112 protein-coding genes, 2 tRNA genes and 1 pseudogene (2 of these 115 only partly in view) are annotated in these 115,343 nt (G+C 43.6%); 67 read left to right on the forward strand and 48 right to left on the reverse strand.

All coding sequences use genetic code 11. The features are described 5' to 3' along the window. Together purM and F9L33_RS03450 are read right to left on the reverse strand one after the other, a co-directional pair. Window positions 1-740, reverse strand: the 5' portion of a protein-coding gene (gene purM, locus F9L33_RS03445; RefSeq protein ID WP_193221958.1) for a phosphoribosylformylglycinamidine cyclo-ligase. The gene continues 304 nt to the left of window position 1, outside the view; the window shows 740 of its 1,044 coding nt (coding positions 1-740); its start codon is at window positions 738-740; its stop codon lies beyond the left edge, outside the window. 130 nt (window positions 741-870) lie between these two features. Next, on the reverse strand, window positions 871-1,845 hold the full coding sequence (locus F9L33_RS03450; protein ID WP_152141331.1) for an MBL fold metallo-hydrolase: 975 nt from the start codon (window positions 1,843-1,845) through the stop codon (window positions 871-873). A gap of 117 nt (window positions 1,846-1,962) precedes the next feature. Between F9L33_RS03450 and F9L33_RS03455 the strand changes: the two genes are divergently transcribed. From F9L33_RS03455 to F9L33_RS03475, 5 genes are all read left to right on the forward strand, one after another. Further along, entirely contained in the window at window positions 1,963-2,898 is a 936-nt protein-coding gene (locus F9L33_RS03455) for a substrate binding domain-containing protein (protein WP_152141332.1), read from the forward strand. A 37-nt stretch (window positions 2,899-2,935) separates the two neighbouring features. Continuing rightward, window positions 2,936-3,012, forward strand: a tRNA-Ile gene (locus F9L33_RS03460). A gap of 331 nt (window positions 3,013-3,343) precedes the next feature. After that, window positions 3,344-4,180: a transporter substrate-binding domain-containing protein gene (locus F9L33_RS03465; protein ID WP_152141333.1), complete on the forward strand. Its 837-nt coding sequence runs from the start codon at window positions 3,344-3,346 to the stop codon at window positions 4,178-4,180. 74 nt (window positions 4,181-4,254) lie between these two features. Then, on the forward strand, window positions 4,255-5,226 hold the full coding sequence (locus tag F9L33_RS03470) for an amino acid ABC transporter permease (protein ID WP_152141334.1): 972 nt from the start codon (window positions 4,255-4,257) through the stop codon (window positions 5,224-5,226). Window positions 5,227-5,235: 9 nt separating this feature from the next. Then, the gene (locus F9L33_RS03475; RefSeq protein WP_193221959.1) at window positions 5,236-5,976 is read left to right on the forward strand and encodes an amino acid ABC transporter ATP-binding protein; all 741 of its coding nucleotides are present in this window, start codon (window positions 5,236-5,238) and stop codon (window positions 5,974-5,976) included. Here the strand turns inward: F9L33_RS03475 and F9L33_RS03480 are convergent. Genes F9L33_RS03480 through F9L33_RS03495 form a run of 4 tightly spaced genes read right to left on the reverse strand, consistent with a single transcriptional unit; the run spans window position 5,973 to window position 10,428 of the window. Then, a complete protein-coding gene (locus F9L33_RS03480) occupies window positions 5,973-7,286 on the reverse strand; it encodes an MmgE/PrpD family protein (RefSeq protein ID WP_152141335.1) in 1,314 nt (437 codons plus the stop codon). The two genes, F9L33_RS03475 and F9L33_RS03480, sit on opposite strands and share 4 nt — an antisense overlap. A gap of 19 nt (window positions 7,287-7,305) precedes the next feature. Further along, window positions 7,306-8,352 (reverse strand): low-specificity L-threonine aldolase, encoded by a 1,047-nt coding sequence (gene ltaE, locus F9L33_RS03485; protein ID WP_152141336.1) that lies wholly within the window; start codon window positions 8,350-8,352, stop codon window positions 7,306-7,308. Beyond that, on the reverse strand, window positions 8,349-9,026 hold the full coding sequence (locus tag F9L33_RS03490) for a hypothetical protein (protein ID WP_152141337.1): 678 nt from the start codon (window positions 9,024-9,026) through the stop codon (window positions 8,349-8,351). The genes ltaE and F9L33_RS03490 overlap by 4 nt, the downstream gene beginning before the upstream one ends. Before the next feature lie 52 nt (window positions 9,027-9,078). Next, a complete protein-coding gene (locus tag F9L33_RS03495; protein WP_226803923.1) occupies window positions 9,079-10,428 on the reverse strand; it encodes an ATP-binding protein in 1,350 nt (449 codons plus the stop codon). 133 nt (window positions 10,429-10,561) lie between these two features. On the opposite strand from F9L33_RS03495, the gene F9L33_RS03500 reads away from it, so the two are divergent. Next, window positions 10,562-10,636, forward strand: a tRNA-Asn gene (locus F9L33_RS03500). A gap of 172 nt (window positions 10,637-10,808) precedes the next feature. Here the strand turns inward: F9L33_RS03500 and F9L33_RS03505 are convergent. Both F9L33_RS03505 and F9L33_RS03510 read right to left on the reverse strand, forming a co-directional pair. Further along, window positions 10,809-11,876 (reverse strand): hypothetical protein, encoded by a 1,068-nt coding sequence (locus F9L33_RS03505; protein ID WP_152141338.1) that lies wholly within the window; start codon window positions 11,874-11,876, stop codon window positions 10,809-10,811. A gap of 454 nt (window positions 11,877-12,330) precedes the next feature. Beyond that, window positions 12,331-12,507, reverse strand: a complete 177-nt coding sequence (locus F9L33_RS03510) for a site-specific integrase (protein ID WP_152141339.1) — start codon at window positions 12,505-12,507, stop codon at window positions 12,331-12,333. Here F9L33_RS03510 and F9L33_RS03515 point away from each other — a divergent pair. After that, the gene (locus F9L33_RS03515; protein ID WP_152141340.1) at window positions 12,506-12,745 is read left to right on the forward strand and encodes a hypothetical protein; all 240 of its coding nucleotides are present in this window, start codon (window positions 12,506-12,508) and stop codon (window positions 12,743-12,745) included. The two genes, F9L33_RS03510 and F9L33_RS03515, sit on opposite strands and share 2 nt — an antisense overlap. A gap of 274 nt (window positions 12,746-13,019) precedes the next feature. Here F9L33_RS03515 and F9L33_RS03520 read toward each other — a convergent pair whose 3' ends face one another. The 4 genes from F9L33_RS03520 to F9L33_RS15710 all read right to left on the reverse strand — a co-directional run bounded on the left by F9L33_RS03520 (window position 13,020) and on the right by F9L33_RS15710 (window position 19,400). Continuing rightward, on the reverse strand, window positions 13,020-18,008 hold the full coding sequence (locus F9L33_RS03520; protein WP_152141341.1) for an S-layer family protein: 4,989 nt from the start codon (window positions 18,006-18,008) through the stop codon (window positions 13,020-13,022). Window positions 18,009-18,063: 55 nt separating this feature from the next. Then, window positions 18,064-18,645 carry a hypothetical protein gene (locus F9L33_RS03525; RefSeq protein ID WP_152141342.1) on the reverse strand — a complete coding sequence of 194 codons (582 nt, stop codon included), beginning with the start codon at window positions 18,643-18,645 and terminating at the stop codon, window positions 18,064-18,066. A gap of 12 nt (window positions 18,646-18,657) precedes the next feature. Beyond that, entirely contained in the window at window positions 18,658-18,936 is a 279-nt protein-coding gene (locus tag F9L33_RS03530) for a hypothetical protein (RefSeq protein WP_152141343.1), read from the reverse strand. Window positions 18,937-19,238: 302 nt separating this feature from the next. After that, window positions 19,239-19,400, reverse strand: coding sequence for a hypothetical protein (locus F9L33_RS15710; protein ID WP_193221960.1), 162 nt, complete (start codon window positions 19,398-19,400; stop codon window positions 19,239-19,241). Between the two features lie 138 nt (window positions 19,401-19,538). Between F9L33_RS15710 and F9L33_RS03535 the strand changes: the two genes are divergently transcribed. Next, the gene (locus F9L33_RS03535; protein WP_152141344.1) at window positions 19,539-19,793 is read left to right on the forward strand and encodes a hypothetical protein; all 255 of its coding nucleotides are present in this window, start codon (window positions 19,539-19,541) and stop codon (window positions 19,791-19,793) included. A 155-nt stretch (window positions 19,794-19,948) separates the two neighbouring features. Here the strand turns inward: F9L33_RS03535 and F9L33_RS03540 are convergent, their stop codons facing one another. Continuing rightward, window positions 19,949-21,028 (reverse strand): siderophore-interacting protein, encoded by a 1,080-nt coding sequence (locus F9L33_RS03540; protein ID WP_152141345.1) that lies wholly within the window; start codon window positions 21,026-21,028, stop codon window positions 19,949-19,951. A 102-nt stretch (window positions 21,029-21,130) separates the two neighbouring features. Between F9L33_RS03540 and F9L33_RS03545 the strand changes: the two genes are divergently transcribed. Then, a complete protein-coding gene (locus F9L33_RS03545) occupies window positions 21,131-22,402 on the forward strand; it encodes an MFS transporter (protein ID WP_152141346.1) in 1,272 nt (423 codons plus the stop codon). 2 nt (window positions 22,403-22,404) lie between these two features. Further along, window positions 22,405-24,552 (forward strand): TonB-dependent receptor, encoded by a 2,148-nt coding sequence (locus F9L33_RS03550; RefSeq protein WP_152141347.1) that lies wholly within the window; start codon window positions 22,405-22,407, stop codon window positions 24,550-24,552. Here F9L33_RS03550 and F9L33_RS03555 read toward each other — a convergent pair. Genes F9L33_RS03555 through F9L33_RS03565 form a run of 3 tightly spaced genes read right to left on the reverse strand, consistent with a single transcriptional unit; the run spans window position 24,542 to window position 29,157 of the window. Next, window positions 24,542-26,308 (reverse strand): IucA/IucC family siderophore biosynthesis protein, encoded by a 1,767-nt coding sequence (locus F9L33_RS03555; RefSeq protein ID WP_152141348.1) that lies wholly within the window; start codon window positions 26,306-26,308, stop codon window positions 24,542-24,544. The two genes, F9L33_RS03550 and F9L33_RS03555, sit on opposite strands and share 11 nt — an antisense overlap. After that, window positions 26,305-27,351: a GNAT family N-acetyltransferase gene (locus F9L33_RS03560; RefSeq protein ID WP_152141349.1), complete on the reverse strand. Its 1,047-nt coding sequence runs from the start codon at window positions 27,349-27,351 to the stop codon at window positions 26,305-26,307. The genes F9L33_RS03555 and F9L33_RS03560 overlap by 4 nt, the downstream gene beginning before the upstream one ends. Window positions 27,352-27,360: 9 nt before the next feature. Then, window positions 27,361-29,157 carry an IucA/IucC family siderophore biosynthesis protein gene (locus F9L33_RS03565; protein WP_152141350.1) on the reverse strand — a complete coding sequence of 599 codons (1,797 nt, stop codon included), beginning with the start codon at window positions 29,155-29,157 and terminating at the stop codon, window positions 27,361-27,363. A 78-nt stretch (window positions 29,158-29,235) separates the two neighbouring features. Between F9L33_RS03565 and F9L33_RS03570 the strand changes: the two genes are divergently transcribed. Together F9L33_RS03570 and F9L33_RS03575 are read left to right on the forward strand one after the other, a co-directional pair. Then, window positions 29,236-30,501: an MFS transporter gene (locus F9L33_RS03570; RefSeq protein WP_152141351.1), complete on the forward strand. Its 1,266-nt coding sequence runs from the start codon at window positions 29,236-29,238 to the stop codon at window positions 30,499-30,501. A 27-nt stretch (window positions 30,502-30,528) separates the two neighbouring features. Continuing rightward, window positions 30,529-31,887, forward strand: coding sequence for a lysine N(6)-hydroxylase/L-ornithine N(5)-oxygenase family protein (locus F9L33_RS03575; protein WP_152141352.1), 1,359 nt, complete (start codon window positions 30,529-30,531; stop codon window positions 31,885-31,887). A gap of 541 nt (window positions 31,888-32,428) precedes the next feature. Here F9L33_RS03575 and F9L33_RS03580 read toward each other — a convergent pair. From F9L33_RS03580 to F9L33_RS03605, 6 genes and pseudogenes are all read right to left on the reverse strand, one after another. Further along, window positions 32,429-32,944, reverse strand: coding sequence for a GNAT family N-acetyltransferase (locus F9L33_RS03580; protein ID WP_152141353.1), 516 nt, complete (start codon window positions 32,942-32,944; stop codon window positions 32,429-32,431). Further along, window positions 32,945-33,292 carry a DUF6614 family protein gene (locus F9L33_RS03585; protein WP_152141354.1) on the reverse strand — a complete coding sequence of 116 codons (348 nt, stop codon included), beginning with the start codon at window positions 33,290-33,292 and terminating at the stop codon, window positions 32,945-32,947. 310 nt (window positions 33,293-33,602) lie between these two features. Further along, entirely contained in the window at window positions 33,603-34,433 is an 831-nt protein-coding gene (locus F9L33_RS03590; RefSeq protein ID WP_152141355.1) for an energy transducer TonB, read from the reverse strand. Next, window positions 34,433-34,813, reverse strand: a complete 381-nt coding sequence (locus F9L33_RS03595; RefSeq protein ID WP_152141356.1) for a biopolymer transporter ExbD — start codon at window positions 34,811-34,813, stop codon at window positions 34,433-34,435. The genes F9L33_RS03590 and F9L33_RS03595 overlap by 1 nt, the downstream gene beginning before the upstream one ends. Further along, complete coding sequence (locus F9L33_RS03600; RefSeq protein ID WP_152141357.1) at window positions 34,810-35,187, reverse strand: biopolymer transporter ExbD; 378 nt, start codon at window positions 35,185-35,187, stop codon at window positions 34,810-34,812. Before F9L33_RS03600 ends, F9L33_RS03595 begins: the two co-directional genes overlap by 4 nt. Then, a pseudogene (locus F9L33_RS03605) lies at window positions 35,187-35,747 on the reverse strand (MotA/TolQ/ExbB proton channel family protein); the annotation flags it as partial. The pseudogene F9L33_RS03605 and the gene F9L33_RS03600, both read right to left, overlap by 1 nt. Before the next feature lie 891 nt (window positions 35,748-36,638). On the opposite strand from F9L33_RS03605, the gene F9L33_RS03610 reads away from it, so the two are divergent. The 3 genes from F9L33_RS03610 to rnd all read left to right on the forward strand — a co-directional run bounded on the left by F9L33_RS03610 (window position 36,639) and on the right by rnd (window position 39,758). After that, window positions 36,639-37,505: a delta-class carbonic anhydrase gene (locus tag F9L33_RS03610; RefSeq protein WP_152141359.1), complete on the forward strand. Its 867-nt coding sequence runs from the start codon at window positions 36,639-36,641 to the stop codon at window positions 37,503-37,505. A 259-nt stretch (window positions 37,506-37,764) separates the two neighbouring features. Further along, a complete protein-coding gene (locus F9L33_RS03615; RefSeq protein ID WP_152141360.1) occupies window positions 37,765-38,505 on the forward strand; it encodes a hypothetical protein in 741 nt (246 codons plus the stop codon). Between the two features lie 95 nt (window positions 38,506-38,600). Then, complete coding sequence (gene rnd / locus F9L33_RS03620) at window positions 38,601-39,758, forward strand: ribonuclease D (RefSeq protein ID WP_152141361.1); 1,158 nt, start codon at window positions 38,601-38,603, stop codon at window positions 39,756-39,758. 2 nt (window positions 39,759-39,760) lie between these two features. Here the strand turns inward: rnd and F9L33_RS15715 are convergent, their stop codons facing one another. Continuing rightward, window positions 39,761-40,285, reverse strand: a complete 525-nt coding sequence (locus F9L33_RS15715) for a hypothetical protein (protein WP_193221961.1) — start codon at window positions 40,283-40,285, stop codon at window positions 39,761-39,763. 138 nt (window positions 40,286-40,423) lie between these two features. Between F9L33_RS15715 and F9L33_RS03630 the strand changes: the two genes are divergently transcribed. The 5 genes from F9L33_RS03630 (at window position 40,424) to F9L33_RS03650 (ending at window position 44,167) form a co-directional block, all read left to right on the forward strand. After that, window positions 40,424-40,849 (forward strand): SufE family protein, encoded by a 426-nt coding sequence (locus F9L33_RS03630; protein WP_152141362.1) that lies wholly within the window; start codon window positions 40,424-40,426, stop codon window positions 40,847-40,849. A 127-nt stretch (window positions 40,850-40,976) separates the two neighbouring features. Next, entirely contained in the window at window positions 40,977-41,987 is a 1,011-nt protein-coding gene (bmt, locus tag F9L33_RS03635) for a betaine--homocysteine S-methyltransferase (protein WP_152141363.1), read from the forward strand. Between the two features lie 105 nt (window positions 41,988-42,092). Then, on the forward strand, window positions 42,093-42,791 hold the full coding sequence (locus F9L33_RS03640) for a B12-binding domain-containing protein (protein ID WP_152141364.1): 699 nt from the start codon (window positions 42,093-42,095) through the stop codon (window positions 42,789-42,791). 1 nt (window position 42,792) lies between these two features. Next, window positions 42,793-43,443: a DUF1638 domain-containing protein gene (locus tag F9L33_RS03645; protein ID WP_152141365.1), complete on the forward strand. Its 651-nt coding sequence runs from the start codon at window positions 42,793-42,795 to the stop codon at window positions 43,441-43,443. A gap of 58 nt (window positions 43,444-43,501) precedes the next feature. Beyond that, entirely contained in the window at window positions 43,502-44,167 is a 666-nt protein-coding gene (locus F9L33_RS03650) for a nitroreductase (protein WP_152141366.1), read from the forward strand. A 73-nt stretch (window positions 44,168-44,240) separates the two neighbouring features. Here the strand turns inward: F9L33_RS03650 and F9L33_RS03655 are convergent, their stop codons facing one another. The 5 genes from F9L33_RS03655 to purC are packed head-to-tail and all read right to left on the reverse strand — an operon-like array spanning window position 44,241 to window position 49,074. Next, complete coding sequence (locus F9L33_RS03655) at window positions 44,241-45,575, reverse strand: sigma-54 dependent transcriptional regulator (RefSeq protein WP_152141367.1); 1,335 nt, start codon at window positions 45,573-45,575, stop codon at window positions 44,241-44,243. A 7-nt stretch (window positions 45,576-45,582) separates the two neighbouring features. Continuing rightward, window positions 45,583-47,343 carry an ATP-binding protein gene (locus F9L33_RS03660; protein ID WP_152141368.1) on the reverse strand — a complete coding sequence of 587 codons (1,761 nt, stop codon included), beginning with the start codon at window positions 47,341-47,343 and terminating at the stop codon, window positions 45,583-45,585. Between the two features lie 49 nt (window positions 47,344-47,392). Then, complete coding sequence (gene purQ / locus F9L33_RS03665) at window positions 47,393-48,070, reverse strand: phosphoribosylformylglycinamidine synthase subunit PurQ (RefSeq protein WP_152141369.1); 678 nt, start codon at window positions 48,068-48,070, stop codon at window positions 47,393-47,395. Next, window positions 48,070-48,309 (reverse strand): phosphoribosylformylglycinamidine synthase subunit PurS, encoded by a 240-nt coding sequence (gene purS / locus F9L33_RS03670; protein WP_152141370.1) that lies wholly within the window; start codon window positions 48,307-48,309, stop codon window positions 48,070-48,072. Before purS ends, purQ begins: the two co-directional genes overlap by 1 nt. 12 nt (window positions 48,310-48,321) lie before the next feature. Beyond that, window positions 48,322-49,074, reverse strand: coding sequence for a phosphoribosylaminoimidazolesuccinocarboxamide synthase (purC, locus tag F9L33_RS03675; RefSeq protein ID WP_152141371.1), 753 nt, complete (start codon window positions 49,072-49,074; stop codon window positions 48,322-48,324). A gap of 160 nt (window positions 49,075-49,234) precedes the next feature. Between purC and F9L33_RS03680 the strand changes: the two genes are divergently transcribed. Further along, window positions 49,235-49,549: a DUF1476 domain-containing protein gene (locus F9L33_RS03680; RefSeq protein WP_152141372.1), complete on the forward strand. Its 315-nt coding sequence runs from the start codon at window positions 49,235-49,237 to the stop codon at window positions 49,547-49,549. A gap of 285 nt (window positions 49,550-49,834) precedes the next feature. On the opposite strand, the gene purB is transcribed toward F9L33_RS03680, so the two are convergent. Next, window positions 49,835-51,136 carry an adenylosuccinate lyase gene (gene purB, locus F9L33_RS03685; RefSeq protein ID WP_152141373.1) on the reverse strand — a complete coding sequence of 434 codons (1,302 nt, stop codon included), beginning with the start codon at window positions 51,134-51,136 and terminating at the stop codon, window positions 49,835-49,837. 81 nt (window positions 51,137-51,217) lie between these two features. On the opposite strand from purB, the gene F9L33_RS03690 reads away from it, so the two are divergent. Then, window positions 51,218-51,559: a hypothetical protein gene (locus F9L33_RS03690; RefSeq protein WP_152141374.1), complete on the forward strand. Its 342-nt coding sequence runs from the start codon at window positions 51,218-51,220 to the stop codon at window positions 51,557-51,559. Between the two features lie 279 nt (window positions 51,560-51,838). On the opposite strand, the gene F9L33_RS03695 is transcribed toward F9L33_RS03690, so the two are convergent. Both F9L33_RS03695 and miaA read right to left on the reverse strand, forming a co-directional pair. Then, window positions 51,839-52,687 carry an AraC family transcriptional regulator gene (locus F9L33_RS03695; RefSeq protein WP_152141375.1) on the reverse strand — a complete coding sequence of 283 codons (849 nt, stop codon included), beginning with the start codon at window positions 52,685-52,687 and terminating at the stop codon, window positions 51,839-51,841. 105 nt (window positions 52,688-52,792) lie between these two features. After that, window positions 52,793-53,719 (reverse strand): tRNA (adenosine(37)-N6)-dimethylallyltransferase MiaA, encoded by a 927-nt coding sequence (gene miaA / locus F9L33_RS03700; RefSeq protein WP_152141376.1) that lies wholly within the window; start codon window positions 53,717-53,719, stop codon window positions 52,793-52,795. Between the two features lie 115 nt (window positions 53,720-53,834). Between miaA and pyrH the strand changes: the two genes are divergently transcribed. The 15 genes from pyrH (at window position 53,835) to F9L33_RS03775 (ending at window position 69,409) form a co-directional block, all read left to right on the forward strand. After that, window positions 53,835-54,569: a UMP kinase gene (pyrH, locus tag F9L33_RS03705; RefSeq protein WP_152141377.1), complete on the forward strand. Its 735-nt coding sequence runs from the start codon at window positions 53,835-53,837 to the stop codon at window positions 54,567-54,569. A gap of 30 nt (window positions 54,570-54,599) precedes the next feature. After that, entirely contained in the window at window positions 54,600-55,160 is a 561-nt protein-coding gene (gene frr, locus F9L33_RS03710) for a ribosome recycling factor (protein WP_193221962.1), read from the forward strand. Between the two features lie 26 nt (window positions 55,161-55,186). After that, window positions 55,187-55,909: a polyprenyl diphosphate synthase gene (gene uppS / locus F9L33_RS03715; protein ID WP_226803927.1), complete on the forward strand. Its 723-nt coding sequence runs from the start codon at window positions 55,187-55,189 to the stop codon at window positions 55,907-55,909. Next, a complete protein-coding gene (locus tag F9L33_RS03720) occupies window positions 55,906-56,691 on the forward strand; it encodes a phosphatidate cytidylyltransferase (protein ID WP_152141379.1) in 786 nt (261 codons plus the stop codon). Before uppS ends, F9L33_RS03720 begins: the two co-directional genes overlap by 4 nt. Then, entirely contained in the window at window positions 56,691-57,854 is a 1,164-nt protein-coding gene (gene dxr / locus F9L33_RS03725) for a 1-deoxy-D-xylulose-5-phosphate reductoisomerase (protein WP_152141380.1), read from the forward strand. The genes F9L33_RS03720 and dxr overlap by 1 nt, the downstream gene beginning before the upstream one ends. Before the next feature lie 3 nt (window positions 57,855-57,857). Further along, complete coding sequence (rseP, locus tag F9L33_RS03730; RefSeq protein WP_152141381.1) at window positions 57,858-59,186, forward strand: RIP metalloprotease RseP; 1,329 nt, start codon at window positions 57,858-57,860, stop codon at window positions 59,184-59,186. Between the two features lie 85 nt (window positions 59,187-59,271). Continuing rightward, window positions 59,272-61,608 (forward strand): outer membrane protein assembly factor BamA, encoded by a 2,337-nt coding sequence (gene bamA / locus F9L33_RS03735; RefSeq protein ID WP_152141382.1) that lies wholly within the window; start codon window positions 59,272-59,274, stop codon window positions 61,606-61,608. Window positions 61,609-61,613: 5 nt separating this feature from the next. After that, window positions 61,614-62,177: an OmpH family outer membrane protein gene (locus F9L33_RS03740; protein ID WP_152141383.1), complete on the forward strand. Its 564-nt coding sequence runs from the start codon at window positions 61,614-61,616 to the stop codon at window positions 62,175-62,177. Window positions 62,178-62,246: 69 nt separating this feature from the next. After that, window positions 62,247-62,711: a 3-hydroxyacyl-ACP dehydratase FabZ gene (gene fabZ, locus F9L33_RS03745; protein ID WP_152141384.1), complete on the forward strand. Its 465-nt coding sequence runs from the start codon at window positions 62,247-62,249 to the stop codon at window positions 62,709-62,711. Window position 62,712: 1 nt separating this feature from the next. Beyond that, on the forward strand, window positions 62,713-63,522 hold the full coding sequence (lpxA, locus tag F9L33_RS03750) for an acyl-ACP--UDP-N-acetylglucosamine O-acyltransferase (protein WP_152141385.1): 810 nt from the start codon (window positions 62,713-62,715) through the stop codon (window positions 63,520-63,522). 5 nt (window positions 63,523-63,527) lie between these two features. After that, window positions 63,528-64,370, forward strand: coding sequence for an LpxI family protein (locus F9L33_RS03755; protein WP_152141386.1), 843 nt, complete (start codon window positions 63,528-63,530; stop codon window positions 64,368-64,370). 5 nt (window positions 64,371-64,375) lie between these two features. After that, window positions 64,376-65,578, forward strand: a complete 1,203-nt coding sequence (lpxB, locus tag F9L33_RS03760) for a lipid-A-disaccharide synthase (RefSeq protein WP_226803929.1) — start codon at window positions 64,376-64,378, stop codon at window positions 65,576-65,578. A 30-nt stretch (window positions 65,579-65,608) separates the two neighbouring features. Continuing rightward, window positions 65,609-68,362, forward strand: coding sequence for a glutamine-synthetase adenylyltransferase (locus F9L33_RS03765; RefSeq protein WP_152141387.1), 2,754 nt, complete (start codon window positions 65,609-65,611; stop codon window positions 68,360-68,362). A 22-nt stretch (window positions 68,363-68,384) separates the two neighbouring features. After that, window positions 68,385-68,660, forward strand: coding sequence for a hypothetical protein (locus F9L33_RS03770; RefSeq protein ID WP_152141388.1), 276 nt, complete (start codon window positions 68,385-68,387; stop codon window positions 68,658-68,660). 254 nt (window positions 68,661-68,914) lie between these two features. Next, entirely contained in the window at window positions 68,915-69,409 is a 495-nt protein-coding gene (locus tag F9L33_RS03775) for a hypothetical protein (RefSeq protein WP_152141389.1), read from the forward strand. Between the two features lie 32 nt (window positions 69,410-69,441). Here the strand turns inward: F9L33_RS03775 and F9L33_RS03780 are convergent, their stop codons facing one another. Both F9L33_RS03780 and F9L33_RS03785 read right to left on the reverse strand, forming a co-directional pair. Continuing rightward, on the reverse strand, window positions 69,442-69,762 hold the full coding sequence (locus F9L33_RS03780; RefSeq protein ID WP_152141390.1) for a GFA family protein: 321 nt from the start codon (window positions 69,760-69,762) through the stop codon (window positions 69,442-69,444). 52 nt (window positions 69,763-69,814) lie between these two features. Next, window positions 69,815-71,197, reverse strand: a complete 1,383-nt coding sequence (locus F9L33_RS03785; protein ID WP_152141391.1) for a M20/M25/M40 family metallo-hydrolase — start codon at window positions 71,195-71,197, stop codon at window positions 69,815-69,817. Window positions 71,198-71,267: 70 nt separating this feature from the next. Between F9L33_RS03785 and F9L33_RS03790 the strand changes: the two genes are divergently transcribed. The 4 genes from F9L33_RS03790 to F9L33_RS03805 all read left to right on the forward strand — a co-directional run bounded on the left by F9L33_RS03790 (window position 71,268) and on the right by F9L33_RS03805 (window position 74,391). Next, window positions 71,268-72,257, forward strand: a complete 990-nt coding sequence (locus tag F9L33_RS03790) for a M23 family metallopeptidase (RefSeq protein ID WP_193221963.1) — start codon at window positions 71,268-71,270, stop codon at window positions 72,255-72,257. Between the two features lie 68 nt (window positions 72,258-72,325). Beyond that, a complete protein-coding gene (locus F9L33_RS03795) occupies window positions 72,326-72,841 on the forward strand; it encodes a hypothetical protein (protein ID WP_152141393.1) in 516 nt (171 codons plus the stop codon). Further along, entirely contained in the window at window positions 72,838-73,353 is a 516-nt protein-coding gene (locus tag F9L33_RS03800) for a hypothetical protein (RefSeq protein WP_152141394.1), read from the forward strand. Before F9L33_RS03795 ends, F9L33_RS03800 begins: the two co-directional genes overlap by 4 nt. A 384-nt stretch (window positions 73,354-73,737) precedes the next feature. Continuing rightward, the gene (locus F9L33_RS03805; protein ID WP_152141395.1) at window positions 73,738-74,391 is read left to right on the forward strand and encodes a hypothetical protein; all 654 of its coding nucleotides are present in this window, start codon (window positions 73,738-73,740) and stop codon (window positions 74,389-74,391) included. A 9-nt stretch (window positions 74,392-74,400) separates the two neighbouring features. Here F9L33_RS03805 and mnmA read toward each other — a convergent pair whose 3' ends face one another. Next, window positions 74,401-75,543 carry a tRNA 2-thiouridine(34) synthase MnmA gene (mnmA, locus tag F9L33_RS03810; RefSeq protein WP_152141396.1) on the reverse strand — a complete coding sequence of 381 codons (1,143 nt, stop codon included), beginning with the start codon at window positions 75,541-75,543 and terminating at the stop codon, window positions 74,401-74,403. Between the two features lie 120 nt (window positions 75,544-75,663). On the opposite strand from mnmA, the gene F9L33_RS03815 reads away from it, so the two are divergent. The 4 genes from F9L33_RS03815 to recG all read left to right on the forward strand — a co-directional run bounded on the left by F9L33_RS03815 (window position 75,664) and on the right by recG (window position 81,049). Next, complete coding sequence (locus F9L33_RS03815) at window positions 75,664-75,942, forward strand: DUF1153 domain-containing protein (protein ID WP_152141397.1); 279 nt, start codon at window positions 75,664-75,666, stop codon at window positions 75,940-75,942. Between the two features lie 97 nt (window positions 75,943-76,039). Beyond that, the gene (gene ctrA, locus F9L33_RS03820) at window positions 76,040-76,750 is read left to right on the forward strand and encodes a response regulator transcription factor CtrA (RefSeq protein WP_152141398.1); all 711 of its coding nucleotides are present in this window, start codon (window positions 76,040-76,042) and stop codon (window positions 76,748-76,750) included. 69 nt (window positions 76,751-76,819) lie between these two features. Next, on the forward strand, window positions 76,820-78,952 hold the full coding sequence (gene ligA / locus F9L33_RS03825; protein ID WP_152141399.1) for an NAD-dependent DNA ligase LigA: 2,133 nt from the start codon (window positions 76,820-76,822) through the stop codon (window positions 78,950-78,952). Between the two features lie 6 nt (window positions 78,953-78,958). Beyond that, window positions 78,959-81,049, forward strand: a complete 2,091-nt coding sequence (gene recG / locus F9L33_RS03830) for an ATP-dependent DNA helicase RecG (RefSeq protein ID WP_152141400.1) — start codon at window positions 78,959-78,961, stop codon at window positions 81,047-81,049. A 426-nt stretch (window positions 81,050-81,475) separates the two neighbouring features. On the opposite strand, the gene F9L33_RS03835 is transcribed toward recG, so the two are convergent. Then, entirely contained in the window at window positions 81,476-81,910 is a 435-nt protein-coding gene (locus F9L33_RS03835) for an iron-sulfur cluster assembly scaffold protein (protein WP_152141401.1), read from the reverse strand. Window positions 81,911-81,993: 83 nt separating this feature from the next. Here F9L33_RS03835 and hisI point away from each other — a divergent pair, with 83 nt between their 5' ends. Then, window positions 81,994-82,353 (forward strand): phosphoribosyl-AMP cyclohydrolase, encoded by a 360-nt coding sequence (gene hisI, locus F9L33_RS03840; protein ID WP_152141892.1) that lies wholly within the window; start codon window positions 81,994-81,996, stop codon window positions 82,351-82,353. Here the strand turns inward: hisI and gluQRS are convergent. The 5 genes from gluQRS to ssb form a co-directional block, all read right to left on the reverse strand. Further along, window positions 82,343-83,233: a tRNA glutamyl-Q(34) synthetase GluQRS gene (gluQRS, locus tag F9L33_RS03845; protein ID WP_152141402.1), complete on the reverse strand. Its 891-nt coding sequence runs from the start codon at window positions 83,231-83,233 to the stop codon at window positions 82,343-82,345. The genes hisI and gluQRS overlap by 11 nt on opposite strands. After that, complete coding sequence (locus F9L33_RS03850; protein WP_152141403.1) at window positions 83,230-83,850, reverse strand: class I SAM-dependent methyltransferase; 621 nt, start codon at window positions 83,848-83,850, stop codon at window positions 83,230-83,232. The genes gluQRS and F9L33_RS03850 overlap by 4 nt, the downstream gene beginning before the upstream one ends. A gap of 24 nt (window positions 83,851-83,874) precedes the next feature. Then, window positions 83,875-85,221 carry a methylenetetrahydrofolate--tRNA-(uracil(54)-C(5))-methyltransferase (FADH(2)-oxidizing) TrmFO gene (trmFO, locus tag F9L33_RS03855; protein WP_152141404.1) on the reverse strand — a complete coding sequence of 449 codons (1,347 nt, stop codon included), beginning with the start codon at window positions 85,219-85,221 and terminating at the stop codon, window positions 83,875-83,877. Between the two features lie 77 nt (window positions 85,222-85,298). Next, complete coding sequence (gyrA, locus tag F9L33_RS03860) at window positions 85,299-88,034, reverse strand: DNA gyrase subunit A (protein ID WP_152141405.1); 2,736 nt, start codon at window positions 88,032-88,034, stop codon at window positions 85,299-85,301. A gap of 170 nt (window positions 88,035-88,204) precedes the next feature. Further along, complete coding sequence (gene ssb / locus F9L33_RS03865) at window positions 88,205-88,696, reverse strand: single-stranded DNA-binding protein (RefSeq protein ID WP_152141406.1); 492 nt, start codon at window positions 88,694-88,696, stop codon at window positions 88,205-88,207. Between the two features lie 178 nt (window positions 88,697-88,874). Between ssb and F9L33_RS03870 the strand changes: the two genes are divergently transcribed. Continuing rightward, a complete protein-coding gene (locus tag F9L33_RS03870) occupies window positions 88,875-89,456 on the forward strand; it encodes a lytic transglycosylase domain-containing protein (protein WP_152141407.1) in 582 nt (193 codons plus the stop codon). 103 nt (window positions 89,457-89,559) lie between these two features. After that, entirely contained in the window at window positions 89,560-92,418 is a 2,859-nt protein-coding gene (uvrA, locus tag F9L33_RS03875; RefSeq protein WP_152141408.1) for an excinuclease ABC subunit UvrA, read from the forward strand. Window positions 92,419-92,436: 18 nt separating this feature from the next. Here uvrA and F9L33_RS03880 read toward each other — a convergent pair whose 3' ends face one another. Beyond that, on the reverse strand, window positions 92,437-93,423 hold the full coding sequence (locus F9L33_RS03880; protein ID WP_152141409.1) for a Hint domain-containing protein: 987 nt from the start codon (window positions 93,421-93,423) through the stop codon (window positions 92,437-92,439). Between the two features lie 209 nt (window positions 93,424-93,632). On the opposite strand from F9L33_RS03880, the gene F9L33_RS03885 reads away from it, so the two are divergent. Beyond that, complete coding sequence (locus F9L33_RS03885) at window positions 93,633-94,070, forward strand: CBS domain-containing protein (RefSeq protein WP_152141410.1); 438 nt, start codon at window positions 93,633-93,635, stop codon at window positions 94,068-94,070. A gap of 2 nt (window positions 94,071-94,072) precedes the next feature. Here the strand turns inward: F9L33_RS03885 and F9L33_RS03890 are convergent, their stop codons facing one another. From F9L33_RS03890 to F9L33_RS03905, 4 genes are all read right to left on the reverse strand, one after another. Further along, entirely contained in the window at window positions 94,073-94,273 is a 201-nt protein-coding gene (locus F9L33_RS03890; protein WP_152141411.1) for a DUF2892 domain-containing protein, read from the reverse strand. 73 nt (window positions 94,274-94,346) lie between these two features. Further along, window positions 94,347-95,000, reverse strand: a complete 654-nt coding sequence (locus F9L33_RS03895) for a Crp/Fnr family transcriptional regulator (RefSeq protein ID WP_152141412.1) — start codon at window positions 94,998-95,000, stop codon at window positions 94,347-94,349. Between the two features lie 2 nt (window positions 95,001-95,002). Beyond that, complete coding sequence (gene mmsB / locus F9L33_RS03900) at window positions 95,003-95,872, reverse strand: 3-hydroxyisobutyrate dehydrogenase (RefSeq protein ID WP_152141413.1); 870 nt, start codon at window positions 95,870-95,872, stop codon at window positions 95,003-95,005. Window positions 95,873-95,875: 3 nt separating this feature from the next. Next, window positions 95,876-97,375, reverse strand: a complete 1,500-nt coding sequence (locus F9L33_RS03905) for a CoA-acylating methylmalonate-semialdehyde dehydrogenase (RefSeq protein WP_152141414.1) — start codon at window positions 97,373-97,375, stop codon at window positions 95,876-95,878. Window positions 97,376-97,482: 107 nt separating this feature from the next. On the opposite strand from F9L33_RS03905, the gene F9L33_RS03910 reads away from it, so the two are divergent. From F9L33_RS03910 to F9L33_RS03925, 4 genes are all read left to right on the forward strand, one after another. Beyond that, window positions 97,483-98,370: a LysR family transcriptional regulator gene (locus F9L33_RS03910; RefSeq protein WP_152141415.1), complete on the forward strand. Its 888-nt coding sequence runs from the start codon at window positions 97,483-97,485 to the stop codon at window positions 98,368-98,370. A gap of 67 nt (window positions 98,371-98,437) precedes the next feature. Continuing rightward, window positions 98,438-98,932: a pantetheine-phosphate adenylyltransferase gene (gene coaD / locus F9L33_RS03915; protein ID WP_152141416.1), complete on the forward strand. Its 495-nt coding sequence runs from the start codon at window positions 98,438-98,440 to the stop codon at window positions 98,930-98,932. Window positions 98,933-98,998: 66 nt separating this feature from the next. Beyond that, window positions 98,999-99,505 (forward strand): peptidylprolyl isomerase, encoded by a 507-nt coding sequence (locus F9L33_RS03920; protein WP_152141417.1) that lies wholly within the window; start codon window positions 98,999-99,001, stop codon window positions 99,503-99,505. Continuing rightward, window positions 99,505-100,077 carry a peptidylprolyl isomerase gene (locus F9L33_RS03925; RefSeq protein WP_152141418.1) on the forward strand — a complete coding sequence of 191 codons (573 nt, stop codon included), beginning with the start codon at window positions 99,505-99,507 and terminating at the stop codon, window positions 100,075-100,077. The genes F9L33_RS03920 and F9L33_RS03925 overlap by 1 nt, the downstream gene beginning before the upstream one ends. Window positions 100,078-100,127: 50 nt before the next feature. Here the strand turns inward: F9L33_RS03925 and tyrS are convergent, their stop codons facing one another. Further along, window positions 100,128-101,378, reverse strand: coding sequence for a tyrosine--tRNA ligase (gene tyrS, locus F9L33_RS03930; RefSeq protein ID WP_152141419.1), 1,251 nt, complete (start codon window positions 101,376-101,378; stop codon window positions 100,128-100,130). Between the two features lie 111 nt (window positions 101,379-101,489). Between tyrS and F9L33_RS03935 the strand changes: the two genes are divergently transcribed. Together F9L33_RS03935 and F9L33_RS03940 are read left to right on the forward strand one after the other, a co-directional pair. Beyond that, complete coding sequence (locus F9L33_RS03935; RefSeq protein WP_152141420.1) at window positions 101,490-102,590, forward strand: anhydro-N-acetylmuramic acid kinase; 1,101 nt, start codon at window positions 101,490-101,492, stop codon at window positions 102,588-102,590. A 60-nt stretch (window positions 102,591-102,650) separates the two neighbouring features. Then, window positions 102,651-103,331, forward strand: a complete 681-nt coding sequence (locus F9L33_RS03940; protein ID WP_152141421.1) for an alpha/beta hydrolase — start codon at window positions 102,651-102,653, stop codon at window positions 103,329-103,331. A 29-nt stretch (window positions 103,332-103,360) separates the two neighbouring features. On the opposite strand, the gene F9L33_RS03945 is transcribed toward F9L33_RS03940, so the two are convergent. Then, window positions 103,361-104,020: an alpha/beta hydrolase gene (locus F9L33_RS03945; protein WP_152141422.1), complete on the reverse strand. Its 660-nt coding sequence runs from the start codon at window positions 104,018-104,020 to the stop codon at window positions 103,361-103,363. A gap of 168 nt (window positions 104,021-104,188) precedes the next feature. Between F9L33_RS03945 and F9L33_RS03950 the strand changes: the two genes are divergently transcribed. From F9L33_RS03950 to F9L33_RS03995, 10 genes are all read left to right on the forward strand, one after another. Then, the gene (locus tag F9L33_RS03950) at window positions 104,189-104,650 is read left to right on the forward strand and encodes an Rrf2 family transcriptional regulator (RefSeq protein ID WP_152141423.1); all 462 of its coding nucleotides are present in this window, start codon (window positions 104,189-104,191) and stop codon (window positions 104,648-104,650) included. Further along, window positions 104,647-105,690: a cysteine desulfurase family protein gene (locus F9L33_RS03955; RefSeq protein ID WP_152141424.1), complete on the forward strand. Its 1,044-nt coding sequence runs from the start codon at window positions 104,647-104,649 to the stop codon at window positions 105,688-105,690. The genes F9L33_RS03950 and F9L33_RS03955 overlap by 4 nt, the downstream gene beginning before the upstream one ends. 10 nt (window positions 105,691-105,700) lie before the next feature. Then, window positions 105,701-107,206, forward strand: coding sequence for a Fe-S cluster assembly protein SufB (gene sufB, locus F9L33_RS03960; protein WP_152141425.1), 1,506 nt, complete (start codon window positions 105,701-105,703; stop codon window positions 107,204-107,206). 8 nt (window positions 107,207-107,214) lie between these two features. After that, on the forward strand, window positions 107,215-107,565 hold the full coding sequence (locus tag F9L33_RS03965) for a hypothetical protein (protein WP_152141426.1): 351 nt from the start codon (window positions 107,215-107,217) through the stop codon (window positions 107,563-107,565). A gap of 174 nt (window positions 107,566-107,739) precedes the next feature. Next, on the forward strand, window positions 107,740-108,495 hold the full coding sequence (sufC, locus tag F9L33_RS03970; protein ID WP_152141427.1) for a Fe-S cluster assembly ATPase SufC: 756 nt from the start codon (window positions 107,740-107,742) through the stop codon (window positions 108,493-108,495). A 2-nt stretch (window positions 108,496-108,497) separates the two neighbouring features. Next, a complete protein-coding gene (gene sufD, locus F9L33_RS03975) occupies window positions 108,498-109,787 on the forward strand; it encodes a Fe-S cluster assembly protein SufD (RefSeq protein ID WP_152141428.1) in 1,290 nt (429 codons plus the stop codon). Continuing rightward, the gene (locus F9L33_RS03980) at window positions 109,787-110,260 is read left to right on the forward strand and encodes a YIP1 family protein (protein ID WP_193221964.1); all 474 of its coding nucleotides are present in this window, start codon (window positions 109,787-109,789) and stop codon (window positions 110,258-110,260) included. Before sufD ends, F9L33_RS03980 begins: the two co-directional genes overlap by 1 nt. Before the next feature lie 78 nt (window positions 110,261-110,338). Next, entirely contained in the window at window positions 110,339-110,998 is a 660-nt protein-coding gene (locus tag F9L33_RS03985) for a Yip1 family protein (RefSeq protein WP_152141430.1), read from the forward strand. Then, a complete protein-coding gene (locus F9L33_RS03990) occupies window positions 110,999-111,616 on the forward strand; it encodes a Yip1 family protein (RefSeq protein ID WP_152141431.1) in 618 nt (205 codons plus the stop codon). Further along, window positions 111,609-112,829 (forward strand): cysteine desulfurase, encoded by a 1,221-nt coding sequence (locus F9L33_RS03995; protein ID WP_152141432.1) that lies wholly within the window; start codon window positions 111,609-111,611, stop codon window positions 112,827-112,829. The genes F9L33_RS03990 and F9L33_RS03995 overlap by 8 nt, the downstream gene beginning before the upstream one ends. A gap of 303 nt (window positions 112,830-113,132) precedes the next feature. Here F9L33_RS03995 and F9L33_RS04000 read toward each other — a convergent pair whose 3' ends face one another. Continuing rightward, a complete protein-coding gene (locus tag F9L33_RS04000) occupies window positions 113,133-114,551 on the reverse strand; it encodes a short-chain fatty acyl-CoA regulator family protein (RefSeq protein ID WP_152141433.1) in 1,419 nt (472 codons plus the stop codon). Between the two features lie 253 nt (window positions 114,552-114,804). Between F9L33_RS04000 and F9L33_RS04005 the strand changes: the two genes are divergently transcribed. Together F9L33_RS04005 and F9L33_RS04010 are read left to right on the forward strand one after the other, a co-directional pair. Continuing rightward, complete coding sequence (locus F9L33_RS04005; protein WP_152141434.1) at window positions 114,805-115,032, forward strand: hypothetical protein; 228 nt, start codon at window positions 114,805-114,807, stop codon at window positions 115,030-115,032. Window positions 115,033-115,156: 124 nt separating this feature from the next. Then, window positions 115,157-115,343, forward strand: partial view of a hypothetical protein gene (locus tag F9L33_RS04010; RefSeq protein ID WP_152141435.1) — the 5' portion only. 83 nt of this gene lie beyond the right edge of the window; the window shows 187 of its 270 coding nt (coding positions 1-187); its start codon is at window positions 115,157-115,159; its stop codon lies off the right edge, out of view.

Below are 115,343 nucleotides of genomic sequence, written 5' to 3' on the forward strand. Positions count from 1 at the left end.
AAAGCTTTTAGATTACCTGTTTCCAGTGCAGCCACAGCAGGGCGCACATAGATTTTTGTTGGTTCAAGCAAAGCATCAGCCGCAGGGCCATCACTGAATGGTGACGGATCATTCCAATCCAATCCTGCCATTTCAACGATCTTACGCACCAATGAATAACCGTTTGAGTGAATGCCAGTTGAAGGCAAACCAATTAATACATCACCATCAGCAACACCTGTTGGCAACATTGCGCCACGTTCCATTGCACCCACAGCAAAACCAGCAAGGTCAAAATCTTCGCCTTCGTACATACCTGGCATTTCAGCAGTTTCACCACCAACCAAAGCTGTGTTCGCTTGGCGACAGCCTTCTGCGATACCATTGATCACATCTGTGGCTTTATCAATTTCCAGCTTACCAGTTGCAAAGTAATCCAAGAAAAAGAGGGGAACGGCACCTTGGCAAATAAGGTCGTTCACACACATAGCTACCAAATCGATACCAACCGTGTCTAATTTGCCTGTATCAATGGCAATTCGTAGTTTCGTACCAACACCATCAGTCGCAGACACAAGAACAGGATCGTTGAACCCCGCAGCTTTCAGATCAAACATGGCACCAAAGCCACCTAAGCCATCCATAACACCAGGGCGTTTTGTGGATTTTGCAGCGGGTTTAATACGCTCAACAAGTTCATTGCCAGCATCGATATCAACACCTGCATCGGCGTAGGTAATAGAGTTTTTTGAATCGCTCATAAGTGTCCCCAAACTGCGTTTGGTTTCCTTTACCTCAAGCTTTCTAAAATGAAAATAGCCAAGCTATTTTAACATTGGATAAATTAAGAATAGGCAAGAAAAGAGCGGGGAATGCCCGCTCTCTAAGTTATTATATATTATAATCCCATGCAGCGGCTTCAAATTGGTATTGATCCCCTTTGCGCACTACATGCCCAAAGCCTGGGAAATCCATATGCATACCTGTGACCATAACTTTATCTGTTGCTACTCTATCCAGTAATCGCGCACGTGTTGCTTTGGCTGTGTTTTGGTCAACATCAAAAGCCAATGCCCAATCTGGGTTTTCAAACTGAAGTTTGGGTGCGTGGATTATATCTCCCCAGATCAACAATTCTTCACCTTCAGAGCGCAGATGTACCCCGATGTGGCCTGGTGTATGCCCTGGTAAAGATACAAGTTCTATACCGTTAACAATCTCTGCATCAGTTTTTGCAAGTGTAATGCGATCTGAATAGGGTGCAGTGCGTGTACGTGCAATATTGATAAATCCTTTAAATGCATCATCTGCTTGTGCCAAAATCGTATCATCATGCCAAAAGTCCCATTCGGTTTGATTTGTAATCACATCTGCATTTGGGAATATGGCAGCACCATGTGCATCAATTAAACCGCCAATATGATCAACGTGCAGATGTGTTGTAATGATATGGTCAATTTGATCAGGTGTAACGCCAGCTTGGGCCAGTGATTTATGATAATTTCCTGTTGTTGGTGTGAAATCATCCGTAGTACCACAATCAATTGCGATTAACTTCTCACCCGTGTTAACCAAATATCCATTCACAGGAATGGCGTGTCCAGACGGTTGAGCTGGTAAATGTTGGTTTGCAAAGGCATCTGCAGCTTTTGCCTCATCGTATCCTACAACCCAATCAGGGGATAACAACAATGCACCATCCAAAAGGGCTGTAACTTCAAAATTGCCAACTTGGTGCGTGTAAACACCTGTGATTTGTTTGCCTTTTTTTTGCGCTTTAGCAAGACTTGGCTTCGCATTTATAAGGGCAGGGGCAGCCAATCCAGCGGCAGTTAAAGTCAAAAATGTTCTTCGTGTGGATTCCATAAGAATCTCCTATATCTAAATTTTTCAATTTGTATAATTCATAAATATATCATTAGTTTACCTTTACATAGCTTGGATAATCTTATATTTACCATAAGGTAATCTTATGGATAAATAATGGATCATCTTGGTTTTTTATCAAATTATCTGATTGTAATTGATGAGGGTTCTTTAAGTGCTGGAGCAAGAAGAACGGGTATATCTCAACCAGCTATCAGCCAGCAAATAGCAACATTAGAAGAATACTATGGCCAAAAGCTGCTAGAACGCAGCAAAGCAGGTGTCCGACCGACAAAAGCAGGCCAAGTCGTTTGCAAATATGCAACCCAGATGCAAGAGGCGCAACATGAGCTTTTGGCTGAATTAGATATACTTGGTAATTCTACCTCTGGCACATTAACACTTTCAACAAGTTTAGTTATGGCAGAACTTGGTGTTGCAGACGTTGTTTATAATTTGCGGCATACAACACCAGATTTAAATATTGTTATGCGCGTTGAGGATCGTTTGGTTGATGTCGTTCGCGAAAACTATGATCTGGCCATTCGTACAGGTAATCTGGGTAATACAGATGGGATTGTCCGTAAAATTGCGATGATCGATACAATCTTGGTCGCAAACCCTGCTTATTTAGATACGCATGGGCGACCGCACATATGGGATGATATGTCTAAACTAGACTTTATTGAATACAGCGTTGGGCGCAGCAATGGATACCTGCCTGTTATCAAAGATAATATCGAAATTGAAATGCCAGTACGCATCGGATTTACTGCAAATACAGTAAATGTTGTTTTATCGGCTCTCGCAAATAGTGTTGGATATGCACGTATGCCTAGGGCATTAGTGCGCGAGCATTTAAAAGATGGTCGATTGGAAGAGGTTTTTCCGAAATATAAAATTGCTCCCAAACCAATTCATGTTGTCTACCCTCATAGACATTCGTTAAACCGTCGCTCGCAGTTGTTAATTGATGCTCTCATTGATGAGTTCAAAACTAACAATGATGTCCATCTTTTGCATTCTATAAAAAAGACTGAGACTATTGCTTGACCACATCGATTACGCACAGTATTCCCACATTTAAGGCGGGCCTGTAGCTCAGTTGGTTAGAGCAGAGCGCTCATAACGCTTTGGTCGCAGGTTCGAGTCCTGCCGGGCCTACCATTATCTTATATTTTATTTCAGCTGAATTTGCGAAAACTGTCGTTCTTTTTGCATGGCTTTCTTTTACCCAAAAGTAAAATGCCCAATCTGTTGCCATAATTGTTGTTCCACAAAAGGTAAATATACAGTTGTATAACAATAAATCTATGCCTAAGCTGACGCTGCGTGAAGAGTTTGCTAGCTTTACATGTGATTATAACTCGCTAGGGTTATTGGATGAATAGGGTCGTTCTATGTTTAACTTCTGCTTAGTGGCAAAATGATAAACACTTAAATTCATAGAACTGATTATAAAAATAATAATAAAACAGTTTCAAATAGGGAGAAAATTATGAAACTTAACCGACGTATCTTTACATTCGCAACGGGTGTAGCACTTGCGCTATCTGCAAGCGTATCCTTTGCCGGTGAAGCAATGGATCGCGTGATGTCATCAGGCACACTGAAAGTTGCAACAGACGCTAACTGGGCACCGCAATCGTTTCTAAATGACGAAAATAAAATGGATGGCTTCGACGTCGATGTTGCCCGCGAAGTAGCAAAACGTTTGGGTGTTGAAGTCGAATTCGTTACACCGTCATGGGATATTATCACTGCTGGTAATTGGAATGGTCGTTGGGATCTGTCTGTAGGATCAATGACACCAACAAAATCACGGGCAGAAGTTCTAAGCTTCCCAGAAGTATACTACTACACACCTGCATCAGTTGCGGTTCACAAAGACAGTGCTGCACAAAGCGTATCTGATCTAGATGGTAAAAACGTTGGTGCATCTACTGCATCTACATTTGACCTATATCTACGCAAAGACTTAACGATCGATGCAGAAGGCACACCAGCATTTGACTATAAGATTACACCTGGCGCAATTAAATCATACAAAGATGGTACCGCTGCTATGGACGACCTTCGTCTAGGTGATGGTGTACGTATTGATGGTATGGTTGGATCATTGCCTGCTATCCTTGCAGGAATCGAAAACAATTATCCTCTACGTGTATTAGGTGATCCAGTATTCTACGAACCATTGTCACTTGCTATTGATAAGGGCGATACAGAGTTCAACGATAAACTTGCTGGTATCGTTCAAGAAATGAGAGCTGATGGGACATTAAAAACGCTTTCTGAAAAATGGTATGGTATCGATTACACAACTGCAATTGAGTAAGATTATATCCATTTTATAAATACATAGGCCTGGCTCAATTTATTGGGCCGGGCTTTTCTATGGGGAGAAGATAAATGCTATTTGCTGATACAGTTGTTGGTGATCCAGCGGTACATAAGCCAAAGATCATTTTGATAATGGTTATGGTGGCGACGGTACTATTCACGTTATTTGGTTTGAACGACACTATATTTGGCGAATTCATGCGGCCAGTGATAGGCGAGCCAAAAGAATCTGGTTTCTTTGGCAATGCATCCATTGGCCTTGTTATGGCAATAATTGTGGTCATAAACATTGTGTTGATCGGGTTTCTACCGTTTCGCATACAAATTCTGATCGTTTGGTTTGAATTGCTCCTCTTATTCTTAACTTTCTTCTATAGTTTTGGCCTGAATTACCAATTCATCCAGTCTAAAATATGGTTCATGATCACGCAGGGTGTTTTCACAACCCTTTATATTTCAGCGATCTCAATCATACTTGCATCAGTTCTTGCTATCGTTGGGGCGATTGCAAAGTTATCATCCAATGGTTTTGCTTTTGCGATTGCTAGTTTCTACACCTCATTCTTTCGCGGTCTGCCACTCCTAATGCAAGTGTATCTAATCTATCTTGGCTTGCCACAGCTTGGTTATGTGATTGATGCTGTTCCAGCGGGCGTTATGGCGCTTACACTTTGTTACGGCGCCTATATGACCGAGATTTTTCGTGCAGGCATTCAATCCATTAACAAAGGCCAATGGGAAGCATCCCGTTCAATGGGCTTTGGGTTTGGCCTAACTATGCGTCGCATCATTTTACCACAAGCCATGCCACTAATCATCCCGCCAACAGGCAACCAATTCATTGCAATGTTGAAAGACAGCTCTTTGGTATCTGTTATCGGTGTTTGGGAACTTATGTTCCTAGCGCGGACATTGGGCAACAAAGACTTCCGTCATATGGAAATGTTAATCACTGCAGCTTTGATTTACTGGGTTCTGACTGTTTGTCTGGAACTGGTGCAAAGCCGTATTGAACGCCATTACCGTACAGCAAGCCATTAGGAGAACGCCATGTCTACACCGATTATTGAAATGACAAACGTGAACAAGTGGTACGGAACTTACCATGCTTTACGAAACATCAATTTTACAGTGAACGAGGGCGATAAGATCGTTGTTTGCGGCCCTTCTGGGTCAGGCAAATCCACAATGATCCGCACGTTAAATTATCTGGAAGCACATCAAGAGGGCACTATTCGTGTGAATGGCACCGATATGCACAGCAAGATGAAAGACGTTGATAAAGTGCGGATGGATGTTGGAATGGTGTTCCAGCATTTCAACCTGTTTCCACATCTTACGATTCTACAAAACCTCATGGCGGGCCCGATGTGGGTGCGTGGCATTTCTGAAGAAGAGGCGCGCAAAACCGCGATGATGTATTTGGAACGTGTTCGTATTCCAGAACAGGCTGATAAATACCCAGGACAACTATCTGGTGGTCAACAACAGCGTGTAGCGATTGCACGGTCATTGTGCATGAAGCCGAAAGTGATGCTGTTTGACGAGCCAACATCCGCACTGGACCCTGAAATGGTGTCAGAAGTCTTGGATACAATGGTCAGCCTTGCCAAAGATGGCATGACAATGGTCTGTGTGACACATGAAATGGGCTTTGCTAAAGCTGTGGCAGATCGCGTGATTTTTATGGATGAAGGGGAAATCATTGAGGAAAACGACCCTATTAATTTCTTTGATAATCCACAAAGCAAACGGACACAGAACTTCTTAGGTCAAATCCTACAACATTAGATTGGTTCGGAAATAAGTTTAAACAATCCATCTACAGTACTGTGCTGCTCTATGCCACGAATAGTGCTAATAATTAGATTGGAACGTTCTTGGCCAAGAATGGGTGATGTCAGTTGTCGATATTTATCCCATATAACATCATCAGAAACCTTATTCTCAGGGTCGCCTTGTGCTTCGGTCACATCCGAAGTCAAAATATTTCCATCAGTTAAATAAAGATGTGCACGCGCAAAACGTTGGGCAGGAAATGCTGCATTAAACGCATCCGTTTCGACAATCTCAACACGTTTCGCCATATCCATTATTTGCGCATCATTAAGCCCATCATCCGTGACTTCTTTGATGCCAATCGTTCCACGGACCAATGCAGCAGCAACAGAGAAGGGCAATGAATATTGTGCTTGTTCTGTGTTCGTTGGAATGGACGTCAGGCGTTTTGCCTCGTGAAAGGTTTCAACCTTTATATGTGAAACTTGCCCCATGCTTAGATAATGTTTTTGAACCAAAGCCAAAACTGCTTCCACAGCAGGTTGCGCCCAGCGACATACGGGATAAAGTTTGATGTATTGCTGTGTGACATACCAGTTTTGTCCCAAATCATTCCAATAGGACGCAAGATCAGGGCTCTCTAATGTGATGGCAGGCGCACCCGTAAATCCATCCTTGGCAAGGTAAGCCGCGGAAATACCCGCCATAGCCCCCCAACCAGAACCATCTTTCACCATAGTTGGCGCATCGATACAGCGCATCATTTGACTGCGTGGGCCGTGATATTCGGCAATGCCTAATGCCTCTCGCGTTTGATCTTTTGATAACCCTAATTGACGTGAACCAAGCGCTGCTGTTGCCAACGCAATCCACGCACCCGAAGTATGATAATCACAAGCACTTGAATGTAATGAAATACCTGAGCGCGTGCCAATCTCATAACCAATAACAATACTGGTTAATAATTCCTTCGGGTCATAAATACCCTCCGCCTGCATTAAAGCAATCAATCCAGGGACTACGCCGCATCCAACATGCCCTTTGGTCAATTTATGACCGTCATGAGCATCCAATGCATCAATCGTCATCCCATTTGCCAATGCAGCACCAGCAGCGCTTACACACCGCCCATCTTGCCACAAAGTTGCATCATCACCACCAAATTGTCTGGCAACATGATTATGGATAATTACAGAAAGTTGCGTTTGTGAACCACCAACGGCTACACCCAATGTATCGACAAGACAGCGTATTGCTTCGTGAATGGTGTGCTTTGGCAACATATCAAATGTCGTGTCATGGATGAAATCAATGGCTTTCATATGACTTCCCCATCATTGTTTACGCGTAATAGGATTGAAAGGACTGTATTGCTAAATCTAAAGCGTCATCACTTATGTCGCGATGCATAACCATCCTTATCGTAGGAGATTGCCCACCAATAACAACACCCGTTTTTGCCATATGTGCATATAAAGTTTTATGATGCTCAGGGGCAGGGGTGAAAAATACCATATTACTGTTATGAACTACAGCCCCCACATCAAGTGTGGTTAATGCATTTGCCAAACGTTCAGCACGATTATGATCCTGTACAAGAGTTTCTATATTATGATCCAATGCATAAAGTGCAGCTGCTGCCAAAATCCCAGATTGGCGCATAGAACCGCCTAATATCTTACGGTTACGCCGCGCTTGCGCAGTTAATGCATGACTGCCAACCAATACGGATCCGACAGGTGTTCCCAATCCTTTTGACATGCAAAGCGATATACTGTCAGCACAATCAGCCAATTCCTTTGGACTGCATTTTAACGCGGTAATAGCATTAAAAAACCGCGCGCCGTCAAGATGAACAGAAAGCCCTGCATCCTTTGCAACTTTTGCAGACGTATTTATCGTCTGAATAGGAATAGCACGACCACTAACCGTATTTTCTAAGCATAACAAACGGCTACGCGCATAATGCGGATCATCTTCTTTAATCGCTGCTGCAATAGAGTCTGGCGAAACCTCTCCACCCATTTCGGTTTTAACAGGGTTAAGCGAGATACCAGCCAAAACCGATGCGCCAGCCGCTTCATCACAAAAGGTATGATATTCATTCCCAACAATAATCTCATCACCGCGCCCGCAATGCGCCATAATAGCTGCGAGATTGCTTTGTGTGCCTGTTGGAAAGAATACTGCGGCCTCTTTGCCAAGCATATCAGCCAACCGTTCCTCTAAATGATTTACAGTAGGATCGTCACCGTAAACATCATCCCCCACAACAGCAGAAGCCATCGCTTCTCGCATGGCCACATCTGGGCGTGTAATCGTATCACTGCGAAAATCACAGATTGTATTAACACCCGAAGTTGCGTTCATACCTGAATAAGTACTCATTTTGTAATTTGCTCATAAGCTAAAGCAGCAACAACGTGGATACGGCGTGTCTCACCACCATTTAATGCTGTGTGATACCCACGTGTGTCGGTAAAATAGACTGATCCATCCGCAGGCATATGCGTTACATGATGGTTCACGACGAATAGGGAGCCTGGATTGGATATAACAGGGATATGCAAGCGTGGTTCTGGGTCACGGTGCCAAGAATTACAGTTATACAGCCCCTTAGATAGGACACGCGTGCGCCCGATTGGGAAGCGTTTTGTCAATTCTTCATGAACATACTCAAAATACGTGCCTTTGAATTTTGGATTGAACTCTGAAAAATCTACCTCTGGCACTAAATCTTCCCGAGGTTCTTCAACATAGCGATCATCTGCACGGGTCCAAAAACGTCCAGACAGATCATTGCTGGTCCATTCCGTTTGTCCGGGGCGTTGTGTCAAAGGTAATGCTGCAAATCCTTCGTCTTGCATGTCACCATGAAATGCTTCGATTGCTAAGCATTCATCAAGTGCTTTTTGCAACTCAATGATATCGAATTTTAAATCAAGGCGTTGAATGCCAGGTCCAGGGACGAACTCAGCTACCGAAACTGTGTCAGGTTGTGTTTTCATCCAACCTTCAATGGCTTGAACATCAACATCATTTATTTTTGCAGTGAATGTCATATATCCGATCCTTATATAGTGTAACCTTTAGCGTAACTCTCTTTTTAAATACCTATCGCGGTATCGATAATATCGCCTTCAAACCACCTAAGTCTTGGCTGTGAAACAACTCTAATTTGCCACCATGACTACGCGCAACATCAGCAGCAATTGCAAGACCTAATCCTGATCCAGAGCCTTTGTTTTGGTTTCGAGCTTCATCTAGTCGAGTAAAAGGTTCCAGAGCATCATTACGTTTGTCTTTTGGAATTCCTGGTCCTGCGTCTTCTACCGTAAAATCTACATGCTTGGGATCAAGAGACACAGTAATACGAGCTTTTTCACCATATCTTATTGCGTTCCCAATAAGGTTTTCAATCGCGCGTTGTATAGCGCGTTCACGGCATTTAATTGTCTCTTCACCAGCCGTTATGCCATTAAATACCAATTCCACTGGTTCATTCGCACGCGCATAATTGCGAATGATACGCTTGATCAAAGCTTTTACACCAACTGTTTCCGTTTTTTCACCAGAATCACCACGTGCAAATTCAAGGAATTCTGTCAGCATCGCTTCCATCTCATCAACATCGCGTTCCAAATGTTGGACTTCTTCTGATGGTTCTAATAACTCCAACGACAGCTTCATACGTGTCAGCGGTGTACGTAAATCATGGCTTACACCAGATAACATCATGGTACGTTGGTCAATTTGGCGAATAATCCGTGCACGCATGGATAAAAAAGAATGACCTGCACTCCGCACTTCTCGTGCTCCCCTAGGATGAAAAGGGATAGACCATCCCCGTCCAAAAGCCTCTGCAGCATCTGACAAACGTTTGATTGGGCGTATCTGGTTATTTAGAAATAAAACAGAAATGCCTGTGAACAATACTGATGTTAAAATCATAGCCACTAATAATTGATGTGGGTTGGTGGCAGATGCACGGGTCCGTGCAAATGACATCTGTATTGGTCCTTTAGAGGATTTTATCCCCAATCTCACAAGCTTACGATCTGATTTGAGGTCAACATAAACCAAATTTGGAAGACTCAGACGCAATGCATCAACAACATATTTACCAGATAAATCAAACCATTCCCACGTGTCACGTGTTTGGCTAAATTCTATAGGTAAGGATACATTTACATTCAGCGGACGCGCGTGATTTGTGATTTCTGATATTGCAGCAATACGGTCAGGAGCGTCATTGATCTGTGAAACTATGTGATTCACATCCAAAGATACGTTCGATGACATCTGTTCTGATACATCGCGGAAAAGGCGCTCAGCAAAAAACGCGGCCACAACGATTTGAATAACGACGATAGGGACCGCTAAAATAAGCATAGCGCGGCCAAACAGGCTGCGTGGGAGTTTAGATTTGATCCACTGTTCTATCATATATTTAGGGTTAAGCATATGTCGGGACCTGTGCAAGCAAAGAGATCACGATGGAGATATGACATTTTTTTCGTTTTCTTTAAAAAACCCTATAGACGCCTGAAATAGCTACTGCTATACGCAGCCTCGCAGCGCATGTTGCACTTGGTATTCCGACGTAGCTCAGCGGTAGAGCAGTTGACTGTTAATCAATTGGTCGTAGGTTCGATCCCTACCGTCGGAGCCAGAAAACTTTATAAGTTATTGTTTTTAAATGATAATTTAGGTTCGATCCCATATTTTCTGGCATTTGCATTACAAATTGCATTACATTTTGTATTACGCATCGTGTTTAGCTTCTAATTAATAAATCTTAAGATTGACGCCGATTCACCCGTATTAACTCAAAATCAAATGAGTCAATCTTCATCCTCTTGTTGATCAAATCGTTTCTTTTCTAATAGAAGAGCATTTTGTTTGGCGGTTTGGGCATTTTCTATTAACTCACTAACTTCATTAACTATTGCAGCAGCCTCTTCATCAAAATCCTCATCATCAAAGACGACCGAGCGCGGAGGTGAAAAGTCAACATCACCACCTTTTTCACGAAAAGATAGGTATTTCTTTATTGCATTTTCGAGTACAGCTTTCTGTTCTGGTTTTATTTTATTTGGGAGATGTTCTGTAACTTCTTTTAACGCTTCTTGTGAAATAGCTTTGCGTCGAGTCTTTTCCATAGTGCGGAGCTCTTTTTCAACTGTTGCATTGTGCATTTTTTTTGCACGTAAATCTTCTAGTTGATCAGCAACACCAATAGAATAACTTGCGATTTCCGACGCATGTTTTGCTATGATTGCTAATAATTTGGTTACAGCAGCCGTTGCCGTTAAAAATACAATAATCGAACCATTTGAAACACCAATAATATCAGTTTCTTCAGGGCGTTCATCAACAGCCCCAGCTACACCTGAAATTATTTGCTCCCAATCCTTAGACGATTTTGTAAGATCTGGTACATTCTCTATAGAAGCATCTTTCTGAAACATAACCGCAATACGGTATTTGTCTTCGGGCAGGTCACTTGTTTCTAAATCGAAACCTAGTGGAATGGCAGAGTCTACAAATGTTTTGAGTTCACTTTGAGCTTGTTCAATTCTATTAACTGCCCGTTGAACTTCTTCATATACTGTTGCTGGATCGTAGATGGCAGATTTCACAGTTTTCTTTATCCAATAGACACCATTACGTCCTAATAAGTGTTCTATGCCTATATGTCCTAGGATATTCATTTGGAGCGTGGAAAGCTCTGAAATTGGTACGTTGTATAGAAATTCAACAAGTGTATCGAGTGGGGCGGTAACTGGTTGTGCGCTGGCTTGTTGAGCGTTATTTGCTAAGACATCACGTAGAGGTCTATAATTATCTAATATTTGCGGTGTCCAAATTTCGATCCATTGGTTAAGTGTCAAAATATCTCTAACGTCCATGATATCCCCAAAATTAAAGTACTGATAATAATTAATCAGAATCGTTGAAAATTAATTGCTCTACGATTGCACAAGGGTAAGCTAAGGTAAATGAAGCGTACTTTTCATCCCATATAAACAGTAATCTAACCTGAGTGTTTAGGTTGCTGTTCATATGGAAACATTAATAATTTTTGCATTACATTTTGCATTACAATTTGCATTACATTATGGAGCCAATATTAAATTATTGTTTTAAAACAATAATATATACTACCCCTGCAACGGGATCGCCCCCTACCGTCGGAGCCAAAAAACAAAACCTTAGCGGGAAATCGCTAAGGTTTTGATCGTTTTTAGTCTCTTTTTAGTCACTTAAATCATAAGATTTTGTTATGTTTAGCTATGGGAATATCTGGAGTGAGTAGGGGTATTACACTCCCCATAATCATCTTCACCACATCTGATCCGCGATCTATAACTCCTCTGGCCCGACAGTATTCGCGTAGATTGCAGTAGTGGTAATGAAAGCATGTCCCATCCACTTTTGCAACATGTTGAGTTGCACACCTGATCGGACAGCATTGATACCGTAACCGTGGCGCAAGCCCTTGGGGCTGACTTGTGGGCCTGTGACCTTGGCATCCTTCATGACAGCCTTTATTCATCATTCCAGAAAGACAGAACCTGCGGATAAGTCACAGATTGAAGAATCTGTCCGCCTGAACGCTTTATCTGTGAACATCGTCCAATATCGGTTAGTGCTGAATTGGGGCGTGATAACAGTGCCAAAAGCGCAAAACGTAAGAGATTCCATCCTCACACCCCACGCATCTGCCCATTGCTTTTTAAGCGCATCAATGATGCCAGAAGCAATCAATGGACGGTAATGCTGTGACTTTCTCAGTGAATGAGTTTTGCATCACGCGATTGTCGCGCGTTAGATTATATCGCGAAAGACGTGAGCCCTTATGGTTTCTGACATATCGCTATTTTTTAGTCGAACGGATTTAATCACAACGCCCTACAGGCTGATTAAATTTTAGATAATCAAAGACCTTTTCAAGCCCCAAGCTCCCGAAATAGGATTATCTTCGATCAGTGCTCTCGGAAAGCTCTACATAAATGCAAAGCTTTCCGCATTATCTTCGGTAAGATTAAATCTTAGAATATAAACTCATCTTCATGTGTCTGATCTAAAGTTGCAGCAATAAAGTCAGCCTGAGACAGTGTTGTTCCATCCTCAAAAGTAAACTGATTAACGCTCGCACGGCTCGCAATTGTACTGGATGATGATAATGTATTTAGAATTGTAATAGTATCGTCTGTATTACCTTCAAATCCAATCACAAGGTCATCATGACCATTACCATCAATATCGGCTTTGAATGTGAATATATCTTCCACAGTCAGACCATTTTCAAAAACCAGAGTATCAACTTCCAAGTAGTTTGATGAGTTTGATAAAATCGTATCGTTCCCCATGCCGATACCCGCAACAAATGTATCATTCTCACCGGAACCATTGAATGCATCATCGCCAGCAGTACCAAGTGTCTCTGCTAGGAATTCTTCGCGGGTCAATATAGTGCCATCTGAGAAGGTAAATTGATCAACATGTTGGCGGTCTGAACTATGGCTATCGTTCCCATCGTTTAAAATCGTGAAGGTGCCTTCTGCGTTTTTAAATCCAATGACTAGGTTATCACCATCATAAGTTGAATATACATCCGCAGCAGTTATGCCTTCTTCAAACGTCAAAGTATCGACTTCCAAGTAATTTGATGAATTAGAAGACAGTGTATCATCACCTTGACCTGCGCGAACGATAAACGTGTCATTCTCACCAGAGCCATTGAATGCATCATTACCAGCGGTGCCAAGTGTCTCTGCAAGGAACTCTTCGCGGGTAAATGTAGTCCCATCCGAGAAGGTAAATTGATCAACATGTTGACGGTCTGAATTATGGCTATCGTTCCCATCGTTTAAAATCGTGAAGGTGCCTTCTGCGTTTTTAAATCCAATGACTAAGTTATCACCATCATAAGTCGTATAGATATCTGCAGCAGTGATGCCTTCATCAAATTGTACTGTGTCCACTTCAAGATAGTTTGACGTATTCAATGAGACTGTGTCGTCGCCTTGCCCATATCCAACGTAGAATATATCGTTTCCAGCAGTTCCTGTGAAAGCGTCATCTGCTACTGGCGTATTGCCAAGCGCATTATTTAATGCCTGTTCTATGAATTCAGCTTGAGTAAGAACGGTACCATCAGAAAAGACAACTTGATCAAGGTTCGTTATAGAACTGCCACCACTGTTCAAAATAGTAAGGGACCCTTCTTGTACTACGAACTGAATACGTAGATCACCGCCATTATCAACCGCATATATATCATCTATGGTTATACCGTCCTCAAAGGTCAGAGTATCAACCTCTAAATAATGAGAAGAACTCAAAGACAGGGTATCATCACCTTGACCTGCGCGAACAATAAACGTGTCATTCTCACCAGAGCCGTTGAATGCATCATTGCCAGCGGTGCCCAGTGTTTCGATTAAGAACTCTTCGCGCGACAATGTCGTACCATCTGAGAACGTAAATTGATCGACTTGATGGAAAGCCGCATTCCCATCGTCATCCGCATAATTCAGGATCGTTAATGTTCCTGCTGCATTTCTAAACCCGATAACCAAATTATTGCCATCATAGGTCGTATAGATATCTGCAACAGTAACACCTTCTTCAAAGGTAACAGTATCCACTTCGAGGTAATGGGCTGAGTTCGACGACAGTGTATCATCACCTTGACCTGCGCGAACGATAAACGTGTCATTCTCACCAGAGCCATTGAATGCATCATTACCAGCGGTGCCCAGTGTTTCGATTAAGAACTCTTCTTGAGAGAACGTTGTACCATCTGAAAACGTAAATTGATCGACTTGATGGAAAGCCGCATTCCCATCGTCATCCGCATAATTCAGAATGGTTAATGTGCCCTCGGTATTCTTAAAACCAATAACCAAGTTATTGCCATCATAGGTCGTATAGATATCTGCAACAGTAACACCTTCTTCAAAGGTAACAGTATCGACCTCAAGATAGTTCGAGGAATTCGACGACAGTGTATCATCACCCTGACCTGCGCGAACGATAAACGTGTCATTCTCACCAGAGCCATTGAATGCATCATTGCCAGCGGTGCCCAGTGTTTCGATTAAGAACTCTTCACGCGACAATGTCGTACCATCTGAGAACGTAAATTGATCGACTTGATGGAAAGCCGCATTCCCATCGTCATCCGCATAATTCAGGATCGTTAATGTACCCTCGGCATTCTTAAAACCAATAACCAAATTATTGCCATCATAGGTCGTATAGATATCTGCAACGGTGACACCTTCTTCAAAGGTAACTGTATCAACCTCGAGATAGTTTGCTGAGTTTTCGACAACTTGATCATCACCTTGACCAGATTGTAAATAAAAATTATCGCTTTTTCCCCAGCCATAAAAAATATCATCCCCAGCCGTTCCCAAAGCCTGATCTATATCGGATAATGTATATATTATGCCATCGGCAAATTCGATTAACTCAAGCTCCTCATTATGGCTATTATAATGATTGGCTAAAGTAATCGTACTACCGTCTGGAAGCGTAAGGATAAGATCTCGATCTATATTCTGTGAGAAAGACACGTCACTTGCATTGATATCTGTGAATACAAGTTTATCCTGATATTGATTATGTGTTGAGCCAAAATCAATGATAGTATCGCTGCCATCCCCACTTGTATAAATATATGTATCTTGTGCGTAATTACTTGTGATTATATCGTCGCCAGCGCCACCAACAACAATACTCTCTCCATTATTCACTTCGATTTGATCATCACCAGAGCGCCCAAAAATAGCTCCTGAACCATTTAAAGTAAGTGTATCAGTACCTGTTGTGCCATCTACGAACACCCCAACGTCGAGATATTCGGCAATAAGCGAAACATCAATATCTTCAAACAAGCCGATAACAAGTTCACCTAGACTATCAATATCATTATCGAAGTGAGCCAACACTTCTAGCGCATCAGCATCTGTTCCCAATCCATCAGCGCGGAATAAATCGATGAAGTTTTTTACGAAAGCCGCATAATTACCCTCAATCGTATCGGTAAATGGATTTACTGATAAACCACTAAACGGTTCTAACGCGCCAAGATCGGCATCGGCACCTTCTTGCAACAAAACAGTCCAAACGGATTCAACTAAAAAACGAGATGTCGTATATGAAAGCATTTCATCGTATGACGCTTGTAAATCCGGAATCACTTCCTCTGGTGGGTTATTCAAAATCACATCATCTGGCGCGATAAAGTTTCCACTTTCTGAAAACTCTTGGCCCAATAAGTTCTGAATAAATGCAAACCGTTTTGCATCAAAATCAGGTACGGAGATATCTTCAATGTCGCCTTCATAGATACCGTCGATTGGCGACACATATGGCTCACCACCTGATAATAATGTCTGAAAACGTGGGGCTTCCTCTGCGTAAAAAGTACCATTCCCAAAAGAGCCAAAAGTCCCAAATGAAGGGGTTCCCAAATCTCTTTCATCGATCCATTCTTGTTCTACTATAAAGTCCAAAGCCTCAAACGGAGCACTCACTTCACCAACGTGACCTGGCACTGTATCTGGTCGCGTTACATAATAAATCACCCCAGCGACAGCGGGCGGTGGCAAAGGCACACCATTAAAGGGGGGGACCCAATTTGGATCTAAATCACTTTTATTATAAAGCAGCTTAGTCGTAAGCTCTTGAGCCTCGCCAAGCCAAATAGTTTCGTCTGCAACATCGCCCCATTGGAATAAGAACTCTTCAAACCCTGTTTCAAACATATCGAAATCACCAGATCGCACATCCAAAATCAGGTCTTCGGCTGCTGTAACCAGAGTGTCATCCTGTGCAAAAGCAATATTCAAATCAGCAATATTGCCAAAGCCCCGTAAAAAAGGCAGGGCGTTAACCGCAGCACTGATTTCAAGATCATCAGGGACATTGGCTTGGGTATCTGTTTGGGAAAGCTCAAATAAAACCTCACCAGATTCCGTAGTTGTACCATCGCTAAATTCAACAGTAGAGGTTTCAATGACCTGATTACCGTTGATGGTGAAATCCGTTTCCGTGACATTCAGATTAAGCTCTGTAATGCCAGCTTCTGATAACGTTTGCAGCTCACCCTCATCGGACACGCCGTTCCCATTTGCATCTTGCCAAATCAACAACGTATCAAAATCATCATCATCAGCGTTAACAACACCGTCTCCGTTCGTGTCATAGACCGCTAACTGTTCATAACCCGTTTCGGTTTCCGATCCAAACACCTCTGAAATGTCATCAATGGTTCCATTCCCATTGGCATCAACCGCTAACAGACCATCATCAGGGGCAACCCATGCCGTGTTTTCCGCAAACCCATCGCCATCAAGATCGAAATAAGCATCTGACCCTTCAAGGCTCGTAAGTTCAATGCCATCGCCATCAAGATCAATCACCAACGGATCAATTGGAGGGGTCAGAGCATCAACTAAGTCTTCAAGCCAGTCGGGAAAACCCAAGTCATCTGGGAACAGGTTAGCTATTTCATTATATAAATTTTCATAATAGCTTTCTAAAAAACCACCTAGTAATGATGCACCTACAATTGTTAAACCTATTGTAAGTGCTGATGCAATCAAACCAGCGCCCAATAAAGGTGCAGCGGCCAAACCAAAAGCTCCACCGATAATACCTCCAACAGCTGCGCCAATTACGGCACCAAACCCACCAGCCAATTGTTGCCCAATACTTTCACCAGAAGCCCATGCTTGCCCTACCTCAATTCCTTCTAAAACCGTTGCAACTACTGCATTACCTTGCAGAAGAGTTCGAGAAAGTGCCGCCCCATTTAAACCAGATTGCGGAAAAGCTCTATAAATCTCTTCTACTACGCTATCTAAAAAATCATGAGCGACTGCGGTAAGCGTAGTGATATCTGCAATCGGGATGTTACCCCCAGATGCGATATTATCTATACTCTGCCTAAAATCTTGAATCGCATCTCTGAATGCCTGCGTATTTAAAGATTGTGTAAAACTATCTGCTGTTACATGAGTCACTATTCTTGATCCTTATTCTCTATAAATTTATTAAAAATCTTATAATTCTCGGAAGCTAAAACTTAGATATAATTCTAGATTTTGGATTCCATATTAGTTCTGAAATGACAATTACATTCAAAGGAAATATGATTGTTTTTAAGAAAGATACTAGCCAAATTGGTAACTGTGCTAAATTCGTATTATAATCTACAAAGAAAATCAGAGAACCAGAAAATAATAATTTTTGCTCCAAAAGATACAAAAATAAAACTCCAAAAAACATAAGTGGAAACCTGTGCTTTAAATTACCATTATGCAAAGTTAAAATTTTCAACCTATCGAGCAACATTACAATAATTAGTAAAGTATTTAAAAAAAAGTACGGTAGCATAAGCACCAAAAGCTCTGCGTGTGCAGCGGCATAAGAATTGATTGAATCGTCAAGTAGCATAATTTCAATTTCGACAAAAAAGCCGAGGCTGCTAAAATAACTAAGTTGATCAATAGATAGTATCGACCATGTTGATATATGAGTAATGTATATAATGACCCAAACCCAGAAAACCACACGATAAAATCGTAACATCTTGGGCTGCATCGGCTCAGTATAAATCTTATCTGGAGCCGAAAATATATAATCTTTTAGTTTGGACATTTTAATTATTCCTTAATATTTATGAGCTTTGGCGATCATCATTCCAATTAGAGAAAGGCTTCCTATGTAGTACAAAACAATTAAACTCATGGCTTGGATTTGGTCTGATGCAACGTCTTTAAACACGGCAACGAAATCACCAAACAATACTGCAATAGGAAGAAGGAATAATGAAACCAATATGAAAGTATGAAAAAGAAAAAATATTTTAGCCGACGCTTTATCACCAGGGAACAAGGCTTTTGATACAATAATTTTTTTAAATTCAAGCTCGTTCTTATAGTCTATCATTCGTTTGATTGTCCGAACATACAATCCAAGAAACACTATACATATAGATATTTCCAAAATGACATTGCTAAACATATAGAGCAGTATACCGCTGGTTAATATTAGGAAATGAAACTCAAGTAATAACTTTATCCCCCTTGATCCGCGTAGCCCTAAAATAAACATATTATTTCATTTCCTTAAATAATTTCGGGATATTCACTCATCTTTTAGCAACCATAGTTGCGGCTTTAAAATAACATAATCTAAAAACTGTTTAATCATTAAATTTAGAGCTTGTTAACTTGCTCAAAGACAACACGTCAAGCCGCTAATCTCTCATAACCCGTTTCGGTTTCCGATCCAAACACCTCTGAAATATCATCAATGGTTCCATTCCCATTGGCATCAACCGCTAACAGACCATCATCAGGGGCAACCCATGCCGTGTTTTCCGCAAACCCATCGCCATCAAGATCAATCACCAACGGATCAATTGGAGGGGTCAGAGCATCAAGCTGACATTCGTTGCTGGAGCAACACCTCCAATTTAAGCGTGTCAAAGCGTGCAGAAAATGATAGCTTCCGAACGACCATGGACCAGAATGGAAAGGACCATAACCATGAAGTTCCTAGAGGAAATGTTGTTAAGCATCTTGGAATTTTCTGGTTTTGAAGTCTCGAAATTTGCGCTTGGTGAGTTATTCCCAGCTGCGCTAATCAGCTTGTTCCCAGCCGCAATGATTGGGGGAATAGTCTCTGATTGGAAGTTCAATCAAGGATCGTTGTTTTCTAAACTTCCATTGGACTGGTTGGCGTCATTGCTTACGATGATAGGCACGATCTATCTCTACTACTGGCTGTTTCTGTCGTCATAAAAGCAAGATCAGTCGCTCCTAAAAGTAGGCGGTAAAGTGTAATAATTTGTTCCTCATATACAACTTCTGGAATGTATAGTTGTTTTGTCAGATCACTTAAATAATGAGATTCCGTATGTAATGAAAACAACCGTTAATTTTTACAATTATGAGATTCATAGTAGTGGTATTTTAGACTTCCAATAGCCTGCTGAATATAATTCTTGTTTTGATAAACCCTGGCTAGTGAAATGTTGGCGTACAGCTTGTGCCATAGATTTTTCACCAGCAAACCACACATAGCGAGTTTTGTTTTTCGGGATGCTAATACTATTAACCCTTTTTAACAATTCTGTCTCAGGCTGTATAATTGAGATCCAAGTAATACTCCCATTATCAGGGGCAATTGTAAGTGTTTCATCCTCTTTTGAGCTAGCTTTTATAATCGCGGTTACTTGTGTTTCTTTTGTAGTATTCTCAAGGATGCGCGCAATTGCAGGTAAAGCCGTTGCATCTCCAGCCAATAAAATCCAATCAGCATTTGGGTGCCAGCCGCCACCCGGTCCCATTATGCCGACTTTTTTATAGGGCTCTACAGATGCAGCCCATATGCTGGTGCGGCCACCATCATGTATGAAGATATCAATATCTAATAAACCACTTTGTGGATCAATCCATCTTATAGTGTAGACTGGCTTATGTAGCGTATCTTTGCCTGTTGGCCATTTTGTTTGGCCATTCGATCCAATTTTAGGCCATTTGGGATCACTTGGGTTATTTGGTAATAATAATCGAACATGGAGGCCATCTTGTGCAAATGATGCAAGTGCATCCCCATGTAATCGAATGCGATAATAAGAAGACGATATGCGTTTAGAGGAAACCACCGTCATTAACCGAAAGTTTGGTGGGGTATCCCCTTTTTTAATACTACCTGTCCATTGAAGCGAAGCAGCTAAAGGTTCTGATTTATGGGCAATATGTTGTGTGACACTGTCTTGGAGTGTATATAGGTTTTCTTGTGTTGGAGATCGAAGGCGTATGGTAATACGAGCCGTTTCCATGGATATTTCTATTGCCCCTAGAGGGGTTGCACATATGTATTGATCCGTTGATGTTTTTACGAAACCTAGATCATGATCCTTTGCTAAATTGAAGAAAAGATCACGTACGGCAGAAGATTGAGGAGTCTTTATAATAGCTTCTGAAACCGTGTCTGAATGGTGTTTTTGTGTTATAATTTGTTGTTGCATCATGTTTACTCTTGACGATTTATGATTACCTTATAAAAACACTCAGAAATATACAAATAGCAAGCAACAATGGCCAGCTAGTAAAATTTACTGATTGGATGTAGCATGCCGTTGCTTAAAACAACGACCCCGAAATCTGTGTTCGTGACGCTTATTGGTTTGTATATTGCTCAAGCCATTCCATTATACTTGGTTGCAGCAGCTTTGCCGCCAATATTACGAGAGCGTGGTGTTGACCTTGCCGTGATAGGCGCCTTTGCTGTGCTTTTGGCACCTTGGGTGCTTAAATTTCTATGGGCCCCTTATGTGGATCGACTTTCACGAGGTGGAAAACTAGGGCGTAAAGCTTGGATCATTGCAACGCAATGTTTAGTTTTGTCCTGTATCTTTACTTTATCCAGTTTTGATCCCGTTACAGATGTTGGATATTTTTTCCCATTGCTGATGATGATGTCGGTTGGGGCTGCAACTCAAGACATTGCTACAGATGGGTACGCTGTTGAACATTTGGCCTCGCGAGATCAACCCATTGGCAATGCAATACAAGGTGGAGCCGTTGCTGCAGGTGTTCTGTTGGGGGGATCCGTCACTTTATTTGTCCATGATCTATCTGGTTGGACCATAGCTGTTCTAACCGCAGGCGCTTTGTCTGCCCTAGCGACACTTCCAATTCTTATTGTGAGAGAAGATGTTGGGAAACGAGAACAAGAGGAGATCTCCACCAAAGCATCGCTTTTGACATTCTTCAAGCGTAAAGAAGCGATCGCTATCTTTGTCTTTGCATTATTATTCCGAGTTCCAGAGGGCCTGATTAAAGCTGTTGAACAAGCGTTTCTTGTCGATGCAGGGTTTTCTTTAACAAAGATCGGTTTGATCTCTGGCGGATCAGCCGCCGTTGTAGGTCTCGCAGGTTCAGCCATTGGCATGTTAATTATCCTTAGGTTTGGTCTGAAGTCATTTTTATGGGGCATTATTACCCTACGAACTGTATGTTTTGCAGGGTACGTCGCAGCGGCTTATACAGGATTGCCCGATTGGGCTTTAATCGGATTAAGTGCGCTAAACACATTCAGCCGTTACATGGAAATTGTAGGCCTCTATACGGCGTTTATGCGGATTGCTTCACTGAAACAAGCCGGTACGGATTTTACAATCTTATCAAGTGCAAACCTTTTGATGTATATGGTCGGGTCAATGCTGGCAGGTGTCATTGCATCTGCCGCTGGCTATGCACTTCTCTTTACAATCGCGACGGTCCTCTCTGTGATCACAGGTGTTATGGCCATGTGGATTTTGCCCAGATCTGTCACGGTACATGTTCCTTCAAACCATACTTCCTCAACTCAAAATACAGAGTTTACTGAAAGAGTAACCTAACAATGAAACGTCCTTATTCTTTATGCCTAATGACTACGGCATCATTTTTTGCCTTAAATACAATAACCAATGCACAAGAGCTTGATGATGAACCTTTTGCATTAGATGAGATTGTTGTTGAAGCCTCTCGTACAGGCGCACCTGTTTCATCCATTCCCGGAACTGTCCAAGTTATCGACGGAGATACGCTTAAAGAGCGCATTGGAGCTGGGGATAGTATTGCAACTGTATTGGGGGATTACGTTCCAGGGTTTGCGCCTAACAATGGATCTATTTCTGGCGCAAGCCAAACCTTGCGTGGTCGGAATGTGCAAATTTTGCTAAACGGTATTCCTCGATCGAGTGAACTGCGCGGCTTTAACCGCGATCTTGCTCTGATAAATCCAGACTCGATTGCTTCTATTGAGGTAATTAAAGGATCAAGTGCCATATTCGGAAATGGGGCAACAGGTGGTCTAATCAATATCGTTACGAAAGCTGCTGAAGAAGAAGGAACGCATTATTCGGTTTCTAACAGAGTCTCTTTTCAGGATACGGATATTTCAGATAGTTTGAGTAATGAATTGGCTGTTTCTGTTGATCACAGAAAAGGTGATTTTGGTATTCGTGTTGACGGGTCTTTCAGTACAACGGGTAATAGTTTCGATGGCGCAGGGCGTCAAAGGCCAAGCGATCCATTGATTGGCCAAGGTGGTGGTGATAATGTTGATCGTTATACAATTGGGACGACAATCGATTATGCGTGGGGCGCAAGCGAACTTGAATTCAACTTTAATGCAATCAAGTTAGATCAAGATATAGAATTCAATTCTGATTATTCTACGAACCCAGTTAGTATAGATACAACATCACCTTATGCTGGGCAAAATGTTTTTGATGATACAAAGACAGCATCAGCAACATATAAAAACACTGGATTTGGTTTTGCAGATATAGATTTCACTGTTTACTATAGCGACAGTGAACGCCGCGCAGCCTTTGTTCCTGTGGGACCAGCAAACCCTTTGGTTAATTTTTCTGGTGATCCAGCTAATCCTCAAGATCCTAATGGTCAGTCTGTTTTATTTACAGAACAATATGGTGCACGTCTTGCTTTTCAATCTGGGTTAAATTTTCTGTCAGAAGGTGCCACTTTAACTTATGGTGTTGATTATGGCCATGATGCTGTCAGACAGCAAACGGTTGGTGGAACACCGATTATCTCTCCGATCAGTCAAGATAGTATTGCTGCTTTTGCACAGGCTGAAATACCTATTGGTCAGAAATTTGAGCTTAGTTTAGGTTCGCGTGCCGAGAAATTTTTCCTTGATGTTGGTAATTTCACTCGGCCTGCTATTTTCTTTTCTACGGCTGGTGTTGTTTTACCTGCGGTGGATGTTACTGGTACAAGCACAGATTACTCCGCAGTTGTATTCAATATTGGTGGTGTCTATCATGCGACGCCAAAATTAGATATTTTTGCTGGGCTCAGCCAAGGGTTTTCTATCCCCGATGTAGGTGCATTCACGCGCCGTGCACAAAATACAAATCCGTTTGATGCAACGCCTATTAATTTTGGAAGCATTCAACCTGATGCGCAAATTGTGAACACTTATGAAATAGGTGCGCGTTATACAACATCAACCTTAAGGATTTCTGGGTCTGCTTTCTTATCAACCTCTGATGATGGCACGACATTTGATGCCACAACAAACACGATTACGCAGCAAAAAGAAGAAATCTGGGGGGCAGAATTGTTGGCGGATTATAAGGTGAACACGGATTGGAACGTTGGCGCCTTATTTAGCTTCACTGAGGGGCGCTTTGACAGTGACAATGATGGTCAAATTGATGATTGGTTGCCAAACAACCGTATTCCAGCACCTTACACTGCAACAGTATACAGCGACTATGCCTTTGCTTCTGGTTTTAAGCTGTCAGGTGATGTTGTACTTTCGAGTGCGCGTACAAAAGTTGAGAATGCCGCTTTGGAAAATAATGTACGGATTAACTTGCGGGGCAGTTATCAACTTGGAAATGGCGTTGTTTCAGCTGGGATAGATAATCTGTTTGATACCAATCAATTGAATGCCGCTGCCACTTCAGTCCGTAATATTGCTATTGCGGATGAAGGGCGACGCATTTGGGTGGCATATGGCGCTAAGTTCTAAAGAGAGGGTTTTGCAGATCGGTGCCTAAGTTTGGCATAGGTCGATCTGTATTGTCACCATAACCTATTGTGAACCGCACTTTGTTAATAATAACGCGAGGCAACGTCGGTTTGAAAAGATCAAAGATGTCGAACCGCTCAGAAAGTTCTGGGTGGTTTTTCATATATGCTCGCAAAGTGTTACCCAAAATCTTATAGAAAAGATCCTCTGATATCGCGCCGCAGCAGGCCAATCGTGCTGAAAGAAAGCGTAAAACAGTGACGAAATGGGCCGTTTGGATATCGTGAATAATATGCGCCGCTGGTTTGCGGGGTAACGTATCTTTTATATTCGTAGCTAAGTTATTCAGTTCAGAGAAGTCTTGATCCTCTAAGTCAACATCGCCCTGTAAATCTTTGATAGCCATTCCAATAGGGACATGGTCACGCAATACCACGGTCACATTCTGACCATGAGCAATAAAGCCAATGCCGTATTGGCATAAAAAATGATATAACGGCACTGAAGTAACTTGGAATAGTCTCTCTAGCCACGCTTCAATAGAAAGTCCTGACTTTTGTGCGTGGGCACAGGCAAGCGGTGTGCCTGTGTTGTCCAAATGTAATAAACTCGCCATTAATGTGGCATATGTGTCATCTCCCAAACGTGCCTCTGGTGTTTCTCGCCATATAGCACCTAAGGTCTCTACGTGTTGGTATGGAACGTTGGGGATTTGTGACAAGGTAGAGTGTTTATACCAGATTCCACGTAATTCACGCAGAACTGTTACTCGTTCTGATAATAATGCATCTGCATTTACGATATTGGTCAACCAATCCGATAAGGCTCCACCGCAAGTGATGTATTTTCCAGGAATACCACGCCATGCTGAGGTGTTTAAAATCATTAAGGAAAGCTTGATGTTGGGTGCGCTTGGTTGTTCTAAGTTGACCAGAGTGCGTAAGCTGGGCGTTGCTGCGAATTTGTTACCAAATAAGCCAAGCGGAATAAGACGGCGCAATGCAAAATCTTCTATATAGGCTTGTTGAATGACATGATCCCATTGCCATGGATGTACTGGGATAAGCGTATGGGTTGCAATTGAAATACCTTGTATAGCCATAGCATTTAAGATGTCTTTTGCACCTTGTTGACCTAGGCATGCTGTTAGTAACGAGGTTTCATCGCTCTCTTCGCTATCTCCAATCTCACAGAATTTACGATCAGCGGCTAACCAGAATGTTTGGAAGCCATTCTTACTTTCTGGCGCATAGTTTGTTACGTCATCGATACCCCAACCAAGTCGCCCTTTGTTTGCAACTGCTTTAGGATGCCCTTCGAGTATTGCATGAATCTCATGTGAGGGGAGCGCAATGAGAGCATCGCCAGTAAGTTGCCCAAACTCATTTTCTAATAAAAGATCTTGTTTTAGCGTATTTGAGAGTTCTCGTATAAATGTCGCCTCTGTATCGGGTGACATGCCATGTTCGGCACGTGCATCTATGACGAACTGTAGAGGCGACATCTCTTGTGTATCTTGGACGTTACTACGAGTGATTGAAGCTGGGTCAATCAATAAATTGCCCCAAGCTCCCAATGTTGCATCAAAAATATATGTAACGCCCGACTTAAGTTTAAGCTCTGCTTTCCCATCTTTGTAAATCGGCGAAAGGACTTCTTCATATGATAACTCACTTAGTAATTTTGCTAAGGATTTTCTGCATACGCTCTGCCATATAGCACTTTCAGGTTGGATTTCTTTAAGGGGTATATTCATAATTTCACCTCAGAAAAGAAACGTTGGCGACGGCATTGTACCAATGCTGATCGCTTATGGGGGAAGTCAAATTCCTTGATTTTTTCATAGGCGACATCATCAGCATAACTGAGCATCTTTTTATGATCTGCTCTGGGTTCTCCCATGATGTTCTCTGTCATTGGGCAATCTAGGAATAAGTAATGTGTGATTGCTCTAAAACAGGCCGCTGTTTTCGTACGCCCAAGATGGCTACGTTCACCGATCAAGCCATGCCAACCACGATCCCAGTAAGCTGAATCATAATATGCCCCAAGACGATCTTCGCGGGTCCAGTATGTTTCAAAATAACCAGCATCTTCGCCGTTAAAACAACCAATTACAGGATAAGTATGTGGGTCTGTTTCTAGTTTTAAAAGATACTCGCGTAATTCTTCTTTTGAATGAGCCAGTTCCCAAAAATGGGATACGCGCCCGTCATTCATCCAACGGTAAAATGTATCTAAATCGTTATCAATATCTAAGGCACGAAATGAAACTGTTAAGCTAGCTACTGGGTCATGCCTTTGGTAGCACAACCCAACTGGGGCAGGTGGTCTGTGTGGATGGTCACGTCCGTCTGGACCAGATACGAGTTTAGTTTCAATAAATCCAGAAGGTTGGTGACTGATCCAAAGTGATGAACTTTGATAAAAACCAGAACGATCCACCCAATATGAACCATTATCATAAAATAGAAAATCAACGTCACGTGGTGGTATATTTGCAGTAGTCGTAACGAGTTTCATATTTATGATGTCGGCGTTTTGAGCAAAGACCCATTCAATAGCTCCTGCTATTACTGCGAGGTTCAGTTGGTCTTTGTCTGACTTTAAATGTAATTCTGGTGTTGTATTTAAGACTAATCGTGCGTTTGCTGTATGCGTCTGTCCCACAGTAATGTTCACAGTATTTTCAGATGCGCGTTCGATAATAATTTCAGAATATTGATTTTGCCAACGGACAAGTGATGGTTTCGCGGTGTTTTCTAACTCATTGGATTGGTTCGAGACATGTATATTCATAATGTGTCCTTAGTTTTTAATAAGTGGGTTTGGAATTTGAAGAAATGTTGCAAGCTGCCCATCTGCATCGCCAGATGCTTCATTCACATCGCTTAAGCTGGTCATGTAGTTGCCTTTACTGCACAGAGTTGGCGCATCCAAAAGCATACGGATAAAACCATCATCGCCGTTTGTTTCTATCTGCGTTTTTTCTAAGAAATGGCGGAAGCAGTTATGAAATTGAGCTTCTGTTCCCAAACCATCTATCGCCAATGTGCTTATAATATTCATGATGTTATTGACGACCAAGTAATAACAAAACAGGCTGTCGCCCAATTCAGGATCAGCAACATTTTCAGAAAACCGTCCAATGTCTGGCACATAGCTTTGCAGTAAATCATGAGTCGTCGTTAAATGCCCTGTACCCTGGCAATCCCGAATCCATACATCTGTTGGGTATCCATCTTGCAACTCGACCATCATGTTTTGTTGATGAGCGCCAAACAGCAACCCGTATTCAGACCGCAGATGGAGAAGGGGAGAGACTGCTACCTCTAGAAACCTTTGAAACCAATCAAGGGCAACGGTATTTTCGATATCTTTTGTATGTTTAGATATCGCTCTGATAATGTCACCCAAGGCGGATGATGTACTAAGTGGCGTTTCGCACAAACTGGCCAACATATAGGGTCCTTTGGCGGATTTTGTTGTGAAAGGATTATCGCGGAAAACAACAATGCTTTCCTCTATTTCGATACCATCTAACCCTTTCAGCGCTATGTGTGCAGGCTCTCCTAATATATGCAGTGTTGGCAGGTCTTTTCTTATAGCGCCCCCGATTGGTGTTTCCATTAAACGGTGTAATTGTTTGCCACGTTCCACCTCTTTAAACACTAATGTTCTTAACGAGTTTGTAAGCCGTAAGTTCATTGAAAATTTCAACATATATGGGGCGTGAAATGCGTGGATTGTGCGCATGGAACCCGTTGGTGAATAAGTGCGGCCTACTTTGCCAACGATTTTCAATAAACCCTCTTGCATCCATTGGATAACATCCGAGCGTAATAAAAGATGACTTGCTTGCCAAGGATGCCAAGGAATTGGAATGAAACCTTCTGGGCAATCTTCATCTAATGCACTTGGCAATGTGCCATCAGCGCTGACAAGAGCGCAACACATATCAGCAGCACTTTCGTGGCTTACACTATCTAATGACAGAATAGATTCGTGTGCGAGGCACCAAAACAGTGGAAACTCACCATTAAATTCTGGAGCGTATTCTGAAGCATCTTGTGGTGACATTTCATCACGGCTGCGTGGGTTCGGGTGTGTAGGATGTCCTGCAGTAAGAGCTTTTTCAGCTTCGGCGAAGTTCCAGTTTTCGGGGGGCATTCGTGCAGGTAAAGCTATCAATGCTTCACGTGTCATTTCCAAACTGTCCATAACACGAGCCATAAAGCGTACTTTCTTTTGTGATTTCCCTGCACTTGCCTCATCATCGAATACTAATAACGAAAGCATTGTTTCGGTACTTATCGGCTTGGGTGCGTTGCCGTTCGTTATCCAAAGCGCGGGGAGTGAAAATACCTTTCGGAATCCGCTATCGTGTGTCAGTGAAATTAGGATGGTTCCGCTTGGGGATTGAATGGGTAGTTGAACAACCCTCCCAACTAAGCCCCATGCTTCTTTTTTACTTTCTGGTAATAAAGACCAACCATTCCATTCTCGTAACAGCGCATTCAAAAATGAATTTACGGCACGAAAGTCAGCATCTTGTTGTGCTGTTGTTATATCTTGTTCGGGCAATTGTGGGGGTAATTCGCTCATTTTGAAAACCTATCAATTATCATATTGACGACAGCTAATTAATTCTGACAAATAAAGTCAACTATATATCTTACTAAAATGCTCGGATTTAATGTAACCCTTGTTTTTAAGCAGAAAGTTGCCACTTTGAACACCTCAACGGCTATCGCAATAAGATTCAGTTTGATGGGAAATGGTTTCCATCAATCTGTATTGTTGGCACTAGTACCCATCATCCAAAGCAGCTTTGATTTACCTGTATCTTATGTGGGTTTCATTGTCAGTTTAGGGTTATTGGCATCTGCTGTCACTATTCCAGTGTGGGGTATGATCGTCTCTAGATACGGTTTTAAAATTGTTTTCCATATCGTCATATTGGGTGGGTTATTGGGGTCATTAGGGATTGGTATATTAATTCTACTGTCTCAGAATGGATATGGAGTAGGAGGCGGTGCCTTTGGAATACTTATTCTCTGTCGCTTGATTTATGGATCAACCGCAACTGCAATGCTGCCCATTGCGCAAGCTTATACAAGCATACATTCAATACCGTCACTGACCTTGAAATCATTAGGGCAGTTGAGTGGTACTCTTAGCATTGGGCGTATTGCAGGGAGTGGGCTGGTCTGGCCACTCTTGCTCATAGGCAATAGTATTCCATTATTAGCAACGGCCCCAATTTATATCGTAGCTTGGGTTTTGCTAAGAAAGGAGGTGGATACCTATTGTGTTCCTCCAATCTCTGCCCCCCTAAAGTCAACACTTCGACATGATGTATCAGCGATAATTGTCGTATTTATTTTACAGCTTTCAATAGGCTTGCTCTATGTCGCTTTAGGCCCGCTAATTATGGAACGTACCGCTATGCTGCAAGAGCAGGTAGCTGGTTTTATTGGTTTTTGTATTATGGCTGGTGGAATGGGGGGGATAGCTGCACAGTTTTTAATAGTACCTCGGCTAAATGGCAAAGAAGTAACTGGTCGTATACTTGGTGTTGGAGCCGTTCTGGTTGGTTTCTTATTCATTATATATCAGCCAAAAATAACGATATTACTTCTATCTTGTGCTTTAATCGCGGGCGGTACTGCAACCGTGCTTTCAACAAATTTATCCATTCATTTACGCGGCAAAGATAGCAGGCAGAAAGCCCAGTTAACATCAATCTTGGCAAGCATACAACTTATTGGACTTGCCATAGGCACCTTAGTATCAGGGGTACTTAGCGATATTGCCGCGGATTTACCATTCTGGTTCGCGAACTTATTTATGGCCGTTTTAATGTGTGTGTTGAGTGTAGCGCGGCTGTTTAACATCATAATAATCCCAGCATTTGCAAGGAAGGCAGACACAACTCTGCCGAAATAACCTCCCTATAAATTAAAGGAAATTAATATGTCGACGATATCCACACTTGAAACTATGCAGTCCAACGAACTTGATTTGGCGGGGATTGGTGTTGGGCCATTTAACCTAAGCCTTGCGGCGGTTCTAAGTCATATACCAAACCTAAAAACAGCATTTTTTGAGCGCAGTGTTGATTTTACTTGGCATCCAGGTTTGATGATCCAAAACTCAATATTACAGAGCTCTTTTTTAAAGGATCTTGTGACACCTGTTATGCCCACCAGTCCACATTCATTTTTGAATTATCTTGTCTCACATAAACGGTTTTATGATTTTACATCTGGCCGATTTGGATCTGTAACACGCCAAGAGTTTTCCAATTATTTAAGTTGGGTTGCTATGCGTTTACAATCGGTGCAGTTCAAATCAAATGTGCGCGAAGTCAGGTTTGAAAATGGTGTTTTCCATTTAGACTTTGATAATGCCGAGACTATAAAGGCACAAAACTTATCCCTTGGTACTGGGATGCGGCCTTATCTCCCAGAATGTTCTAAACCTCATATTGGAGAAAGCTGTTTTCATGCGTCTGAATATCTGTTTCGCGCACCAGATTTATCTGGCAAACGTGTTGTCATCATTGGGGGTGGTCAAACAGGTGCAGAGATTTTTTTACAAGCCTTAACAAACGCCAACATGGCGCCATCGCATGTCACTTGGGTTAACCGACGCAATTCATTCTCTCCATTAGAGGAGGGGGCTTTTGTTGATCAAATTTTCACACCGAATTACGTGAAGGCATATCAGAGTTTTTCAGACACTCTGAAAGATCAAGAATATAAAGGGCAAAAACTTGCAAGCGATGGCCTAACACCATCAACTGTTGCTGATATCTATTCTGAACTGTATCGGCGCACACATTTATCCGAAGAACATAACACATTCAGCATGCGGCCTGGGTGTGAGTTGATTGATATGAGTAAGGACTTACAAGGTTACAGATTAACACTTGAAAGCCAGTCTATGGAGCAGAACGCCGAATTGGATGTTGATGTTGTCATTCTTGCGACTGGAGCAAAGCCATTTGTTCCAGAATGTATGAATCCAATTGCAGATCGGTTTGATCGCATCAAAGGAGGTGGTCTTGCCCTTGATGACCATTACCGGGTTCAATGGGATGATTCCAAGACAAACACTATTTATGCTTTGAATCATGGCGCTCAATCCCATGGAATTGTTGATGCTCAACTAAGCCTTATGGCATGGCGTAGCGCAACTATTGCTAACGACATAATCGGGCGAGATATGTTTGATGTGGACCCTGGTATGTGTCTGGTGGATTGGCAAGGTTTACCAGCGTCCGTTATGCATGAGCGCGCTGACTTGATAATGACAGATAGAGCAAGTTAAAGACAATAAGCACAACAATTTTAGATAATCATGAAACATTCTTGACTATTTTGGATTGGTTGAAAACCTAAGGCATTTATGGATAGCTGTTTTGAGGATAAACGAAATGCGAATGTCTGCTTTGTCCGCCATAGCAGACATTGAGATCGCTAATATCGAATGTTTCTTAATGTTCAATGGCAAAGCAATTTAACCAAAATGGCAGTGTGTTTTACCCAATCGTTTTTCTGCTCTAATAAAAACAGTGGGTTACATACTGCCTAATGGTGAACTTAATGTGCTTTCCACATCAAACGTGTAAAAGGTCAGGCAAGTCTGCCATTTTGGTGGCTTTATTGCCATTAGGGCCGATGTGGGATTAAATTATTAGATGAGCGACTGTTTTTGATGACAAATCGCGCTCGAAAATAATATCGTTTGGTAACTAAGGCGGATAGGAGGCATTGCGCTAATAGCAATCTTTTAGTTACCTCAATTTAACGAACGTCTGCTTAGAGCCCAAACTAGACATTCACCTAGAAAAGCACCTTACTATCATTCCTTAAGCACTTGGCTTTGGTAATTTATAGACGTCTCTCGTCACTCCGTCGGGAAATTCTTCCCGCGCAATTTTCTCACCGTTCAACGCTAAAACAAGAGCCTTTGCAGCTAAGTTTTCATCTTTCATATGGGTTTCAACTAATTCCCAGTTCAACGTATCGTATCCAAATTTGATTGCAGCATGTGAGGCTTCCTTCGCAAACCCCATTCTACGCGCAGATAATCCTATCCACCATGTAAGTTCGGATCTCGGCCAGCCCGTAGGCCAAACCATCCCGCAACTTCCAATTATTTCCCCAGTATCTTTTCGCTGTAGTGTCCATTGCCCGTATCCACGAAGATGCCAATGCCCAAGATCACGTGCAATTTTATCCCAAGACGCACTGGTTGATAGTGGCCCACCATAAAATTTGGACGCTTCACCGTCTGCATAAAACTCTTCATATACCTGGGCATCACTATCAGTAGGCGCTCGAAGAATAAGGCGGTTTGTTTCTAATTCAGGGATTTGGGCCATCTAAGTCAGCTCACGATACAATACAAAAAGAGAATCCACCACTTTGCTGTTTACAGCAACATGGATGGTTTTTAGTGGCTCTTCACCTGCTTCAACATAGTCCCAACAGGCGAGAGACGCTTCATAATCGTGAAAACACATCTCGACCATCACCGCAACTTCTGGAAACCGAGTGTCATATCCAGAATGATACGCACGCTCCCACAGACGCCATGAATGTACATATCCTTGTTGGTTAAGATGTTCGCATAAAACGTCATATGCTTGCTTGAATGCAGGCAAGTCGATACCTTTTCGAAGGTTAAAAGCCCCAAACATTGAGCAATGTTTTGTTTGTTTTTCTATCATGTCGCACCACTATTTCAGCCTCTTCTACAGAATAGTTTAGATCACAAGGTATATTTGTCGACAACTGTCACGACGAGAGATTATCCATTCGCGTCAATGATGTTAGCACAAAACGGAACGACCAAGGAAAAGATCAAACGATCCCGAAGGTCAGTATATGTATCTATAAAGGCAAAGCTTTATGGTATTTTACATCTACTGTCGCGTAGCGTGATATTTACCTATACTGACTCTATGAATGCGAATGCCCGCTTTTCCCCCAAACGTGATATTTATTACTGTATTATTTATCATTAACTTTTCATAAGAATTACCTCCTAAAAACGATTGGAACAGTAAACACATATGACTTGTTGCTCAGACCTTTTGGTGCGCTTGGGAATTTATGTGTATTACTGATTGCTTGCAATGCAGCCGTATCCAAAGCATTTGTGCCTGAGCTTTTTTTCAAAGAATATGCTATTATATTTCCAGCTCTTCCAACCGTTAATTTCACCATAGCTTTACCATTTTTACGTGTACCACGTGGATACTTCTTAGACCGTTCAATACGCCGCCTAATCTTTGCACCCCAAACTTGCTTCATATCCGCAATTTGCTTTTTAGAAACACCAGTTGTTACGTTACTTTGTCCTTTACCTGCGAAAGCACCATTGTCCAATCCTGCGGATTTTTGTTCTTTTTGGCGAGATGATGCCACTTGTGCTTTTTCGGCTTTTGGTGCGAGCTTCTTTTTTACTGACTGTTTTGGCTTTTCTACGTCTTTAGGTTTAGGTTTCGGGATTGGTTTGGCCGTTTCAGTCTGTATTTTTACAGGCTCATCAACGTTTGGCGCAGTTAGCGCAATCAAGTTTGGCAACAATACTGCCGCAGTTTGCGATGATGGAGCGGCAATAGCTGGCGCTTGATCAGGTGTTGGTTGTGTTATCGGCTTGATATCCAATGTTTCGGCAAGTTCTGGTGGTTCTTCCCATTTTTGAACCATCCTTTCTATTTGTTGGTTAGCTCCTAAAATAGAAACCGCGTCTTCACCACCGGCACCGCCAGACTGTACACCTTTAGCGGGGATCGTATAAAAGCCTGCAATGTGAATACCCACAGCGATAGAGCCAAAAATTGCAATCTCAGCGTAACGTTTCATTATCCGCCCACCATCACTTCGACATTTGAAAAGCCATTTTCAGTGAGGATTTTTAAAATTTTAGCAATCTCTACCGCAGCAACTGTACCGTCAGCCTGTAATTTCAGAGGGGATTGTTTATCTGCTTGCGCTGTTAATGCATCCAGAACCTTAGGGCCGACGATCCCTTCGAAGCCAAGAACGGCTTCTTCAGAAACATATAAAACAGTTTCACTTTTTGGTTCTTGATCTAATTCTGCAGTAGGCAAATTTACCTCAAAAGGTTCTGGGGGCGTAATCTCTGCGGTCATTAAAAAAAATATAAGTAACAGAAATACCACATTGATCATCGGAATGATGCTTTCGGAAGTTTGACGTTTTTGAGGGGGCTGAAAATTCATTCGACCAACACCAAATTCTGAAATCCAGCTTTCTTAAGCGCGACGCTAATATCCACGATGCGCTGTAGGCTGGCACCATCTTTTCCACGTAATATAATGACATCTGTTTTTTCTTTTGTGAGATCAGCGACAGCATTCGCCAGTAAGTCAATGCCAATATCAATACCATTCAAACGAATAGAATCTTGTAACACGTCAATCAAACGTGGCGGGCCTGTATACTCACCGCCTGCGCCCGCCAATGGAATTTCTATAGCGCTGTTCATTCCAAAACGAGAAGCCAACATAAAGAATACAAGCAACAAAAACACGACATCAATCATGGGTGTTAAACTTGGCTTGCGCCTTTGTCGTGGCTCAAAACCTAAGTGCATCACTCAGCAGCTTTTAATTGACCAACAGGAATAGAAGGCCGGATAAAGGCTCTTGTGGCGATATCCTCATAATCCAGGCGCAATCGCTCAACAATACTCTCGAACCAAGTCAAACTTGCAGATGCTGGGATAGCAACGGCCATTCCAGCAGCCGTTGTAAGCAATGCTTCCCAGATACCACCTGCAAGAATAGATGGATCTGCACGGCTGCCAGATTCTTGTAATGCCTGAAACGCTGCAATCATACCAAGAACCGTACCAAGTAATCCCAGCAATGGAGCGATCGTTGCGATCAATTCAATCAAACGAAAGCCTCCACTGGCTTCTGCCAACCTGTTCTTGGCGATGCGAGAAACTTCATCACGGGCGTCTGTATCGTTTAACGTTTCAATGGCTATAGAGACTTCATGTTTAAAAGCGGTACGATTGCGTTTCGTATTTTTCCAAACACCAGCCATCGTAAACCGCCAAAGTTTCCACAGAATTACGGATAGCAAGATTACAGAAAGTGCTGCAATCGCCCATATAGAAGGGCCCCCGTTTTCTAAAAAAATGGCTGCATTATTAAAAGTATTCTCTACGTCTACTGTTTCCATAATAAACCTCTCTTTCTAGAGCTAGCCGTTCTTGATTTACGACTGATACAGATTGCGGCACATCAGACGCAACTTTATCGATCCCTGCATTTACGACAATCTGATCAAGCGTTTTTCTTCTTGTGCCCCTGCTACATTTGCACAAATCGCTGCAACCACAGCCCCAGTAAATATGTTACTTTTCACGATTCCTTCCCCTTCGCTCTGCTCGTGATGAGTTCGCTGCCTGATAGGAATCGGGTTGCTAATGACGTACTTATCATTAACCCAATAAAAAGAGTCAAGTATTGTGTTAATTTTTCATAATTATAATCATGCGTTATAAAATTTCGACACCTCACAAAAATGACTGGGGCATGTTCTTATCGTTATTTCGTACTCAATTATGATAAATGCCAATGTCTGCTTTGTCCCCCATAGCAGACATTAAACCCATTGTGCCTTTTCAATGTCGGTTATGGGCTGGAAGCAGACTAAGTAACTAAGGGCCGATAGCGGACATTCGCTACGAAAGCAAAGGCTTGAGCATCAAATTTCCCAAGGGGCTTTTTAATATTACAATTCATCTATGTAGTTGTCGTATGTTTAAAGTAGGAGTCACATTAAGTCAGTCTCATCAATTACAGAAAACGACATGTATTATTTTGAAGTTTCAACGTCAGTTGCGACAGTTTTGGAAATGTGAGTATTTAAGCTATACTTAGCCTAAAGATGTTTCTTTCAAATTATTAGATTGTGCTTTGCCACTTTAAGGTAATTAAAGTTCTATTATAGGAAAAGAATGTACAATGTATCAGCCTCTATAGAGCCTCATTCCGCTTTTCCTAAATACTTACAAAAATCAAGGATAATAAAATGAAACGACCTCTAAAAATCTTTACGGCTTCAGTATCAACATTGCTTGCTCTTAGTGCTTCTAGCTTTGCTGAGGACAACCATAGCAACGTGACAGACGAAACCATTGCAGATCAGCGTGTTGTTTTAGCAAAAACTACGCAAGGTGCAGGGTTTGGCGCTCAATCACCAAGAGATATCGACGCAAAGGCAGGCAGCAATTCACGTACATTTGAGGAATCACCACCGTATACAGAAATGAATCTTTGCAACATTCACTTCCATGAAAATGCGGAGCATAAGGGGGGACAATTTACTAAATTTGCAGGAAATGGTGATGGTCACGGCAATGGCACGGGATTTATGTACTCTGGAAAATTATCAGATGCTGAATTAGCTGATGTTGGTGTTAAAATTGGTAACAGCGAGCACGGTGATCTTGTTCCCGGAGATACAATTGAGGTTCATTATGTCTATTCATCTGCCTTGGTTACTCCTGGCCCGACACTGGCCTCTTGCCTTACTGAAACCATAAAGAACCCACAGTTGCGAGTGGAGTCGCAAGTCTATGTTTTGGTAAATGATGAAAACGCGTTAGATTTTACAGAATTGGCTAAAACTGGTGTTGTTGATGGTTTGCAGCAAGCTTTAAATATTCCTTCTAATACAGGTACGCCAGTTCAATATGCAGGTTCAACCACAGGTCCAAGTTATAATGAAAAAGGTTCCCCTTTTCAGGTAACATGGAATGTTCGTCCAGAAGTAGCAAAGGTGAATATACTGACCGTTGGAGCATGGTTAGAAAATAACGTTTTTGACGAAGATCACGCACATGGCGTCAGAAACCTCGTTGTAAACCCTGACCTTTTATCAGAAATTACACAATAGCCATCTCGAGTGTATTTCACCTGCCTGATTTTCAGAGCAGGTTAAATACAAAACTATATAAGTATATAGATCCTAATAAATATTGAGATATATTAAGCTATGTTTTTTGTAGAAATACAACTGTTAATCAATTGGTCTATCACCAGCAACTGCAGGTGATTGGCATGTTGATAAAAAGAATAAATATCAAGTAGGTAAATCATTCCATAAATTTTCACTCGCAACTTATAAATCTGATAAATTAGGAAAATCAGAATACGTGGAAAGCTATATTAGGGTTCCAAAATTTTTCCCAAAAGAAATTCTATTTAATTCACAGACACCAAGGTCACGTGACGAATTTAAAAAACAAGCTTCGAAAATATCTCAGCGCATTACTCAAAAGTACAATGCGAATGCTATGGCAAACGAATATCGAAGTTTTTGTTCTAATTTAAATAGAGAGGGGAATATCAGCCTGGTTAAAATGGGTATAACCCCAGATGAATGTATGGGAATCCTTTCTGCAGAAACAAGCCGAATGATCTTTAATTTCAGTTTCACGCATAATATCGAAGCGTCATATGAACAGGCGATAACTGGGTTTTATAATAGCGACCAAAATAAGTTTGTTTCGATGAACGATATTGCAGATCATGTTGCACCGATAATGGTTCAGATAAAGGCTAATGATTCAACTACATATAGCACTAATTTTACTTTTTTTGCTCCAACGTTACATGATGTAAACTTTGGAGGTCGTATGGCTGAAGATTTAAAACTTTATAGATTTTATACAGGTAAAATATATTGTGCCACGCAAAAGTCAGCCAAAGATAACTCTGAATTTATTGCGGATAATTGTAAAAATGCCAAATCTATCGAGATTGCGAGTGGGAGTATTCATACATCATTAGGTGCTTTTTACAGATACGTAAAAAGTTTGATTCCATTGCTATTAAATTTACACGCCAACTTTACGAAACCATATTGTCTTAACACCAATAAAAGACGTCTATGATCAGCTGTTCGCTGCCAATTAATATGTCCACACACAAGGTTAATGTTTAAGGCTTTATCTTGCCTTAAGTTGGATAACGACATAAAGCAATTGGTATGAAGATAATAACCAAGACAGCCGACTTAGATGCATTTTGTAAAGAGTGTGCCACGCAAGAATATGTTACCGTAGACACAGAGTTTTTACGCGAACGAACTTATTATTCAAAACTGTGTTTGATTCAAATGGCCTATAAAGGGCAGGGGAATGAGAATGCTGTTTTAATTGATCCGTTATCAAACGGGTTATCACTTGATCCATTATACACGCTTTTCAAAAATGAATCTGTTGTGAAGGTGTTTCATGCAGCGCGACAAGACCTAGAAATTTTCTTCGTCGATAAAGGTGTGATCCCATCACCACTCTTTGACACACAAGTCGCAGCGATGGTGTGTGGATACGGTGAACAGGTTGGTTATGAAACACTTGTGCGTAAAATTGCGAATGAGGGTTTGGATAAATCATCCCGCTTTACCGATTGGAGCACGCGCCCGCTGTCAGATAAACAAAAAACATATGCGATTGGCGATGTGACACATCTGCGTGTGATTTATGAACATCTTAAAGCAAGCTTAGATAAATCCAATCGTGCAGCGTGGGTTGATGAAGAATTAGGGATTTTAACCAACCCTGGCACTTATATTGTGGAACCAGATGCTGCCTGGAAACGTGTAAAAACACGTAATGGTTCAGGTAAGATGCTGGCCTATGTTCGTGAATTAGCCCGTTTTCGTGAAAACTATGCGCAGGCCAAAAATATTCCACGTAACCGTGTTTATAAAGATGATGCTTTGCTAGAATTAGCAGCGACCAAACCATCTGGTATGGATCAACTTAAGAAATCACGTTTATTATTGCGTGATGCACGTGGTGGTTCAATTGCAGATGGTATTTTGAAAGCTGTCAAAGCGGCCTCGCAGGTCAAGCCAGAGGACTTTCCCAAAGCGCCTGTACAACGTGTAAAAAAGCAAGGGACTGATGGCTTGGCTGATTTGCTACGCGTTTTATTGAAAGCCAGCGCAGAAGAAGCGGGGGTTGCAACAAAACTGATTTGCAATACCGCTGATTTAGATGCAATAGCATCTGGTGAGCGTGACTTGCCTGCTTTCAGTGGCTGGCGGAAAAAAGTGTTCGGTGAAAACGCCTTGCAACTTTGTGATGGCAAAATTGCTCTATCGGCAAACAAAGACTCAGTTAAGATAGTTAAAATTTAAAATCAGCGCTTGCGAACGCTGATTTGATTTTGTGCTGCAACTACGCGAATACTACTGACGTTTCGAAGAACATTCGTTGAGATAGAGTTTGCAGCTATAATCTCACGTGATCGCTCTGTTCTGGGCGTTGTTCTCGTAACCGGTTCTTCACCTAAGAATTCAAATGTGACAACACCATTTTCATCTGGCAATCCATCATTCACAGGTGATAAGTGAATATTATGATATCCAATGTTACCAGTAAGGGCCGTAGCGCGCACAATAGCTCCTCCGTGGAAACGTTCTACAAAGACATCTTTAACTGTAGGTAATAGTACACGTAAATCTTCAACTTCTTTTCGTTGTTCCAGAACAATTTCTTTTTCACGTTTCTTGCCAAATAAACCAGCAGAACTACCTCCAGAACTTCCAGCAGAGCTCCCTCCAGAACTTCCGCCTGAGCTTCCAGCAGAACTGCCAAAGCTACCGAATACGCCACAACCAGCCATTAAGCTGCTTACCACAATCATGATGAAAGTATTTTTCATGTATTTTCCCACATCTTCTTCGGTAACAGATACCCAAACTCTGACTTAAAGAAAAGCCTTGTGTCATCAAATCGACGAAAAACACTGGACCTTTGTTGATTGCAGTCATAGGTCATGAAAAAACAATAGGCAAAGGTCATGTCAGAAACATTTGAAGATATAGTAGACACTTTTGAATTCCTTGATGATTGGGAAGATCGTTACCGTCATGTTATCGAAATGGGCAAAGCAATGCCTGATCTGGATGATGCGCTTAAAGTGGATGCTTTAAAAGTGGATGGCTGTGCATCACAAGTGTGGATTGCACCTAAGATTTTAGGAACGGGGCCAACTGCTATTCTTGATTTCGATGGTACATCAGATGCTATGATCGTACGTGGGTTAATTGCTATTCTCAAAGTTCTCTATACTGGCAACACAGTTGAAGACGCCTTGAAAATCGATGCCTTAGGCTCTTTTGCAAAACTAGGATTGGATCAACATCTATCCGCGCAAAGGTCAAATGGTTTGCGGGCAATGATAGAACGATTACGTCTTGTTGCAACGAAAGCTGCAAAAGCATAACCCCACCCAAAGTGAATGAAATACATAATTGTTATGCTAAATATGCATTTGTTTCATGGGCAAATCTATGTCACTGGCTTGAATGGTTAAACAGTTAAAGCTGTACTCTATAGAATTGGATATAAATATGTCAGAAATCCTACAAAAAATTATTGATAAACAAGGCTTTGTTTTGACGGATGGGGCAACAGGTACAAACCTTTTTAACATGGGCTTAATGGCCGGTGATGCGCCTGAAATGTGGAATGAAGAGCATCCAGACCGTATTACCAAGCTTTATCAAGACGCTGTGGACGCTGGATCTGATTTATTTTTAACAAATAGCTTTGGCGGCAACGCCTCTCGCTTGAAATTACACAACGCAGGTCATCGTGCGCGTGAACTATCCCGCATGGCTGCTGAGATTGGTCGCGAAGTGGCGGATAAATGTGATCGTGATATCGTCGTTGCTGGCTCTGTTGGCCCAACAGGCGAGATTATGGGCGCTGCTGGTACATTATCGCACGAAGACGCCGTAGAGATTTTTGAAGAACAAGCGCACGGTTTACTTGAAGGCGGCGCAGATGTTCTTTGGGTTGAAACAATTTCTGCCCCAGAAGAATATGCAGCTGCAGCAGAAGCTATGCAAAATGTGGGCGCTGATTGGTGCGGAACTATGAGTTTTGATACAGCAGGGCGCACAATGATGGGCACCACATCCACCGGTATGGTCGATATGATCGCTGGCATGGATTACAAACCGTTCGCATTTGGCGCAAACTGCGGTGTGGGTGCATCTGATTTACTGCGTACCGTTATGGGCTTTTCTGATACTGGAACGGAACGACCTATTATTGCCAAAGGTAATGCAGGCATCCCAAAGTATGTTGATGGCCACATCCATTACGATGGCACACCTGAATTGATGGCTGAATATGCTCAGATGGCGCGCAACGCAGGGGCCACAATTATTGGCGGGTGTTGCGGTACAATGCCAGAGCATTTACGGGCCATGCGCAAAGCATTAGATACGACAGCAAAAGGTGAAAAACCTACATTAGAACAGATCAGTACATCAATTGGCCCATTCTCATCAGAGCATGACGGAACTGGCGATACCTCTAATCAACCAGTACGCCGCAAGCGCCGCAGAGGTTAATACGTCGCAGTGTTGCTGCGTTTTGTCGTAAAATGAAAAGATAAATTGCCTAAAAACGGTGAACTTATAGTGAGTTAACGCCGTTTACTATATAAGGAATACCCGATGTCAGACGAAGAAGATATCATCCTATCCGAATTATCAGACGAAGAGCTCGTCCCACAAATGCACGATGACCTTTATGATGGTATGAAGGAAGAAATCGAAGAAGCTGTACATATCCTTCTGGATCGTGGTTGGATGCCATATGATATTTTGACCAAAGGACTGGTTGAAGGTATGCGTATCGTTGGTATCGATTTCCGTGACGGTATCTTGTTCGTTCCAGAAGTTTTGCTTGCTGCAAACGCTATGAAGGGCGGCATGGCCATTTTAAAACCATTGCTTGCAGAAACTGGCGCGCCGCGCTTGGGCAACATGGTGATCGGTACCGTTAAAGGTGACATTCACGACATCGGTAAGAACCTTGTAACCATGATGATGGAAGGTGCTGGTTTCGAGGTAAAAGACCTTGGCATCAATAACCCAGTAGAAAATTACATCGATGAGTTGGAAACTGGGGACTATGACATCCTAGGTATGTCCGCGCTTTTGACAACAACTATGCCTTATATGAAGGTTGTTATTGATACGATGGTCGAAAAAGGTATGCGCGATGATTACACTATATTGGTTGGTGGCGCGCCATTGAACGACGAATTCGGCAAAGCCATTGGTGCAGATGCATATTGCCGTGATGCGGCTGTTGCTGTGGAAACTGCAAAAGAGTTTATGGCAAAAAAGCACAATCAATTGAGTGCCTAATATGACATTAACAGTTGATGATAATGCATTGACTGAAAACGGTTTAAACGCGCCCAAGGATACCCTTGGGCGCGTTTTACTTTTGGCCTGTGGCGCATTGGCCCATGAAATTTTAGCGTTAAAACGTTTGAATAAGTGGGATCATATGGAATTGCAGTGTTTGCCTGCGAAATATCATCTGTATCCTGAAAAAATCCCACAAGCTGTTGAAGATGCCGTTCATAAATACCGCGACGAATATGAAACCATCTTCGTTGTGTATGCGGATTGTGGAACAGGTGGTCTTTTACAAGCCAAATGCGCCGAATTGGGCGTGGAAATGGTCGAGGGCCCACATTGTTATAGCTTCTTTGAAGGAAACGAGGTGTTTGCAAAGACGTCAGAGGATGAAATTACAGCATTTTACCTCACAGATTTTTTAGTGAAGCAGTTTGATGCCTTCGTGACGCGCCCAATGGGATTGGATCGTCACCCAGAATTGCGCGATATGTATTTTGGGAATTACACTAAAGTGGTTTACCAAGCGCAGATCAATGACCCCGTATTAGATGCAAAGGCACAAGAATGTGCAGATATGCTTGGTTTACCCTTAGAGCGCCGTTACACAGGATATGGCGATCTCGAAGTTACCTTACGTGACATCAAAGCCTAAAGATTGCAGTTCAACATTGGGTTTTGTAGCCTTTCCCTAAACAACAAAGGGTAGGGCAATGAACGTAACCGATGCCATTAAATCACGCCGCACATATCGGGCTTATAAACCCGATCTTATTCCAGATGATGAATTACGCGAACTGATTGATATCGCACGCTGGTCACCATCCAATACTAACACGCAGCCATGGCATTTTGCGGTTGTTTCTGGCAAACCGTTACGCGATTTGGAAAACGAACTTTTAAAACACATCATGAGCGGCGGGCAACAAAACCCAGCATTTGAGCCAAGTTCTGTCCCATTAAAAGGTGTTCACAAAGAACGCCAATACGATTGCGCTAACCGATATTATGGAACGATGGGGATCAAACGTGAAGATAAAAATGCCCGCAATATGTTAGCTTTAAAGAACTTCCAGTTCTTTGGTGCGCCTCATGCTGCATTCCTATCTATGCCAGCGGATATGAATCATACAAATAGCCTTGATTTGGGAATATTCCTACAAAGCTTCATGTTGCTACTCACAGAACGCGGTATGGCTTCATGCGCCCAAGGGGCATTGGCAATGTATCCTGATCCAATATTTAAAGTGGCGGATATTCCAGAAGGAAACGCAATCGTTTGTGGCATTTCGTTTGGTTATGCTGACGATACCGCAAAGATCAATGAAACACGTATGATCCGTGCTAAGCTGGAAGATGTCGCTAGCTTTGTAAGCTAATGGACAACTTATCTATTTAAAAACAATAATTTAAGTGTATGTCCCAGCTGGGACACACACTATTTCAAATCATCTAACCAACATAATTTGAACGGGTCAAACTGTATTTTGCCATTTTCTCGTTCAAAGTACGCCGTGGTAACTTCAATTCTTCCATCACCGATTGAATAGAACCTTTGTGACGGCGCATCGTATTATCGATTAGCATACGTTCAAAGGCTTCAACGTGTTCTTTTAATGGCTTACCATCTTCAATCACTTCAGGCGTCTCTTGATCACCATCCGCCATCAACAGGCTAGAAATCGAATAACTACCACGACGGCTTTGCAGAACTGCACGTTCTGCCAAATTGATCAGCTGACGGATATTTCCAGGCCATGGAGCTTGTAATAATTTTGCTGCATCTTCGGCAGAAACCTCAGGCTCATCACAGCCATACTCATCCGCAAAGTTTTCAGCATACCGTGTAAACAACGTCAAAATATCCTCGCCACGTTGACGTAATGGAGGAGGGGTGATCTGCATGGCTGCCAAACGGAAATACAAATCTTGGCGGATTGTATCATCCAAAGATTTATTGGGATCAGGTTCATTTGAAATCGCAATAATCCGTAATTGCGAAACTTCGCCACGATCATGCTCTGTAATCGAGCTGAGTAATTTTGCTTGAATTGATGCAGGCAGGGACTCGATGTCCTCTAAACACAAAGTACCGCCCAAAGAAGCTTCAAGAAATGGCGTTGCATCCTCATTTGGACCAAACAACCGTTTTGCCAGTTCATCCTCTGTATAGGCCGCGCAATTGACGGTGATGAACTTCTTACCTTGGCGTGAACCACAGGCATGTAATGCATGAGCAATCAAGCTTTTACCTGTTCCAGTTTCACCAGAAATTAAGATATGGCCGTCAGCCTGCGCTAAATCCAGAATATCTTCGCGTAGACGTTCCATTACTGGACTTGTGCCCATCAACTTACGCAAAAGCACCGTTCCATCAGACAATTCACGACGTAATGTCCGATTGTCCAATTGCAATCGGCGTGTTTGTACCGCACGTTTGGCTAATTCCGCCATACGCTCAGGGTTAAATGGCTTTTCAAGGAAATCATATGCACCAATGCGCATTGCTTCCACAGCCATTGATACATCACCGTGTCCCGTGATCATGATCATCGGAAGCGTGTTATCAATGCTTTGAATTTTCTTTAAGAATTGAATGCCATCAATTTCGGGCATCCGCACATCAGAAATGATAATCCCCGGAAAATCTGCATCAATTTCCTTTAATGCGTGAACTGCACTTGGATAGGTAACTGTTCTGTATCCTGAAAGGGTTAACCATTGCGAGATACTTTCGCGCATGTCTTGTTCATCGTCGACAATTGCTATCGTCATTTGTTCTGCCATTTGGTTATTACTCCGCCGCTTTTACAGTCTCTTGTTTAATCATAGGAATTTGGAACTCAAACACTGCACCACGAGGGGATACGTTTCGAGCGAGAAGCCGCCCACCCAGATCATTTGCTATCCCAGAAGAAATAGCCAAACCAAGCCCGACGCCGTCGCCAGGCTGCTTTGTTGTGTAGAAAGGTTCGAACAAATTATCCAAGTTCTCAATGCCTGGGCCATTGTCTTTAATAGATAATTTAGCCATTTTACCCGCAACCAACAGGATATCCAATTGTCGATCGCCCTGAACTTTCATAGAATCAATAGCATTACGAAGCAAATTCACGATCACTTGTTCAATGCGCACCATATCGCCTAAAATCATCACTGGATGCTTTGGCATCGTCTCTGTTATCTCAATTTCTAACTGGTTCAATTGCGGCGACATCATAGACATGCTGCCTTGAACAGCCGTTCTTAAATCCACAGGTTGTAGATCATCACCACCTTTTCGCGCATATGATTTCAACTGTCTTGTAATAGCACCCATACGTTCAATAAGATCATCAATGCGTTGAAAACTGCTGATGGCTTCTTCTGGTCGGCGACGTTTCAGCAGTAGCTTTGCTCCAGCCAAATAGGTCCGCATAGCGGCCAAAGGTTGGTTTAATTCATGACTAACAGCTGCAGACATTTCGCCCAAAGCAGCTAATTTTGAACTTTGTGCCAAGCTTTGTTCTGCTACCTGTAAATTTCTCTCTGCTTCTTCACGTTGCGAAATTTCCAAGGTGAGTTGGTCATTCAGGGCGCGTAGTTCGGCTGATTCCGCTTGGAACACGAAAGACTTACGCATTGCGCGTTTTGACATGATATAAAACATCACAGCCAGCACCATGGCATAGCCCATGATTTCAAGGGCTAAGATACCATTCACACGGGCACGGATACTTTCATATGATGCCAAGTAAACAATATTCCATCCCTGAAAGGGGACTTTTTCATCAATACGAAACAGAGGTTGCCCACGAATATAAGCGTCAGCTACAGATCCAGACCACTCACCCGTAGCCCGTAAAGCGCGCTCCATAGTGGTTAAAACTGGTTGGTTTGATAACGCTTCTACCAATGTTTGGTTTTGAAATTGACGTTCCGTAGACAAAAGAATTTTGCCTTCGCTATCCGTTACAATCAATGTTGCATCGTTTTTGGACCATGTGTCAAACAGGCCATCTAAATCAACCTCTACAACGATGATACCAACGGTTTGGTTACTACTTTGGACGCGGCGAGAAAAGTAATACCCAGTGCCACCGCTTTCATTTTCGAAACTGGTGAAGACTGTATCGCTTCCACGGATAGCAGCAACATAGACGGGCTGATTGTTAAGAAAGCTTCCCAACTTTTGGCGATTACTAGTCGCAACAATACGACCCTCTGCATTCAACAGAGAAATCTCTTTGGCGCCAATATCATCTTGATAACTGATAAGACGTTGAGAAGAAGCAACGAAATCGGAACTGTTAAGTGCCGCAATCAATGTGGTGTCGCGTGACAATAACAATGGAACAACAGAACTACGCTGCAAATCGCTGATGATACGACCACTATAAAGTGACAATTGGCGTTCGGCATTGCCACGTGTTTTTTGCGTAAAACGTTCTGAAAAATAGAGATTACTCAGATACATAACAGCGAAAGCTGTTATTATAATAAACAATACACCAAATCTCAGAAACAGATTAGTGCGTCTTGAATTTACAGACGTTATTGATGCATCGGTGCCCATTATTAAAGTCTAGGCGCAGTCGGCGTTACGCTCAAGCATTTTAACCGCATTATGCAGAAACAAGCGATCCTGCGACGCTTTCAAAAAGCTTAGAGCCATCAACACCACCCAATTCAGGATCATTCAGACGTTCTGGATGTGGCATCATTCCCAACACACGACGGTTTTCTGAAAGAATACCCGCGATATCATCCATAGCACCGTTTGGATTGTTCGTATATGTGTAGGCAACACGATCTTCGCCATGCAACGTTTTTAACGTTTCTGCATCAGCCGTATAATTACCCTCATGATGTGCTACAGGATAGGTAACTATGTCACCTTTCTTATGCTCATTTGTGAATATTGAATCTGTTGTTTCAACTTTTAAGGAAACATCCTTACAGACGAATTTAAGCTGCGCATTGCGCATCAAAACACCTGGCAACAAACCGCTTTCAGTTAAAACCTGAAAACCGTTACAAATGCCAACCACATATCCACCTTTATTGGCAAAATCGACAACAGAACGCATAATCGGCGAACGCGCTGCAATCGCACCGCAGCGCAGGTAATCACCAAAGGAAAACCCGCCTGGAATACCAATCACATCCAAACCTTGTGGTAGGCTGCTTTCTTTGTGCCAAACCATTTGTGTTTGTTTATTGTGACCAGACACTTTGTCAAAAGCGACAGCAAGGTCGCGGTCACAGTTAGAGCCGGGGAATTGGATAACTGCTGCGCGCATTATAGGATTTCCACTGCGTAGTCTTCGATCACTGTATTTGCCAAAAGCTTTTCACACATCGCTTTGACTTGTTCTTCTGCTTTGCCAGCATCCGTTTCAGTCAACTCCATTTCGATGATTTTACCTTGGCGTACTTTTTCAACACCATCAAAGCCTAAAGCACCCAATGAGTGGCGCACGGCCGCCCCTTGAGGATCTAGAACACCATTTTTTAGGGTCACATGTATGCGTGCTTTCATTGGTCTTGCCTCTTATTTTACAAGTTTAGGTGTGGTTGTGTTTTTTGGGAGCAATCCCAAACGGCGTGCAACTTCGGAATAGGCATCTGTTAGATTGCCCAAATCACGACGGAACACGTCTTTATCTAGTTTTTGACCAGTCTCGATATCCCATAAACGACAGCTGTCTGGGCTGATTTCATCTGCGATCACCAATTGCTGGTAATCATTTTCAGTCAAACGGCCAATTTCAATCTTGAAATCGACTAATTTGATGCCAACAGCATGCATTGTGCCAGATAGAAAATCATTCACGCGCAATGCCATTGAAATCATTTCATCCAATTCGCGCTGTGTCGCCCACTCCAAAGCAAGGATATGTTCCTCAGCAACCAACGGATCACCAAGGCTATCGTCTTTATAGCTGAACTCGACCAATGGGCGGTTCAGCTTTGTGCCTTCTTCAATCCCCAAACGTTTTGACATGCTGCCAGCAGCAACATTACGAACGATCACTTCTAGTGGAACGATGTCTACCCGTTTGACCAATTGTTCGCGCATATTCAAACGTTTGATAAAATGTGTCGGCAGACCAATGCTTTCCAAACCTTGCATAAAGTGTTCAGAAAAACGGTTGTTCAGCGCACCTTTGCCATCAATAACGTCTTTTTTCTCTGCGTTGAATGCAGTCGCGTCATCTTTGAAGTATTGAATGATTGTCCCAGGCTCTGGACCTTCGTAAAGCGTTTTGGCTTTGCCTTCGTATATTTTTGCGCCCTTGGCCATCGGGGTCTCCATATATGGGGTGGGGGACTCACATAGCCCCTTACCGTATGCACTCTATAAGCTGTCCCTTGCCGACCAGCAAGGCCATTCCTATGTGGTCTTGTAATGGGTAAACATGACACCACATATTTAAGATAAAGGAATTTTACAGGAGGCTAAATTGACAACATTTGATGAACGCGAACATGCATTTGAAGCAAAGTTCGCACATGATGCAGAAATGCAGTTCAAGGCAGAGGCAAGACGCAATAAGCTATTAGGGCAGTGGGCCGCTAAGTTATTGGGTAAGACTGGTGTGGATGTTCAAACCTATGCTGCCAGTATCGTTAGCACTAATTTAGAAGAGCCGGGTGATGAAGATATATTTCGTAAATTAGCTAGTGATTTAGATGGTCATGTTAATCATGATGATTTGCGGGCAAAAATGTCTAAGCTTATGGCAGCTGCAAAAATAGAAATCATGAACGAACTTTAATAAAAAGGCCCCAGTAAAACTGAGGCCTTCATACTCATAAAAAACGAAAAGATCGACATAAACAGTACACGCATTCCTGCTGGACCGAAATTATCCACGTAAGACATCAACACCGCGAAGTATTTCACTTCTTCCGTTACATCGACCGAACTCTAAAAATTTTATTCAAAGTAACGACAACATGACGTAAGGTAACAAAAAAAAGAGTGACAATAATCACTCTTTTTGAAAATAGACTAACTTTTAGGTAGTCACAATTCTGTTATATTGAATATTAGTTATGGATTATCCGAAAACGCGCTTGAAAATCGTATCAACATGTTTGGTGTGATAGCCAAGATCGAACTTTTCTTCGATCTCTTCAGCGCTTAATGCTTTCAATACATCTTCGTCTGCCAAAAGCTCGGTCTTAAAGTCCTTACCTTCCTCCCAAACCTTCATCGCATTCCGTTGAACCAGCTTATAACTGTCTTCACGGCTTACGCCTGCTTGTGTCAAAGCCAGCAAAACACGTTGAGACATAACCAAACCACGGAACTTATTCATATTCGCCAGCATGTTGTCGGGATAGATCACCAACTTATCAACCAAACCCGTCAAACGTGCCAAAGCAAAGTCCAAAGTCACACAAGTATCTGGACCAATGTTACGCTCTACGGATGAATGCGAAATATCGCGCTCATGCCAAAGCGCTACATTCTCCATCGCAGGCACAACTGCCATACGCACCAAACGCGCTAAACCAGTCAAGTTCTCTGATAGAACAGGGTTACGTTTGTGTGGCATCGCAGACGAACCTTTTTGACCTTTGCTGAAAAACTCTTCCGCTTCCAAAACTTCTGTACGCTGCATGTGACGAATTTCCACTGCGATATTTTCGATGGATGATCCAACCACACCCAATGCAGCAAAGAATGCAGCATGACGGTCACGTGGAATAACCTGCGTGCTGATTGGTTCTGGCTCCAGACCCAATTTCGCACATACATGCTCTTCAACAGCAGGGTCGATGTTTGCGAATGTGCCAACCGCACCAGAAATTGCACCTGTCGCAATTTCCATGCGTGCTTTTTTCAGACGGTTCAGGTTGCGATCCATCTCCGCATAAAAACGTGCAAATGTCAGACCCATTGTCGTTGGTTCTGCATGAATACCATGCGAACGCCCAATGCGTACTGTCATTTTATGCTCAATAGCGCGGCGCTTAAGAGCTTCCAATAAATCTTCCATACCTTTGATCAGGATGTCAGATGCTTTCACCAATTGAACGTTGAAACATGTATCCAATACGTCTGATGATGTCATACCTTGATGAACAAAGCGGGCTTCATCGCTGCCAACGTGTTCCGCCAAATGCGTTAAAAATGCAATCACATCGTGTTTTGTAACAGCTTCGATTTCATCGATACGCGCTACATCAAATTCTACATCCTTTGCTTTCCAAACCGCTTCAGCGTTTTCGCGTGGTATAACACCCAAATCAGCCATCGCATCACAGGCGTGCGCCTCGATTTCATACCAGATACGGAATTTGCTTTCTGGCGAGAAAATAGCGACCATTTCAGGGCGGGAATAACGAGGGATCATGGCAGGACCTTTTTGTGATTGTAGGAGTATCGCGTGCCTCTTAAACTGATGCGACATAAGACGCAAGGACAGGGGGCTTATATGCTACGTTTGATCATTATATTTACATTCATTGGCAGTCTTGCATCTGCTGACACTTGGTTAAAACTCTCAAATAATGAAATAGAAACAGCTTTAAGTAATAGAACCTTACAATATAGTGGCGCAATACAAGTGTTCTATGAAAATGGCGATACATATTATGCGTCTCAAAGACCAACTCATGGTAAATGGGATGTTGAAGAGAACCAATATTGTTCAGTTTGGCCGCCAGCTGTCACTTGGGTTTGTTATGATGTCGAAAGAAATACTGATGGCACAGCAATCCGCTTTATCTCCAAAGATGGTTCAGCCGATATCGGTACTTATAAAGACGGAAATTAACGCCCTAAAGGGCCATCGTATTGGTGCTCTACCTTAGCAATGCGCGTTATATAATAACCATACTACTTTTTGCGCCTCATCTTTCCAATAACTGACAGTAATCCCGAAACCAACATTATCACGTGTACCCTCAACACCAATATACCCCAGGTTGGAGTGCAGCCATTTCAACCATCTTATCAGACATAGCTGCGTAACCTGCATCAAAATCCTTACGTTAGTTTGTAAAGATCACCGCATAATATGGAGGTTCGGGAAGCGGTGCAAAATTATCGGGTGTTATAACCCTCTGGCACGAATGCGTTGGGTTTCTTCTGGACCGCGCGCGCGTGACTTACGATAATCTTTAGGCGTCTGGTTCAATTTAGAATTAAATAGCCGTGTAAAGTAAGCAGGGGAACTGAAGCCAAGGCTTTTTGAAATATCCTGAACCTTCAAGTTGCTATGTAATAAGAGTTGCATTGCTTCACTTAATACACGGTCTTGAATGATTTGGCCTGCAGATTTGTGATTCAAAGCCCGTGATACACGCGACAGATGCGTTGTTGTCACCCCAAGCGCTTCGGCATATTCACTTAACGATCGTCCAGTATTATATTGCCGTTCTAAAATTCTAGAAAAACGGCGCATTAATTTTTGCGATGCGTTTTCCTTTACCTTTTCGATTTGATCACCCGTTAAGCGCAAAATATGAACAATCAAAAGATTCACATAAGATTCCATTGCAGGAAAACGCCCTTCAGTATCTGACGTTGCTTCACTCACAATACTATCGATGTATTTGGTAACTTCCGACTGTTTCATAATATTCAGAACTGGGAATACGAACGAATGCCTTGGCATATTTAAATTCGAATTTGGATATATTGAGATAAACGAACCATATGTATTTGAACCCACTTCAAACACATGTGGTATATTACAAGGAACATAGATGAATGTATTGGGCCCAACGCCTTTGGTAACACCGTCGATCATAATCCGGGCATTGCCTTTGGATATCCAAAGAATTTTATGCATGCCGTTTTGTCCGTCCATACGCAACTCTGGTAGGAAGTTACGAATGCTTGGAGCAAGCGCGCTGACAAAAACAGTTTGCTTACTTTGCATAAGATGAGAATGCGTCAAAATACAGTAGTCCTATATATCTTTGGCTAAACAGCCAAATATCCGATTCGTCTTACCCCTCAAAGACACACTAAACTTAAACGTATGTTTTTAGCAATATTTTGCTTATAAAATTTGCTGTAAATCAAAGCTACTGTCTGATAAGTGCAATTTTTTCCAACTTTTCATACGTCCACGAAACCACGTACGCTGTCGTTTCGCGTATCGCCTACTTTGTAACTTTGCAGCTTCAACCGCCTCGGTCAAACCCATGTTACCTTGAAGGTAGGAAATAAGCTCTTTTGCGCCGATTGCTTTGCACGACGGTTGATTTTCATCCCACCAACCAGCGCTCAATGCGGTTTGACATTCCTCTAACGCACCTAAATCCAACATAATATCAAAGCGGCGATCAATACGCTCATTTAGCCAATCTGTATCACTGGTTAATGAAAATAAATGCATATTGCCTTCGGGCAAAAACGGAGCATCTGTTTGATCTTGCCATTCCGATAAACTTATACCAGTAGCCTTCAAAACTTCCCAAGCACGCTGCGTGCGCGCAGGGTTTTGTGTATCGATGCGGGCATAGGTTTCAGGATCATCCTTTTCCAAAATACCAGAAAATACATTTCTCCCATGATCCAATACCATTTGATTTGCTTCGGCTCGTATTGTTTCAGGCACCTCTGGAATATGCGCCAAACCTTGAGTGAGGGCCGAAAAATAAAGTCCAGTTCCGCCAACAATGATCGGTCGTTCGCCACGTTTCAAACAGGCATTTATCTGTTCTTGTACATCCCGCAACCATTCTCCAGCGGAATAGGCATGGTCCATGGCTACATGCCCGTACATGTAATGCGGACATTGATCTAAATCTTCTTGTGGCGGTCGTGCAGATAAAATGGACCAACCTTCATAAACTTGTAAAGCATCTGCATTTATGATCGCACCATTTACATGCTGTGCAATATTTATAGCCAGTGATGATTTACCAGAGGCCGTAGGACCTGCGATTAAAATTGGCTTTGTATCTGAAAGAAGGGCAGTCACATTCAGCTCTTTATTGGTTTCTAAGCGATATTTAGCGTATACAGTACCACTTTGTCATTGCAACAATGCACTATTTCCGATTATTTGCAGCAACGATAATTTAAAGGAGTCGATTATGTCCGATGGGTCGCAACCTGGCGAAAAACCAACGTATAAGCGGGTTCTTTTAAAGATTTCTGGCGAAGCCCTGATGGGCGACCAAGGATTTGGTCTTAATCCTCCAACAGTTGAACGTATTGCTGGTGAAGTGAAAAATCTTCACGATTTGGGCGTTGAAGTTTGTCTTGTAATCGGTGGTGGTAATATTTTCCGTGGCCTTCAAGGGTCAGCGCAAGGTATGGAACGAACAACTGCCGATTATATGGGGATGTTAGCGACAGTCATGAACGCGCTTGCGATGCAGGGGGCTTTGGAAGCCTTAAATGTTCATACACGTGTGATTTCTGCGATCCCGATGGATCAAGTTTGTGAACCCTATATTCGACGTCGCGCTGTGCGCCACTTAGAAAAGAAGCGTGTTTGTATTTTTGCAGCAGGTACAGGTAACCCGTATTTTACAACAGATACAGCAGCTACATTGCGTGCATCAGAAATGAATTGCGAAGCTATCTTCAAAGGCACACAAGTAGACGGAATTTACAATAAAGACCCTAAGACAAACGAAGATGCCGTGCGTTATGATGCCGTGTCATATGATGAAGTTCTACAAAAGAACCTTAAAGTAATGGATGCGTCAGCAATTGCATTAGCACGTGACAACAATCTACCAATTATCGTATTCTCGTTGGACACACCAGGTGGTTTGGCTGGTATCTTGCGTGGGCAAGGAACTTATACGACAGTGGGTTGAACCACTTAGAGCATGAATGGGGAGACAGTGATGTCTGATATTGAAATTGATCTTAATGACATTGAACGCCGTATGGACGGTGCAATGAGCGCACTAAAAGTAGAATTCGCCAGCTTGCGCACAGGTCGTGCATCAGCATCTATTCTTGAACCCGTTATGGTCGACGCTTACGGATCGTCAATGCCGCTTAACCAATGTGGAACAGTAAATGTTCCTGAACCGCGCATGATTACGGTGACTGTTTGGGATAAGGGTCTTGTTGGGGCTGTTGAAAAAGCAATCCGTGATAGCGGTTTAGGCATGAACCCAGTTGTCGATGGCACAACACTGCGCTTGCCAATTCCAGAATTAAACGAAGAGCGCCGTACAGAGTTGTCAAAACTTGCAGGACAGTATGCAGAAAATGCAAAAGTTTCTGTGCGTAATGTCCGCCGTGACGGCATGGATCAAATCAAGAAAGCCAAAGCTGATGGTATGGGGGAAGATGACCAAAAAATATGGTCTGATGAAATTCAAACCCTGACAGATAATGCTATTGCAGCTCTAGATGCTATATTGGAAACCAAACAAGCAGAGATTATGCAGGTTTAACTGGAGTCCCAATAGGGATATATGCTGTGACACAATCCATTCAAAGAGACTTACAACATGTTGCTATCATAATGGATGGCAATGGACGCTGGGCTGTAAAGCGTGGTTTAGAGCGGCTTGATGGCCATATGCGCGGTGCACGCATGGTTAAAAAGATCGTAAAAGCATCTAAGACATTTGGTGTAAAACATCTTACACTTTATGCATTCTCCACTGAAAATTGGAAACGGTCTGAAAAAGAAGTGTCAGGCTTGATGCGTATCTTTCGTCGTTATATTTTAGCGGAATCTGCCGATATGTTAGCAGAAGGTGTACGCATGAAGTTCATCGGCTGCCGTGAGCCACTGGACCCAAAACTGCGTAAACTAATCGACTGGATCGAAGAACAAACAGCGCATAACACGACATTAGAGCTGAATATCGCGCTAAATTACGGGGGGCGTGATGAATTGGTACGTGCATCTCAGAAAATGGCAACTGCTGTTCAAGCTGGTGATATTGCACCAGAAGAGATAACAGAAGACACAATCAATCAATACTTAGATACAGCAGGCACGCCAGACCCTGATTTGGTAATCCGTACATCTGGCGAATATCGCACATCTAATTTTCTTCCTTGGCAATCGGCATATGCTGAATACGCATTTGTCGAAGAATCTTGGCCAGATTTCACAGTCGCAATCTATGAACAAACGCTTGCAGAATTTCGCAGTCGTGAACGCCGCTTTGGGTCTGTGATCGGGAAATGAGTGCAAAAGCGGACTTCTCTGATTTAACAACGCGGACAATATCCGCAATCGTTATGCTGGCTATCGCAGGTTTTACCCTTTGGCAGGGTGGTCTAGCTTTCCAATACCTATTGATCGTTTTAGCGGGGCTTATGGCTTGGGAACTCAGCCAAATGCACGATACACGCAAATGGCTACCTATATTGTCAGGCGCGTTTGTTGCTGCAGTTGTATACATATCCTTTTTTCCAATAGGTATATCTCCAACGGCATTAACAGTCCTTAAATTGGCTCCATGCTTATTAATTTCTGGCTTACACGTTGAAAAAACGCGCTTTACTGTCTTTTTAGGTCTGTTGGTCTTTATGGCGGCAACGACAGATCTTGGCACATTTAGAATTGAACAAGGGTTTGTTTTAACAATCTGGCTACTCCTTTGTATTATTGCCAGTGATGTTGGTGGATACTTTGCAGGCAAAATCTTTGGCGGCCCAAAACTTTGGGTGCGTATTAGCCCTAAAAAGACATGGTCAGGTACAATAGGCGGTTGGGCATTAGCTGCCATTGTTGGTTTATGTATTGTTATATTTACGGCGCAACCATGGGTATTGGTTCCTGCATCCATTTTGGTCGCCATCGCAGCACAAGCAGGTGATTTGCTTGAATCCGCTGTGAAACGTCGCGCAGGGGTGAAAGATAGCAGCAACCTTATACCTGGTCATGGTGGCCTGTTAGATCGTTTTGACGGCGTATTAGGGGTATGTTTCTTACTAGGTCTAGCTGGCCTCTTAGGTGTTTATTGATGCGTCGCATTTCTATTTTTGGGGCCACAGGATCTGTTGGTCAAAATACAGTAAAGATAATAAAAGGTGACCAAGCAAATTTTAATGTGATTGCTGTAAGCGGTGGTAAGAACATAAAAAAGCTTGCTGAAATAGCCAAGACCTTAGATGCAGACATAGCGATTACATCTGAGATGACGCTTTTAGATGAACTCAAAGACCTACTCAAAGGAACGTCTATATCTGTGCAAGCGGGGCGTGAAGCTTTAATTGATGCTGCTTCACAAACTGTTGATTGGGCTATGTCAGCCGTGGTGGGGTTTGCAGGTCTGGAACTGAGCCTAGCAATCGCTAAGCATAGTAAAACATTGGCATTAGCGAATAAAGAAAGCCTTGTTTGCGGTGGGGTATTGCTAAAAGATACCTGCAAACAATCTGGTTGTCGACTTTTGCCAGTAGACAGTGAACATTCTGCAATTTTTCAATCTCTTGTTGGTGAAAATATTCGCAACGTAGAACGCATCATATTAACAGCATCAGGTGGACCATTTTTAAATACACCACTTGCTGAAATGGCAAAAGTAACACCGGAACAAGCAGCAGATCATCCCAATTGGTCTATGGGAAAACGCATTTCAATTGACAGCGCATCTATGTTTAACAAGGCGATGGAAATCATTGAAACAAAAGAACTATTTGATGTAAAGTCAGATCAAATAGAAGCCGTTATTCATCCACAATCCATTATTCACAGCATGGTTGGATTTAACGACGGTTCTATAATGGCGCAAATGGGACATCCAGACATGTGCAGTGCGATTGGTTATGCATTGTATTGGCCTGACCGCAAAGATGCGGGCGTTAAACGTTTGGATTTTTCCCAATTATCTCAACTTGATTTTCAACAGGCAGATACAAAACGTTTCCCAGCTATTCATATCGCACATGACGTTATGAAAATGGGGGGATTATCAGGTGCTGTATTCAATGCTGCTAAAGAACAAACGCTCGATTTATTTTTAGATGCACAAATTGGTTTCCTTGATATGGCGGATTTGGTTGCAAAAACCGTACACTCCGCTACGGAAATGAACAGTTTCAGTGCAGATTCAATGGACAAAATTACCAAAGCTGATACATGGGCTAGAAGCTATGTGAATGAACTTGCAGGATGTACTAAATAACTAATGTTTGATTTTCTTAATTATATCCCCGTTGTAGGTCCACTTTTAACAACAATCGTTCCATTTGTAATTGTTCTTAGCATTGTCGTTGCTATCCATGAATATGGTCACTACATCGTCGGTCGATGGTGCGGAATTCATGCAGAAGTGTTCTCTTTGGGCTTTGGCCCAGTTATCGTATCACGCTATGATAAACACGGCACCAAATGGCAATTAGCGGCCCTTCCTTTGGGTGGGTATGTTCGTTTTCTAGGTGATTCAGATGGAAGTAGTTTGAAGACATCTAAAGTAGATGCAACACTACAGCATAAAACTTTAAATGGCGCAAAACTATATAAGCGTGCGTTAACTGTTTTTGCAGGTCCTGCAGCAAACTTTATTCTATCGGCCGTTATCTTCACAGGCCTTGCTTTCTATATTGGTACAGCGTCAAATGCACCAATTGTTGGCAAAGTAGCTAACTTACCATCATCACTGTCTCAGCTTGAAGAAGGCGATGAAATCCTTTCGATCAATAGAATAGGGATTAGTGAATTCGCCGATATTTATAACTTATATACACAATTCAATGACGAACCGTCTTTAGAATACGCTGTGATACGAAACGGGAAAGATCTCATCATTCCAGGACCGTCTCTATCGCCAGCCTTGGTTGGTAATGTCTTACCAGTATCTCCGGCAAGTAAAGCTGGGTTAGAGCAGGGTGACGTAATTTTATCCGCAGATAATATCGCAATTACATCATTCTCACGTTTGGTGGAGATCATTAAAGACTCAAAATCAGAAAGTATCGCCCTAAATGTATGGCGTAACGGTACTGAAATTGAACTGTCTATCACACCAGAATTTAGAGATATCCAAGTTGGCGAAGCTCAATTCGAAAAACGAATGATGATTGGTGTAAGTTCTGCTTTACCTTTTCATGCAGTAGTGGAATCTGTACCAGCGTTTGATGCGGTAATGGCTGGTATTTCACGTACATATTTTGTGATTTCAAGCTCTATTGATAGTATTTATTTGATAATTACAGGAAAAGTGGGGGCCGAAAACCTACAAGGGCCTCTTGGTATTGCTCAAGTGTCTGGCCACCAAGCCGCATCTGGACTGTTAGCATTTATCTCTTTAATCGGTTTTATTTCCACAGCAATTGGCTTTTTGAATTTGCTACCAATACCTGTTTTAGATGGCGGACATCTAGTTTTATATCTTTATGAAGCAGTTGTGCGTCGCCCCCCAAGCCCTAAGGCAATTCAAGTCGTTATGACAATGGGTCTAACGATGCTTCTCTCACTGATGTTGTTCGCAACATTTAATGATATAATGAGACTATAATTAAGGGCATAAATTATGATGGTTAAACACAATGAGCCATGATATACCGCAAAAAATCGCGGACAATGCAGATAAGAGTTAATCTATGAAATTCGTTACGAACAAACCAACCCTAAAAACAACACTAAAGTCTACAGCATTAGCTGTCGGTCTAAGTTTTATGACTGCTTCAGTTGCACCAAACTTGTTTATGGTGCATGCGCAAGCCTCCGCTACATTTAGCAGAATTGATGTTGCAGGAAACGAACGTATCTCATCGGATACTATTCGCTCTATTTCAGGGATTACACCTGGTGTGCGTGTTACACCTGGACAAATTAATGGTGCTGTACAAAATTTAGTAGATTCTGGTCTGTTTGAAACTGTTGATGTAAACCCAGAACGCGGCCGCTTGGTTATTGAAGTCGTAGAACACCCAACGATTAACTTAATTCGTATTGAAGGCAATAAACGTCTTAAAGATGATGCTCTGATACAACTCGTTGAATCGAAATCACGCCGCGCATTTTCACCGCGTCTTGCCGAAGCGGATGCACAGGCTATTGCCCAAGCGTACACAGTAACTGGGCGTTTATCTGCTAGTGTAAATCCAAAGATCATCCGTCGTTCAGATAATCGTGTTGATTTGGTATTTGAAGTTAAAGAAGGCGGTATTTCCGATGTTGGGCGTATTACATTTCTTGGTAACAGAAAATATTCAGATCGCCGTTTAAGACGTGTTATTGCCTCTAAACAAGCTGGCCTGTTTAGAGGTATTGTTAAAGGTGACACATTTGTAGAAGATCGTATCGCTGTAGATATACAGCGTCTGCGTGCTTTCTACGAAAAGCGTGGCTATATTGATTTTGAAGTTGAATCCACAACTGCTGAATTTGCAAAACAACGGAACTCGTTCCAAGTGGCTTTAAAAATTAAAGAAGGTCAGAAATATAGCTTTGGTGACGTGACTATCATTAGTCTAGAAGATGATATTGATGAGGCCGATTATCAGAAGCTAAATACACTGAAAAAAGGTTCGACTTATATACCAGATCAAGTGGACAATGTTCTTGAGCGCATTGATTTCCAAGCCGCTTCTGAAGGCAAAAATTTCGTTCAATCTATTCCGCGTATTACACGTAACGATGATACACGCACATTAGACATCGAGATTGAGATTCAACGTGGCGCTCGACGGTTTGTTGAGAGAATTGATATCGAAGGTAACTCTACAACTCTTGACAGAGTTATCCGTGGTAAGTTTAGAACGGTTGAAGGGGATCCATTTAACCGTCGTGAAATCCGTAATGGTACAACACGGGTACGTGCAACAAATTTCTTTGAAAGCGTAGATGTTCAAACGCGTGAAGGGTCTAGTCCGGAACAGGTTATTGTTGACGTAGATGTTGTAGAAAAACCAACTGGGTCATTTGGCTTTGGTATTACGGCGAGTACAGATAATGGCTTGGGTGTGTCTGTTAACATTAATGAACGTAACTTCTTGGGTCGAGGGCAACGTATTGGTGCATCCATTATTGCTGCATCAGAAGATAGCCGTTTTCAAATTGAGTTCCAAGAACCTCAATTTTTAGGGCGCGATATTGCGCTTGGATTGGATTTTGGATTTGGCACAACTGAACGTGATGAAAATGCATTTGAAACAACCTCAATCTCTTTCAGCCCAAGCATTACATTTCCTGTAAGCGAGAATGGCCGTTTGCGTTTATTCACAACATTTTCAAACGACAAAATTGAAGGCACAGGGAATTTAACTGATGCCACAATTACATCACAAGCGCTTCTGAGTGATTTCGATACAACATCAACTGGTTTAATTGGAGCGACTTATAGCTTAGACAAACGAAATTCAGTCATTGAGCCAACATCTGGCTACAATTTTTCAGTTACACAAGAATTGGCTGGATTGACTGGTGATAGGTCTTTTGCGCGTACACAAGCAGAAGCAAAAATCTTTAAGTCGTTTTTTAACGAAGAAGTTATTGTTTCAGCAGAAGTTCAAGGTGGTTTTATTGCATCGTCAGATCCAACACTTATAACGGAACGTTTTTCACTTGGTGGCGATAGTTTGCGTGGCTTTGAGATATTGGGTGTTGGCCCACGTGACACAATCGCAGATCAATCTCTTGGTGGCGATAGATTTGTTTCCGCGCGTGTTGAAGCAAGCTTTCCATTAGGGGCCCCAGAAGAGTTTGGTGTTCATGGTGGTCTATTCTTTGATGCAGGTTCATTGTGGGGATTTGAAAATGCGTTGAACGCAGGAGGTGTTACTGGAACAGATTTCTCTCTCAGAACGGCTGTTGGTGTATCACTTTTCTGGGAATCGCCACTTGGCCCACTTCGGTTTGACTTTGCCCGTGCTTTGCAGAAAGAAGACTTTGACAAGACAGAAAACTTCCGTTTCTCAGTATCTTCGCGCTTCTAGGGTATATGCAAAAATATAGCATCATATTCGTATTTTTTGCTGCACTAATTTTTGGGCAAACGCCTTATAGGGCGTTTGCTCAATCGTTTCCAACATCTGAAGAATTATCAAACGTTGCAACTATAGACCAAGAACGTCTGTTTAATGGCAGTGCGTATGGACAAAGTTTCACAGCGAAACTTCAAAAGGACACCAATGCTTTAGCAGACGAAAATAGACGCATAGAGCAAGAATTGGTTTCTGAAGAAAACGACTTAACACAAAAGCGCAAAGAGCTATCGAATGTCGAATTTCGTAAACTTGCCAGTACATTTAACGAAAAAGTCGAAAAAATACGCGCGGAACAAGCCTTGAAGACCAATGAACTGAATGCAACCCTCATTCAGGCACGCCGAGCCTTTTTTAAACTTGCACAACCTATTATCATAGATTTGATGCAAGAGCGTGGAATTAAATTTATACTGAATAATCAAGCTATTTTCATTTCTACTTCAGACGGTGATATCACCGATGAGGCAATTGAACGAATTAATACTAGCCTTAGTTCTTCACCAGCATCACAAGAATGATAAGCAATCTGCTTGATTAGCAATCATTTGATTGTTACTCAAGATAGATAAACAGCAGGGACAATACGCATGAGCGAAGATACTTCTACTACCGTCGACATTCAGGAAATTAAACGCCTAATTCCACATAGATACCCATTTCTGTTAATCGACAAAGTCCGAGATGTTGTCTTACGCGAAAGCGCTGTTGGCATTAAAAATGTGACATACAATGAGCCACATTTTCAAGGCCATTTCCCAAGTATGCCAGTCATGCCGGGTGTGACAATTGTTGAAGCGATGGCACAAACTGCTGCGGTCTTAGTAAGCAAATCGATGGGTATGCAAGATAGTGAAACATTGGTTTACTTTATGACTATTGATAAATGTAAATTCCGCCATAAAGTCGGACCTGGCGATGTACTTGAACTTCATGTGAAAGTTCTTCGTGGAAGCAGTAAGATTTGGAAGTTTTATGGCGAAGGTATCGTGGATGATAAAGTCGTTACGTCAGCCGAGTTTGCTGCAATGATGGTACCACCAGAAGAGGCCTAAAATGACGGTTCATACGACTGCAGATATACACCCAACAGCAATTATAGAAGAGGGTGCTACTGTCGGTGCAGACTGTAAGATCGGACCCTATGCTGTTGTTGGCCCTGAAGTTACTTTAGGCGCAAATGTTGAATTAAAGTCCCATGCAGTTATCGCTGGTTGGACAGATATTGGTGATGACAGCACAGTATTTCCTTTCGCATCAGTTGGTCATATCCCGCAAGATTTAAAATTTGCAGGAGAACGCACCAAATTAGAAATCGGTAAAAAAAACCGCATTCGGGAAGGGGCAACAATTAGCCCAGGTACTGAAGGTGGCGGTGGTCTAACCAAAATTGGCGATAATAATCTATTAATGATGCACACTCATGTTGGCCATGACTGTATCATTGGCAATAACAATGTACTCGCAAACTACGTTGGTATCGCTGGTCACGTTATTGCTGGTGATAATATAGTTATGGGTGCACATTCTGGCATCCATCAATTTTGCCGTATAGGTTCGGGTGCAATGTTGGCTGCATTCGCTGCTGTGGTAGAGGATGTTATCCCATATGGCACCGTTTCAGGCAATCGCGCTAAACTAGATGCATTAAACCTGATTGGTTTAAAACGTCGCGGACATTCCAAAGATGAAATAAACGCTTTGCGTGCCGCCTATAAAGATGTGTTCCATGGCCAACAGGGTGTTCTGCGTGAACGTGCCCTAGCTGCACTGCAAACATATCCTGACAGTACATTGGTCGCTGATATGGTAGAATTTATGACATCTGATACGAACCGCCACATATGTACTGCAAGTAAGGTTTAAAGTTTATGGGGTCGCAAGCATTAGCAATCGTCGCTGGAACAGGGCGATTACCTGAGCTTTTGGCAAATGCTGCGACAAAGATGGGCCGTAAGGTGGTTTTGGTATGCTTTAACGGTTACCAACCAGAGTGGCGCACAGATCAGCCATTGATCGAGGGGGTTTTTGAAAAGCCCGGTAATTTATTTAAATCACTACATAAAGCTGGCTGTACCGAAATTGTGTTCGCAGGGTACATCTTAAGACCGCGCATTAACCCATTGAAATTTGATATGAAAATGGTTTCTTTGGCAGCAAAATTACTGCCGAAACTTAAAATGGGTGATGGTGCAACTTTGGATGCTGTAAAAGCCGTATTCGAAGGTGAAGGCTTGAATATTATCGGTGCCCATGAACTGTTAAGCGATCTATTGGCGCCAAGCGGGACAATAACAAAGGCCAAACCATCCGAAGATGATCTAAACGACCTGAAACGCGCACAAGAAATCACAGCGCATTTGGGTAATGCTGACGTTGGACAAGGAGCTGTTGTAGCACAAGGCCTATGTTTAGGACTGGAATCCATTCAAGGTACTGATGCCATGTTGGATTTTGTAGCGCAAACATCTGACAATTACCGACCCGATGATAAAGCAGGTCAGGGGGTCTTGTTAAAAGCGCCCAAAGCTGGGCAAGACTGGCGTATAGATCTACCAACTATAGGTCCGCAAACCATTGAAAAAGCTGCAACAGCAAGATTAAGCGGCGTTGCTGTTCAAGCGCAATCCGTTTTGATTTTAGACCCCGAAGAAACAGTAGAGATTGCCAATAAACATGGCCTTTTCATTCACTGTTTTGAAGTCGAAGGGTAATCCAAATGGTGCGCCCTTTGAAAGTCTTCATCATTGCTGGGGAGCCATCAGGCGACAAACTTGGTGGTAATCTAATGAAAGGGCTTCAAAGCCTTACAGACGGCGCAATAGAATTCCAAGGTGTTGGCGGCGAAATGATGCAAGCGGCTGGATTGCAATCTCTTTTCCCCATGTCAGACCTGTCTATCATGGGTTTATTAGAAGTAATTCCAGCCATTCCAAAGCTTAAAAAACGGATCAAACAAACAACAGATGCCGCTATCATGATGGATGCAGATGTGTTTATCACTATCGATAGCCCGGATTTTTGTCTGCGTGTTGGTAAAAAATTGCGTTTGGCAAAACCAAATCAATACAGCATTCATTATGTTGCACCTTCTGTTTGGGCGTGGCGCCCTGAGCGCGCTGCTAAGATGGCAAAAACCGTTGATCATGTACTGGCACTTTTACCATTCGAGCCAATGTATATGGAACATGAAGGCATGACTTGCGATTTTGTGGGGCACCCAGCGGTGAACGAAGAACGCCCTACAAAAGAGGAAGTCAAACAAGTCTTAACTGATTTAAATCTATCACCATCTGATGATATTATCAGTATTTTACCTGGATCACGTAAATCCGAGATTAATCGGCTTTTACCAATATATAAAGAAGCGATTATCGACATTCTAAAACAGCATCCAGACGTAAAGTTTATCTTACCAGCGGCGCGTCCAGTATTAAATCTTATCCAAGAACAGCTTGAAAACACTGATTTACCGATCACAATATTAGATCCATCTGAGTTTGACCCAGTTATTGCAGAGCAACGCAAACGCGCTGTTTATACCGCCAGCCAACTTGCCATTGCCACATCTGGCACAATTGCCTTGGATTTAGCAAAACAACGTTGCCCAATGGTGATTGCTTATCGCGCCAGTTGGATGACAGAACGTGCAGTAAAACGTTTGGCACAGACTGATCGTGCAAACCTGATCAACATCATCACAGACAGCTATGTCGTGCCTGAATTGTTGTTTAATAAGTGTACACCTGATGCCGTAGCAAAATCTGTCTTAGATATCCTAAACGATGAAAGCACTCGTAATGCTCAAGTGGCAGCCTGTGATCATGCAATGAAACAATTGGGAGAGGGACACGAGAACCCAGGGCTACGCAGTGCTCTTTCAGTGATGAATGCAATACAAGCAAATCAATCAGATGCTTGACCCTCGCTTACCTTCTGCCCACAAAGAGATATGATATTTCAAGACCACATTACGACCACCCCATTACCCTACGATCTTGAGCGTGCCCGTGAAACGGTGGCAGCGCTTAATCTATCCTCTGGTCATATTTATGATCTAATACTTGGAACAGCAGGATCCAGCCCGTATTTACGTGGCCTTATCGCCAAAGAACATGAATGGATTCATACACTGTGGGATCGCAATCCTTGGGATGTATTTCAAACGTGTTTAGATGGTATCGACCCAAAGAATTTAGAAACCAGCTTACGCCAAGCCAAACGGCGCATAGCACTTTTAACCGCGCTTTCTGACCTCAGCGGCGTTTGGCCGTTGGAAGACGTGACAAAAGCTTTAACGCTGTTTGCTGATTACGCTGTTCATATAACGCTTAAAACACTTGTCGCGGCAGACATTGAGCGTGGTAAAATTCCACAAACCAATGATCCAGAAAGCTGTGCAGGTATATTCGTGCTCGCCATGGGTAAAATGGGAGCATTTGAGTTAAACTATTCCTCTGACATCGATTTGATCTGTTTCTTTGATGACGCACGATATGCGGATGACGATATCGGTGAACTGCGCCCACATTTGATCAAGATTATTCAACGTATGTGTAAAATTCTATCGGATGTCACACGTGATGGGTATGTGTTCCGTACCGATCTTCGCTTACGCCCAAATCCATCTGTAACACCCGTTTGCGTGTCCACAACAGCCGCGATGCAATATTATGAAACCGAAGGTCGCACATGGGAGCGCGCTGCATTCATCAAAGCCCGCAGTTGTGCGGGTGATATTGCGGCAGGGGAACAGTTTTTAAAGGATTTAAAACCTTTCATTTGGCGAAAACACTTGGATTTTGCAGCTATTGAAGACGCACATGATATGCGATTGCGCATACGCGCGCATAAAAAACTTCATTCAGAAATCACAATCGCAGGTCATAATATGAAGTTGGGCAGGGGCGGTATTCGCGAGATCGAATTTTTCGCCCAAACCCGCCAAATGATAGCAGGGGGTCGCGATAATAAATTACGCGACCGGGGGACCTTGATTTCATTGCAAGACTTGGTCAACAGCAAATGGATAGAACAGCCCATCTGTGACACATTACAAGACGCTTATCGTAAGCACCGTACACACGAACACCGCATTCAAATGATCGGCGACATTCAAACGCATGACCTGCCAACGTCATCCGACGATATGGATCGTTTCGCGCGCTTATGTGGATCAGAGGATACGAAAACGGTGTTTGATGATATTCAAAGTGACCTACAAACCGTTCATAATATCATCGAAGAGTTCTTTGCCCCTGATCAAAAACAAGCCTATACTATTGACGATTTCGAAGAAAGCTTCACGCAATGGCAAAGCTTACCTGCATTCCGCAGCCCACGTGCTGTCGATATATTTGAACGTCTTAAACCGCGTATTTCACAAGGCCTTTCAAATTCTAAACACCCCCAAGAGGCTTTGCGTGATTTCGAAACGTTCATCAGCGGACTGCCCACAGGAGTGCAGTTGTTTTCCTTATTCGACAGCAACCCAAAAATTCTGGACTTAGTATTAGACGTTGTCAGCACAGCCCCATCATTAGCAACTTATCTGGCAAGAAATTCAAGCGTATTAGATGCCGTTATCGCAGGGACATTTTTCGAACCTTTGCCAAATAAAGAAGCTTTGATTATTGATTTTCATAAAACCCTCACAGACTTAACGGATTACGAAGATCAACTGAATATGGCACGGCGTTGGTTTAAGGAACATCATTTCCGCATAGGTGTGCTACAACTGCGCAACATCGCAGATGCCTTTGAAGCGTCCCAAGCCTATTCCGAATTGGCACAAGCCTGTTTGGCTGGACTATTACCCTATGTTGAACGTGATTTTGCCCGCAAACACGGTGTTATTGATGGCGGTGGCTTAGCCATATTAGCAATGGGTAAACTTGGTTCTTGTGAAATGACTGCAACATCTGATCTAGATTTGATTGTTATTTATGACCCAGCCAATCAAGACAGCTCTGATGGCAAACGTCCGTTAGCACCCGCCCAATATTATGCTCGACTAACACAGGCTTTAGTCACAGCCCTGACATCCCCAACAGGGGAAGGAAAGTTATACGAAGTTGATATGCGTTTGCGTCCCTCAGGCCGTAAAGGGCCCGTTGCGACAAGTGTAAAAGGGTTTGAGAACTATCAACGCAATGAAGCTTGGACATGGGAACATCTGGCACTCACGCGTGCCTCTGTTGTTGCCGGCTCTGAAGCCGTTATAAAACAAGTCGCTGATATCCGCGAAAGCATCGTTCAATCAGATCATGACCGTACAAAAGTTTTGGCTGATGTCGCAGATATGCGCAAAAAATTAGGTGAAACAAAATCCAAAGACAAAAGCATATGGGAAGTCAAAGAGGTCAAAGGCGGTTTGCTGGATATAGAACTCTTGGCACAAGCCTGTGCATTGATCGGGAATATCGTGGAGAATGATCCCAAGGGTCAATTGGTTTTGGCCGCAGAGGCAGGTGTATTACCATCTGATGATGCATTAACCCTGATTGAGACCCACAGCTTATTATCGCAGGTTCAACACATCAGCCGTTTGTTGGTAACAGGCAGTTTTGATGTGAATACATTAAGCCAAGCAGGGTTAGATCATATCCTGTCAGTGACCGGATATGACGACAATGCGACGTTAGAAGCAGCTATGATGTCGAAAACAAGGGATGCAGAGCAGGTGATTTTGCAGTATTTGTCATAGAAATAAGTATTTCGAGGGTGACATGGCTGTCTTCAAAGGAAATCTAGAAATCGACCCACGCGGTATGATCTATGAGGCGTACCGCATCGAAGGTGTGACACTAGAGGAGTGTCGCATGATATTCTTAGATTGGGCGATGAATACACCTGTTGGAAATATGCAAGATTTCTTGAACCAATTGCTGACGGAATACGAAACAGACAACCCAGATCATCCGATGACAGATGTGATAAAAGAAGGTCAGAAGTCTGCGAAATCAAAACGCCGTGGTGGGCGGTCATCGCGCGTGGCTGATTAAATAAGCAGACCCAGAACTGACTAAGCAACACAACCATCACACTATGGTTCGAAAACACACTTACCGCCTAAAGTATACACTCACTGAATGGGCCTGCTTCCCCAAGGCTGATACCTAGATATCTGACTATTCTCACTATTCAAGAAATCTTCAAGGTGACGTAACGTAATGAAAGAGCGACAATTTGGGTGATTTACCAAAACCTTAGAAAAGACAAAGCTTTTGATATTGGACATTATCGAGGTGGCTTAGATATGACTGCAATATTGAAATGCGATTTACCCGATGAAAGCTTACTTTCCCAATATGGGAAAGATACTGGCGCATATGTCGATTGTTTTTGCGTTGATGTTCCCAAACAAGTTAATTTGGAAGATTATATAACCGCATTCTACACAACACCTTTGTTTAAATTGGAACGATTACTCTTAAAACTCGCTTCATATCCCTCAACAGATCGAGACGTTATAGCATTAGCCGCAAATCAATCAGATCGTTTCGCTGCATGGAAGCTTGTTGAACGCACACAGAAGCAAATATTCCTGAACGCGGGGCGCACATCATCATGGTTACATGTTGATAAGAACGAGCAGGGCGCGCGGTTGTATTTTGGCTCAGCGGTCGCCAACACAACCAACGCAAAAACTGGAAAAACCGAGATGGGGTTTCTATTCTCCGCATTGCTCGGTTTTCACATTCTTTATTCGCGTGCATTACTTTGGTCAGCCCAAAAGCGGCTTTCAACCTAATTCAAGCAAATGCCTTAAGTGTAAAATATCTGTTATTCGCCTATAAATGACCAAGTATCTGCGCCATCAAAGCGACGAATTCTTATCGAGTTTAATATCGCCGGATCTGATAACCTCAGATTAAAGGCCATTTTGCTGTCAGCTTTAGGCTTAAGATGTTCCCAATGCGTTGTACATCCGCAATTTTTACAACTGTGGAATGCAATATTTTTCTGATCTCTGCTGTATGCAATAGTTCCATCAGGTGGACTTTTTATTGTGACATTTTCAATAAGAGAGTAGCCCCATATAGTGCCCAAGCGAATGCATATAGAACAATTACATTCTAGCGCCGTTTCAATTGTATCGCTCACGTGAAAACGAACCCTACCACAGTGACAACGCCCCTCGATCATATCATGCCTTTCACTCGGTTTGGCTCAGTGCATCCAAAATACGTGCCCAGCTGCGGATACCTTTGTGGAAACTGCGAAGGTCGTATTTCTCATTCGGCGAATGGATACTGTCATCATCTTGAGCAAAGCCGATAAGCATGGTTTCTAGACCGACTATATCTTGGAAATGTCCTGCGATAGGTATCGAGCCACCACAGCCCACAAACACACCTTCGTTCGCCCATTCGTTCGACAATGCATTACGTGCTTTTTCAAACGCTGGGTGATCAATCGCCATGTTGGATGCACTATCCCCACTTGTAGAATGATAGGTCACTGTACAATCCTCTGGCAGATGACTTTCGATATGTTTTTTAAAGGCCGCTTCAACCTGATCAGGATCCTGTTGCCCAACCAAACGAAAACTGACCTTTGCATTGGCCTCTGATGGCAAAACAGTTTTAAACCCTTCGCCTGTATATCCACCCCACATGCCGTTAATCTCGGCTGTTGGACGTGACCACAACATTTCCAAAACACTGCGCCCATCTTCACCAGCTGGTTTAGACAACCCAACTTCGTTCAGGAACTTATCGCCGTCGAAATCAAGGTTATTCCATTGTTCCGCAACATTTGCAGGCAATTCAGGCACACCGTCATAAAACCCTTCTAACGTTACGCGGCCTGTTTCATCATGCAAAGCCCCCAAAGCTTGGCTCATCACGCGCAGCGGGTTGATAGACGGACCACCATACATACCACTGTGTAAATCTTTGCTTGGTCCAGTAATCGTAAACTCTGCCTTCACCATCCCACGCAACATTGTCACGATAGAAGGTGTATTGGGTTCAACCATACCTGTGTCACAGATCAAGGCGACATCCGCTTGCAACTCATCCTTGTTCTCATTCATATAAGGCACAAGAGATGGTGAACTGCTTTCCTCTTCACCTTCAAAGAAGATCGAAATTTTTGTGGGTAATGAACCAGTCACTGTTTTCCAAGCACGACAGGCTTCAACAAATGTCATCAACTGACCTTTGTCATCAGACGATCCACGGCCACGTATCACAGGGCCATTTGGTGTATCCTCAATCTTTGCATCAAACGGTGCTGCATTCCACAATTCCAACGGATCAACAGGTTGAACATCATAATGCCCATAAAATAGCACATGCGTACCATCTGTTTGATCGCCATGCGCCATAACCATCGGGTGACCAGGAGTAGGGCGTTTAGATGCGTCAAAGCCGATTGATTTCAGATCATCTACCAGCCAATCAGCCGCTTTATCACATTCACCTGCATAAGCGGGGTCTGTGGATATGCTTTCGATTTTCAGCAAGTCAATCAAACGCGCTAAAGCGGCGTCTTGATCGGCATCAATATGGACAAGAACTTTCTCTAATGACATGGTACGGATTCTTTCGCTTGTAGATTGCGAGAAACTAAATAGATTTCAGGTTCAAGTTAAAGAGGTAATTATGTTTTTTCGTATATTCTTTTGTTTGTCTCTGACATCACTACCAGCAATGGCAGAACCACCTGTTCTGCAACTCCCAATAGATTGCGAATTAGGAAAAACTTGCTTTATCCAACAATATATGGATTTGGACGACAGCAAGAATGTACGTGATTTTGGTTGTGGTACAGCCAGTTATGATGGCCACAAAGGAACTGACTTTAGATTATTAACCATTCAAGACATGGAAGACGGCGTAAATGTAATCGCATCGGCCAGCGGGCGCGTACAAGGAACACGCAATACTGTCGTAGATAAAATCCTAAAAACACCAGAAGATCGCGCAGCAATCAAAGGCAAGGAATGCGGCAACGGTTTGGTTTTAAAACACGCCGATGGTTGGGAAACCCAATATTGCCATCTGAAACAAGGTAGTGTGACAGTTAAAAAAGGCCAATCCATAGAAGTTGGCGACGTATTAGGGCAGGTAGGATTGTCAGGCCAAACACAATTCCCGCATGTGCATCTGTCTGTACGCCACAATGGCAAAAAAGTTGATCCTTTCTTAAACCCGAATAAAACGGTTCAGTGCGGAGAACTGCCAATAGGCAATCTGTGGGCAGAAGATTTACAAGAGAGACTGGCTTATCAACCCACCCAAATTATCAATCTTGGTTTTGCAGATGGGCCGATCACAGTAAATGATATCGACAACAAAACATTCCAGAACTTTACGCCTTCACGTAAAACCGCCGCATTGGTTGGATATGTTCGCGCGATCAACCTCAATGCAGGAGATCAGGTTCGTATAACACTTTCAAATGAAAAAGGTGAAATCATCACAAATACATATGATCCACTTGAACGTAGGAAAGCGGTTCAATTTAATTTCGCTGGTAAAAAAGCCCCGCGTGGCGGTTGGATTGCGGGGGAATATATAGTTACAGCAGAAATATTAAGAAACGATCACGTTCTTATTAAACGTGTCTTAAAACGTAAGATACTTGAATGATAAGACGAAAGTTGCTTTTTTCCATATAACTTACATAATTTACCCATATGAGGGTATAGGGGACATATATGTATATTAATCTTAAGATTGCTATAGGGCTGCTTCTTATTAGTTTGACCCCAACATTAAGCCATGCCCAAGATCAAAAATTAGACCTTAGCTTAGAAACAAAACGCATTACGCGTACATGTTTAAATGCATTAGAACAAAACCAAAGCGACCTCTCTGCGTTGACCCAATATGCTTTTGTGAAAAAAGGAAACAAGTATTTCAAGCCCAAAATTAAGGCAGGTTTTCTGAACACAAAACGCGCATTCAGAGTCCATATTGGTAAATTTGGTAAAGGTAAAATATGCCACCTAAACGCATTATTCGTTGCAGGTGCGGATGCGAGAAAAATATCAAACGCAGCTTTTTCCGAGGTCAAAAAAAATGGATATAAACAAACAGTCGTTAAAGACAAACGCGGCAGAGCTATGCAGGTTTATAAAAAAGGTGACGTTAACTTACTGATAAATGGTAGTACTATTTATAACAGCGGCTCTCCAACAACGGCACTATCATTTGCAAGAGTGGTCTTTTGATAAATATTAAATTGAAAAATTATATCTTCCTTGTACCATTCGTAATGCTGACTTCTGGGCTGGCTGCACAAGCACAACAATTAAATTTGAATGCAGAAGCTAAATTGGTAACCAGAGCATGTTTGGATGCATTAAAAAACAAACGATCGCATCCTGATTTATTAGGCATATATAACTATACAAAAGTCAAAAAAGCATATGAAAAACCCGTGGTTAAATCAAAGGTGTTTAATAAAAAACAGTATTTTAGTGTTAGAATGATCAAGTGGGGCGGTCAGCCTGCGTGCAGTGGCGTGGCCAATAATGTTAATCGTGCCTCAGCTAAGGATATAACAGATGGTGTGCTATCAGAATTGAAAAAGCGCGGTTATAAGAAAATCACAGCAAAGAATAAATTCGGTGTGGCTTTAACAGCCTATGCAACAAAAGACCATATGATCACAATCAACATGTCACACCAAACGCGTGGCGGCTCACAATTTGTCACGATGCAATTTGGGCAACTTCCATAACAAAATGTATTAAATGCTATGTGTGTTTGAGCCATAGATTTTCGACGAAAACAATAGACCGTACGCAGGTGTAACGCCGTATCAACATTTTGCGGGGTATAACCATTCCCGTCGACACAAATTGGTTTTCGGATTTCCGAAGGACGGGTAACAGCGTCAAATGAAGAAACCGCTAAAATGACAGGTCAAACTAAGCGCAAGGCATGGCAACCTTGTTCGGTTCTATAAACCACATCGGTGGGCCCACCATTTTCAACCATATAAATCTAAGATACTTAACCTCACCAGTAAAATTCTGGGTGCGGAAAATTAGCCGTTGTTTAACACACATTATGTGTTTTAAGTGATTTGAAGCTATTTATAAACTTATTATGGAAGTTCCTAATGCCACTTATATTAAAGCATATTTTCAAAATCACTTGCTTTGCTGTTTTTTCAACGATTGGGTTTTCAAATCATTCATATGCAGAAATCCCGTTGGATATGAAGAAAGAACTTACACTTGTGTATAACACGTGTCTATCGAGCTTAGAGCAAGGTAAAAGTGATGCTCCAGAGCTTTTAAAACATGGTTATAAGAAAAAGAGATTTATTACAAATAGCCTAAGAACAGCAATAGGACGGATTAAGAATACAAATTTATATGTAAAATCACCTAATAAAATACGCCTGGTATCTAAATATCCAATTATAAATATTTCCATGTATTCAAGAAACGACTTAATAGGATGTAAAATTATTATTCCATTTAAGGATGAAGATAATAAAGATAATAGTAAAAGTCACAACGCATATTACAGTTATCTAATAAACACATTAAAACAGTCTAAATATAAGTACTCTCCTGCAAAAAATCGCGCTTTCTACAGCGAAATTCACCGCGAGACAAAACACAAAAGGAAAGAAACCTTTGCTTTTTCAAAAGGCAAAACAGTTGCACATATTGTTGGTGATAGCTTTTATACTATATCTAAACGCGGACCTGAAATTAATTACAGGCATGAATACACTTACATTCAGATTGAAACTCAGAAATAGAATTTGTTTTCAATACCCACGCCAAATCCAGCCACCACCAAAAATCCTAGTGCCTTCGGTTTCGTAGAATACGCAGGCTTGGCCAGGGGCGACGCCTTCTTCGGATGTGAGTAGTTCAACAGAGGCCTCGGTGTCTGAAATCGGACGGATGATCGCTTCTTTGGGTGCGCGGGTAGACCGTACACGCACGCTGACGTGCCATTCGGAGCGAGATTCGAACGGCTCATCACCAAGCCAGTTGATTTCGCGTACAGGGACAGTTGTTGTACCCAAAGCCTCTTTTGGCCCTACGATCACTTGTTTTGTGTCTGCGTCCAATTTCACCACATAAAGCGGATCACGTCCGCCAATGCCCAAACCACGGCGTTGGCCGATGGTGTAGTGGATGATGCCTTTGTGCTGACCCAAAACCTCGCCATCGATGTGAACGATATCCCCTGGGTCTGCGGCCTCGGGCCGTAGTTTTTCGATGACAGCGGCGTAGGACCCGTTTGGCACGAAACAGATGTCTTGGCTGTCTGGTTTGTCTGCAACGGGCAGGCCGAATTTACGGGCCAGATCGCGTGTTTCAGCCTTGGATTTCAGATGCCCCAATGGGAAGCGCAGATAATCCAGCTGATCTTGTTTCGTTGAGAAAAGAAAATAGGATTGATCGCGGTCACCATCTGCCGCTTTGTGCAGCTCTGCCTTTTCGTTACCTTGGAAGCGTTGAATGTAATGGCCTGTTGCCATGCAATCCGCATCCAAATCTTTGGCAGTTTCAAGTAGGTCGCGGAATTTCACACGTTCATTGCAGCGGATACAGGGGACAGGGGTTGCGCCCGCAAGGTAAGCATCTGCAAATTCGTCAATAACGCTTTCTTTGAATTTGTTTTCGTAATCCAGAACATAATGGGGAAAACCCATTTCTTCGGCGACACGGCGGGCATCGTGGATATCGCGACCAGCACAACAGGCCCCTTTTTTGGCCAGCGCTGCACCATGATCGTAAAGCTGTAGTGTGACACCAACCACGTCGTAACCTTCGGATGCCAATTGAGCTGCTACAACAGAACTGTCCACGCCACCTGACATTGCAACAAGCACACGTGTATCTTTGGGCTCTTTGGCAAAGCCCATTGAATTCAATGGTAGTGGTGTATCTAACGCCATGGTTACGATCTCCTTAATTGCTCGCTTTATCGTAAAACCTTAGACATTCACAAGAGCCGCTTTCATTTGTGATTAAGGGTTTTGCGGCAAAACAACGCTACGTTATCAATGCGAGTGGTTATGTATTTAAAGAAAAATGATGGTCCAGCTTATGTGACTTTGCCCAATGGGCAGAAATTTACACGATCAGATCTACCAGAAAGAACGACAAAACGATGGGTCGCCTCTCGCAAGGCGACAGTGATTTTAGGTGTAGAAACGGGCCTTATAACGATGTCCGAAGCCTGCGAACTTTACGGATTATCACAAGATGAGTTTGATGAATGGCATCGCGCTATCAAGCAGTATGGTTTTGGCGCTTTAAAAGCCACGAAGCTTAAAAGTTATAGACAACCTTAAATTGAGTAATTAAAGTTTTTTTATAGTAAGTAACTCATGATTAACCATTTTTCTACAAAGTAATAATTATATTAATTGACCGCTCGCGGAGGAATTTATGCGAATTTTATTAGTCGAAGACGATCCAACCACGTCTAAAAGTATCGAATTGATGCTGCAAAATGCCAATTTTAATGTCTATGCAACCGATTTGGGTGAAGAGGGCATAGATCTGGCCAAACTCTATGATTACGATTTAATCCTATTAGATTTGAACTTACCTGATATGGATGGTCATGAAGTTTTGAGGCAATTGCGCAATGCAAAAGTTCGTACACCTATTCTAATCCTATCTGGATATGATTCCGTCGAAGATAAATTAAAAGGATTTGGATTTGGTGCAGATGATTATTTAACAAAACCTTTCGATCGCGCCGAGTTGGTTGCTCGCATTCACGCGATTGTACGCCGTTCCCAAGGTCATGCTGAAAGTATTATTACGACAGGCAGCATTAATGTTAACTTGGACCAGAAAACCGTCGATGTTGATGGCAATGATGTCCATTTGACGGGTAAAGAATATCAGATGTTCGAATTACTTTCCTTACGCAAGGGGACCACATTAACTAAAGAGATGTTTTTAAACCACCTGTATGGCGGTATGGATGAACCTGAACTTAAGATTATCGACGTCTTTATTTGTAAGTTACGCAAAAAGCTTGCCAAAGCAACAGATGGCGACAGCCACATCGAAACGGTTTGGGGACGCGGATATGTTTTACGTGACCCAATAGGGGATGAAACACCAATACTTGCAGAGGCTGGATAATCTAAGGAATCTATGGACGGTATTCTTCAAGTGCTTTACATCAATAGGGTATAATATTGATGGGGTGGCATGGACCAATTCGTTCCAGTTTCAGAATTAACCGAAGACCAAGCGCGCAAAGAACTTGCGCGCTTGGCGCTGCAACTAAATGATGCCAATACGCAGTATCATACTGACGATGCACCAGTGATTTCAGATGCAGAGTATGACGCATTAAAGCGTCGCAACTTGGCAGTTGAAACAGCATTCCCAAACCTGAAACGCGCAGATAGTCCCAGCGATAAAATTGGCGGATCTGTTTCAGAAAGTTTTTCAAAAATCACACATACAGTCCGAATGCTGTCCCTTGGAAACGCTTTTAATGATGAGGATGTCACAGAATTTGATACACGTATCCGAAAATATCTGGGTATCGAAATATCTGCAAAGCTTGACTATACGGCTGAACCAAAGATCGATGGCCTGTCATTATCATTACGCTATGAGAACGGTACATTAATTCACGCTGTTACGCGTGGTGACGGTGAAGTTGGTGAAAATGTCACAAATAATGCGCGTACAATTCCTAATATCCCGCAACAGGTTAAAAATGCCCCAGCTGTCATGGAAATCCGCGGCGAAGTTTACATGAGTCATGCTGATTTTCACACTCTAAACAAACGCCAAGAGGAAAAGGGGGGTAAGCTTTTCGCCAATCCGCGCAATGCTGCGGCAGGATCTTTGCGCCAATTGGATGCCAATATTACGGCATCACGTCCGTTGGAGTTTTTCGCTTATGCTTGGGGTGAACTATCTGAGCCTTTGGCAGATACGCAATCAAAAGCCGTAGCGCGCATGGCAGATATGGGTTTTTCAACCAATCCGTTGATGCAAACCTGCAATGGCCCAAAGGCTTTAATCGCACATTATAAAACTATCGAAGAACAACGCGCCACTTTGGGATACGATATTGATGGCGTGGTTTACAAAGTCGATGATTTATCATTGCAAAACCGTCTTGGTTTTCGTTCAACAACACCGCGTTGGGCTGTGGCGCATAAATTCCCTGCCGAAATTGCACACACACGTTTAGAAGCTATTGAAATTCAGGTGGGGCGCACTGGCGCTTTATCTCCTGTGGCACGCTTAACGCCTGTTACAGTGGGCGGTGTGGTTGTCTCTAATGCCACTTTGCACAATGAGGATTATATCGTTGGACGTGACAGTAAAGGTATGCCAATCCGCGAAGGTCGTGATATCCGAGTAGGCGATTGGGTCGAGGTGTACCGCGCGGGTGATGTGATCCCCAAAATACGTGATGTAGATATCAGCAAACGTGCGGATGATAGCCAACCTTATGTATTCCCAACCATATGTCCTGATTGTGGATCACCTGCTATTCGTGAAGATGGCGACAGTGTTGCGCGGTGTACGGGTGGCTTGATTTGCCCAGCACAGGCGGTGGAACGGTTAAAGCATTTTGTGTCACGTGGGGCATTTGACATTGAAGGTTTGGGAAATAAACAGATTGAAATGTTTTTTGACGATGAAAATCTGCTGATCAAAGAGCCTAGCGATATCTTCACACTGGAAACACGTGATACTGCGAACTTTACAAAGTTAAAGAACCGCGAAGGATGGGGCGATAAATCAGCAACAAACTTGTTTGCTGCAATCAATGAAAAACGTGTCATTCCACTGAATAAGTTGATCTTTGCATTAGGCATTCGTCATGTTGGCGATACAACGGGATCATTACTCGCTAAGAATTATCAGTCATGGGATGCTTTTGCCGCTGCAATGGATGCAGCCAAGGATCATGAGGGTGAAGCTTGGGATACTCTGAACGCGATTGACGGTGTGGGATCAGTTATGGCGACCACATTGGTGGACAGCTTTGATGCCCCAGAAACTCGCGCTGCAATTGATCGCTTGGTGGCACACCTTGATATTCACGATGTGGTGCAAACCGATACGTCGGACAGCGCTGTGGCAGGCAAGATTGTTGTTTTCACAGGGACGTTGGAGCGCATGACACGGGCAGAAGCCAAGGATCGTGCGGAAACGCTGGGGGCCAAAGTTTCGGGTTCCGTATCCAAGAAAACCGATATTGTGGTTGCAGGGCCTGGTGCTGGGTCAAAAGAAAAGAAAGCCAAGGAATTGGGGGTCACTTTGATGACCGAGGATGAATGGCTTGCCTTGATCAACGAAACCAGTGGATAATGGCGTATGAGCCGTCGTCCTGAAATATTGTTCCCGCTTTTTGCTGACTTGAAAGGTCTGGATGGGGTTGGGCCGCGTTCGGTTGAAAACTTTGCCAAAATGGGTGTGGAAAAACCAGGCGACCTGCTGTTTACGCTGCCGCATAACCTGATCGATCGCAATCCGATTAAGACCATTAACGATGCGGTTTTGCCCAGTGTTGTGACTGTTGAAGTGACTGTTGGCTTGCATCAACCCAATGCCGTGAAAGGCCGCCCATACCGTGTGATGGTCGAGGATGCAGGGGCCAGTTTTCAGTTGGTGTTTTTCCATGCACGCAAAGATTGGCTGCAAAAACAACTGCCGTCAGGGCAAAAGCGGATCATTTCGGGGAAATTGGAAGTCTTTGATGGTTTGGCGCAAATGGTGCATCCCGATTATATTTTAACGGTGGATGAGGCAGATAGCATTCCGCCGATTGAACCTGTGTATCCGATGTCTGCGGGGATTACGCAAAAACTGATCCAGAAAGCAGCAAAAGGCGCTTTGGCACGTGTGCCCGATTTGCCAGAATGGATTGAACCCTCTGTTTTGAAAAAACACGGTTGGCCGTCTTGGAAAGACGCGGTTTTGGCGGCACATGCTCCGCAATCCACGTCTGATCTGTCACGAGAGGCCAAGGCACGCGAGCGTTTGGCCTATGATGAGTTTCTAGCGCATCAAACAACATTGGCGATTGCACGCGCGAATACACGGCGTGCGAAAGGGATACCGACGCTGGGGACTGGTAAGTTGCGCAATAAAGTGCTGGCAAGCTTACCCTATAAACCCACTGGGGCGCAAAGCCGTTCGATTGATGAGATTACGACGGACATGGCTGACAACAACCGTATGAACCGTTTGTTGCAGGGTGATGTTGGCGCGGGCAAAACATTGGTGGCGTTTATGGCAATGCTTGCCGCTGTAGAAGCGGGCGCGCAGGGTGTAATGATGGCACCCACCGAGATTTTGGCACGTCAGCATCTGGCGGGACTGCAACCGCTTGCTGAAGAGGCAGGTGTTGTACTGGAAATCCTGACGGGGCGCGATAAGGGTAAAGAACGTACAGCAAAACTGAAAGCCTTGGCTGATGGGAATATTCATATTTTGGTGGGCACACATGCGGTATTCCAAAAGGATGTAGAGTTTTCAGGGCTCCGCATTGCTGTGATTGACGAACAGCATCGCTTTGGTGTGCGCCAACGCATGGATTTGGGGGCTAAAGGCGATGCTGTGGATGTGTTGGTTATGACAGCCACACCAATCCCGCGCTCGTTAGAGCTGTCGCATTACGGCGATATGGATGTGTCTGTGCTGGATGAAAAACCACCAGGGCGGAAACCAATAACAACTGTGTTGGTGTCCAATTCCCGTATGGACCAAGTGGTTGACCGATTGAAAGCTGCGATTGCTGAAGGCAAACAAGCCTATTGGGTGTGTCCGTTGGTGGAAGAAAGCGAATTGGTGGATCACGCAGCAGCTGAAGATAGATTTAGAACGCTGCGGTTGGCCTTGGGCGATGAAAACGTTGGATTGGTGCATGGGCAGATGCCAGTGGCACAAAAAGATGCGGCTATGGCTGCGTTTATTCAGGGTGAAACCTCTATTCTGGTCGCAACCACTGTGATTGAAGTGGGCGTTGATGTGCCCAATGCGTCGATTATGGTGATTGAACAGGCAGAACATTTCGGTTTGGCACAGCTGCATCAGCTGCGCGGGCGTGTTGGACGTGGAACCGAGGCAAGTACCTGTTTGCTGATGTATGCGTCCCCTTTGGGCAAAACGGCAGAACGGCGTTTGACTGTGATGCGTGAAACCGAAGATGGGTTCCGAATTTCAGAGGAAGATTTGAAATTACGCGGAGCAGGGGATCTGTTGGGAACAGCGCAATCTGGTGTAGCCCGGTTCCGTGTCGGTGATTTGGAAGCGCAAACAACCCTGATGAAAATCGCCCATGATGACGCCAGATTGCTGATCCATGAGGATGCAAAACTGCAATCACGCCGTGGTAACGCCGTGATCACGCTTTTATACCTGTTAGAACACGAAAAATCTATTCGTTTGTTATCAATAGGTTAAGTATATCTTAGTTAAGGATGTTCTAATTTGTTCGCTAATGTTCTCATAAAGTTCTTTACAAAAGAACAAACATATGAGAACAAAGAGGCAACAAAAAGAACAAAACACTGAAACAACCTTGGCAGGATACGATACAATGAAACATATTTCTAAGCTCGCAACCCACTCTCCAAAAGCCATTATTGAAGATGCTCTTGGCCTGACAGCTATTTTTGTCATGCTGATGGTCGGTCTTCATCTGCCAGGGCTTTATTAATTACCTGTTTTTGCCTGCGGTCTATCTGACGATTAACATCACATACCCTCTATGATGTTCGCTTGGTTCCATGCCTCACACGGAACACGATCTTCCCCGATCACACTCAAGCATACAGATTACGACTTGCTACAACTTCACACCGCATCCCTTTGGATTGCGGTGTTTTTTTATGCTTCTTCCATTGCTTGAAGCGTGGCTTCAAGTGCAAGCATAATAGAGGCATGACGGTTTGAATATTCTTTTGCTGGCAAAAGAACCTCCAAATCATCGAATGGGGCATCAGGTATAGGACCATCACTTTTGAGCATGGCAAACAGTTGATCGCGTGCCTTTTCCAACTGGTCTTTGGAAGCACCGATTGCATGCGCACCCAAAACAGACGCAGCCGTTTGCCCCAATGCGCAGGCTTTTACGTCTTGGCCATATGCTGTGATTACATCGTTTTCGACGTTTACATCAACCTCTACCGTAGAACCGCAGAGTGGCGAGCGTTTACGCACCGTTGCATCTGGGTTTTCCAAACGATCAATCAGGGGAATGTTCGCAGCAAGTTTCAGGATGCGCTGTGAATAAAGCTTCATCAAATCTTGATTGTCTGACATTGGATGGGCCTTTGCATTCCGATCTATTAATGACTAATTAGGGCTAGAATTCCAGAATGCAAAGCGAAACCAGACAAATGACCATAAAATTCGACGCAGCCTCACTGAAATATGATGACAAAGGCCTGATCCCAGCCATTGCCCAGCAAGAGGGTACGGGCGAGGTTTTGATGATGGCTTGGATGAACAAAGAAGCCGTGGAAGAAACTTTGCGTTCGGGTCACGTGACGTATTGGTCGCGTTCACGCCAAGAGTTTTGGAAAAAGGGGCTGACATCAGGGAATATGCAGATGTTGGTATCATTGCGTGTGGATTGTGACCGTGATTGCCTTTTGGTGACTTGTGATCAAACAGGAGCCGCTTGCCACACGAACCGTCGTAATTGTTTTTACACGGAAATTCAGGATGGCAATGAGGTGATCCTGATGGAACCTATGACGTAAGGCCAACCATTTCACGGATATCTTGCGGTGTTAATCCCTGTTCACGATAAGCACGGATAGAACGCGCATCATCGCGCTTGGCCAAACGTTTACCGTTCTCATCGCGGATCAATTTGTGGTGGCGATAGATTGGGGTTGGTAAGCCTAACAAGTTTTGTAGTACTACGTGAATTTTAGTGGCTTCGAATAAATCTTGTCCTCGCGTTACATGAGTAACCCCTTGAAAGGCATCATCAAGCACGACTGCTAAATGATAGCTGATACCAATATCTTTACGTGCAAGAACAATATCACCAATGTTGTTTATAAGTTCCGCCGTAGTCGCTTCAATTAAGCCGGTTTCGCGGTTAGATCCTGAACCAATTTCCGTAAAATAAAACATATCACCACCTAAATTAGGCACAGCTGCCACCATGCATGCAGTTGCCATATCTAAACGCAAAGCTTTTCCTTTCGGAACTGAGAAATTTCCAGAGCTAGATATCATATTTCGACAAGTTCCTGGATAAACAATTCCATCTGGTCCCATCAGAGGTGTACCTCCTTCCTGAGGAGCTGAGGCAATAGCAATATCCTTCCGAGAACAGTCGCAAGCGAAGAGTTTATTTGCATCCCAAAGTTTTTCGACAACATATGAATATGATGATAATTGTCTTGATTGTTTTAATACAGGTTTTTCCCAATGAATACCGAGCCATTCTAAATCTTCATAAATTGCTTGTTCAAATTCAGGCTTACAACGTGGTGCATCGATATCTTCGATACGTAAAAGAAATTGCCCACCATTAGAACATGCACTGTCCCACGCCAGAAGCGCAGAATAAGCGTGCCCCAAGTGCAAAAGACCTGTGGGAGAAGGCGCAAAACGTTCAACAATCACCGTCTGCGCACCACATATACTGTTGATTTGATGCCTTTACCGGGCAGATGATCGCCGTGTTCCTTAAACATCAGTTCATAAGCACCGCAGTCCAAGTGGTTGGATAGGGCGGCCTCATATGCACGATCCTCTAATGTGTGATCGTTAAAAGAAAACACCGCCATACCACCGCTTTTGAGCTTAGCCAGCATTTTATAAAGCGTATCAACCGGGGCTGCGCCAATGCCAATGCACCCAATGGCTGTGATAGCGTCATACAGGCCGTCTTTGAAATTCATTGGTTTACGAACATCTTCTAACCATATGTTATCATAAACATTTCTTGACTTTGCAATTTCCAACATATCAGGATTTATATCGCAACCTTCGATACGGGTGAAGCCCGTTTCAGCCAGAACTTGTCCTGATAATCCTGTGCCGCAACCGATATCCAATATCAATAAATCTTGGTCAGGGGTAAATCCAGCGAGCGCTTTGGCGCACCTAAGTGGCGTTGCATATCCGTTTTCTATGATTTCTGCATCATATGTTGCAGCCCAATCCGAATAGAAATCTTGCGTGTCTTTTACTTTTTCAAGGCCGTATGCTCTTGATAGGTGGTCTTTGTGCGTGTTCATGCCGAGTATGTTAGCAATGCGATGCTAAGCCTGCAACCATGCAGTCCAATCAGTTTTTGCACGGTCTGTATAAGCTTTATAACGATCTTTGCGGTTACGACGACCAGTTTTAGCATTATCCACTGGTGGGAACAGGCCAAAGTTAACGTTCATCGGTTGGAATGTTTTCGCTTCTGCATCACCTGTAATATGGCGGATTAGGGCACCCATAGCTGTGGTGTTTGGTGGTGATTGACGGCTTTCACCACGTGCCTCGGACACAGCTAAACGACCAGCAAGCAATCCCATTGCAGCACTTTCAACATAGCCTTCAACACCTGTAATTTGTCCTGCAAAACGGATGTCAGGACGTGATTTTAGACGCATTTGATCATCTAGTAGCAAAGGTGAATTGATGAATGTGTTGCGATGAATGCCACCCAAACGGGCGAATTCAGCGTTTTCCAAACCTGGGATCATCGAAAGTACACGCGCTTGTTCACCGTATTTCATCTTGGTTTGGAAACCGACAATGTTGAAAAGCGTCCCCAAAGCATTATCACGGCGCAATTGCACGATGGCATGGGCTTTAATGTCTGGCTGATGTGGGTTTGTCAGGCCAACAGGCTTCATTGGACCCCAACGCAAGGTTTCGCGGCCACGTTCGGCCATAACTTCGATGGGCAAGCAACCCTCAAAATACGGTGTGTCTTTTTCCCAGTCTTTAAATTCTGTTTTTTCTGCTGCCAAAAGCGTATCAATAAAGGCGTTATAGGTCTCTTCATCCATTGGGCAGTTCAGATAGGCTGTTTGCTCTTCTTCGGTTTCACCTTTGTCATAGCGGGATTGAAACCATGCTTTGGACATATCAACACTGTCTGCATGTACAATCGGGGCGATGGCATCAAAGAAGGCGAGGGAAGATTGGTCTGTTTCCGCCAATACTGCCTCTGCCATGGATTGTGAGGTTAGGGGGCCTGTGGCAATAATTGTCTGACCCCATTCGGCAGGTGGCAATCCTGTGACTTCACCGCGCTCCAATGTGACCATTGGGTGCGATAGCAATTTTTCAGTCACGCCTTGGCTGAACGCTTCGCGGTCTACGGCCAATGCGCTGCCTGCGGGCACGGAATGTTTGCCACCCATATCCATAATGATTGAATTTGCTGCACGCATTTCCCAATGGAGCAGGCCAACGGCATTGCCTTCGTCATCATCAGAACGGAAAGAGTTTGAACATACGAGTTCTGCCAAGCCTTCGGTTTGATGCGCGAAAGTTTCAACTGTTGGGCGCATTTCGTGGATGACCACAGGGATATCTGCGTTGGCAATTTGCCATGCAGCTTCTGATCCGGCCATGCCGCCGCCGATGATATGAATAGGTTTTGTCATGTGGGGGATGTATTCCAGAGTTGTGTAAAAGAAAAGGGGGCGTATGCCCCCTGATCCGAATTCATACTGTGGCTTATCTATTCTTCTGTTGCTGGCGCTTCTGTTTCGCCACTTTCAGCATCTTCTTCATCCTGCGTCTCAGCAATGTAAGCCACAGAAACCACTTCTTCTTTTTTGCCTAAGCTAAAGACTGTGACGCCTGATGATGTACGACCTTGGCGGGAAATACCTGCCACTGGACAGCGGATGGATTGGCCTGTGGATGTTGCCAACATGATTTGATCCTCATCCTGCACTGTAAAGCTTGCGATGATGTTATCATCACGGCGATCCAAGTTTGCGGCTGCCACACCTTGGCCACCACGGCCAGAGACGCGGTATTCGTGGGCTGATGATCGTTTACCAAAGCCACCGCGTGTGATGGTTAGAACCCATTGTTCCAATGCTGCCAGTTCTTCATAGCGCTCTGATGTGATGGACAGATCAGATGTATCCGCATCGCCACCATCTTCATCAGATAGAGCACGGCGCATTTTGAAGTATTCTGTGCGTTCTTCGGCGGATGCATCCACGTGACGGACAACGGCCATAGAGACAACATGATCGCCTTCAGCCAGTTTGATACCACGTACACCCAATGAATCGCGACCTTTGAAGACACGGACATCTGTGGTTGGGAAGCGGATGGCTTTACCCATAGATGTGGTTAGGAAGAAATCATCATCTTCGGTGGCGATGTTTACGCCAACGATGGAAACACCTTCTGGCAGTTTCATCGCAATCTTACCATTGGATTTCACATTGGTGAAATCCGATAGGGCGTTGCGGCGTACGCCACCTTCGGAATTGGCAAATACGATTTGCAGGTCTTTCCAATCTTCCTCAGCCGCGTCGATTGGCATGATAGCAGCGATGCTGACACCCTGTTGGATTGGCAGTAGATTGATGATGGCTTTACCGCGGGCGTTACGACCACCCAATGGCAAGCGCCATGTTTTCAGCTTATAAACCATACCGTCGGTTGTGAAAAACAACAGGGCGGTGTGGGTGTTGGCGACGAACAGGTTGGTGACGAAATCTTCGTCTTTGGTGTTCATACCTTGTGTGCCTTTGCCACCGCGCTTTTGTTCACGGTATTCGACAAGTTGCGTGCGTTTGATATAGCCAGAGTTGGTGACTGTAACAACCATATCTTCGCGTTCGATTAGATCTTCGTCATCCATATCGCCCGCGAATTCTACGATTTCAGAGCGGCGTGGTTCTGCGAATTTTTCGCGCACTTCTGTCAGTTCATCAGAGATGATCGACATGATGCGGTCGCGAGAACGTAGGATATCCAAGTAATCAGAGATTTTACCAGCAAGCTCTTGCAGCTCGTCTGTGACTTCTTTCACACCCATTGCGGTTAAGCGTTGGAGGCGAAGTTCAAGAATTGCACGCGCCTGTGCTTCGGACAGGTGGTATGTGCCATCATCATTCACTGTGTGTGATGGATCATCGATCAGTTTGATGTATTCCACGATGTCATGGGCAGGCCACGCGCGTGTCATCAGTTTTGAGCGCGCTTCGGCTGGGTCTGCTGATGAGCGGATCGTGGCAACGATTTCATCTACGTTGGATACGGCAACAGCCAAACCGCACAAGAGATGGCTGCGTTCACGTGCTTTGCGTAGTTCATAGGCTGTGCGGCGTGCAACAACTTCTTCGCGGAAACCAATAAAGCTGGTTAGGAAGCCACGTAGATCAAGCTGTTCTGGACGACCTGCGTTCAGAGCCAACATGTTACAGCCAAAGCTGGTTTGCATTGGTGTGTAGCGGAACAGTTGGTTCAACACGACTTCTGCCGTTGCATCACGTTTCAATTCCACAACAACGCGCACGCCAACACGATCAGATTCGTCTTGGACGTGGGCAATGCCCTCGATTTTCTTATCACGGGACAGTTCCGCGATCTTTTCGATCATCGTGGCTTTGTTCACTTGATAAGGGATCTCGTGGATTACGATTGCCCAGCGATCTTTGCGAATTTCTTCGACCGATGTCTTAGAGCGGACAATCACACTGCCGCGTCCCTCAGTATAGGCTTTTAGCGCACCTGAACGACCAAGGATGATACCACCCGTTGGAAAATCAGGGGCAGGGACATGTTCCATCAATTGAACGCTGTCCATGTCTGGGTCTTCGATCAAAGCCAGTGTAGCAGTGATGACTTCGCCAAGGTTATGTGGCGGAATATTAGTTGCCATGCCGACTGCGATACCACCAGCACCGTTGACCAGCATATTTGGATAGCGGGCAGGCAGAACAGTTGGCTCTTGGTCCTTACCGTCGTAGTTGTCCTGGAAATTAACGGTGTCTTTGTCGATATCTGCCAGTAAGAATGCGGCAGGTTTGTCCATGCGCACCTCAGTATAACGCATGGCAGCGGCGTTATCGCCGTCCATAGAGCCAAAGTTACCCTGACCATCAAGCAAAGGCAGGGACATGGAGAAATCTTGCGCCATACGCACCAAAGCATCGTAAATCGCGGCATCACCGTGTGGGTGATATTTACCCATAACGTCGCCCACAGCACGTGCAGACTTACGATATGATTTTTCGTGGCTGTTACCCGCTTCGTGCATCGCATAAAGGATACGGCGGTGAACTGGCTTTAGACCATCGCGCAAATCTGGGATTGCACGACTGACGATCACGCTCATCGCATAGTCAAGATAAGAGGTTTTCATTTCCTCTTCGATGGTGATCTGAGGCCCTTCGTATGCTGGGCGTTCTGGTGCGTTTTCGTCTTGGATTTCTGTCTCGTCGCTCACGGTCTGCTCGTTCTGTTATTTAAACACTATATGTTGTGTATTTTTATAGCATAACGAATGTGTGACCGCAATGTTTAGCGTTACAAAGCGTTTACATTTATCCAAAAAGAAAACAGCCTAAAGATTGATATCTAATAGGCTGTTTTAAATATATAATTTAGTGATTTTTTCTAGAACGGAATTTCATCATCCAAGTCATTGTTCACTGGGGCTGGTGCGCCGCCACCTGAACCACCACCGTAGCCGCCACCGCCGCTTGCTGGTGCATTGTAGCCGCCGCCTTGGCCGCCACCCATGCTGTCGCCACCACCGCGGCCATCTAGCATCGTTAGGGTACCATTAAAGCCTTGCAAAACGACCTCGGTTGAATAGCGGTCATTGCCTGACTGGTCTTGCCATTTACGCGTTTGCAAAGCGCCTTCGATAAAGACTTTTGAGCCTTTTTTCAGGTAGTTTTCACAAACTTTGACCAAACCTTCAGAGAAAATCGCCACTGTGTGCCATTCTGTCTTCTCGCGGTTTTCACCAGTGTTCTTGTCACGCCAGCGTTCTGATGTTGCGATACGTAGGTTACATACGCGCCCACCATTGCCGAATGTGCGGATTTCTGGGTCTGCACCCAAGTTTCCGATTAACATTACTTTATTTAAACTTCCGGCCATTAGGTTTCTCCCCATCGAATCTTAGGCGTAATCTTGGTTAACGATGTTTAGACCATATGAAAGTGATTAAGAAGAGGTGAAAAGGACGTTATTAAATTGTGATTAAGCAAAGACTCGTAAAATTGCACAAAACAGGATAAAGAGTTTGCAATTATAAGTGAATAGAGTGGGCAAAGTGATGAGACGGGGAATATCATTATTATTGGCATTCAGCATTGGGCTGACAAGCGTTGCCTATGCAGGCGGGTTGACTAAGTCCTCGAAATCACGCCAGATTTCCCGATTACACCACAACTTACTTGATGGGCGTTTGGCCAATCAATACAAAGGGTCCAGTCGCTTATTACCCGAAGGCAAAACGGATTACACAGCGATTCCTCGTTATACAGGCAACTATAAGGGTAAATATAAGCCTTTGGCAGAAGCGGCCGCCCGCCGACATGGCATTCCAAGAGATCTGTTTAACCGTTTGGTACAACAAGAAAGTAATTGGAACCCGCAAGCACGGTCCCACGCAGGTGCCGTTGGCTTAGCACAGCTTATGCCAGCCACAGCGCGTGCATTGCGTGTAAACCCACGTGATCCTAAGCAAAACCTAGAAGGTGGCGCACGGTATTTGGCTAAACAATACCGTAAATTCGGTAGCTGGCGTTTGGCACTTGCGGCTTATAACGCTGGTCCTGGAGCTGTTGAAAAATATAATGGCGTTCCGCCCTATAAAGAAACGCGTAATTACGTGAAAAAGATTTTAGGTAGATAATCCCTTAAAATCACTAATGTTCCCCTTGTGTTCCACTCTTTTCACTGGCATGTTTCGCGTGTCCGATTACATATTGCTAAACATTTCTTAGGAATACCCCATTATGGCCGAGCTAAAGAACATTGAAATTCGCGGTGCACGTGAACACAATCTTAAATCTGTGGACGTGGATATTCCACGCGATAAGCTTGTGGTGATCACTGGATTGTCTGGCTCTGGTAAATCTTCACTGGCGTTTGATACGATCTATGCGGAAGGGCAACGCCGTTATGTGGAAAGCTTGTCCGCTTATGCCCGTCAATTCTTGGATATGATGCAAAAACCTGATGTGGATCATATTGCAGGGTTGTCACCTGCGATTTCGATTGAACAAAAGACAACCTCGAAAAATCCGCGTTCTACTGTGGGTACTGTAACAGAGATTTATGATTATATGCGCTTGTTGTTTGCACGTGTGGGAACGCCGTTTTCACCTGCAACGGGTAAACCGATTGAAGCACAGCAAGTTTCCGAAATGGTTGACCGTATTATAGCAATGGAAGAGGGCACGCGTGCCTATCTGTTGGCACCTATCGTGCGTGACCGCAAAGGTGAATACCGCAAGGAATTTCAAGAGCTTAAGAAGCAAGGATTTCAACGTGTTAAGGTGAATGGTGAGTTCTATGAATTGGACGATGCGCCAACTTTGGACAAGAAGTTTCGCCATAATATCGATGTGGTCGTTGACCGTATTGTTGTGCGTGAAGGTTTGGAAACACGTCTAGCAGATAGTTTACGCACCGCTTTGGATTTGGCCGATGGTATTTCTATATTAGAGACAGCACCAAAAGAAGGTGAACCTGAGCGCATTACGTTTTCTGAGAACTTTGCCTGCCCTGTATCTGGATTCACCATTCCAGAAATTGAACCGCGTTTGTTTTCCTTCAACGCGCCCTTTGGGGCATGTCCAGATTGTGACGGCTTAGGGGTGGAATTGTTCTTTGACGAACGTCTTGTTGTGCCTGATACACGTTTATCGCTTTATGATGGGGCTTTGGCACCTTGGGCTAAGGGTAAGTCACCATATTTCAAGCAAACGATTGAAGCGATTGCCAATCACTATGGGTTTGACAAAGACGCCGCATGGCGCGATCTGCCGAAAAAAGTGCAACAGGTCATGTTGCATGGCTCTGGCGATACAGAAATTAAGTTCCGTTATGATGAAGCGGGAAGGGTGTATGAGGTGACGCGGACGTTTGAAGGTGTCATCCCCAATATGGAACGTCGCTACCGTGAAACGGACAGCAATTGGATCCGTGAAGAGTTTGAGCGCTATCAAAACAACCGTGGTTGTGGAACTTGTGGTGGATATCGATTGCGCCCAGAGGCTTTGGCCGTGAAGATCGCTGATCTGCATGTGGGCCAAGTGGTTGAAATGTCTATTAAAGAGGCGTTAGATTGGATTGAAAGTGTCCCTGCATCATTAACCAAGCAAAAGAATGAAATTGCTACGGCAATTTTGAAAGAAATCCGCGAACGTTTGGGTTTCTTGGTGAATGTAGGTCTAGATTATTTAACATTGTCCCGTTCTGCAGGCACTTTATCAGGTGGGGAAAGCCAACGTATTCGTTTAGCATCACAGATTGGCTCTGGTTTGACCGGGGTATTATATGTGCTGGATGAACCATCAATTGGCCTACATCAGCGCGATAATGATCGCTTACTGGAGACCTTGAAAAATCTACGTGATCAAGGGAATACAGTTATTGTTGTAGAACATGATGAAGAAGCCATTCGCACCGCTGACTATGTGCTGGATATTGGCCCAGGTGCTGGCGTACATGGTGGTGAAATCATTGCAAAGGGCACACCATCACAAATTATAAAATCCAAGAAATCAATTACAGGTCAATACCTTACAGGCAAACGTGAAATTAGCATTCCTGCGGAACGTCGTAAAGGTAATGGTAAAGTTGTTTCCGTTGAAGGGGCAACTGGGAACAATCTAAAGAACATCACGGCTGAATATCCATTGGGTAAATTTGTGTGTGTGACTGGTGTTTCTGGCGGCGGCAAATCGACACTGACGATTGAAACGTTGTTTAAAACGGCTTCTATGCGCCTAAACGGTGCAAAACAAACACCTGCACCTTGTGAAGCGGTAAACGGTCTGACTTTATTAGATAAAGTGATTGATATTGATCAACGTGCGATCGGTCGGACACCACGATCCAATCCTGCGACTTATACTGGGGCGTTTACGCCAATCCGTGAATGGTTTGCTGGACTGCCAGAGGCAAAAACGCGCGGTTATAAACCTGGTCGCTTTAGTTTCAATGTAAAAGGCGGACGGTGCGAAGCTTGTCAGGGCGATGGTTTGATCAAGATTGAGATGCACTTCTTACCTGATGTTTATGTGGAATGTGAAACTTGTAAAGGTAAACGCTATAATCGTGAGACTTTAGAGGTGCTTTTCAAAGGTAAAAGCATCGCTGACATCTTAGATATGACAGTTGAAGATGCCGAAGTTTTCTTTAAAGCAGTTCCAAGTATTCGCGATAAAATGACTGCATTGATGCGTGTTGGTTTGGGGTACATAAAAGTTGGGCAACCCGCGACAACATTGTCTGGTGGTGAAGCGCAACGCGTAAAGTTATCCAAAGAACTTGCAAAACGTTCCACGGGTAAAACTCTTTATATTTTGGACGAACCAACAACGGGTCTTCATTTTGAAGATGTTCGAAAACTACTAGAAGTTCTGCACGAATTAGTGGATCAAGGTAATACAGTGATCGTTATTGAACATAATCTAGATGTCGTAAAAACAGCGGATCATATTATTGATATTGGGCCAGAGGGTGGTGATGGTGGCGGGCAAATCGTTGCGACAGGCACACCTGAAGAAGTTGCCGAAGTAAAAGGCAGCTATACGGGTCATTATCTGAAAGACATGCTAAATTTACGGAAAATGGCTGCGCAATAGCGCAACCATAACAGCACCTTAATGCACAGAGCGTTGTGCAGCGTTCAGTAATGCCGCTTCGTGCGCTTTTAACGATTGGCGCGCTGAACTTGAATAACATTCAGTGTTTTTCTTCAAATCAGGGAAGAGCCGCAACAATTCTTTGCGACTTTCATCAGAAACACTGTCGAATGATTGCGCACCTAGCTGAAAACTTTCGCTTGGTACATTTTCTGCAAAGACTATCTCGTGCCGATCAAACAGAATATGAAAATATTCCACATCACCACCACGTTTTATACAGATATCATCATTGTTCACCAAATGCTTTGCTGCAACAAGCACAGATTGTTCCCCAAATAAGAGATGCGTATGCGTATTCGTGATCATCATTCTATGATTTTGCGATACATATAAGTCGCGCGTATTGCCGATAGCACCTGCTTTGAAATAAACTGGCGCTAAATTTTGACAAGCGGGAACTATGGTACTGCCAATCCATCTAATTGTTTGAGCACCGCGATCCAATGTTACAACACGATCCCCTTCACATAAGTCTTCAATAGCAACCTGACCTAAATCAGTCTGTATAAAGGTTCCCTTCGTAAAGCAGGGTACAAGAGAGGAATAGGGTACAGCACCGTCCGTATTAAAAGTTCCAAAGGTATATGTGACAGATGGATCTAACGGTGTATCAGAAACGATGTTCGGACCATAATTAGCTGTGCCATTTGTCGCAATGAAGTATATTGTACCGCTTGAGCCATCAGACCCTGTAAATGTGTATTTATAGCGAAGATCGATAGTATCCCCCACATTAATACCAGGAACCGTTGATGCAGTTACATCTTGATCAGCTACATCGAAGCCACCAGTATGAGTAAAGTCACCAAATATTGCATCATCAGATCCGTTAGAATCATCAATGGATACTTGTCCGCCTACACTAATCGTGAAATTTCCAGAGTGGGGATATGTGTTATCACCAGACGCAAAATTATAAACCAATACGTTTTCTAAAGCCATTATTCTACTCGATACTATACTTACTACTACTCAACACACCCTAAGGTAGTGTGTGTTATAGTATGATTTATGGCAAGAATATGAAGATTTAGTGTTCAAGACGATTATATTTTCATCTTCAGACAATAGGATCATCTTGTAAAATATTGCTTGGTTTATGATGTTATAAAATTATGATAGAATAAGATAATAACAGGAGGTTTATATTTATGCTCGTTCAAAAAATTCTAGATTCAAAACCAAAGACAACCATTTATACAATCACTAAGGATCATTCTATCAGTGATGCCGCTGCAGATTTATCTGCTCATCGTATTGGTGTGTTGGTGGTTAGTGATGATGGGAAGACTATTGATGGAATTTTGTCCGAACGGGATATCATACGAGAATTAGGCAAACGTGGCACAGGATGTTTAACCGAATCCGTATCTAAATTTATGACAGGAACAGTCATCAGTTGTGGGTTGTCTGATTCAGCGCAGACAATTTTAGAAACCATGACCGAAGGACGTTTTCGCCACATGCCAGTGATTGATGATAAGAAACGCTTAGTTGGTCTGATCACACTAGGTGATGTTGTCAAAGCTCGCCTTGAAGAAGTTTCTGGTGAAAACGCCGCTATGATGGATATGATCCGCGGCGTTTAATACTATTTCTTTATAGGGCAGGTGCTGACGCCGATCAGGGAATATAATCCGCAGTTGCCCATAAGCCCAGTCACTAATGGAATAATTCCAATCAGATAAAGCAAGCGCATCGATGCTTCTGGATTCAAGAAGAATGCTGCGAGTAAAGCTAGCCCTGAAATTACGCGGATGATGCGATCTAATGTTCCAACATTTTTGGTCATGCGTTTTCCTTTGCTGAGAGTTCAAAGGCGTTTTACAAAGCGTTTCTGGATGTTGTCTGTGACATGATCACGGTTAACTGGGATTGTTGGCCAGTTTTGACAGTGCTTGTGTATCTATAACTGCGATATGTCCACGGCTGAGTTTTAAAATACCACGTTTGGCCAAGCTTTCTAGCCGGCGCGAAACAACTTCGCGCGCAGAACCGATCATCACAGCCAGCTCTTGATGTGTGGCGTGTATTTCATTGCCTTTTGCGCGTTTTAGCAACGCTGCGGCCAATCTGGTTTCTATTTTGATAAAAGCAACTTGTTCTAGAACTTGTATGGTCGATTGCATTCGGTTCGCAAAAGCGCGGAAAACAAAATTTCGAAAGCCACCAGATTTATCCATGAGGGATAGGAACGTGTCACGTGGGATCATAATCACGCGGCATGGGCTGGTGGAAATTGCCTCGCCAGTGTAGTCATTACCGCCCATCAAACCGAGTGTGGATTGCACACACGACTGACCTGGTTTGATTGAGTATAGCAATAGTTCACGCCCTGATGACCCTATTAAAAACACATCAATTCGCCCATCCAAAAGAAGCGCAAAGCCTGATGCAGCATCCCCCGGTCTGAATAGAACTGTGTCTTTGGGAACTTCGGTGATAGGCAAGGCCATCAACACTCTTTCGGTGTCTTTGTCCAAATCTGTTAAACCATATTTAGACAAAGATAGGGGCATTTTTATCTACTCATTTTTTCGAAACGTGGCAGCATGGCTGAAAAATCAGATCCTAATCCGTCTTCATCTTCAACAAACTGTTTATATAGCTCAGTCGCACGTTCCCCCATCGGCGTTGGAGCGTCAACAGATTCTGCAGCTTGTTGCGAAAGTCGCAAATCTTTGAGCATCAGTTCAGCGGCAAACCCTGGTTGGTAGTCATTATCCGATGGGCTCTGTGGACCGATACCTGGAGCAGGGCAATAAGCATTCATTGACCAGCTGTAACCAGATGATGTGCTGACCACATCAAACATAGACTGACGTTCAAGGCCAAGTTTATCCGCCAAAGCAAAAGCTTCGCATGTGGCGATCATAGTGGCGCCAAGGATCATGTTGTTGCAAATTTTGGCCGCTTGTCCGTTACCAGATGGACCGCAATGCACAGCTTTTTGTCCCATAATATCGAAAAGAGGGTTAACATTGGCAAAAGCTTCATCAGACCCACCAGCCATAAACGTCAGCGTTCCCGCAGCTGCACCGCCAATACCGCCAGAGACAGGTGCATCAACCGCTAATAGGTCCGCGGCTATGGCATCATCTGCCACAGCGCGCGCACTTTGCACATCAACGGTTGAGCAATCCAAAAGGGTTGCACCCGCTTTCATGGCAGGGATGATTTCGCAGGCAACAGAGCGTAAGATCGCCCCGTTTGGCAGCATTGTGATAACGACATCAGCATCCGTTGCCGCTTGGGCAGCTGTGTCTGCTTTTGAAACACCGTCAGGGCAGTCTGTGATCAAATCGAAACCTGATACTTCGTGTCCAGCTGCCGCCAAGTTGACAGCCATTGGTGTTCCCATATTTCCTAAACCGATAAATCCGATTTTCATGACTTACTCCATCACTGGGATTGAGAACTCTCCGCCTTCTTTAATACCAGAAGGCCAGCGCGATGTCACAGTTTTGGTCCGCGTATAGAACTTAAACGCATCAGGCCCGTGTTGGTTTAAATCGCCAAAGACCGATTTTTTCCAACCACCAAACGTGTGATAGGCCAGCGGTACAGGGATTGGAACGTTGATGCCAACCATGCCAATGTTAATACGGTTGGCGAAATCACGTGCAGTGTCACCGTCGCGTGTAAAGATCGCTGTGCCATTGCCGTATTCATGATCCATCGCCATTTTCAGGGCATCTTCGTATGTTTGTGCACGAACTGTTGAAAGCACAGGGCCGAAGATTTCTTTTTTGTAGATGTCCATATCCGTTGTAACGTGATCGAAAAGATGCGCCCCGACAAAGAATCCGTCCTCGTAACCTTGTAGATTGAAATCACGCCCGTCTACGACCAGTTTGGCCCCGTCTTTGACACCGCTTTCAACCAAGTTCAGGATATTTTCTTTGGCGGCACCAGTCACAACAGGGCCGTAATCCACATCGTTGCCAGATGTGTATGGGCCGACTTTTAGCGCCTCCACTTTTGGTGCAAGCTTTTCGATCAAACGATCCGCTGTTTCATCGCCCACAGGCACTGCGACGGAAATCGCCATGCAGCGTTCGCCAGCAGCGCCGTAACCAGCACCTAGTAGGGCATCAGCCGCTTGGTCCAAATCAGCATCCGGCATGATGATCATGTGATTTTTCGCACCACCGAAACATTGAACGCGCTTACCTTGTGAGCAACCCGTGCCGTATATGTATTCAGCAATTGGAGTAGAGCCAACAAAGCCAACAGATTGGATTGTGTCGTTAAATAGGATTGCATCCACGGCTTCTTTATCACCATTAACAACTTGTAAGATACCTTTTGGCAATCCTGCTTCTTCCATTAATTCAGCCAACATCAATGGCACAGATGGGTCACGTTCAGATGGTTTAAGGATGAATGCGTTTCCGCATACTATGGCAGGGGCGAACATCCACATAGGGATCATGGCAGGGAAGTTAAACGGAGTGATACCAGCCGTAACGCCCAATGCTTGGCGCATAGAGTACATATCAATGCCTGGGCCAGCGCTGTCTGTATAATCACCTTTCAGCATTTGCGGCGCACCGATGCAGTATTCCACTACTTCAAGGCCACGTTGCACGTCACCAGCAGCATCTGGAAGGGTTTTGCCATGTTCACGACTTAACGCTTCTGCAAGTTTATCCATATCGCGGTTTAGAAGTGCCACAAAACGCATCATCACACGTGCGCGGCGTTGTGGATTCATTGCCGCCCATGCAGGTTGTGCAGCCGCAGCAACTTCAACAGCCTTTTCCATTTCAGTAGCATTTGCCAATGGCACCTTTGCCTGTACTTCACCCGTTGCTGGATTAAAGACATCTGCGAAGCGTCCTGATGTGCCTTTGACGTGCTCGCCGTTAATGTAATGTGTTAATTCTTGCATGTGAGTTCTCCCAAACACTGTTTGGCAGCAGTATGCTCTTGCATTTTATCTTTTTAAACAGTCAATATAGCACATTCATTTTGCATTTATGCAATACGGAGCATGTAATGAATTGGGATGATATACGAGTATTTTTACATGTGGGGCGGGCGAATAGCCTGACCGCCGCCAGTAAACAGTTGAAAATGGATCCAAGCACCTTGGGGCGTAGAATTGCACGACTAGAAGAGCAGATGGCGGCACGGCTGTTTGTAAAGACACCACAAGGGTATGATTTAACCGATGCAGGACAACGGTTGATGGATCATGCATCAAACATGGAATTATCATCACTTTCTGCGCAAGAGATTATGCAGGGCTCCACAGATCAATTAAGTGGTGTGATCCGTATTGGAGCACCAGATGGTAGTGCTAATTTTTTACTGCCTGAGGTATGCTCAGAAATTTCTGCGGAAAATCCAGATTTGGAAATCCAAATTCTAGCCTTACCGCGTGTTTTAAACCTGTCAAAACGCGAAGCCGATATGGCGATTACAGTGTCGCCGCCAACTGCAGGGCGTTTGTTGGTGCAAAAAGTAACCGATTATCATCTGCATTTGGCCGCACATCGTGATTATATTGATCAGCATCCTGACCTTGCTGAGATAGATAATCTAAAGAACCACCCAATCATTGGTTATATTCCCGATCTGATTTTTGACAAAGAATTGGATTACTTATCCCATATGGGGCTGCAACCATCACCCAGCTTAGCTTCTAATTCAGTCTCTGTTCAGATCAATATGATCAATCAAGGGGCAGGGATTGGGGTTGTGCATGATTTCGCGATGCCGAATTTCCCCAACATTCATTTTCTTCACAGGGCAAAACTCTCTTTAAGTCGTAGTTTCTACCTTGTTCGTCATGAAGGAGACCGCCGCGTGGGACGTTTGAACCGCTTTGCGGACCGATTGGCGCAGGGTATGCGTGACATGGTGAAACGCAAAGAAGCGTAAATCGCTCTTGACCTTAGGCTGTTGATATAGTTCCAGTGGTTTACCATAAAAAGCGATGGAGGTCGCAATGCGCATAGGGCTTTATCCAGGGACATTTGATCCTGTCACTTTAGGGCACTTAGATATTATTGAACGTGCGTGCGTTTTAGTTGATCGCTTGGTTATTGGCGTTGCAATCAATCGCGACAAAGGTCCTTTATTCACACTTGAAGAACGTGTTGATATGATTGAACGCAATGTAGAAAACATGCGAACAAATGGCACAGAAGTGGTTGTTGAGCCTTTTGAAAACCTGTTGATCGATAAAGCGGAAGAGGTTGGGGCCAAACTGATCATCCGCGGTTTGCGCGCGGTATCTGACTTTGAATATGAATATGCATTGGTTGGTATGAACCGCGCTATGAACTCAAATGTAGAAACTGCGTTCCTTATGGCAGAGGCCAAACATCAAGCTATCGCATCACGTTTGGTCAAAGAAATTGCACGCCTTGATGGCGATGTGTCAAAGTTTGTAACACCTGGTGTTCAAAAAGCTTTGATCGAGAAATTCACGAAATCCTAATATGCGGGCTTTTCCTTTGCGAATGCTAAGGATAGTGTACGCCGAACATTGAAAACGGAGACCGAAATGGTTGAGATTAAAGATCCTGAAAACACAATCATCATGGAACTAAAGCATGGTAATGTGACAATCGAATTGCTGCCAGATGTGGCGCCTAAGCATTGTGAGCGTATGAAAGAATTGGCACGTGCTGGTAAATACGACAACGTTGTATTCCACCGTGTGATTGACGGCTTCATGGCGCAAACAGGTGACGTTCAAAACGGCAACACTGGTGCTGATTTTGATCTACGCCGCGCAGGGACTGGTAGCTCTGATCTGCCTGATTTGCCAGCAGAGTTTTCAAAACTACCACATGACAAAGGCACATTAGGTGCGGCACGTTCTGCAATGCCAGACAGTGCAAACTCTCAATTCTTTATCAACTTCAATGACAACCATTTCCTGAACAACCAATACACGGTTTATGGCCGTGTTGTTGAGGGTATGGAACACGTTGACAAAATCAAACGTGGCGAGCCACCAATGGAACCAGACACAATGATTTCCGTTAAAGTTGCGGCAGACGTATAATGCGGTTTTTCACAACTCTGATCGCAGCTGTTTCAATGGCGACTTCTGTATTTGCAGCGGATGCTGACAATACATTGGTGATTGAAGTGGCAGGTAAAAACACGGGCACAATCGAAATCGAATTGTTGCCTGATGTGGCGCCAAAACACGTGACACGCATCAAACGTTTGGCGCGTGAAGGTCACTATGACAACGTGACGTTTCACCGTGTAATCTCTGGTTTTATGGCACAAACAGGCGATGTTCAAAATGGCAAACTAGAGGGTTTTAACCCACGGTTTGCTGGTACAGGTGGTTCAAAACTACCAGATCTGCCAGCAGAGTTTTCAAGCATGAAGTTTGAAAAGGGCGTTGTCGGTATGGCCCGTTCATCAAGCCCAAACAGTGCAAACTCTCAGTTCTTTATCATGCTTCAAGATTACCCATCGTTGAATGGGCAGTACACAGTTCTTGGTCGTGTGAGTTCTGGTCAAGACGTTGTAAATAAAATCAAACGTGGTAGCCAAGCCAACAATGGCTCTGTTGCTAAGCCTGATTATATGAGTAAAGTTTACATCAAATCTGATAAATAAGATATTGATAAACCTAAAGAAAAGGCGGCCAATTGAGCCGCCTTTTTTATTTAAACAAGCTTGATAAGTGCGTGTTTCTTTTTACTTGATGAAATCTTTGGCGTTGCTGCAATGTCATCTTTTGTAAGCATCAAACCTGCATCAGAAACAGTTTCATCATTCAGTTTTGCGCCACCGCCAGCGATTGCACGTTTGGCGTCTTTGCCGCTTGCAACGATGCCAGAACGCACTAAGACTTGTGTAAAGCTGATACCATCGCCGATTTCATCTTCAGTCAGCTCCAGCGTTGGTAAGTCATCCCCAACTCCGCCTTTTTCGAATACTTCTTTGGCTGTGGCTTCGGCAGCAACAGCGGCTTCTGCGCCGTGGCAAAGTTTCGTGACTTCATTCGCCAAGGTGATCTTGGCTTGATTGATGTCAGAACCTTCTAACGCACCAAGACGTTCGCATTCTTCCAGTGGAAGTTCAGTGAACAAACGCAAGAATTTAGCCACATCAGCATCCAATGTATTACGCCAAAATTGCCAAAACTCATAAGAGCTGAGCTTTTCTTCATTTAACCAAATCGCACCAGAAGCAGATTTACCCATTTTAGAGCCGTCAGCCTTGGTTAGAAGTGGGGTGGTTAGGCCATAAACCGTATTTTTGTTAATGCGGCGTGTCAGATCGATACCATTCACGATATTGCCCCATTGGTCTGAGCCACCCATTTGCAAAACCACACCGTAGTTCTTATTTAAAGCCATGAAATCATAGGCTTGTAATAACATGTAGTTGAATTCTAGGAATGTCAGCGGCTGTTCACGATCAAGGCGCAACTTTACGCTTTCCATCGCAATCATGCGGTTGATCGTGAAATGCTTGCCGTAATCACGTAAGAATTCGATGTAATTCAAGTTATCCAGCCATTCTGCGTTGTTTGGCATAATCGCATCGTTTTCACCTGAATCATATGACAGGTATTTTGCAAAAACAGTCTTAATACCTGCAATATTCTCATCAATCTTTTCAGCAGTAATCAACTGACGAGATTCATCTTTACCAGACGGGTCGCCAATCTTGGTCGTGCCACCGCCCATAAGGGTCACAGGTTTATTCCCAGTTTTTTGCCACCAGCGCAGCATCATGATTTGGATCAGTGATCCGACATGTAAACTGTCTGCTGTCGCATCAAAGCCGATATAGGCTGCGGCTGGTCCTTCGAGCAGGCGTTCATCGAGCCCCTCCAGGTCTGTGCAGTCCTGCAAGAAGCCCCGTTCCAACATTGCTGTTAGAAACTCTGATTTGGGCTTGTATGTCATGTGTTTATCGTCCTTTGATATGTAGTAAGTCTATAAATAAACATATACAAAAATGTTTGTGTACAGGTTTATCAGGGCTGTATACCGCATGTTTCGTGAAAGGAAAGAGTGTTGGCTGTATTTGACCCTATATGGGCCCTTGGTTTGATGTCTGGCACCTCTATGGATGGGGTGGATGGTGCTATGCTGATGACCGATGGAGAAAGGATACTTGCCTTTGGCGATAGTTATTTCCGACCTTATAGTAATGAAGAACAAGCCACAATTTCAGCGGCACAAGGGTTGTGGCCAGATGAAAGTCCTAATTTACTGATCGCTGCGGAAAGTGTTGTGCGCGATGCGCATGCAGAAGTTATTGCAAAATTTCCAGATGCAGACGTTGTTGGCTTTCACGGGCAGACCCTAGCACATGATCCAAAAGGTGGACGCACACATCAATTGGGTGCAGGTGCACAACTGGCGCAAGATACCGGTAAAACTGTTGTTTGGGATTTTCGCACGGCTGATATGGAAGCAGGCGGCGAGGGTGCTCCTTTGGCTCCATTTTTTCATCATGCGTGTGCAAAACAGCTGGGCATGAAACGCCCAATGGCTTTTGTAAATTTAGGTGGGGTGGGCAATGTATCATTGGTGAATGGGTCAAAACATGCTCCAGAACATCCAGAAGCTTTATTAGCCTTTGATACAGGGCCAGCAAATGCCCCAATCAATGATTTGTTGGAAAAACGTCTAGGGCAATTGTTTGATGAAAACGGTGCTGTAGCAGCCAAAGGCACTGTAAACACAGATGTGTTAGAGGCAGTCTTTGCAAATGAATACTTCTTAAGAGTGCCGCCTAAATCATTGGATAGGAATAGTTTTACTGAACTAGAGGATTTAATAAAACCGCTTTCAACAGAGGATGGGGCCGCAACATTGACAGCACTAGCAGCATCTTGTGTTTATGCCTCTCAAATGCATTTCAGCACGGATCCATACCGTTGGCTAATCTGTGGCGGTGGGCGTAAAAACACATCCTTAATGAATGCTTTGAAACAACGTTTAGATGTATCGGTTGAACCTGTTGAAAACGTTGGTTTGGATGGGGATATGCTGGAAGCGCAGGCTTTTGCTTATTTGGCTGTACGTGTGGTGCGTGGTTTATCAACATCATCACCAACTACAACGGGCTGTAAATCGCCTGTTTGTGGAGGCATAATTTCAAAACCTTGAAGTAATTTATTCACCACCATAACAAAAACAAATCTTATCCCCCTTATTTCAGGAGGCATTATGCTCAAATCTATTGTTTTTTCCTTTTCTGTTGGCTTATTTGGCCTTTTTGCCCAAACCACCTTAGCTCAAGAGAAAGACAACTATGATTTCCCTGATATTAGCAAAATAAACCCCAACCAAAAATATGTGATTTATTCCCATGGCCTTATTGTCGAAGGAACTGACCCAAGGCCAATTCATCCAAAGTTTGGATTATACGATTTTCCAGCGATTAAAGAGCAATTAGCAAAACGTGGCGATTTTGAACTTATTGCAATACAGCGTCCAAAAGGTGAAAAAATCCCAACCCAAGTAATGCAATTAGTGAAATGGGTGGAAAAACTAACAGAACATGGGGTACCAGCTGAAAATGTAACACTCATTGGTTTTTCACGTGGCGGAGATTTAACGGCAAGAGCGGCAAGTCAACTTAAGCCATTGCCGGTCAACACTGTATTACTTGCGACATGTTGGGATGATGGTGTGAAAGATGATCCAGAAATCAATATTACTGGTCGCTTACTCTCTATCTATGAAGTGACTGACGGGCCGCAATCCTGTGTGAAAATCAAAGAACACAGCCCAAAATTACAGTCATTTGAAGAAATAAAAATCAATACAGGCAAAAGTCATGGCGCATTTTACATGCCAGATTCCGCATGGATGGAGCCGTTGTTAATGTGGGTGACAGATAGGTAAGTCTTGCCCCAAATAATCGGGGCAAGAATTTAACGTGATGTTTCGGTTAGGCGGCGCCGTACATATTCTTCGACAGTGTCCAGCATCAAGTCCATATGCTCTTCGCGTTTGAAGAAGTGATCTGCGCCCTCAAGAATTTCATGCGTAATCGTAATACCTTTTTGTTCGTGAAGTTTATTCACCAACTCTTCGGTATCTGCAGGTGGAGCTACACGGTCAGATGAACCGTTAATAATCAAACCTGATGATGGGCAAGGGGCCAAGAAGCTGAAATCATACATATTTGCAGGGGGGGAAGCACTGATAAAGCCTGAAATTTCAGGACGGCGCATCAAAAGCTGCATACCAATCCATGCACCAAAGCTGAAACCGGCAACCCAGCAATGTTTTGCATTTGGGTTCATCGACTGTAGGTAATCCAAGGCAGATGCTGCATCTGACAATTCGCCAATACCTTGATCATATTCACCCTGAGAACGACCAACGCCGCGAAAGTTAAATCGCAGAACGTTAAAGCCCATATTGTAGAATTTATAATGCAGGTTATAGACAACCTTATTGTTCATAGTGCCGCCGAACTGAGGGTGCGGGTGCAATATGATTGCAATCGGTGCATCCTTGATATTCTTTTGCGGGTGGTAGCGGCCTTCTAGGCGGCCTTCTGGGCCTGGAAAAATAATTTCTGGCATTTTATCCTACGCTCCAAATCATAGTTGGCTCAAAGTTCTGTCTATTAGTTGACAGGAACGCTCAGAAAATTTAGAACCATTCTAAATTGAACGTTTGAACCATATTTTAGTCGTGTCTGACTAAGTGGTAATCACACGTTCGTCAACCAAAGACGTGAGGTTAGCCCCATGAAACTGAGCACAAAAGGCAGATATGCAATGATTGCGCTGGTGGATATTGCTTTAGAGAGCGATGGCGGTACAGTTTCTTTGGCTGAAATTTCAAAACGCCAGGATATTTCGTTGAATTATCTGGAACAACTCTTTGTAAAATTACGCCGCGCAGGATTCGTTGAATCTATTCGCGGGCCAGGTGGCGGTTATAAATTGGCGATGACAACTGACGCGATCCGTGTGTCAGAGGTTTTGGCCTCTGTTGATGAAACAATGGACGCATTATCAAAAGGAGCAGGAGCTTCGGGTGCTTTGTCTGGCAGCCGTGCGCAATCGTTGAACAATCGTTTGTGGGAAAGCTTGTCTGCACAAGTTTACGTGTTTTTACATCAAGCACGTTTATCAGATGTAATCGAAAACCAAATGGCGCCATGTCCTGCAGTCCCATCGTTATTCCAAGTGGTGGATGAGACATGAACCGCGCCTATATGGATTGGAATGCAACTGCACCTTTAAGGCCAGAAGCACGCGCTGCGATGATTGCGGCTATGGATGCTGTGGGCAACCCATCTTCGGTTCATGCCGAGGGTCGTGTTGCGACTGGTATTATCGAGAAGGCGCGCAAGCAGATTTCTGATGCTTTTGGTGCTAATGCTGCTGATATTGCGTTTACGTCAGGTGCTACTGAGGCAGCGGGTCTCGGTCTTGCAAACACCACGATTGAAGCATCTGGCATAGAGCATGACTGTATCGCGGCTTGGACAGATAACTCTATTACTGCTGATGCAAACGGAATCGTCACTGTGAAGACACCTAATAAGGCTGCTTTACAGGCCGCAAATAGCGAAACAGGTGTTTTGCAGGATTTGCCAGCGGGTTTATATCTGTCTGATTATGTACAGGCATTCGGCAAGACATCTTGCGCTTTTGATTGGGCTGACACAACTGTTGGCTTGCTATCTGCGCATAAAGTCGGTGGCCCTAAAGGCGTTGGCGCTTTTGTTATTAAACAAAATGTAGAAATTGCGGCACAGATCAAAGGAGGTGGCCAAGAAATGGGGCGCCGTTCTGGAACTGAAAACGTTGTGGGTATCGCAGGATTTGGTGCTGCTGCAGAAACAGCTGCAAAAGACCTTGCAAATGGCGTTTGGGATGAAGTGGCAGAGTTGCGCGATTATCTGGAAAACCGTATTGCCGAGGTCGCATCTGACGCTATTTTCTTTGGTAAGGACGTAAAAAGATTACCCAACACCAGCAACTTTGCTGTGGCTGGTTGGAAGGGTGAAACCCAAGTTATGCAGATGGATTTGGCAGGCTATGCCATTTCAGCAGGGTCTGCATGTTCAAGCGGTAAAGTTAAGGCCAGCAAGGTATTGCAGGCCATGGGATATGATGACATCACGGCATCATCTGCCATCAGGATTTCATTAGGCCCAACAAACACAAAAGATGAAATAGACGGCTTTGTTTCAGCATGGGGCAAAGCATATACGAAATACCGCGCTAAAGCGGCTTAGAGGACGAATTATGAGCGACGTTATAGTCAAAGAAGGCGTAGAAGCAGAAACCGTTGAAGCGGTTCAAGCACTGGGTGGTAAATATAAATACGGTTTCGAAACAGATATCGAAATCGAATATGCACCATTGGGTTTGACCGAAGATATCGTGCGTTTGATTTCTGAAAAGAATGAAGAGCCAGAGTGGATGCTGGAATGGCGCTTGGAAGCGTATAAACGTTGGTTGCAAATGGAAGAGCCTGATTGGGCTATGGTGGATTACCCAAAAATCGACTTCCAAGACATCTATTATTATGCGCGCCCAAAATCTATGGCAGAAGAAAAGCCAAAGTCATTGGATGACGTTGATCCAAAACTTTTGGAAACATATGCCAAACTTGGTATTCCGTTGAAAGAGCAGGCTTTGTTGGCTGGTGTCGAAGCGCCAGAAGAAGAGCGCAAAGTTGCTGTAGATGCTGTATTTGACTCTGTTTCAGTAGGAACGACATTCCAAGAAGAGTTAAAGAAAGCTGGCGTGATTTTCATGTCGATTTCAGAAGCTTTGAAAGAGCATCCTGATTTGGTTAAGAAATACATTGGCTCTGTGGTTCCACAGTCTGATAATTTCTATGCAACTTTGAACTCGGCTGTGTTCTCTGACGGGTCATTTGTTTACATCCCAGAGGGTGTGAAATGCCCGATGGAGCTTTCTACATATTTCCGTATCAACGCTGAAAACACAGGCCAATTTGAGCGTACACTTATCATCGCAGAAAAAGGGTCGTATGTGTCTTATCTTGAAGGCTGTACAGCCCCACAACGTGACGTAGCACAGTTGCACGCAGCTGTTGTTGAGTTGGTAATTCAGGAAGATGCTGAGATCAAATATTCGACTGTTCAAAACTGGTATCCTGGTGATGAAGACGGCAAAGGTGGTATTTATAACTTTGTAACGAAACGTGCGGATTGCCGTGGAGACCGTGCTAAAGTGATGTGGACACAAGTTGAAACAGGCTCTGCTGTCACTTGGAAATACCCATCTTGCATCTTGCGTGGTGATGACAGCCAAGGTGAATTTTATTCCATCGCGATTGCAAACAACATGCAGCAAGCGGATACGGGAACTAAGATGATCCACTTGGGTAAAAACACCAAGTCACGCATCGTTTCCAAAGGTATCTCTGCGGGTAAAGCGCAAAACACATACCGTGGCTTGGTATCTATGCATCCGAAAGCCAAAGACGGTCGGAATTACACACAATGTGACAGCTTGTTGATCGGCGATAAATGTGGGGCGCACACTGTTCCATATATCGAAGTAAAGAACAACTCTGCCCGTGTAGAGCATGAAGCAACGACATCGAAAGTGGATGATGAACAACTGTTCTATTGCCGTCAGCGCGGCATGGACGAAGAAGAAGCAGTTGCTTTGGTTGTGAATGGGTTCTGTAAGGAAGTGCTGCAAGCACTGCCAATGGAGTTCGCGATGGAAGCACAAGCTTTGGTTGCTATCAGCCTTGAAGGTTCAGTGGGTTAATTAAGTCTGTGGAAACCAAATCACACATACGTGGGCCGATAAACTACGGCGATTTGGAATTGAATATGGTGTTGCGGAAATTCCTGACACACCTTTCAACGCCAATTCGCTATGCATCGGGTTTGTTCGTTGGTTTGGTTCTTGGGGCTTTATACGCGCAATATTTCACGTTTTTCGCCATTGGCTTGATGGTAATAATTATCGTGGCCATTCTTTGGGTGATGACCAGCCTTTATTTTAAATCAGTCGTTCGCACAGCCTTAACTAAGCATCTGCAAGACGGCGAGAAACTGTCTGATTTTCAACAGATGTATTCACGATCATGGATCGCAGCAGTGAGGGAAGCAGATGATAAATAAAAACACGCTGACTTATGGTGCTATAACCGCCATCGCCGCTTTTTTTCATCGGCTGGTCCACAGGGATGGGCGGCACTTGGCTGCCCAACCTATTATTCTCAATTCTTATGGGCGTCTTTGCGGCAGTGATGTTCGTCCTTGTAAAAAAATACGGCAAATCGAAAGAGTAACGACATGTTAGAAATTAAAAACCTCCAAGTTGGCTTGGAAGAAGAAGACAAACAAATCCTTAAAGGCGTTGATTTGAAAATCGGCGAAGGTGAGGTTCATGCGATTATGGGTCCAAACGGATCAGGTAAATCAACAACATCTTATGTTTTGTCTGGTAAAGACGGTTACGAAGTGACTGGCGGTTCAGCTGAACTTTACGGCGAAGACTTATTAGACATGGAACCAGAAGAGCGTGCAGCAGCTGGTCTTTTCTTGGCATTCCAATATCCAGTGGAAATTCCGGGCGTTGGCAACATGACATTCTTGCGCACAGCAGTGAATGCTCAACGTAAAGCACGTGGCGAAGAAGAACTGTCAGCAGGCGAATTCCTGAAGGTAGTACGTGAAAAAGCCAAAGCTTTGAAAATTGATGCAGACATGTTGAAACGCCCAGTAAATGTTGGCTTTTCTGGTGGTGAAAAGAAACGTAATGAAATCTTGCAAATGGCGATGCTAGAGCCAAAGATGTGTGTTTTGGATGAAACGGACAGTGGCTTGGATGTTGATGCCATGAAATTGGTTGCTGAAGGTGTGAACGCTTTGCGCGATGGCAAACGTTCATTCCTTGTGATCACTCATTACCAACGCTTGTTGGATCACATTAAGCCTGACGTAGTGCACATCATGGCAAACGGTAAGATCGTTAAATCTGGTGGTCCTGAGTTGGCGCTAGAAGTTGAAAACAACGGCTATGCTGATATCTTGGCTGAGGTTGCTTAATTATGGCTGTGACTAATCCTAAATTTGAAGCTTCTGAGGCTTTGCTTGCCGCTTATACGACACCAGTTGGTGCAGCATGGGCGACTGAAGCACGCGCCAAGGCGGCTGCGCATTTGCGTGCGATTGGCGCACCAAGCAAGCGCGATGAGTATTGGAAATATACAAACCCTGCGGCGTTGACAGAATTGCCAACACCATCTGCGGCTTTGTTTACCTCTGATGAAGCCCCAATGTTCGATGCGATCGACCGTGTAAAAGTGGTTTTCGTTGATGGTGTTTTAGACGCAGCACAATCTGATGACTTGTCATTGGATGGTGTTGAGATTGAGACATTGGCAGAGGCCACATCAAAAGACATTCACTGGGCAAAAGAGTTGTTCGGTGTTTTGGAAGCAAATGGTCAAAACCCTGTGGATCGTCCGTTGGCTTCTTTGAATACTGCTGTAGCAACAGAGGGTCTTGTGATCCATGTGAAAGCTGAAACGGCAAAGCCATTGGCATTGCGTTACATTCACACATCTGAGAGCTCTGATGCGATGGTACACCATGTCATCAAAGTGGAAGAGGGCGCAAAGTTCACATTGTTGGAAAGCGGCCCTGGTGCTGCGCGTTTCAACTCTGTTCTAGAGGTAGACGTAGCGGACAATGCAGAGTTCCACCATGTGCGCACGCAAGGGCGCGATCACGAACGTAAAACTGCTACACATATGTATGGTCGTTTGGGTAAAGAGAGCATTTACCGTTCCTTCACAATGACAGTGAACGGCATGCTAACACGTAATGAAAGCGTTTTGGAATTCACTGGTGACGATGCACAGGCAACTGTTGGTGGTGCATCTGCGGGTGATGGCAAAGATTTCCATCACGATGACACTGTGTTTGTGACACATGACAGCGTGAACTGTGAAAGCCGTCAGGTGTTCAAAAAAGTTCTACGCAATGGTGCAACGGGTGTTTTCCAAGGTAAAATCCTGGTGAAAGCTGATGCTCAAAAAACGGATGGATATCAGATTTCACAGGGTTTGTTGTTGGATGACGACAGCAATTTCCTAGCGAAACCAGAATTGGAAATCTATGCAGATGATGTTGCGTGTTCACACGGCTCAACCGTTGGTGCGATCGACGAAGATGCAATGTTCTATATGACATCACGCGGTGTGCCAAAAGCACAAGCACAAGATATGCTGGTTTTGGCATTCTTGGGTGAAGCGATTGATGAGATCGACAATACTGATCTGGCTGATGACATTCATGCGCGTTTGGCGGCATGGATGGAGCGCAGACGCGGCTAATGTCATTAATAGGCGATATAGCAGGGGCGTACCGCGCCCCTAGCAACTCTATGCAGGTGCAAATAGAGCGTGGGATTACCGAGCCACAAACTTTGTTCTACGGAATGTTGTTTGGCGTAATCAACCTAATCGCAAGCTTTCCACGTGTTATGCTTTCCGCGCCTGACCAAGATACATTTACAGGTATGATGGCTGGGTTGTTTATATCTTATGTATTCTTCTTACCACTCATGCTTTATGGCCTTGCTGGGTTATTACATTGGGTTTTATTGAAGTTTGACGGCCAAGCAAGTTATGCAGAAATGCGCCGTGCTTTAAATTGGGCTGCAGTGGTAACAGCGCCTTTTGTATTACTGTCAGGTGCTTCATATGCACTTAATAACAGCACTTTAACGTCCATTCTTAACCTAATAACGGCTACCATTTTTTTATGGCAACTCCGTGAAACGGCCAAACAGGTCGAATACACTTAAGGTATACCTCATATTTTCGCCATATTTGCCGCGTATTTAATGCAATTATTGGTATGAGTAAGCGTAAGGGATTCTTTTATGAGTGTGCAACCTGAGATCTATGAAGGGTATACTGGGGTATTTTCTACAGAGCGAACATCTATGCTGGAACGCATTTGGGATGCTTGGAAGGATATGCGCACGTCTGCACGCCGTTTGATAGATGAAGCACCAGATGAAGCTCGTCTCATTTTTATGGTTCTGTTGTCTGACTTGGTGTTTTTCCTGTCATGGAGTATCAAAACAGTAGTGGCACCTATGAGCAGTGCAACAGAGTTAATTCCAATTGAAGTCAGCTTATGGCTTGTTGCTGCTTTAATGGTTCGCACAGCTTTCATGTACCTATTTTCATTCATTGTTTATGGAGCCTGCAAACTCTTTAAAGGGCAGGGAACATGGTATGAAACACGTGTTTGCGTTTTTTGGGCTGCATTGGTTTCAGCCCCATTTGGTTTTATAGCCGCTCTGGTAACCGTTAGCATGTATGGTCTTGAAGATTATGTACCATTATTCCGCGAAGAATGGATTTCACTGCCGCCTTATTGGTTGGGTTTGATCCCATTTGTTTGGTTTATTTCGGAAGGTATTTCTGAATCCCATAAATTTAAGAATTCCTCGCCCGTTTTTATGGTGATGTCTTTGCTTTCTTTAATTGCCCTGCTAGGTGTATTTTACATGAAAGCAAACGGAGCATGGTAAATGCAACTCAATACGGCGAGCGATTGGATTAAGCTGGCGGCAGAGACTCTAATTGAGCCAAAGAAAAGTGTGCGCGTTGTTCTAAGTATAGGCATCACAACGCAACAATTGGTACTTACTGCAGCTTTTGTCATCGTCATCAGTATGATACCATCTACCCTTATGCTTTTAATGCAGCCAATTGAAGTTCAAGAACAGTACAACGAGATATTTCCAGGCCCATTAACAATATTTTCCGTACATTTTGGTTTTCTTTTTTTCGCGTCTTTTCTGATGACCGCCATAGGCCGCTTCTTTGGTGGTCATGGGACATTTAATGATGCACTGTCTGCAATCGTATGGCTGCAGTTTATCTTATTCCTTCTACAAGTTGTTCAACTGATAACAGCAGTAATAAGTGCACCCTTGTTTATCCTCGCTGGTTTAATTTCATTTATAATTTTAATGTATTTATTATTTAATTTCATCTCTGAAGTGCATGGATTTACAAGCATTATGAGTGTGGTATTTGGTACTATGGCCGTAATTATGGGCTTATTAATTGTCTTACCGCCTCTCTTAGCAGCTCTTGGAGTGCCAACAGAGATTTACGAAATAAAGGCTGCCCAAGATGTATGATGTAAACGAAATCCGTAAAGATTTCCCAATTCTTTCGCGTGATGTAAACGGCAAACCTTTGGTCTATTTGGATAATGGTGCGTCTGCCCAAAAACCTCAGGTGGTTATTGATGCGGTCACAACTGCATACAGTCATGAATATGCAAACGTGCATCGCGGCCTGCATTATTTGTCTAATCTTGCAACGGATAAATACGAAGGTGTACGTAAGATTGTTCAGACGTTTTTAAACGCCAAACATGAAGAAGAAATCTTATTCACATCAGGCGGAACAGAAGCGTTAAATTTGGTGTCTTACGCCTGGGGTGTGCCTAACTTAGAAGCTGGCGATGAAGTCATTTTAAGTGTTATGGAACATCATGCAAATATTGTTCCATGGCATTTTTTGCGCGAACGCCATGGCATTGTATTAAAGTGGGTTGAGACGGATGTGAATGGCGACCTAGATGCACAAACAGTGATTGATGCAATTGGACCGAAAACCAAAGTGATTGCGATTACACATATGTCCAATGTTTTAGGTACTGTGGTCGATATTAAAACAATCAGTGCTGCAGCTCGTGAGAAGGGCATCATAACAGTCGTAGACGGATCACAATCCAGCGTGCATGCGCCCGTGGATGTTCAAGATTTAGGGTGCGATTTTTTTGCAATCACAGGGCATAAATTATATGGACCATCGGGTTCAGGCGCACTTTATGTTCGCCAAGAGCGCTTAACTGAGATGCACCCCTTTATTGGTGGTGGTGATATGATCCGCGATGTATCGCGTGATGTGATCACCTACAACGATGCCCCACATAAATTTGAGGCGGGAACGCCCGCGATTGTGCAAACCATCGGTATGGGGGTGGCACTGGATTACATGATGGGTTTGGGGATGCAAAACATTGCGGATCATGAACGTATATTACGTGATTATGCGCAAACAAAGCTGTCTGGTTTGAACTGGTTGAATATTCAGGGCAACTCGGCATCCAAAGGCGCCATTTTTAGCTTTACTATGGATGGTGCAGGCCATCCGCATGACATCTCTACAGTTGTTGATCAAAAAGGTATTGCTGTACGGGCGGGACATCACTGTGCACAGCCCTTGATGCAACATTTAGGTGTGACGGCCACTACACGAGCATCATTCGGATTGTATAACACAACCGAAGAGGTGGATAAGCTAGTTGATGCGTTGGAATTGTGCCACGATTTATTCGCTTAAAACTTACTTAGAAATGCTTTTTCTCGAATTATAACTATGCCATGGGCGTGTTCCATCTGCATCTCTGTTCACATTATACGGTTTTGAAGCGCTTGTTTTTTGCATATCTTCAAGTGCGCTTTTTGGCATAAATTTTTCTATGCCATCAATATTGTGATTATTTTTCAGAAACTTCGCAAACCGCGAACAAGATAGGATACTCATTAAGACACACTTTTAGTTTTTACTAATTACGTAAATAATTTAAAAACATGATGAAATTATGGCAACTGATTAAGAAAAACACAGTCCAAATTATTCTAGTCAGTTAAAATCAAAAACACTTAACCCTGTTGTCATTTCATCTAAGCCAAGCGGTCTGGTAATTGGGGCTTCTGCACGGGATAAACATCCTTGGCGTTCACATAATCGGCATGATGTACCTGTTGGTATTGGCTCCTTACCATCGTCTAAATGTTCACCATAAACAGTTTCTGACAAATGCTCAGCTGGACACCCCAGCAAAAGGGCTGTGCGTCTGATATGTTCGCCAAGTGCGGGCTGTGGGCCATCAACACTGCGTGTCAGTACAAAATATTCACTGCTATCTGCGGTTTCCACCAAGTCCAATTGAATTTGTCGTGGCTGGATAAGTGCCTGATAGACAGGTAATTTAGGGCAAGAGCCACCAAACCGGGCTTTTGGATATCCCTTTACACCTGAGCGCCGCAAAATATTGCCAGCGTGATCAACCTCCATCAGGAAGAATGGCAAACCAGATTGATTTGGACGGTTAAGCGTTGTCATACGCATGGCAGCACGTTCAAAGCTGACACCAAAGCGGGCAGCTAAGGCAGATACATCACTTTTGAGCGTTTTAGTGGCGCGTAAGAAAGCACCATACGGCATTAACATCGCAAGCGCTGAATATCGCGCCAATTCGTTGCGAACTAAACGTAACGCTTCATCCGATGATAGCGTCAGTAAATTTAACTCTTCTTGGATCGCTTCTGGAAACGCCAATAATGTAACCTCTGCAGCGAGCTCGTAAAGCTGTTCAACAGGTGATAGGCGGTCTGAAATAAAGAGACGTAAAGTATGTTTATCAAAACGGCGTAAATGCTGTGGCATCACGTGGACAGGCAGTTTTTGGACCGTGATATTATGATTTTTACGCAGCCAATCTAATAAAAACACCCATAATTCAGGACCATAGGTGCGTTCTGGTATGAAATCTTGAACAGCGTCTTCAATCCAAGGAAAGCAATAGGGGCGGTTTTCAAAAAGCTCTCGCACTTCATCACTTGGCAAATGCTTCGTCGTAACACCTGTATCATGGCCTTCTTGAGCCAATAATGTACTGAGATCGGATAAACGATCTTGGGACTCGCGATAAGCGCGGTACAACTTTAAAATACCAGACGATGCATTCGGGGCAGCTTCGGCAATTTCATAAAGTTCTTCATTGCCTGGCAATTCACCTGTGAGTAGGGGATCAGCGAACACTTCTTTTAATGCCGTTTGATCACCCGCAGCCTCGCCTTTAAGTGCCTCTAGGTCCAAATCATAAGTTGCAGCAAGCTTTAATAGTAATTGTACGGTTAATGGGCGTTGATTGCGCTCTATCAAATTAAGGTAACTTGCAGATACACCAATTTCAGCAGCCATGGCAGCTTGTGTCAGTTCCAAACCATTGCGAATACGTCTAATTCGCGGACCTGCGAATATCTTTTGCTCAGCCATTTACAAAACTTCACTAATTTTTCATAGCTATATATTTACAGAAATTTACAAATTTACAAGCCGTAATTTACATACCCTTTACAGCCTTACACGAAAAAACTGCATATTTTAAACCTCTTAGCTGGCTATTATGGCAAAACATAGCAATACTGAATTCAGTTACACGGTGATGCTTCAAATTTTTACATCATATTTTACTACTGAGCTTCGCCGTTATGACAAAAATTTACAACGTTGATCTTGGAGAAGACACATGACAGATTCAGCAGAAATCAAAGCAATGCCAAGCGCAAAAGACAATGCAGATGCAGCAGACAGCGCAATCCGCATGTTGGCAAACGACCTACACCGCCTGAACCAATCGGTAAGCCGTGCTGTTGAAGCTGGTGTAACAGTCGAGTTGATCCGTTCATCACGCCATCACAGTGGCACTGGTAATTGGGGTGACCTTTTGGTGCCGGTTATCACGAAAAAAGGATAAGTTTTTCAAGCAATGGAACCGGAACAGTCCGCTTGAAATCTTAAAACCTCGCCCTTGGGCGGGGTTTTTTTTGATTTTCAATAAATGATATGCTAAAAGAAGTGTGTTATTTGGGGGAATAATCATGAAAACAAAACACACTATATTTATTTTTGCCTTACTCTCGTCTGGCATAAACTCAGCATCAATAGCATTTGCAGGGGCTGCAGCAGCCGATCCGGCGGCAGGAGGTGGTGGCGGCAATGAAGGCGCACTTGTCGTTGGAATCATTCTGTTTCTTGCCATAATATTTGGATACGGTGGTGGTTCTG

Source organism: Amylibacter sp. SFDW26, assembly GCF_009184395.1.
Classification (GTDB): domain Bacteria; phylum Pseudomonadota; class Alphaproteobacteria; order Rhodobacterales; family Rhodobacteraceae; genus Amylibacter.

Bases quoted from the DNA above. Each gene is read 5' to 3' on its own strand.
- F9L33_RS03450 (WP_152141331.1), bottom strand. From the start codon at position 1,845: ATGGAATCCACACGAAGAACATTTTTGACTTTAACTGCCGCTGGATTG.
- F9L33_RS03455 (WP_152141332.1), top strand. From the start codon at position 1,963: ATGGATCATCTTGGTTTTTTATCAAATTATCTGATTGTAATTGATGAG.
- F9L33_RS03465 (WP_152141333.1), top strand. From the start codon at position 3,344: ATGAAACTTAACCGACGTATCTTTACATTCGCAACGGGTGTAGCACTT.
- F9L33_RS03470 (WP_152141334.1), top strand. From the start codon at position 4,255: ATGCTATTTGCTGATACAGTTGTTGGTGATCCAGCGGTACATAAGCCA.
- F9L33_RS03475 (WP_193221959.1), top strand. From the start codon at position 5,236: ATGTCTACACCGATTATTGAAATGACAAACGTGAACAAGTGGTACGGA.
- F9L33_RS03480 (WP_152141335.1), bottom strand. From the start codon at position 7,286: ATGAAAGCCATTGATTTCATCCATGACACGACATTTGATATGTTGCCA.
- ltaE (WP_152141336.1), bottom strand. From the start codon at position 8,352: ATGAGTACTTATTCAGGTATGAACGCAACTTCGGGTGTTAATACAATC.
- F9L33_RS03490 (WP_152141337.1), bottom strand. From the start codon at position 9,026: ATGACATTCACTGCAAAAATAAATGATGTTGATGTTCAAGCCATTGAA.
- F9L33_RS03495 (WP_226803923.1), bottom strand. From the start codon at position 10,428: ATGCTTAACCCTAAATATATGATAGAACAGTGGATCAAATCTAAACTC.
- F9L33_RS03505 (WP_152141338.1), bottom strand. From the start codon at position 11,876: ATGGACGTTAGAGATATTTTGACACTTAACCAATGGATCGAAATTTGG.
- F9L33_RS03515 (WP_152141340.1), top strand. From the start codon at position 12,506: ATGACAGCCTTTATTCATCATTCCAGAAAGACAGAACCTGCGGATAAG.
- F9L33_RS03510 (WP_152141339.1), bottom strand. From the start codon at position 12,507: ATGAAGGATGCCAAGGTCACAGGCCCACAAGTCAGCCCCAAGGGCTTG.
- F9L33_RS03525 (WP_152141342.1), bottom strand. From the start codon at position 18,645: ATGTCCAAACTAAAAGATTATATATTTTCGGCTCCAGATAAGATTTAT.
- F9L33_RS03530 (WP_152141343.1), bottom strand. From the start codon at position 18,936: ATGATAGACTATAAGAACGAGCTTGAATTTAAAAAAATTATTGTATCA.
- F9L33_RS03535 (WP_152141344.1), top strand. From the start codon at position 19,539: ATGAAGTTCCTAGAGGAAATGTTGTTAAGCATCTTGGAATTTTCTGGT.
- F9L33_RS03540 (WP_152141345.1), bottom strand. From the start codon at position 21,028: ATGATGCAACAACAAATTATAACACAAAAACACCATTCAGACACGGTT.
- F9L33_RS03545 (WP_152141346.1), top strand. From the start codon at position 21,131: ATGCCGTTGCTTAAAACAACGACCCCGAAATCTGTGTTCGTGACGCTT.
- F9L33_RS03550 (WP_152141347.1), top strand. From the start codon at position 22,405: ATGAAACGTCCTTATTCTTTATGCCTAATGACTACGGCATCATTTTTT.
- F9L33_RS03555 (WP_152141348.1), bottom strand. From the start codon at position 26,308: ATGAATATACCCCTTAAAGAAATCCAACCTGAAAGTGCTATATGGCAG.
- F9L33_RS03560 (WP_152141349.1), bottom strand. From the start codon at position 27,351: ATGAATATACATGTCTCGAACCAATCCAATGAGTTAGAAAACACCGCG.
- F9L33_RS03565 (WP_152141350.1), bottom strand. From the start codon at position 29,157: ATGAGCGAATTACCCCCACAATTGCCCGAACAAGATATAACAACAGCA.
- F9L33_RS03570 (WP_152141351.1), top strand. From the start codon at position 29,236: ATGCTCGGATTTAATGTAACCCTTGTTTTTAAGCAGAAAGTTGCCACT.
- F9L33_RS03575 (WP_152141352.1), top strand. From the start codon at position 30,529: ATGTCGACGATATCCACACTTGAAACTATGCAGTCCAACGAACTTGAT.
- F9L33_RS03580 (WP_152141353.1), bottom strand. From the start codon at position 32,944: ATGGCCCAAATCCCTGAATTAGAAACAAACCGCCTTATTCTTCGAGCG.
- F9L33_RS03585 (WP_152141354.1), bottom strand. From the start codon at position 33,292: ATGATAGAAAAACAAACAAAACATTGCTCAATGTTTGGGGCTTTTAAC.
- F9L33_RS03590 (WP_152141355.1), bottom strand. From the start codon at position 34,433: ATGAAACGTTACGCTGAGATTGCAATTTTTGGCTCTATCGCTGTGGGT.
- F9L33_RS03595 (WP_152141356.1), bottom strand. From the start codon at position 34,813: ATGAATTTTCAGCCCCCTCAAAAACGTCAAACTTCCGAAAGCATCATT.
- F9L33_RS03600 (WP_152141357.1), bottom strand. From the start codon at position 35,187: ATGCACTTAGGTTTTGAGCCACGACAAAGGCGCAAGCCAAGTTTAACA.
- F9L33_RS03610 (WP_152141359.1), top strand. From the start codon at position 36,639: ATGAAACGACCTCTAAAAATCTTTACGGCTTCAGTATCAACATTGCTT.
- rnd (WP_152141361.1), top strand. From the start codon at position 38,601: ATGAAGATAATAACCAAGACAGCCGACTTAGATGCATTTTGTAAAGAG.
- F9L33_RS15715 (WP_193221961.1), bottom strand. From the start codon at position 40,285: ATGAAAAATACTTTCATCATGATTGTGGTAAGCAGCTTAATGGCTGGT.
- F9L33_RS03630 (WP_152141362.1), top strand. From the start codon at position 40,424: ATGTCAGAAACATTTGAAGATATAGTAGACACTTTTGAATTCCTTGAT.
- bmt (WP_152141363.1), top strand. From the start codon at position 40,977: ATGTCAGAAATCCTACAAAAAATTATTGATAAACAAGGCTTTGTTTTG.
- F9L33_RS03640 (WP_152141364.1), top strand. From the start codon at position 42,093: ATGTCAGACGAAGAAGATATCATCCTATCCGAATTATCAGACGAAGAG.
- F9L33_RS03645 (WP_152141365.1), top strand. From the start codon at position 42,793: ATGACATTAACAGTTGATGATAATGCATTGACTGAAAACGGTTTAAAC.
- F9L33_RS03650 (WP_152141366.1), top strand. From the start codon at position 43,502: ATGAACGTAACCGATGCCATTAAATCACGCCGCACATATCGGGCTTAT.
- F9L33_RS03655 (WP_152141367.1), bottom strand. From the start codon at position 45,575: ATGGCAGAACAAATGACGATAGCAATTGTCGACGATGAACAAGACATG.
- F9L33_RS03660 (WP_152141368.1), bottom strand. From the start codon at position 47,343: ATGGGCACCGATGCATCAATAACGTCTGTAAATTCAAGACGCACTAAT.
- purQ (WP_152141369.1), bottom strand. From the start codon at position 48,070: ATGCGCGCAGCAGTTATCCAATTCCCCGGCTCTAACTGTGACCGCGAC.
- purS (WP_152141370.1), bottom strand. From the start codon at position 48,309: ATGAAAGCACGCATACATGTGACCCTAAAAAATGGTGTTCTAGATCCT.
- purC (WP_152141371.1), bottom strand. From the start codon at position 49,074: ATGGCCAAGGGCGCAAAAATATACGAAGGCAAAGCCAAAACGCTTTAC.
- purB (WP_152141373.1), bottom strand. From the start codon at position 51,136: ATGATCCCTCGTTATTCCCGCCCTGAAATGGTCGCTATTTTCTCGCCA.
- F9L33_RS03690 (WP_152141374.1), top strand. From the start codon at position 51,218: ATGCTACGTTTGATCATTATATTTACATTCATTGGCAGTCTTGCATCT.
- pyrH (WP_152141377.1), top strand. From the start codon at position 53,835: ATGTCCGATGGGTCGCAACCTGGCGAAAAACCAACGTATAAGCGGGTT.
- frr (WP_193221962.1), top strand. From the start codon at position 54,600: ATGTCTGATATTGAAATTGATCTTAATGACATTGAACGCCGTATGGAC.
- F9L33_RS03720 (WP_152141379.1), top strand. From the start codon at position 55,906: ATGAGTGCAAAAGCGGACTTCTCTGATTTAACAACGCGGACAATATCC.
- dxr (WP_152141380.1), top strand. From the start codon at position 56,691: ATGCGTCGCATTTCTATTTTTGGGGCCACAGGATCTGTTGGTCAAAAT.
- rseP (WP_152141381.1), top strand. From the start codon at position 57,858: ATGTTTGATTTTCTTAATTATATCCCCGTTGTAGGTCCACTTTTAACA.
- bamA (WP_152141382.1), top strand. From the start codon at position 59,272: ATGAAATTCGTTACGAACAAACCAACCCTAAAAACAACACTAAAGTCT.
- F9L33_RS03740 (WP_152141383.1), top strand. From the start codon at position 61,614: ATGCAAAAATATAGCATCATATTCGTATTTTTTGCTGCACTAATTTTT.
- fabZ (WP_152141384.1), top strand. From the start codon at position 62,247: ATGAGCGAAGATACTTCTACTACCGTCGACATTCAGGAAATTAAACGC.
- lpxA (WP_152141385.1), top strand. From the start codon at position 62,713: ATGACGGTTCATACGACTGCAGATATACACCCAACAGCAATTATAGAA.
- F9L33_RS03755 (WP_152141386.1), top strand. From the start codon at position 63,528: ATGGGGTCGCAAGCATTAGCAATCGTCGCTGGAACAGGGCGATTACCT.
- lpxB (WP_226803929.1), top strand. From the start codon at position 64,376: ATGGTGCGCCCTTTGAAAGTCTTCATCATTGCTGGGGAGCCATCAGGC.
- F9L33_RS03765 (WP_152141387.1), top strand. From the start codon at position 65,609: ATGATATTTCAAGACCACATTACGACCACCCCATTACCCTACGATCTT.
- F9L33_RS03770 (WP_152141388.1), top strand. From the start codon at position 68,385: ATGGCTGTCTTCAAAGGAAATCTAGAAATCGACCCACGCGGTATGATC.
- F9L33_RS03775 (WP_152141389.1), top strand. From the start codon at position 68,915: ATGACTGCAATATTGAAATGCGATTTACCCGATGAAAGCTTACTTTCC.
- F9L33_RS03785 (WP_152141391.1), bottom strand. From the start codon at position 71,197: ATGTCATTAGAGAAAGTTCTTGTCCATATTGATGCCGATCAAGACGCC.
- F9L33_RS03790 (WP_193221963.1), top strand. From the start codon at position 71,268: ATGTTTTTTCGTATATTCTTTTGTTTGTCTCTGACATCACTACCAGCA.
- F9L33_RS03795 (WP_152141393.1), top strand. From the start codon at position 72,326: ATGTATATTAATCTTAAGATTGCTATAGGGCTGCTTCTTATTAGTTTG.
- F9L33_RS03805 (WP_152141395.1), top strand. From the start codon at position 73,738: ATGCCACTTATATTAAAGCATATTTTCAAAATCACTTGCTTTGCTGTT.
- mnmA (WP_152141396.1), bottom strand. From the start codon at position 75,543: ATGGCGTTAGATACACCACTACCATTGAATTCAATGGGCTTTGCCAAA.
- F9L33_RS03815 (WP_152141397.1), top strand. From the start codon at position 75,664: ATGTATTTAAAGAAAAATGATGGTCCAGCTTATGTGACTTTGCCCAAT.
- ctrA (WP_152141398.1), top strand. From the start codon at position 76,040: ATGCGAATTTTATTAGTCGAAGACGATCCAACCACGTCTAAAAGTATC.
- ligA (WP_152141399.1), top strand. From the start codon at position 76,820: ATGGACCAATTCGTTCCAGTTTCAGAATTAACCGAAGACCAAGCGCGC.
- recG (WP_152141400.1), top strand. From the start codon at position 78,959: ATGAGCCGTCGTCCTGAAATATTGTTCCCGCTTTTTGCTGACTTGAAA.
- F9L33_RS03835 (WP_152141401.1), bottom strand. From the start codon at position 81,910: ATGTCAGACAATCAAGATTTGATGAAGCTTTATTCACAGCGCATCCTG.
- F9L33_RS03850 (WP_152141403.1), bottom strand. From the start codon at position 83,850: ATGAACACGCACAAAGACCACCTATCAAGAGCATACGGCCTTGAAAAA.
- trmFO (WP_152141404.1), bottom strand. From the start codon at position 85,221: ATGACAAAACCTATTCATATCATCGGCGGCGGCATGGCCGGATCAGAA.
- ssb (WP_152141406.1), bottom strand. From the start codon at position 88,696: ATGGCCGGAAGTTTAAATAAAGTAATGTTAATCGGAAACTTGGGTGCA.
- F9L33_RS03870 (WP_152141407.1), top strand. From the start codon at position 88,875: ATGAGACGGGGAATATCATTATTATTGGCATTCAGCATTGGGCTGACA.
- uvrA (WP_152141408.1), top strand. From the start codon at position 89,560: ATGGCCGAGCTAAAGAACATTGAAATTCGCGGTGCACGTGAACACAAT.
- F9L33_RS03880 (WP_152141409.1), bottom strand. From the start codon at position 93,423: ATGGCTTTAGAAAACGTATTGGTTTATAATTTTGCGTCTGGTGATAAC.
- F9L33_RS03885 (WP_152141410.1), top strand. From the start codon at position 93,633: ATGCTCGTTCAAAAAATTCTAGATTCAAAACCAAAGACAACCATTTAT.
- F9L33_RS03890 (WP_152141411.1), bottom strand. From the start codon at position 94,273: ATGACCAAAAATGTTGGAACATTAGATCGCATCATCCGCGTAATTTCA.
- F9L33_RS03895 (WP_152141412.1), bottom strand. From the start codon at position 95,000: ATGCCCCTATCTTTGTCTAAATATGGTTTAACAGATTTGGACAAAGAC.
- mmsB (WP_152141413.1), bottom strand. From the start codon at position 95,872: ATGAAAATCGGATTTATCGGTTTAGGAAATATGGGAACACCAATGGCT.
- F9L33_RS03905 (WP_152141414.1), bottom strand. From the start codon at position 97,375: ATGCAAGAATTAACACATTACATTAACGGCGAGCACGTCAAAGGCACA.
- F9L33_RS03910 (WP_152141415.1), top strand. From the start codon at position 97,483: ATGAATTGGGATGATATACGAGTATTTTTACATGTGGGGCGGGCGAAT.
- coaD (WP_152141416.1), top strand. From the start codon at position 98,438: ATGCGCATAGGGCTTTATCCAGGGACATTTGATCCTGTCACTTTAGGG.
- F9L33_RS03920 (WP_152141417.1), top strand. From the start codon at position 98,999: ATGGTTGAGATTAAAGATCCTGAAAACACAATCATCATGGAACTAAAG.
- F9L33_RS03925 (WP_152141418.1), top strand. From the start codon at position 99,505: ATGCGGTTTTTCACAACTCTGATCGCAGCTGTTTCAATGGCGACTTCT.
- tyrS (WP_152141419.1), bottom strand. From the start codon at position 101,378: ATGACATACAAGCCCAAATCAGAGTTTCTAACAGCAATGTTGGAACGG.
- F9L33_RS03940 (WP_152141421.1), top strand. From the start codon at position 102,651: ATGCTCAAATCTATTGTTTTTTCCTTTTCTGTTGGCTTATTTGGCCTT.
- F9L33_RS03945 (WP_152141422.1), bottom strand. From the start codon at position 104,020: ATGCCAGAAATTATTTTTCCAGGCCCAGAAGGCCGCCTAGAAGGCCGC.
- F9L33_RS03950 (WP_152141423.1), top strand. From the start codon at position 104,189: ATGAAACTGAGCACAAAAGGCAGATATGCAATGATTGCGCTGGTGGAT.
- F9L33_RS03955 (WP_152141424.1), top strand. From the start codon at position 104,647: ATGAACCGCGCCTATATGGATTGGAATGCAACTGCACCTTTAAGGCCA.
- sufB (WP_152141425.1), top strand. From the start codon at position 105,701: ATGAGCGACGTTATAGTCAAAGAAGGCGTAGAAGCAGAAACCGTTGAA.
- sufC (WP_152141427.1), top strand. From the start codon at position 107,740: ATGTTAGAAATTAAAAACCTCCAAGTTGGCTTGGAAGAAGAAGACAAA.
- sufD (WP_152141428.1), top strand. From the start codon at position 108,498: ATGGCTGTGACTAATCCTAAATTTGAAGCTTCTGAGGCTTTGCTTGCC.
- F9L33_RS03980 (WP_193221964.1), top strand. From the start codon at position 109,787: ATGTCATTAATAGGCGATATAGCAGGGGCGTACCGCGCCCCTAGCAAC.
- F9L33_RS03985 (WP_152141430.1), top strand. From the start codon at position 110,339: ATGAGTGTGCAACCTGAGATCTATGAAGGGTATACTGGGGTATTTTCT.
- F9L33_RS03990 (WP_152141431.1), top strand. From the start codon at position 110,999: ATGCAACTCAATACGGCGAGCGATTGGATTAAGCTGGCGGCAGAGACT.
- F9L33_RS03995 (WP_152141432.1), top strand. From the start codon at position 111,609: ATGTATGATGTAAACGAAATCCGTAAAGATTTCCCAATTCTTTCGCGT.
- F9L33_RS04000 (WP_152141433.1), bottom strand. From the start codon at position 114,551: ATGGCTGAGCAAAAGATATTCGCAGGTCCGCGAATTAGACGTATTCGC.
- F9L33_RS04005 (WP_152141434.1), top strand. From the start codon at position 114,805: ATGACAGATTCAGCAGAAATCAAAGCAATGCCAAGCGCAAAAGACAAT.